Below are 115,343 nucleotides of genomic sequence, written 5' to 3'. Positions count from 1 at the left end.
TGAAAAACGAATGGGGAAGCCAAATTCGTAATTATGTGATGCATCCTTATAAATTAGTAAAAGACGTAAGAACAGCACATGAAACAGGTAATGTAGATTCAGTAATGGATGGAAATATAAATCCTTTTCTAAAAGCTTATCTTATGTTAAATGGTCAAAAAACTAGCAATCAAAATTAAAAACACTAAAATTTAAGAAAAAATGATCAAAATATATCACAATCCACGTTGTACTAAATCTAGACAAGGTGTTGCTTTTTTAGAAAATGCTGGTAAAGAATTCGAAATTATTAAATACTTAGATGTAATTCCGTCAGAAAAAGAATTATCAGAAATTATAGAAAAACTAGGCTTTACTCCTATTCAACTGGTTAGAAAGACAGAAAAAATATGGAAAGAAAATTATAAAGGAAAAGATTTATCTGATGATGAGATTATTACAGCTATGGTAGAAAATCCTAAATTAATAGAACGCCCTATTATTATCAATAATAATAAAGCAGTTGTAGGTAGACCTACTGAAAATATTGAATCTATAATTTAGATTTAACTTTTTTAAATTTTCTTTAACTTTTATTTAACTAATAAAGATTAAACTTAACAAGAACTTTGCTGTCTTAACTAGATATAATCAGCCAAAAGACACAAATGAAAAAAATTACACTTTTATTATTTTTCTTATTAACATCAACTTTTTTATTAGCCCAAACAGGAGATAAAGTTTCCATTTCTGGTAAAGTAATTGATGCTAATACAAACCAACCTTTAGAATACGCTACTGTTGTTATAAAAAACACAGAAACACAAGTAGTTTCTGGAGGTATTACAGACATGCAAGGTGCTTTTAAAGTATCTATAGATAAAGGAAATTATGAAATAAGTATTGAATTTATTTCTTTTAAAACACAAAAAATTCCTACACAATCTATAACAAGCAATAAAGATTTAGGAGTTATAAAACTTGTAGAAGATTCTAGTAGTTTAGATGAAGTTGTTTTAATAGCAGAAAAATCTACTGTAGATATTCGTTTAGATAAAAAAATATACAATGTTGGTAAAGACATGACTGTTAAAGGTGGTTCTGCTTCAGACGTTTTAGATAACGTACCATCTGTAGATGTAGATGCCGAAGGAGCAGTAAGCTTAAGAGGTAGTGAAAATGTTAGAATTTTAATAGACGGTAAACCTTCTGCTTTAGTAGGTTTAAGTGGTGCAGATGCATTAAGACAATTACCTTCAGATGCTATTGAAAGAGTTGAAGTAATCACCTCTCCCTCTGCAAGGTATGACTCTGAAGGAACAGCAGGAATCTTAAACATTATTTTAAGAAAAGGACAAGCAAATGGTTTTAATGGTTCTGTAAATGCTACCGTTGGTGATCCTAAAAATTATCAAGCAGGTGTAAATTTAAATTTACGTACTAACAAAATAAACCTTTTTTCTAACTTAGGTTATAGAGATACAGGTAGCCCTGGTGTTTATGATTCTGATATTACCTATTTAACAGACGGAAGTATTGATAGTGTTAGAATTGAAAATAGAGATAATGATAGATACCAAAAAGGAATTAATGGTAATATTGGTTTAGAATATTTTATTAATGATAAAAGTTCTATTACAGGAACCATTTTTGCAAGAGATTCTGATGGTGATAACATTTCTACCAATAATATAAGCTCTTTTGATCCTAGCGGAAATAATTTGTACAATTCTATTCGTATACAAGACGAAGATGAAGAAGACAAAACCTTACAATTTTCTTTAAATTACATAAATAATTTTAATGATAAAGGACATAAATTATCTATAGACTTACAACATAGTAAAAGCGAAGAGTATGAATCTGCTAATATTATAGATGTAAACCCAGAAACAAACACAACAGATGAAATTTCTTATGACAACCTTATTCAAGTAGATTATGTTTTACCTCTTGGAGAAAACTCTCAATTTGAAGCAGGTTATCGTGGTAATTTTCAAGAATTAACTTCAGATTATATTGTAGTAGCGCCTAATTTAGACCCAGAATATAATCCTTCTAATAACTTAGAGTTCGATCAAAAAGTAAACGCTTTTTACACACAATTTGGTAGTAAAATTAATAAGTTTTCTTATTTATTAGGTTTACGTACAGAAATTACAAATATTGATGTTAAGTTAATTAACACTAACGAAAACTATAACAAAAATTATACAGATTTATTTCCTACTTTAAACTTTGGATATGAATTAAATGAAGATCAAAGCTTTACATTAGGTTATAGCAGAAGACTAAGAAGACCAAATTCTAGATACTTAAATCCTTTTGAAAGTAGAGAAAGTGAAGTTATTTTCTCTAAAGGTAATGTAGATTTAGACCCTACCTACACAAACTCATTTGATTTAGGGTACTTAAATAAATGGGGAAAATTCACATTAAACTCTTCAATTTACTACCAACACTCTATTAATAATATAGAAAGGGTAAACAGACAAGAAACAAGAATTATCAATGATGAAATTACCAACGTTTTAATAAGACAACCTATAAATTTAGCCTCAGAAGATAGAGCAGGTTTTGAGTTTACAGCCAACTATAATGCCACTCAAAAAATAAAATTATCTGGTAGTTTTAACTACTTTCAATTTGAAACAAACGGAGAATATACATATAACTTAACAGATCTTACAACAGGAGAAGTTACAAGTGTTTTACAAAATTTTGACACAAAAAGTGATTCTTGGTTTACACGTTTCGATGCTAAAATAACGTTACCTTGGGATATTCAATCTCAAACAAGAGTATTCTACAGAGGTCCTAAAAATGACGCACAAAATGATACTAAAGGAATCTTATCTGCAAACTTGGCTTTTAGTAAAGATATCTTAAAAGAAAAAGGAACTCTTGTACTTAATGTAAATGATCTTTTTAACTCTAGAAAGTACGAAGTTTCTGCTTATTCACCTAGTAGAGAAGATCCTTCAAATATTTCTAACCAAATATTTCAAAGAAGAATGCGTCAGATTTCTTTAACCTTTAACTATAGATTTAATCAACAAAAGAAAGCCGAGAAAAAAGGTAATTTAGAAGATAGAGAAGATAATGAAGGAGATGGAGATTTCTAAAAATCTAGCAAGATTTATATGGGCGTTTTAACAGGCTTTCCATTATATCTTTTTATGACAATAAAAGTCATTAAATAATAAAAAACCTCATTAACTATATTTAAGATAATACTTAATTTAGTTAATGAGGTTTTTACATAAAAAGGATGCCATTGCAATCCCTAACGCGCTCACTCTTGCACACAAAAAAACTCGCTCAAATTTTATTTAAGCGAGTTTATATAAATTATGTAAAAAAAGACTACTTACCTTCAGCAGCTTTTTTAGCTTCTTTTTTTAATTTCATGTTCTCCCAAATAGTTCCACCAATCCAATAAGGAACTACAAATGTTAATAAGAATAATAACAACCAAAAACCAGCTGTAAAAATAAACATGAATAAAACCAATCCTGAAAATTCTGAAAAATCTAACATTTGTATATTTTGAAAAATTATAATCACAAAAATAATATTTATTTTTAATAATAACGCATCAAAATATATTTTTTTTATCAACTAAAAATGATAATTATCAACCAAGAGTAATCATTGTTTTTTGTAAATTTGTTAATCTAAAATTTACACACTAATTATGAAATATCGAATAGAAAAAGATACTATGGGGAACGTAGAAGTTCCTGCAGATAAATATTGGGGAGCACAGACAGAAAGATCTAGAAACAACTTTAAAATTGGCGCTCCTGCTTCTATGCCTTTAGAAATTGTATATGGTTTTGCTTATTTAAAAAAAGCGGCAGCTTATACAAATTGTGAATTAGGTGTTTTATCTACAGAAAAAAGAGATTTAATCGCACAAGTTTGTGATGAAATTTTAGAAGGAAAACTAGACGATCAGTTTCCTTTAGTAATTTGGCAAACTGGTTCTGGTACACAATCTAACATGAATGTTAATGAAGTAATTGCAAACAGAGCTCATGAAATTGCTGGTAAAGTTATAGGAGAAGGAGAAAAGACGATACAACCAAATGATGATGTAAACAAATCTCAATCATCAAACGATACTTTTCCTACAGGTATGCACATTGCTGCTTACAAGAAAATTATAGAAACTACAATTCCTGGTATTACACAATTAAGAGATACTTTAAAAGCAAAATCAGAAGCATTTAAAGATGTTGTTAAAATTGGCCGTACACATCTAATGGATGCTACTCCACTTACTTTAGGTCAAGAATTTTCTGGTTATGTGGCGCAATTAAATTTTGGTTTAAAAGCTTTAAATAATACATTAGAGCATTTATCTCAATTAGCTTTAGGTGGTACAGCTGTTGGTACAGGTTTAAATACACCTGCTGGTTATGATGTTTTAGTTGCAAAATACATTGCAGAGTTTACTGGTTTACCTTTTGTTACTGCAGAAAATAAATTTGAAGCTCTAGCTGCACATGATGCTTTAGTAGAAACTCATGGCGCTTTAAAACAAATTGCGGTTTCTTTAAATAAAATTGCAAATGATATTCGTTTAATGGCTTCTGGACCAAGATCTGGTATTGGTGAAATTATTATTCCTGCCAATGAACCTGGTTCTTCTATTATGCCTGGTAAAGTTAACCCTACACAATGTGAAGCTATGACAATGGTTTGTGCACAAGTTATGGGTAATGATGTTGCTGTTACAGTTGGTGGTGCACAAGGACATTATGAATTGAACGTATTTAAACCTGCTATGGCTGCAAATGTTTTACAATCTGCCCAATTAATAGGAGATGTTTGTAAATCGTTTGATGAACATTGTGCTTCAGGTATAGAACCAAATCATACAAGAATTACAGAATTGGTAAATAATTCTTTAATGTTAGTTACTGCTTTAAACACTAAAATAGGTTATTATAAAGCAGCTGAAATTGCAAATACAGCACATGCAAACGGAACAACTTTAAAAGAAGAAGCTGTACGTTTAGGATATGTTACTCCAGAAGAATATGATGAATGGGTTAAACCAGAAGAAATGACTGGCAGTTTAAAATAAAAATATTAGCATCAAAAATTTAAAAGCTGCATAATATTATGCAGCTTTTTTTTGCTTAAATTAAATAATAAAATGAACAAACACGAAAAATTTATGAGTGAAGCTGTAAAAGCAGCTTTAGAAGGTATGAGTAATAATGAAGGAGGCCCTTTTGGTTGTATCGTTGTAAAAGATGGAGAAATAATTGGTCGTGGAAATAACAAAGTAACATCTACAAATGATCCAACTGCACATGCAGAAGTTACTGCAATAAGAGATGCCTGTAACAATATTAATTCATTTCAATTAGATGGTTGTATCATTTACACATCTTGTGAGCCTTGCCCTATGTGTTTAGGTGCTATTTATTGGGCTAGACCAGATAGAGTCTTTTATGGCAGTAACCAACAAGATGCTGCTAATATCGGTTTTGATGATCAATTTATATACAAAGAAATTCCATTACCTTATGAAAAACGAAGTATTCCTTTTCAACAAATAGGTAGAAATATTGCTTTAGAATCATTTAATAAATGGACTGAAAAGCAAGATAAAATTCAATATTAAGTATTTTAGAATTAAAAAGTAAAAAAAACGTGTATCAAATACTGATACACGTTTTTTTTATTACCTAAACACTTTTTTTATTCTATAAAAAATATTCTTCTTTTTTTCATTTTCATGATAACCATTAGTATACTTTCCATAGCCGTATCCATAACCATAGCCATAACCGTATCCATAACCATAGCCATATTTGTTTTTAACTGAAAAATCGTTCAAAACATAACTAATATTAGAAACTTCTTTATTTTTATACTTATTATCAATCATTCTCATCATACCTTTTTCTGAATAACCTTGGCGAATAACATACATAATAGCATCTGCATATTTAAACAACTCTAAAGCATCAGAAACAAGCCCAACCGGAGGTGTATCAAAAACTACATAATCATATTTCTGTTGTAAATCTTTAATCATTTTATCGGCAGTATCATTTAATAATAATTCTGAAGGATTTGGTGGAATTGGACCTGATAAAATTAAATCCAAATTTGGAATTTCAGTAGGTAATATAATTTCATCTAAAGTTTTTTGATTAATTAAATGATTTACAACACCTATCTCGTTAGTAAAATTAAAATCATCATAAATTTTTGGTTTTCTTAGATCTAAACCTACAAGAATTGTTTTCTTACCACTCATAGCAAAAACAGTTGCCATATTAATAGACATCATTGTTTTACCTTCTCCACTAACGGAAGATGTTACTACTAAAGTTTTTGATTTATCTGTTTCTAAGTTTTTAAATAAAAATTGAATATTAGATCTTAAAGCTCTAAAAGATTCAGCTACAGAAGATTTTGGTCTATCAAAAACGACTAAATTATTTTTACTTTCGTTTCTACCAACAACCCCAAGAATAGGTATTGCATAATTATTTTGAATATCTTCTGTTGTATGAATTTTATTATCTAAAACCTCTTTAATTATTATATAAAATAAAGGAATGACAATCCCCATCATTAAACCTACCAAATAATTAAATTTAGGTACCGGATAATTAGGACTTTGCCCTAAATCTTTAGCTTTATCAATAATTTTAATATCAGAAACGTTTGCAGCAATAGCAGTTCCTGCTTCGTAACTTTTTTGCTTTAAATAATTATAATTAGCTTCTGAAATTTCATAATTTCTTTGATATTTTATAAGACCTTGCTCTTTCTTTGGAAATTTCTTTAATTTATTATTAGAGTCTAATAAACTATTATTAATTTTTTTTAATTTACTATTATTTATTGTTTTTAAATTTAAAATATTTTCTAATAAATTATTTTTTGCAATCGAAATTTCTGAGTTTAATTTAACTAACCCAGGATAATTATCGGTGACTGTTCTTTTTAAATTTTCTCTTAAAGTAGCTTTTTCAATAAGTATTGTAATTTCTGAAACAATCTTTGGGTCTTGGATTGTAATTAAAGCAGGAATAGGAATTCCTTCTGAATATTCTTCATGTGATAATATGTATGTTTTTAAATTATCTAAATAATCATTATACTCTAAAATTACTTTTTTTTCTTTTTCTAACTCTAAAATTTGTTCATATACTTGCGATCCCTCGGTTGATAAGTCAAAAATATTATTACTTTCTTTATATATACCTAATTCTTGCTCTATTCTAGTAAGACTATCCTGTTCTTTTAAAAATAAATCATCTATATATTCTTTAGTTTTTCTAGCGTATAAAATTTTCTGTTCTTGTTTGTCTTGTTCTAAAACTTCTACAGTAGTATTTAAGTAAGTTTCTATTCTTTTTTTGTTTGAACCTTTTAAAGACAAATTTATTAAAGACGCTCCATCAACTAAATCTCTTACACTAACATTTCTATAAGAAGCAACTGTTCCATCAAAACTACTAAAACTAATAAAATATACTTCTCCTATCGTAAAATTATTAACTTTATTTATTGTAAAATTTAAACACGGAGTATCTACCAATTCATTAACTTTAAACTCTTTAGAGAAATTTATTTCTTTAGAAATAAATTGACTTTTTGTATTGCTATCATAAACAATCAAATCATTAGAATCACCAAAATCAAATGATAAATTATAAGTATCTGATCCTGTAATTTCAATTTTTAAAAGCTTATTAAATAATTGAGGTTTACTAGTATTAAGGTCTACTATAAATGGTGTATACCCATATACATCTTCTTTTCTATATCTTCCTTCTTTTAAATAATTTATAAAAAAATTTAATTTTTTTACTACTTTTTCATTATGAGACCTAGAACCTAAAATTACTTTTATAGTTTCTACCTCATTACTGGATCCACCCCAATTGAATGCAATATTTGTTCCTGTTGAAAATAGAGGGTTATTTTCTTTTTTTACTGAAATTACTGTATCTAAACTGTATCTTTTTTGTTTATAACCATTCATAAAGTTAGCTATAACTAAAGCAATTATAATAGTTACAAAAAAAAGTTTCCAATGAGATATTACCTTAAACACATATGCTTTAAAATTAAATGTATTGTGTGTAGTATTAAAGTTACTTTTTTCTTTGTTTTCCATATAAATAATTATAAACTTTTAGCTAGAATAAAAGTAGAAGTTAATAATGTAAAAGCAGATATTATTGCAGAAAAAGTTTGAAGCCCTGTTGTACCAACACCCCAAGACTTTTGTTTTAAAGGAATTATATTTATAATATCGTTAGGTTTAATATAAAACACTTCTGAATTAAATGCATTTACATTTGTTAAATCTATGTAGAATTTTTCTGTTCCTGTAACTGAATTTCTAATAATTTCTACTTTTCTTCTATTACCTACAGTTGTAATATCACCCGAGTTAGCAATAGCATCAATAATAGAAACTTTATTTTGTGCAATAATTTTTGGGCCTGGATTATTTATTTCTCCAATTATTGTATATTTTATCCCTGATAATTTTACAGATACAAAAACATTTTTTTCTGATTTTATATATTTTTTAAGTTCATTTTCTATTTTTTTTCGAACCTCTAAAATAGTGTATCCTAAAACATTAATTTCTCCAAGAGTTGGCATCCTTATATTTCCATAACTATCAATACTGTAATCAAAAAAATAACTTGATCCAGATTCAAAACCTTGACTTATATTTTGCTGTAAGTTAGTACTACTACTAACTTGTTTTTGAAATATTGATACAAGTTCCATATCATCAGACTTAATATCAATATTTAACATATCATCTACTTGTAATTTATAGGGTATATTGTTAATTCTCTTAATCTCATTTTTTTTTATGGGATTACCTTGTAAATAAATTAAATCCTTATTAGGAACACAAGAAAAAACTAAAAACATAGCGAATAATAACAAAAGGTATTTTTTCATTTTTTAAAATAATCTTTGAAATAGTGACAAATATACTTTTTTAAAAGTGATTTCTTATAATAATATTTTACTTTCGTTTTTTTTAATATGTATGAATCATCCCATAATAGAATATCTATACTTTCTTTTAAAATCGACCAACCAACACGGAGTTCACTCCCCTTTTATTTATAATTTAACTACTAAATGTTTTTATACTAAACAGAACCATAAACTTTGGGATCGTTTTAAAAAAGTAAAACAACAATTATTAGAAAACAAAAAAGTAATAAAAGTCACTGATTTTGGTTCTGGTTCAAAAGTTTTTAAATCAAATAAAAGAAAAGTATCTAAAATTGCCAAAATAGCAGGTATAAGTAGTAAGAAAGCAAAAACTTTAATTAAAATAGTAGATTATTTTAAACCTACTAATATTTTAGAAATTGGTACTTCTATAGGTTTAGGAACTTCTGCTATAAAAATTGCAAATAAGAATGCCTTAATTACAACTCTAGAAGGTTGTACTGAAACAAGTAAAATCGCTAATGATTTATTTATCAACAATAAATTTGATAAAATAAATATTATAACTGGAGGTTTTAAAACAACACTTCCTCAAACAGTAAAAAATAATAAGTTTGATTTTATTTATTTTGATGGTAATCATACCAAAACATCAACATTACATTATTTTGAAACTTGTTTAGAAACAACCAATAATAATTCTGTTTGGATTTTTGATGATATTTATTGGAGTGATGAAATGAAACAAGCATGGATAGAAATAAAAAAACATAATAAAGTAACTGTTACAGTAGATGTTTTTCATTTCGGAATTGTTTTTTTTAGGAAAGAACAAGCTAAAGAACATTTTAAAATTAGAGTTTAATATTTTACCAAATATTAAACTTTGTAAATTTGTTAAATATTATATCTCTTTTACATGAAAATTTATACAAAAACCGGCGATAAGGGTTTAACCTCTTTATATGGAGGTACTAGAGTAAAAAAATACAATTTACGTATAGAAACTTATGGTACCATAGACGAATTAAACTCTTATCTTGGATTAATTAAGGATCAAGAAATTGATGAATCTATAAAAAAAACAATTTTAAAAATTCAAAATGATTTGTTTACACTTGGCGCAATATTAGCTACACCTACAGAAAAAGAAATTTTAAAAAATGGAAAAGAAAGATTAAACATTCCTAAAATTGATACTGAATCTATTTCTGTTTTAGAAGAAAAAATTGATAAAATGGAGCAAGAGCTTCCTAAAATGACTCATTTTATTCTTCCTGGTGGGCATCAAACAGTGTCATTCTGTCATCTTGCAAGATGTATTTGCAGACGTGCTGAGCGTCTTTCTGTTAAACTAAACGATCTTGAAACAATAAATGATACTATTATAATATATTTAAACAGACTTTCTGACTTTCTTTTTGTATTGGCACGAAAGTTGTCTAAAGACTTATCAGTAGAGGAGATTAAATGGATTCCTCAAAAAAAATAACACGTTCTTTTTTTATCGATTTAAACTAAAAATTAAATTTAAAACATCCATATAAAACATTAGTTTACAGGCTATTTTAAATTTTAAATTTTACTTAATAGTAAATTTCTTAAAAAAGACTTGTATAATTCAGTAAAAAAATTATTTTTGCACAAAATTAAACATTAAGAAATGTATTGGACATTAGAATTAGCATCATATTTAGCAGACGCGCCTTGGCCAGCAAGTAAAGACGAATTAATTGATTATGCTATTAGAACTGGAGCTCCTTTAGAAGTTGTAGAAAACCTACAGGACATAGAAGATGAAGGTGATGCATATGACTCAATTGTTGAAATTTGGCCAGATTATCCTACCGAAGATGATTATCTTTGGAATGAGGATGAATACTAAATAAATAAAACACTAAATACAAAGTCTCTAAGGAGGCTTTTTTTTTGTTTTTCTCTTAATTAAGAAAGTATTTTATTTTAGTTGATAAAACTTGATTTTTAATTAAATTAACACAGTTATATAAATAACTGAAAAACACACATATAAATGAATATTTTAAATTCAGTAATTAAACTTTTTGTAGGTGATAAACAGCAAAAAGATTTAAAAGGATTACAACCTGTAGTAGAAGATGTTAAAAAGTTTGAACAAGCATTCTCTAAACTTACAAACGACGAGTTAAGAGCAAAAACAATAGATTTTAAAAATAGAATTAAAACAGCTACTAAAGAGCTTAACGATAAAATTACAGCTTTAGAAGACGAAGCAAAAAATGCAGATATTGATCGTCAAGAAGATATTTATTCAGAAATAGACACTCTTAAAGATGAAGCTTATAAAATATCTGAAGAAACATTACTACAAATAATGCCAGAAGCTTTTGCCGTTGTAAAAGAAACAGCAAAGCGTTTTGTAAAAAATAAAGAAATTGAAGTTACTGCAACGCCTTTTGATAGAGAAATTTCTGCCGAAAGAGATAATGTTACTTTAGAAAACGACAAAGCTTATTGGGCTAATTCTTGGGATGCAGCAGGTAAACCTGTTACTTGGGATATGGTACATTATGATGTTCAGTTAATAGGTGGATCTGTTTTACATCAAGGTAAAGTAGCAGAAATGATGACTGGTGAAGGAAAAACTCTAGTATCTACCTTACCAGTTTATTTAAATGCCTTAACCGGTAACGGTGTACATGTTGTAACTGTAAATGATTATTTAGCAAAACGTGATAAAGCTTGGATGGGACCAATTTTTGAGTTTCACGGTCTTTCTACAGATTGTATAGATTATCATCAACCTAATTCTGATGCAAGAAGAAAAGCATACAATGCAGACATTACTTACGGTACAAATAATGAGTTTGGTTTCGATTATTTACGTGATAATATGGCAAACTCTAAAGATGATTTAGTGCAAAGAGCACCAAATTACGCTATTATTGATGAAGTTGATTCTGTTTTAATAGATGATGCCAGAACTCCTTTAATTATTTCTGGTCCTGTACCACAGGGAGACAGACATGAGTTTACAGAATTAAAACCATTAGTAGCAGATATTGTATCTCTACAAAAAAAACATTTAGTAGGTGTTTTAGCTGATGCAAAAAAATTAATTGCAGAAGGTAATGAAAAAGAAGGTAGCTTTTTATTACTAAGAGTTTATAGAGGTTTACCTAAAAATAAAGCCTTAATTAAATTTTTATCTCAAGAAGGTATCAAACAAATTTTACAAAAAACAGAAAACTATTACATGGCAGATAACAATAAGTTAATGCCAGAGGTAGACCAAGATTTATGGTTTGTTGTAGAAGAAAAAAATAATCAGATAGATTTAACTGATAAAGGAATTGCTCATTTATCTGAAAAAACACAAAATGATACTTTCTTTGTTTTACCTGATATTGGTGTAAAAATTGGAGAAATTGACAATTCTGATGCAACTGCTGAAGAAAAAACATCTCAAAAAGAAGAACTTTACAAAGATTTTAGCATAAAGAGCGAGCGTATTCATACAATGAATCAACTATTAAAAGCATACACTGTTTTTGAAAAAGATGTTGAGTATGTTGTTATGGATAATAAAGTTATGATTGTTGATGAACAAACGGGACGTATTATGGATGGTCGTCGTTATTCTGATGGATTACACCAAGCAATTGAAGCAAAAGAAAATGTAAAAATTGAAGATGCTACTCAAACTTTTGCTACTGTTACATTACAAAACTATTTTAGAATGTATCGCAAACTTTCTGGTATGACAGGTACTGCGATTACAGAAGCTGGTGAGTTATGGGAAATTTACAAATTAGATGTTGTAGAAATACCTACTAACAAACCAATTCAAAGAGACGATAAAGAAGATTTAGTTTATAAAACAGCTAGAGAAAAATACAATGCTGTTATAGAAGATATTGTAAAATTAGTTGCTCAAAACCGACCTGTTTTGGTTGGTACAACTTCTGTAGAAATATCAGAATTATTAGGTAGAATGTTACAAATGCGTAAAATACCTCATAATATATTAAATGCAAAATTACACAAACGAGAGGCAGATGTAGTTGCAGAAGCTGGTAAACCTGGTGTTGTTACTATTGCAACAAATATGGCTGGTCGTGGTACAGATATTAAATTATCCGACGAAGTTAAAAAAGCCGGTGGTTTAGCAATTATAGGTACAGAACGTCATGATTCTAGACGTGTAGATAGACAGTTAAGAGGTCGTGCTGGTAGACAAGGTGATGTTGGTTCTAGTCAATTTTACGTAGCATTAGACGATAATTTAATGCGTCTATTTGGTTCTGATAGAATTGCCAAAATGATGGATAAAATGGGATTAAAAGAAGGTGAAGTAATTCAGCATTCTATGATTACCAAATCTATTGAAAGAGCTCAAAAAAAGGTAGAAGAAAATAACTTTGGTATTCGTAAACGATTATTAGAATATGATGATATTATGAACTCTCAACGTGAGTTTGTATACAAAAGAAGACGTCATGCTTTAGATGGTAAACGTTTAAAAGTAGATATTGCAAATATGATTTATGATACTTGCGAATCTATAATTAATACAAATAAAGCTTCAAAAGATTTTCAGAACTTTGAGTTTGAATTGATTCGCTTCTCTTCTATGACTTCTCCTTTTTCTGAAGATGAATTTAATAAATTATCAGAAAAAGAATTAATAGATAAACTCTATGATTTTGTTGCAGAACATTATAAGAACAGAATAGAAAGAAATGCTATTTTAGCTTATCCTGTAATTAAAGAAGTTTATGAAAATGAAGGTGATAGATACGAAAGAATTGTAGTGCCTTTTACAGATGGAATTAAATCTTTACAAGTTGTTACAAACCTAAAAGATGCTTATGAAAGTGAAGGAAAAAGCTTAATTACAGATTTTGAAAAAAATATTACTTTAGCTATTATTGATGAAAATTGGAAAAATCATTTACGTAAAATGGATGATTTAAAACAATCTGTACAAAATGCTTCTTATGAACAAAAAGATCCTTTATTAATCTATAAATTTGAAGCTTTTGAATTATTTAAGCAAACCGTAGATGAAATAAATAAAGAAGTTTTATCTTTCTTATTTAAAGGAGAACTACCTGCGCAAGACAGAACACAAATATCTGAAGCTCAACAACAAAAAAGAGAGCGTTTAAATACAAGTAAAGAAGATGTACAAAACTCTACAGAACAAGCTATTGAAAATTCTCGTCAACAACAAAAAGCAGAAACAGTAGAAACAATTGTACGTGATCAACCAAAAATTGGAAGAAACGAACGAGTTACAATTAAAAATGTAATGAGTGGTGAAGAAAAAGAAGTTAAATTTAAACAAGCAATTCCTTTAATTGAAAAAGGAGAATGGGTTTTAGTGAACAATTAAAATAAAACTTATTTTTATAGAAATTAAAAATAAAATCTGTTTAGATATTTTCTAAACAGATTTTTGTATTTTAGACCTAACATAAATTACTAACTATGAAAAAATTACAAAATATTTTATTAGTTATAGGTATTTTAGTTTCTTCGCTTGGATATTCTCAATCTAAAAAAATAATTAAATATAGAAAGGACTATAATGCTCTAGAATTTAAAATAAAAAACGAAACAGATAGTTTAAGCTATATTACAAACAAAAAAATAAATAGATTATCCTATAATTTAAAAAAATCATTAAACGTTTTAAAAAGCAAATATGCTTCTAATGATTTAAAAAAGATTTTATACAAAAATAAATATCAATAAGAAGTTAATCTTCTTAATACTGAATATGAACATCAATTTTCAGTGATACAAAGTGAATATCAAATAGCCATTTCTAAAGTTAACTTCAACTTTCAATCAGAAATTAATAAACTACAATTAAAATATAAAATCTATTAATTTTATTACGCATAAAAAAAGCATCTAAAATTAATTAGATGCTTTTTTATTTATAATTATCAAATTTTATTTATTCAAATACATTTTACGTCTAGAATATAAGTTATAAAATTCATCATCTTTTAAACTATCAATAAATAAGATACTCTCTCCTGTAGATTTCATTTCTGGTCCTAGTTTCTTATTTACATTAGGAAACTTATTAAAAGAAAATACTGGTTGCTTAATTGCAAAACCTTCTAATTGTGGATTAAAATCAAAATCTGTAACTTTATTATGACCTAACATTACTTTTGTAGCATAATTTACATACGGTTCTTTGTATGCTTTTGCTATAAAAGGTACAGTTCTAGACGCTCTTGGGTTTGCTTCTATTATGTACACAACATCATCTTTAATAGCAAACTGAACATTTATTAAACCTACAGTTTTTAATTCTCTTGCAATTGTATGTGTATGATCTTTAATTTGTTGCAACACAAATTCACCTAAATTAAAGGCAGGTAAAGTTGCATTAGAATCACCAGAATGTATTCCACAAGGTTCTATATGCTCCATAATACCTATAATGTATACATTTCCATCAGCATCACAAATAGCATCTGCTTCTGCTTCTATTGCACCATCTAAATAATGATCTAATAATAATTTATTATTTGGTATTTTATGTAATAAATCTACAACATGTGATACTAATTCTTCTTTATTGATAACAATTTTCATTCCTTGCCCTCCTAAAACATAAGAAGGTCTTACCAATATTGGAAAATTTAATTGATCTGCCAAAGCCAAAGCTTCGTCTGCAGTTTCTGCAATACCAAATTCTGGATAAGGAATGTTATTATCTTTTAATAAAGATGAAAAACTACCTCTATCTTCTGCCAAATCTAAAGCCTCAAAAGAAGTTCCTATAATTTTAACTCCGTATTTAGTAAGTTTTTCTGCTAATTTTAAAGCTGTTTGCCCTCCTAATTGTACAATAACACCTTCTGGTTTTTCATGACGAATAATATCATAAATATGTTCCCAAAAAACAGGTTCAAAATATAATTTGTCTGCAGTATCAAAATCTGTAGAAACCGTTTCTGGATTACAGTTAATCATAATTGTTTCGTAACCACATTCTGATGCAGCTAAAACTCCATGAACACAACAATAATCAAACTCAATTCCTTGTCCTATTCTATTTGGACCAGAACCTAAAACAATTATTTTCTTTTTATCTGTAACAACACTTTCGTTTGCTATTACAATTTCTCCATTGGCAGTTTCAATTTCGTTTTCAAAAGTAGAGTAATAATAAGGCGTTTTTGCTTTAAATTCTGCGGCACAAGTGTCTACTAATTTAAATACACGTTGTACCTTTAACTCTTCTCTTTTGGTGTAAACTTCACTTTCTAAACAACTTAGCATATGTGCTATTTGTCTATCACCATAACCTTTTTGTTTTGCTTCAAGTAATAAATCTCTTTGAATAGTGTCTATAGAATAAGTAGAAATTAACTTTTCTAATTGAAACAATTCTTCATATTGTTTTAAATACCACATATCAATTTTTGTGATATCATAAATCTTACTTAAAGGAATTCCCATTGCAATTGCATCGTAAATAGCAAAAACACGATCCCAACTTGCATTGGTTAATTTATCTATAATTTGATTATAATCTGTGTATCCTTTACCATCTGCACCTAAACCATTTCTCTTTATTTCTAAAGATTGAGTTGCCTTATGTAATGCTTCTTGAAAAGAACGACCAATACCCATTACCTCTCCTACAGCTTTCATTTGTAAACCTAAAGTTCTATCAGAACCTTCAAATTTATCAAAATTCCAACGTGGTATTTTTACAATTACATAATCTAACGTTGGCTCAAATAATGCTGATGTAGATTTTGTAATTCCGTTTTCTAATTCATCTAAAGAATAACCTATAGCTAATTTTGTTGCTACTTTTGCAATAGGATAACCTGTTGCTTTAGAAGCTAAAGCTGATGAACGAGAAACACGTGGATTAATTTCAATAGCAATTATATCTTCTTTTTCGTCTGGAGAAACAGCAAACTGCACATTACATCCTCCTTCAAAATCTCCAATAGAGCGCATCATTTTTATTGCCATATCACGCATTTTCTGATAAGTTTTATCAGAAAGTGTCATGGCTGGTGCTACCGTAATAGAATCTCCTGTATGAATCCCCATCGGATCCATATTTTCGATAGAACAGATAATAACAACATTATCGTTTTTATCACGTAGTAATTCTAATTCGTATTCTTTCCATCCCATCATTGCTTTATCAATCATCACCTCATGTATTGGTGACGCTTCTAAACCGCGACTTAATAATTCATCAAAATCTTTTGGATCATAAACAATAGACGCACCTGCTCCTCCTAAGGTATAAGAAGAACGAATTACTAATGGAAAACCAAATTCTTGAGCAATTTCTTTTCCTTTTAAAAATGAAGTTGCTGTTGCTTGAGGCGCCATTGGCACATCAATTTTTAACATTAACTCTCTAAATTGCTCTCTATCTTCTGTAATATTAATAGCATCAATATCTACTCCTATTAATTGTACATCAAAATCTTTCCAAATTCCTTTATCATCCGCTTCAATACATAAATTTAATGCAGTTTGCCCTCCCATTGTAGGTAAAACAGCATCAATTTGAGGATGTTCTTTTAAAATTTGTATTATAGATTTTGTTGTTAAAGGCAACAAGTAAACATGATCAGCCATAGAAGGGTCTGTCATAATTGTTGCTGGGTTAGAATTTATTAAGATAGTTTCTATCCCATCTTCTCTTAAAGAGCGTAAAGATTGTGAACCAGAATAATCAAATTCACACGCTTGACCAATAACAATAGGTCCAGATCCGATAATTAATACTGATTTTAGGTCTTTTCTTTTTGGCATTGTAAGTTATTGTGTTATTTAGTTTTACAAAAATAGTTAGCTTTTGGGTATAAAAAAAGGTGTTACTAACAAAAAGCAACACCTTATACTAACAATATATTAACAAATGTTAATCATTTATTTTTTATGTCTAGTTTCAGATGAAACAGAAATCTTCTTTCTTCCCTTTGCTCTTCTACGAGCTAAAACTTTTCTACCATTAGCAGAAGCCATTCTCTCCATGAAACCATGTTTGTTTCTTCTCTTTCTCTTTGACGGTTGGTAAGTTCTTTTTGGCATTATATATTTTTTTAAAAGTCTTGTATTATTTTTTTATTGCTCAACAATTTACACCTTATTAAAAGCGTGTGCAAATATACAACTGTTTTTATTTATGACAAATAGTATTTGAAAAAAAATTAAAATATTTTTTAAAGCTATAAAAACACAGAATTTTAGAAATCTTTTACTTTTTTTATTTGACACAAATTTTAGAGTTAGTACTTTTGCGCAAACCTAATAATACCATGAATAATACAAAGTATGTTTTTGTAACAGGAGGTGTAACATCATCTCTTGGAAAAGGAATTATAGCAGCTTCTTTAGCTAAATTACTACAACAAAGAGGTTTCTCTGTAACCATACAAAAATTAGATCCATATATTAATATAGACCCAGGAACTTTAAATCCATACGAACATGGAGAATGTTATGTAACCGATGATGGTGCAGAAACAGACTTAGACCTAGGGCATTACGAACGTTTTTTAAACATTCCTACTAGTCAAGCAAATAATGTTACTACAGGTAGAATCTATCAATCAGTAATAAATAAAGAGCGTAAAGGAGAGTTTTTAGGAAAAACGGTTCAAGTTATTCCACACATTACTGATGAAATTAAACATAGAATCCAGATTTTAGGTGAAACTGGCGATTATGATATTGTTATCACAGAAATTGGAGGAACAGTTGGTGATATAGAATCTTTACCTTACGTAGAGTCTGTAAGACAAATGCTTTGGGAAAAAGGAGAAGAAAATGCTATTGTTATACATTTAACTTTAGTACCCTATTTAGCTGCTGCTGGAGAATTAAAAACGAAACCGACACAACACTCTGTAAAAATGTTGATGCAAAGTGGTGTAAGTCCTGATATATTAGTTTGTAGAACAGAACATGAAATTTCTGACGACATTAAACGTAAACTAGCTTTATTTTGCAATGTAAAAAAAGAAGATGTTATACAATCTATAGATGCAGAAACTATTTACGATGTACCTAACTTAATGTTACAAGAAGGTTTAGATGAAGTTGTTCTTAAAAAGTTTAACTTATCTACAGAAAAACAACCCGAATTAAATGTTTGGAATGAGTTTGTTAGAAAACATAAAAATCCTACTTCTGAGGTAGAAATTGCTTTAATTGGTAAATATATAGAGTTACAAGATTCTTATAAATCAATTACAGAAGCTTTTATACATGCTGGTTCATCAAACGAAACAAAAGTAAAGGTTCGTTGGGTACACTCAGAAAGTTTAACACCTAAAAATGCAGAGAAAAAGCTAAAAGGTGTTAATGGTATTTTAGTTGCTCCTGGTTTTGGTGATAGAGGTATTGAAGGTAAAATTAGAGCTGTTAGATATGCAAGAGAAAACAACATTCCTTTCTTTGGTATTTGTTTAGGTATGCAAATGGCCGTTATAGAATTTTCTAGAAATGTTTTAAATTTAGAAAATGCTAGTTCTACAGAAATGAAGAAAAACACTCAGCACCCAGTTATTAATTTAATGGAAAGTCAAGAAAACGTTACCGAAAAAGGAGGTACAATGCGTTTAGGTGCTTGGGATTGTAAATTAGAAAAAGATTCTACTATATATAATGCTTATCAAACCGAAAATATTAGCGAACGTCATAGACATCGTTATGAGTTTAATAACGATTATTTAGAACAAATTGAAAATGCTGGTATGAAAGCAACGGGTATAAACCCAAAAACTGGCTTAGTAGAAGTAGTAGAAATACCTTCTCATCCTTGGTTTATTGGTGTTCAATATCACCCAGAATATAAAAGTACTGTTTTAAAACCACATCCTTTATTTGTAGATTTTATAAAAGCCGCTTTAAAGCAATCTCAATTATAATTACGGAACATTTATTGAACTATATAACGCATATAAATTATTAGGCAGCATAAAAGATAAAAAACTGCTTTTTCACAACATTTGTCGCATTTTTATCAAATATATTATTTGCTCTAGTGACAAAATGACATTTTAAATAACATATGGAACAAAAAAAATTCGATGTCAATTCTTTTATAGGAATGGTTTTATTAGGAGGTATTTTATTATACTGGATTAATACTCAAAAACCAGATGAAACTACTAACACTTCTACTAATACAGAACAAGTAGTTAATAATGATTCTACTACTAATAAAAACGTTTTAACAGAAAATAACACTTTTGAGAATGATTCTTTAAAACAAATTGCAGCTAAAACTAAATTAGGCGCTTTTGCTCTTAGTGCAATTAATGGTTCTGAAGGGACTTCGGTTTTAGAAAATGAAGTTGTTAAATTAACTATTAACAATAAAGGAGGACAAATTACTGAAGCTCAAATTAAAAATTATAAAACATACGATTCTTTACCATTATATATGATAAAGGACAAAAATGCTTCTTTTAATATTAATTTTGGTACTACAGACAATAGAACTTTAAACACTAAAGATTTATTTTTTACTCCATCAATAACAAAAAACGGAAACAATACAATTGTTTCTATGAAGTTAAAAGTTTCTGAAACTCAATTCTTAGAATATAGATACGAAATAAAACCAAATGATTATATGGTTGATTTTGCTGTTCGTTCTCAAGGTTTAAGTAATGTTATCAACTCTTCTACTCCAATTAATTTAAATTGGTCTTTAAATGGATACAGACATGAAAAAAGTTTAAAAACAGAAAACACTATGTATTCTAAACTTTACTACAAATCAGAAGATGACGTAGATGATTTAAGTCCTAATAAAAGTGAAGTTTTAAATGATTTAAACTGGGTAGCATATAAACAGCACTTTTTTACATCTAATTTGTTGTCTGATACCCCTTTTAATAATGCAACTATAACTTCTACAGACTTAGTAAAAAACGAAGAAATTGATACTGTTTTTACTAAACGCTACGAATTGCAAACTCCTTTAGCTTTAACTGCCGGAGAATTGAATTATAATATGAAATGGTTTTACGGACCAAGTGATTATAACTTATTAAAAACTTATGAAGATACAGATTTAGACCAAACTGCAGATTTAGGTTGGGGAATTTTTGGTTTCTTAAACAGAACTGTTTTTTATCCTGTATTTAATTTATTAAAAGGATTTTTATCTAACTATGGATTAATTATCATTTTAATGACAATAGTTGTTAGAATATTAATGTCTCCTCTGGTGTATAAATCTTATCTATCTAGTGCAAAAATGAAGGTAATTAGACCAGAATTAAATGCATTAAATGAAAAATACCCTGGTAAAGAAAATGCAATGAAACGTCAGCAAGAAACAATGGCAATACAACGTAAAGCCGGTGTCAGCATGTTATCTGGTTGTATACCAGCTTTATTACAAATGCCTGTTTTCTTTGCCTTATTTAAGTTTTTTCCAACAAATTTATCTTTAAGACAAGAAAGCTTTTTATGGGCAAATGATTTATCTTCTTATGATACGGTTTTTAAACTTCCTTTTAGCATTCCTTTTTACGGAGATCATGTAAGTTTATTTCCTATTTTAGCTTCTGTTGCAATTTTCTTTTACATGAAAATGAATCAAAGTCAACAAGCAAATATGCAAGCACCTACACAAGAAGGTATGCCTGATATGAGCAAAATGATGAAGTATATGATATACTTCTCTCCTATTATGATGTTATTTTTCTTTAACAACTACGCAAGTTCTTTAAGTTTATACTACTTTATATCTAACTTACTTACTATTGCAATTATGTTGGTTATTAAGAATTTTGTTATTGATGAAGAAAAAATTCATGCAAAAATAGAAGAAAACAAAAAGAAACCAGAAAAGAAAAAGAGCAAGTTTAGACAGCGTATAGACGATGCAATGAAACAAGCTCAAGAACAACAAGCTATTCAGCAAAAACAAAAAAAGAAAAAATAAATAACGCTTTATAAATAAATATAAAACCGAAACTTAATTATAGTTTCGGTTTTTTTATGAAATCTAAAATCTTTAAATTACAATTAAAAAAATGAATTGGATTCTTTTAATAATAGCTGGTCTTTTTGAAGTTGCATTTGCTGCATGTTTAGGTAAAGCAAAAGATGCTACAGGAATAACTGCAACTTATTGGTACGTAGGTTTCTTAATTTGTTTAAGTATTAGTATGATACTTTTAGTAAAAGTAACACAAGAATTACCTATTGGAACTGCTTACGCAGTTTGGACAGGTATTGGAGCTGTAGGAACTGTTTTGGTTGGAATATTTGTTTTTAAAGAACCTGCAACTTTATGGCGATTGTTTTTTTTAACAACTTTAATTGCATCAATAATTGGCTTAAAAATTGTTTCTCACCAATAAACTAAATGTTACTTTTTGTTTTAAATCTTCCAAAAAACAAAATATATCCATAACATAAAATAGCCAAAATAAATGCTATTTTAAATCCAAAACTATCTATTAAACCTCCAAAAATAAATGGAATAACAGCTCCACCAACAATTGCCATACATAACAAACCAGAAGCTTGTGCCTTTAAATCTCCTAAACCTTCTAAGCTTAGTGAAAAAATTGTAGGAAACATAATAGAGTTAAACAAACCAACAGACAAAATAGACCACATAGAAATTAAACCTGTTGTATTAATTGATATTAGAATCATAGAAATAGCCAAAAAAGCAAAAATACTTAACACTTTAGCTGGTGCTAAAACTTTTGTTAAATAAGCACCAATAAAACGACCTATCATTGCACCACCCCAATAAAAAATAACAAAAATACCTAATAAAGATTTTGGGTCTGAACCAGAAAAAGTTTTATTAAATGTACTTGCAATTGTATTAGCAATATTCATCATTGTTGTACTTTCTAAAATAATTGGAGCCAATTTCATATCAGAAAAATAATTTACCAAAAAGCTACCTATAGTAACTTCTGCACCTACATAAACAAAAATACCCAATGCACCCATTAACATTAATTTGTTTTTTAGTAATGTTAAATATCCTCCTCTTGGGCTTTCTTGCATTACAGATGGTAATTTTATAAAAGCAAAGATGAAGGCTAAAACAGCTATAGAAATTGCGATAAATAAAAAAGGTATTTGTACTGTAGATGCTTCTGATATGTAATAATCTTTTCTTTCTATTTCACTTAATAAAGCAATTTCTTCTGATGTTTTTACAGAGTCACTTAGCAAAAATAACGCACCCACAACAGGCGCAATAGTAGTACCTAAAGCATTAAATGCTTGCGATAAATTTAAACGACTACTTGCTCCTTCTTCACTACCTAATAATGCTACATAAGGGTTTGCTGCTACTTGTAAAACAGTAATTCCACCAGCAAGTGTAAAATAACCAATTAAAAACACTGGAAACGATCTAAAAGCTGCCGCTGGATAAAATAACAAACAACCTAAAGCCATGGTTAATAAGCCTAAAACAATTCCTTTTTTGTAACCTATTTTAGACAAAATAAAACCAGATGGTAAAGAAAAAACAAAAAATGCCACAAAAAAAGCAAACTGAACCAAAACTGTTTTTGCGTAAGACATTTCAAAAACATCTTTTAATCTTGGTACTAAACTATCTACTAAAACGGTTATAAATCCCCAAAGAAAAAATAATGTAGTTAAAAATATAAATGCACTTTTATAAGACTTGTTTTTAGACATAATGATGTTTTACTAAAATAATTTAATTAATAACGCTTTCTTAATTTATGAATTTCTTTTTCAAAAAGCCATAAATTTACGATAATAAAATTAAATAACAACACAGTTATTAAAGTGATAAAAAAAGGTACATTATTATATTTTTATGTTAACATTTAAAATATAAAATGCTATTAAGAATGAAGTTTAAAATATAAAAAGTCTACTATTTTAGATTAGTTGCTTTTACTCATAAAATCTTCTAATTTTTTATTTGTTGTTTTTTGAATTTTATTTTTCATAAAATCTGACCAACCTAATAAAAAACCTGTAAAACCAAGAGCTTGTCTAGACCATGTCCAAACACTAAAAGAATCTATGTGTTCTATAATTTTACCATCTTTAAATTTAAAACTAGCATCAACAATATTAGTTACTTTGCGTTTGTTTTCTCCATAAAGATATTTGGCTATCCAAATAGCTGATCCTTCTTCTTGATTTGCTTTTACACTTTTAAAAAATATTTCTGTTGTTTCATTTCTATTAGACAACAACATTTTCCACATATTAATGGCTTTTTCTCCTTTTAATTCTCCAAAAACGGGATCTTTAAATACTATATCTTCATGATAACATTCTACCATTTCTAAAGAATTTCCATTAGAAAATGCTGTGTAAAACTTTTTTAACAATTCACAATTAGTCATAATATTCTAATTTTTAACCGTGCAATTTAGTCAATTTTACAAAATTTTACCTTAAATTTTAAAATAACTTTAAAAACAGACTTTAACTTGCAAACAAGTTTAGCCCTGATTGTAGTGACATCCTTTTTGTTTTTCACAAAAAGATATAACGGAAAGCAGGAAATAGCTTCTAAAAAAAATTAATCTTCAGAATCTGTGATTTCTTTACGGTTTTTAAACTTACGTGTTCCTTCGTACAACTCGTACTTAACAAATTTACAGTCTAAATCTCCGTTTTTAAGCGCAATTCTTTTAGAGGTACGCAAACCTACACACTTTAAAGCTTGTACGTCTGATGTAATTAACCAAGCTGTAGAACCTGGATAATTATGCTTTAGTGTATCGCCAATTTTTTTGTAAAACTCTTCTGTATCTATGTTTAAACGCTCTCCGTAAGGCGGATTAAATAAAATTGTAGTGTTACCAAAAACTTCTTTTGTAGAGTTAAAAAAGTTTACGTGATGTACACCAATAAACTCATCTAAATTGGCACTTTCTATATTGTCTTTAGCTTTTTGTACAGCAGATGGTGCTTTATCAAACCCCATAATTTTAAAATGCGAACTTTTAATTTTACTTAATAAAGCGTCTTGTATTGTAAAATATAAGTCTTCATCATAATCCTTCCAATGCTCAAAAGCAAAAAGTTTTCTGTTAATATTTGCCGGAATATTATTGGCAATCATTGCTGCTTCTATTAAAATAGTACCTGAACCACACATTGGATCTATAAAATTTTCATCACCTGTGTAACCAGATAATAAAACCATTCCTGCAGCTAAAACCTCGTTAATTGGTGCGATGTTGGTTGCTGTTCTATAACCTCTTTTATGCAAAGAATCACCAGAAGAATCTAAAGAAATTGTTAACCATTCTTTATGAATGTGAACATGTATTTTAACATCTGGATATTTTAAATCTACATTAGGTCTTTTATGGTATTTATGGCGAAAATAATCTGCCACAGCATCTTTAGATTTTAACGAAATATAGTGAGAATTAGAAGTAAAATTCTTAGAGTTTACAACTGCACCAATTGCAAAAGTACCTTCTGCATCTAAATAGTTTTCCCATTTAATTTTCTGTATTGCCTCATACAAATCTTCTTCATCATAAACTTTACAAACTTTAATAGGTTTTAAAATTCTAACAGCAGTTCTTAAGGCAATATTTGCTTTATACATAAAGCCTTTATCTCCTCTAAAAGAAACACTTCTAATACCTTCTTTTATATCTTGGGCACCTAATTTTCTTAATTCTTCTGCTAAAACACCTTCTAAACCAAAAAGTGTTGTTGCCGTCATTTTAAAATCTCTATTCATACTTATAAAATTGACTGCAAAAATACTATTTATAAATAGGAAATATACTAATTACGAAATTCATTTTTTCTGAAGTAAGATTTAGTTACTTTTGTAGACTTATTTGCCATATGAAGAAAAAAGATTGGTTTACAGATTGGTTTAACACACCTTATTATCATATTTTATACAAAGACAGAAATGATGAAGAAGCACAGTTATTTATGAAAAATATAACTGCTTTTTTAAATTTACCTAAATCTACTCATATTTTAGATTTACCTTGTGGAAAGGGCCGTCATTCTGTTTTTTTAAATTCTTTAGGTTATACTGTTACTGGTGGAGATTTAGCTGAAAATAGTATAAAAAATGCCCAAAAATTTGAAAATGACTCTCTAAAATTTAGAGTGCACGACATGCGTAAACCTTTTAATAATCAATACAATGCTGTTTTTAATTTGTTTACAAGCTTTGGTTATTTTGATGAAGATAAAGAAGATATTTTAATCTTACAGAATATAAAAAATGGATTGAAAAAAGAGGGTGTTTTTGTGTTCGATTTTTTAAATGCTGCTTATGTAAAAGCAAATTTAGTTGCTAAAGAAACAAAAATTGTAGACGATATTACTTTTTATATTACAAGAGAAATTACAAATGGTTTTATCCTTAAAAACATCTCGTTTTTTGCTGATGGAGAAAAACATTCTTATACAGAAAGAGTAAAATATTTAGATATTGATAAAATGAAAACTTATTTTGATAAAGTAGGTTTTACAATTACCAATATTTTTGGCGATTACAACCTAACTGACTTTAATATAGAAACTTCTAATAGATTAATTTTAGTTGCAAAATGAGTTACTTTCTTTTAATTGCTGCTGTTTTTGTTGGTGCAATCTTAGTTTTTATTTTAAAACCTACCAATAAAATAATCCGCTTATTATTGGCTTTTAGTGGTGCTTATTTATTGTCTGTAACTATTTTACATTTATTGCCAGAAGTTTACACAGAAACTAATGAGTATAAAAAAATTGGTATATTTATTTTAGTTGGGCTTTTAATTCAGTCTGTTTTAGAATCTTTTTCTAAAGGCGCAGAACATGGTCACATTCACATACATTCTAACGGAAAAAAATTTCCTACTTTATTGTTTGTTAGTTTATGTTTGCATGCATTTTCTGAAGGTTTGCCAATACATCATTCAGACAACAATTTACTTTGGGCAATTATTGTACATAAAATACCTATTGCTGTTGTTTTAACTACATTTTTAATTAATACCGAGTATTCTAAAAAAACTACTTTCCTTTCTTTATCTGCTTTTGCTTTAATGAGTCCTTTAGGTTTTTTATTAGGCGATAAAATTATCTTTTTTTCTACTTACGAAACCGAAATAACAGCTTTAATAATTGGTGTTTTCTTACATATTTCTACCATCATTTTATTTGAAGGATCTGAAAATCATAAATTTAATTTACAAAAATTTATTGCCATTCTTTTAGGTATTTTACTTACTATCTTTACTTTATAATTTTTTTTATTTATTTTTAATGCAATTAATATCCCTATTTATAGGTATATGATGCTTAGTACAAATTTTAGATATTTGAAAATAGTAAAATAACCTTTAAATCAACCCTAAATGAAAGAAATAGATTTTATCCCTTTTAAACCAAAAGATGAACGAGATATTAACATAAGAGAAAAAGATCAATATCATAAGAATCTAGATGTCATACAATATGATAGTTATATTAACATTAAAGATAAATCTATTCATATCATTTTTCCTGTAGCAGAAAAGGATAAGACAGAAATAAATGGATATTATTTTTATGACTTATTAATTGGTAAAATTTTAGTGATTCATATTTCAATTGATGATAATGAGGAAAGAAAAAAACCCAAAAAGAGAATTATTTCTTTAGACATAGCTGCTTCAGAAATTAAAAATGTAATAGGTGAAATAGATATTACGCTTTTAGAAAAACTAACTATTTTTATATACAATGACAATAGTAAGTCATTCCCAGAAGATTCTTTATGTTCTACTAATACAGAAAAATCTATGTTAAGACCCAAAGAAGGAAATGGTGGTGGAGTAATTATTGAAGGACCATAGAATGTTAAAATATATTTTTTTAAAATCACAAAAAATAAAAATTTTAATCTTCTTAATTTCTTGCATTTCATATTCTCAGACCTCAAAATTAGACTCTGCTTATTTTTATTTTGCAAACGCACAAAAATTTGAAAAAAATAATAAACTTAGTGAAGCTTATAGAGACTATTTAAAGGCAAAAAGAATCTATGAAACACTATTTGAATATGACAGTATTTCTAAATGTAATTTAGAATTGTTTAATTTATTAGATTCTCAAAAAAATTTAGATAAAGATGCTAAATTCTATTTAGATGATTACTACAACTATGGTTTAAAAAAAAATGATACTTTAATGCTTTTAAAAGCAAGTAATAGTTATGCTAGTTATTTTTGGAATTCAGATTCTATTGAGAGGTCTAGAAATCACTATAAAGAATCTCTAAGATTAACTAATAAAAGCGAATTAAAAAAGTATAAAGTTACTATTTATGCAAATTTAGCATACTTATACACTAAATCTAAACCAGATTCTGCTAATTATTACTACGAAAAAACACTTAAAAATTCTGATCAATTAAATAAAACTCAACTTTTAGGTACCTATATCAACTATGCAATACATCTAAAAAATCAAGAAAAATATATAGAAGCTATAAATCAATTAAAACTAGCTGAAAAAATAGAAATTGATGCTTTTCACTTAAAATTTAATAAAATTATATATAGAAATTTAGCTAATTATTACAAACTTTCAAAAAACTATAAAGAAGCTTATCAATATTTTGAAAAATATAACTTGGTAAAAGATAGTATAAATATTACTGCACAAAATATTGCAATTTCAGATTTAAATATAAAATACGAAACTGAAAAAAAGGATAAATTAAACCTTCAATTAGAAATTGATAAAGAAAAAAGCCAAAACTTTTTAATAGCTACATTATTAACACTTATTTTAATTAGTGTAATAGGTACATTATTTATAAAAAACTCTAACAAGAAAAGAAAAGTTGCAGAACAACAAAAAGAACTAGAAAAGCAAAAAAATCTAACACTTTTAAAAGAACAAGAATTAACAACCATTAATGCAATAATTAATGGTCAAGAAAAAGAACGTAAACAAATTGCAGAAGATTTACATGACAATTTGGGTTCTATCTTAGCTACCTTAAAATTACATTTTGATAATTTAAAAATAAATCACACAAAGAAAAAAATAGATCAAGAAATTTTATTTAACAAAACAGAAGGTTTAATTAATGAAGCTTATTTAAAAGTACGCAGTATTGCACATGCTAAAAATGCTGGTGTTATTGCAAACCAAGGACTGCTAGTTGCAATAAAAATGATGGCTGAAAAAATATCATCTGCAGATAAAATAAAAATTGATGTTGTAGATTTTGGGTTAAATAAACGCTTAGAAAATAGTTTAGAAATTGGTGTTTTTAGAATTGTTCAAGAATTAACAACCAATATCATAAAACATGCAGATGCTAAAAATGCAACCATAAATTTATCTTTTTACGACCAGAATCTAAATATTATTATAGAAGATAATGGAAAAGGGTTTGATATTAATAACGTAAATTTAAAAAATGGAATGGGAATTAGCTCTATAAAAACAAGAATTGAACATCTTAACGGAACATTTGAAATTGATTCTACTATAGGGAAAGGAAGCTCTGTTATTATTGATATTCCCATTAAATAACTTTTAATTTACAAAAATTTATTGCCATTCTTTTAGGTATTTTACTTACTATCTTTACTTTATAATTTTTTTATTTATTTTTAGAGCTATCAATATACCTATATATAGGTATATGAAAATTCGTATTAATTTTGGTTCTTTGAGTATAAATAAAAAACAATGAAAAAATTTAGTTATAGAAAACCTTCTAAAAGTGAATTGGCTATTCTAGAAAAAAAAGAAAATTTAGACATCGCAGATGAAAACCATAAACATAGTTTTTTTCACTCAAAACTAGGTGTTTTTACAATAAGAACTACTTTACCAAATACAAATTATCATATATTTTCAATTGAAAACACAATCAAAGACGGTAAACCATCTGTTACAATATTTATATCTGATAATACTGAAGACCAAGCAAAACCACAAAACAAAAATTACATTGCGGAAACTAGTTTTCATTTTGATGATATTATTCATAACACTGATAATCAATTTGATATTAGTATAACTGATAACATTAATATTACAATATTTAATGATAAGAAAAATTATAATCCCTCTTTAAAAGAAGGTCACTTTTCTCCTTCATTTAAAGGTGTTATGCCTACAGAAGCTGGTGGTGGTGTAATATCCAGAAACCCATAATTGAAGCTTTACAAAGAACATAAAATATTAAAACTACAAATTATCTTTTATTTAATTTGTAGTTTTTCTTATGCACAAAAATCAAGATTAGACTCAGCCTATTTCTATTTTAAAAAAGCCCAAAAATTTGAAGTGAATAATAGAACGTTTGATGCCTATGAAAATTATATAACATCTAGAAATTTATATCTAAGTCTTAACAATAAAGATAGTTTAGCAAAATGTAATATCAACTTATTTTATTTAATCCAATCTCAGAACAACTTAAATGAAAACCCTATACTATTTTTAGATAATTATACAGAATACGCAAAAGAAAAAAGAGATTCTTTAATGCTATTGATATCTAATAATGCTTATGCTGCTTATTTTTGGGATTCTAAACATCCATATAAAAGCAGGAAATTTTACGATAAATCTATTTTAATTACACAAAAAAAAGAACTACAAAAATATAGATCGACTATTTACTCTAACTTAGCACATCTTTATTCCTTAAATCAAAAAGATTCAGCTAAATATTATTTTGATAAAACCCTCAAATCAATTGATAAGCTCGATAAAAAACAATTATTAGATACCTACATAAACTATTGTAATTTTTTTCAAAGTCAAAAAAAATTTAAACAGGCAATATTATTGCTAGAAAAAGCAGAAAAAATAAAAATTGCAGATTACCAACAAAAATATAACAAAATACTATATAAAAAATTTGCTGATTGTTATAAAGAAACTGGAAATTACAAAAAAGCCTACGAGTATTACGAAAAATATGATATTATAAAAGATAGTTTAAATATTACTGCACAAAATATTGCAATTTCAGATTTAAATATAAAATACGAAACTGAAAAAAAGGATAAATTAAACCTTCAATTAGAAATTGATAAGAAAAAAAGCCAAAACTTTTTAATAGCTACATTATTATCACTTATTTTAATTAGTGTAATAGGCACATTATTGATAAAAAACTCTAATAAGAAAAGAAAAGTTGCAGAACAACAAAAAGAACTAGAAAAGCAAAAAAACCTAACTCTTTTAAAAGAACAAGAGTTAACAACCATTAATGCAATAATTAATGGTCAAGAGAAAGAACGTAAACAAATTGCAGAAGATTTACATGACAATTTGGGTTCTATCTTAGCTACTTTAAAATTACATTTTGATAATTTAAAAATAAATCACACAAAGAAAAAAATAGATCAAGAAACTTTATTTAACAAAACAGAAGGTTTAATTGATGAAGCTTATTTAAAAGTACGCAGTATTGCACATGCTAAAAATGCAGGTGTTATTGCAAACCAAGGACTGCTAGTTGCAATAAAAATGATGGCTGAAAAAATATCATCTGCAGATAAAATAAAAATTGATGTTGTAGATTTTGGGTTAAATAAACGCTTAGAAAATAGTTTAGAAATTGGTATTTTTAGAATTGTTCAAGAATTAACAACCAATATCATAAAACATGCAGATGCTAAAAATGCAACCATAAATTTATCTTTTTACGACCAGAATCTAAATATTATTATAGAAGATAATGGAAAAGGGTTTGATATTAATAACGTAAATTTAAAAAATGGAATGGGAATTAGCTCTATAAAAACAAGAATTAAACATCTTAACGGAACATTTGAAATTGATTCTACTATAGGAAAAGGAAGCTCTGTCATTATTGATATTCCGGTTGATTAACTTAAAAAAATAAAATATGATTACAATTATAATAGCAGAAGATCATCAAATATTAATAGACGGAGTAAAATCTTTTTTTGAACTTGATGATAATATCAATATTATTGATTCTGTAAATGACGGAGAAGCCCTTGTAAATGCTGTTAAATTAAAACAACCTAAATTAGTTATTACAGATATTAGGATGCCTAAAATGGATGGTATTGAAGCTACCAAAATAATCAAACAAAATAACCCAAACACAAATGTTTTAGCGATGACAATGTTTGATCAGCCAGATGCCATAAAACAAATGATAGATGCAGGAGCTACCGGTTATATTTTAAAAAACTCGGGGATTAAAATGTTATCAAAAGCAATTATTTCTGTTGCCAAAGGAGAAACTTTTTTTGATCCTAATGTTGCTTTTAATTTTATGAATAATTATATAGATGATAATGTTACCATCGGAACATCAGAAAAAATAACCTTATCAAATAGAGAAAAAGAAATTTTAAATTTAATTGCAAACGGAAAAACTTCTAAAGAAATTGCTGAAAAATTATTTATTGCCAAGACAACTGTAGATACTCATAGAAAAAATATGATAAAAAAACTTAATTTATCTTCTGGTAGCGAATTGTTAAAATATGCTATTGATATGAAATATAAATTTTAATTTTTTTCAAAAAAAAAAAGAGATTTAGATAATTAAATTATCAAACCTCTTTTTTAAAATTTATTTTATTTAAAACTTAATTAGCTACTTCGTTTATAAATTTAATACGCATTAAACGTAATTCTTCTTCATCATAATCACCATCAAACTCGTTTAAAGCTTCTTGTATATTATCTGTATCTGCTTCCATAAAATAATCATGAATTTCTTCTTGCTGATCTTCATCTAATAAATCATCTAAAGAATAATCAATATTTAACTTAGTACCAGAGAAAATAATTCCTTCCATTGCTTTTATTAACTCACTCATTTCAAGTCCTTTTGACTTTGCAATGTCTTCTAAAGGCAACTTCTTATCTGTATTTTGAATAATAAAAAGTTTTAATCCAGAATTTGTACCTGTACTTTTTACTATTAAATCATCTGGTCTTAAAATATCGTTTTCTTCTACATAAGTAGCAATTAACTTTACAAATTCTTTACCAAATTTTCTTGCTTTACCTTCTCCAACACCATGTACTGTAGATAATTCTGCTAAAGTAATTGGGTATTTTAAAGCCATATCATCTAAAGATGGATCTTGAAAAACTGCAAATGGAGGAACGCCTTGTTTTGTAGCAACTTTTTTACGTAAATCTTTTAATAACTTTATTAGCTTTTCATCTGTAGAGTTACCAGAAGATTTAGAATTCGTAATTATTGCGTTATCATGCTCTTCATCATACGTATGATCTTCCGTCATCATAAAAGAAGTTGGTTTTTTAATAAATTCTTCTCCTTCTTCTGTTAATTTTATAACTCCGTATTGTTCTATCTCTTTTTTAATCAAATTAATTACCAAAACCTGTCTTATCAAAGCCATCCAATAAAGTGAAGGTTTATCTTTTCCACTGCCAAAAAATGGTTGTAAATGAGTTTTATGCGATGTTAAAAGTGCATTTTCTTTACCAATTAAAGTATTAACAATCTCTTTGGCTTTATATTTTTGTAAAGATTCTTTTATTACTTTTAATAAAGTTACTACATCTTCTTTAGCTTCATGCTTTTTCTTTGGGTTTCTAGAATTGTCATCCATATCAGCTCCTTCCCCATTCACTTCATCAAACTCTTCTCCAAAATAATGTAATAAATATTTACGCCTGTTCATAGATGTTTCTGCATAACCAACAACTTCTTGTAGTAATGCATGGCCAATTTCTTGTTCTGCAATAGGCTTACTTGCCATAAATTTTTCTAACTTTTCTATGTCTTTATATGCATAAAAAGCTAAACAATATCCTTCTCCATCATCTCTACCTGCCCTACCTGTTTCTTGATAATAACTTTCTAGACTTTTTGGAATATCATGATGAATTACAAAACGCACATCTGGTTTGTCTATTCCCATACCAAAAGCAATAGTTGCAACAACAACATCACATTCTTCCATCAAAAACATATCTTGATGTTTTACACGTGTTTTAGCATCTAAACCAGCATGATAAGGAACTGCTTTAATACCGTTTACTTGTAAAATTTGTGCGATCTCTTCTACCTTTTTTCTACTTAAGCAATAAATAATACCAGATTTACCTGGTCTTTGTTTTACAAAACGAATAATATCTTTTTCTACTTCTTTAGTTTTTGGCCTAACTTCATAAAACAAGTTAGCTCTATTAAAAGAAGCTTTAAATCTGTTTGCATCTGTAATGCCTAAAGTTTTTAAAATATCTTCTTGTACTTTTTCTGTGGCTGTAGCCGTTAAACAAATAACAGGCACATTATCTATAGCTTTAATAATGTGCTTTAAATTTCTGTACTCTGGTCTAAAATCATGTCCCCACTCAGAAATACAATGTGCTTCATCAATAGCTACAAAAGAAATTTTTTGAGTTCTTAAAAAAGCCACATATTCTTCTTTAATCAAAGATTCTGGGGCAACATATAATAATTTAGTAATTCCGTTAGTAATATCTTCTTTAACTTGAGCTACTTCTGTTTTATTTAATGATGAGTTTAAAACATGAGCTACACCATTATTTTCAGAAATACCTCTAATAGCATCTACTTGATTTTTCATCAAGGCAATTAATGGAGAAACTACTATTGCAGTTCCTTCTGCCATTAAGGCAGGCAACTGATAACAAAGTGATTTACCACCACCTGTTGGCATTATTACAAAAGTATTATTATTCTCTACAATACTTTTAATTACTTGCTCTTGCAACCCTTTAAACTTATTAAAACCAAAGAATTTTTTTAGAGGAGTATATAAATCCATTTACTTAAATATTTATTTAACCTTAAAATCAATACACAAACATACTATTAATATTTGCACTAACTGTTTTTTATAGTAAATTTGCCCATTTCTTAATCTAAAGATATAACTTTTTTTTTTACTGATAAAACGCAAAACTATTGAAAAATATAAATACAATTATTAAAACTGCTAAAGAAACTATATTAACAGAAAGCAATGCCATTGCTAATTTAGCTAATTTAATTGATGTAAATTTTGAAGAAGCCGTTAAATTTATTTTAAATTCTAACGGAAGAGTTATTGTAACAGGTATTGGTAAAAGTGCAAATATTGCCACTAAAATTGTAGCAACGTTAAATTCTACAGGTACACCTGCTATTTTTATGCACGCAGCAGACGCTATACATGGAGATTTAGGTAACGTACAAAAAGATGATGTTGTTATATGTTTGTCTAAAAGTGGTAATACACCAGAAATTAAAGTTTTAGTTCCGTTTATTAAAAATTACGGCAATAAAATAGTAGCTATTACAAGCAATGTAGATTCTTATTTAGGAAAACATGCAGACTTTACTCTAAATGCATTTGTAGAAAAAGAAGCTTGTCCTAATAATTTAGCCCCTACAACAAGTACTACCGCTCAGTTGGTTTTAGGAGATGCATTAGCTATTTGTTTGTTAAACTTAAGAGGTTTTACTAGCAGAGATTTTGCAAAATATCATCCTGGAGGAGCACTAGGAAAACGTTTATATTTAAGAGTTTCTGATCTTATAAAAAAGAATGAAATACCTAAAGTAGAAGAAACAGACAGCATTGCTAAAGTAATTGTTGAAATTTCTGAAAAAAGATTAGGTGTTACTGCTGTATTAAATAACAATAATTTAACAGGTATTATAACTGATGGTGATATTAGAAGAATGCTTTCTAAAACCACAGAGATTTCTAAATTTACAGCAAAAGATATAATGGGTAAAACACCAAAAACAATTTTAGAAAACGCTATGGCTATTGATGCATTGCATATTATGGAAGATAATAGCATTTCTCAAATGTTAGTATTAGATAAAAAAGACAATTACATTGGTATTGTACATTTACATGATTTAATTAAAGAAGGAATTTTCTAATGGCAGAACAACAAAAAGAAATGTCCTTTTTAGGTCATTTAGAAGAATTAAGATGGCACCTTGTAAGAAGCGTAACTGCAATTTTTATTATTGGAGTAGTACTTTTTATATTTCAAAAACAAGTTTATGAAAGTTTTTTATTAGCACATAGAAAACCAGATTTTATTACCTATCAATTATTCTGTGATTTTTTTACTTTTTTAGGAGTAGATAGTGATTTTTGTAATGTTAGTTTTAAAGATAATTTAATTAGTTTAAAACCAACTCAACAGTTAATGAACGCTATTTGGTCTTCATTAATTTTAGGTATAATTTTATCTTTTCCATATATCTTATGGGAAGCTTGGCGTTTTATAGCACCAGGTTTAACAAAAAAAGAAGCCAGTAAATCTAAAGGTTTTATATTTATTGCATCGCTACTTTTTTTTATAGGAATTGCCTTTAGTTTTTATGTAATAGCACCTATATCTATACATTTTTTATACAACTATCAAATTACAGATTTAATCCAAAATAACTTTACAATGGATTCTCATATAGGTCTTGTTACCAATATGTTATTGGGTATATCTATATTATTTGAATTACCTGTTTTAATTTATTTTTTAACTAAAATAGGTTTAGTTACTCCAGAATTTTTAAAAAAATACAGAAAACATGCTTTAGTAGTTGTATTAATTCTTGCTGCTATTATAACACCACCAGATATTGCTAGCCAAGTTATTGTAGCAATTCCTATTCTTATATTGTATGAGATAAGTATAAAGGTTTCTAAATTTGTAATTAAAAAAGAACAGAAAGATGCATAAAAAAGTAAAAGAATTTAATGATTACCGTGAAAAAATGAATGGTAAAATTTTAAATTCTGATAATAAAGTAATAAAAAGAATTTTTAATTTAGATACAAACACTTTTAAAGAAGGTCACTTACCTGTTAAAACAAAAGAGCTTTTAGGTTTAGTAGCCTCTGCTGTTTTAAGATGCGATGATTGTGTACAATACCATTTAGAAGCTGCAATGAAAAGTGGGGTTACTAAAGAAGAAATGATGGAAACAATGTCTATTGCAACTTTAGTAGGTGGTACAATTGTAATACCTCACTTAAGAAGAGCCGTAGAATATTGGGAAGCATTAGAAACAGAGTAAATAATAATTAAAACGTAATAAAAAATGAATGTTAAGAATCTATTAAGATTAAAAAAAACATAATTTATTACTTTTACTCAACCTACAATAATGCATTTTATCAATTAAACAATTATACATATTTAAATAAAATATGATTTTAAGAGCAGAGAATATAGAAAAAATCTACGGAAGTAGAAAAGTTGTTACAGGGATTTCTTTAGAAGTTCAACAAGGTGAAATTATTGGACTTTTAGGACCTAACGGAGCTGGTAAAACAACTTCTTTTTATATGATTGTAGGAATGGTTAAACCTAACTTTGGTAAAATCTTTTTAGATGATGAAGAAATTACTGAAGATGCAATGTACAAAAGAGCTCAAAAAGGGATTGGTTATTTAGCGCAAGAAGCATCTGTTTTTAGAAAATTATCTGTAGAAGATAATATAATGTCTGTTTTACAATTTACTGGGTTATCTAAAAAAGAACAAAAATTAAAGTTAGAATCTCTAATTGAAGAATTTAATATTGGTCATGTTCGAAAAAATAGAGGAGATTTACTTTCTGGAGGAGAAAGAAGAAGAACAGAAATTGCACGTTGTTTGGCCTCTGACCCTAAATTTATTTTATTAGATGAACCTTTTGCGGGTGTAGACCCTATTGCTGTAGAAGATATACAAAGTATTGTTGCCCATTTAAAAGATAGAAATATAGGAATATTAATTACCGATCATGATGTACAAGCAACCTTGGCTATTACAGATAAAACGTATTTAATGTACCAAGGAAGTATACTAAAAAGTGGAACACCAGAAGATTTAGCTGCTGATGAAATGGTAAGAAAAGTATATCTTGGTAAAGATTTTGAATTAAAAAAGAGAAAATTTTCTTAATCTTTAATTTCTTCTAATAAATGATTTTCTTTTTTTGATATATAAAAATAGAAACAAACTCCTTTTTTATTATCATCTCTTTTCTTTAATTCTATTTTACCACCAAGTCTTTTTATAATAGACTTTACGGTAGCTAGCCCTATACCTGTACTATTGTTATTTTTTGTCCCTAATGTTTCAAACATATCAAATACCTTAGTCCAGTATTTTTCTTCAATACCTGGGCCATTATCTTCATAAGTAAAGTAATAATAATCTTGATCTTCTTTAAAACTTACAGTAATTTCTGATTTATCTTCATCATAAAATTTTCTTGAATTAGAAATCAAGTTTTGAAAAACTTGTACTAATCCGATTTTAGAACAAATAATTTCAAAATTTAAATCAGTAGTATCTAAAAGAATCTTATTTTCAAAATCTATATTATTTACAATCTTATCTAATAATTCTTTTAGATTTACATTTTCGTATACAATATTTTCACTTGTAACTTTAGAGTAGTTTAATATCTCAGTAATTAAGCTATCAACATATACAATTCTATCTGCAATTAATGTAAGGTATTCTTCTGCTTCGGTGTTTTCAAAAATAGAAGTATAGTCTTGTTTTAAAACATCTAACAAAAAACTTATACCATTAATTGGCGATTTTAAATCGTGTGTTAATCTATTGGCAAAGTTATTTAATTGCTCATTTAGCTTTACTACTTTATTTTTTGATGCTTCTAGTTCTTTATTCTTTTTTCTAAGTTCTAAAAGAGCTACTACCTGTTTAGATAATAATAAAAGAGCCTCTCTTTGGTTTTCATTTAGCTCGTGTGGTTTATTATCAATAACACATAAAGTACCTAAAGGATATCCTTCTGATGAGTTTAAAGGAGCTCCGGCATAAAAAATTACATTAGGTGCATTTACTGTTAAAGGATTATCAAAAAATCGTTCATCTTTTGTGGCATCATTAACAACAAATAACTCATCCGGATTTAATATACTGTGTGCACAAAAAGAAATTTCTCTTGGTGTTTCTGTAGCTTCTATACCAAATGTAGATTTAAACCATTGCCTATCTTTATCAACTATAGAAACAAGTGCTATAGATGTATTACATATACTAGAAGCAATTTTTGTAATTGCATCATATTCTTTTTCTGGTAAAGAATCTAAAATGCTATAATTTTTTAAAACTTCTAATCTTATATTTTCATTTTCGGGAATTCGAGGGGTCTCCATAAAATATAGCTTTAAATAATTATTTTTTTAATATTGATAATAGAATGTACAATATAATAATTATTGGAATAGAAAGAAAGTTAAAAGCTATAATTAATATTAATGATGTTAAAAGAAAAATATATACTACCATGTTTTTCTTAAAAGAATAATCTTTAAACTTTAGAGAAAACAAAGGCAATTCTGCATTCATCACATAAGTTAACAATAATGTAATTAATATTAAAAAATAATTATTAGATAATAAATTTTGTACAAACTCTATTGTAGAATATTCTTGTATTAAAGGTAACGAAATTACAAACAAACTCATTGCAGGCGTTGGTAATCCTATAAAAGAATCAGATTGCCTTGTATCTATATTAAATTTAGCTAATCTATAACAAGCACCTAAAGTTAATAATAGCCCTAATAATTGAATCAATTCAAAATTAAAACCAGTCAAAAATATTTTATCAGTTATATCAGAAAAAGAACTTATGTTTTTACTAGATAACAATTGAAACATAACAATTCCGGGTACTACTCCACTTGTTACCATATCTGCCAAAGAATCTAATTGTTTACCTAGCTCTCCAGAAACATTTAATAATCGTGCAGCAAATCCATCAAAAAAATCGAATAAAATTCCTAAAACAACAAATAAACCAGCACCTACAAAATTACTTTCTACAGCAAAAATAGTTGCAACTGTACCACAGAAAAGATTGCCAAGTGTTATTAAATTAGGAATGTGTTTTTTTAATGTCATATTTAAATAATTAATTTAAAAGCAAAAATAAGAAATCAGTTATTCAAGGAGACGATAATAAACTTTTTTTTAAGACATTTGCCTTAATTATATTTTTATATGCCAGTATTAGTATCCGATTTTTCTCCTTCTTTTCTTTTTAAAAACGCTCACTTAAATACTATTTATAGGTCTGTTTTTACAAAAGAATTTGACAATTATTCAAGAAAAAGAATTACTACTTGGGATAACGATTTTATAGATCTAGATTTTTCTTTAATTGGCTCACAAACATTGGTTTTATTAATTCATGGTTTAGAAGGAAGCTCTAAATCTAACTACATAATATCAACCACTAACCATCTAAATAAAAAAGGATTAGATGCTGTTTGTTTTAATTTAAGAGGTTGTTCTGGTGATGACAATCTACTTTTAGGAACCTATCACAGTGGAAAAACGGAAGATGTAGATTTTGTAATAAATCATCTTTTAAAAAATTATGATTATAAGAATATAGTTCTTTTAGGTTTTAGTTTAGGTGGTAATTTAACTTTAAAATATATTGGAGAAAAAGCGGAAAATGTATCGCCAAAAATAAAAAGTGCAATGGCTGTTTCTGTTCCTATTGATATTGCTACAGGAGAAATTGAATTAGAAAAATCTAAAAACAAATTGTATTTGAATAGATTTTTAAAAAGTATGAAAATTAAAATTCTAAAAAAATCGAAAAAGTTTCCTGAATTTTATTTAGATAAAAACAAAGTAATTAAAGCAAAGCGCTTTAAAGACTTAGAAAATTTATACACTGTTCCGGTTTTTGGTTTTAAGAATCCAGAAGATTATTGGACCAAAGCAAGTTCTAAACCTTATTTATCAAAAATTAAAATACCTACTTTACTTATAAACTCTAAAGACGATTCTTTTTTATCTAAAGAATGTTTTCCTTATGAAGAAGCCAATGCATCAAAAAATTTCTTTTTTGAAACCACAAATTATGGAGGTCATTGCGGTTTTATTTCTTCATTTAATTCATCTAAAAATAAATGGTTAGAAAATAGATTAGAAAGGTTTATTAAAGAAAACATTCAGATTTCTATATTGTAAACAATAACTTAAAAAAACTGCTGTTATTTTAGTAGGTTTTTAGATATTTGTTACTAATAATATTTCGACATTTGAAACACAAATTATTACTTATTTTTTTAATTATTCCTTTATTTTTATCAGCACAAGCTTTTAGAAATTATTCTAATGAATTTTTGTCTATAGGTGTTGATGCTGCTGGTTTAGGTATGAGTAAAAGTGTTGTTGCTACAACTAACGATGTAAATTCTATTTATTGGAATCCTGCCGGTTTAGTTGGTATAGAAGATTATCAAGGTTCTTTAATGCATGCCTCTTATTTTGCAGGTATTGCTAGCTATAATCATGCTAGTTTTGCAATGCCAATAGATAAAGAAAGTACATTTGCTATTTCTTTAATTAGATTTGGTGTTGATGATATTTTAAACACAACAGAGTTAATTGATAATGAAGGAAATATCGATTTTAATAGAATTCAACTTTTTTCTTCTGTAGATTATGCTTTTAATTTTGCATATGCCAAAAAACTAATTTTTAAAGATCTTAAATTTGGTATAAATGCAAAAATTGTAAGAAGAATTATTGGTGATTTTGCTTCTTCTTGGGGATTTGGCTTTGATGCCGGAATTCAATTTGAAAGAAACTCTTGGAACTTTGGTTTAATGGCTAGAGATGTTACAACAACTTTTAATAGTTGGGCTATTAATGAAGATGAGTTTAATAAAATTAAGGACGCAATTCCTGGACAAAATGAAGACTTACCAGAAACAACAGAAATAACCAAGCCTAAAATACAACTAGGTGTTGCTAAATATTGGGATATTAATCATTTTTTTAATTTACTTACAGAAATAAACGCAAATATTCGTTTTACAGAAACAAATGATGTTTTTGCTTCTGAAGTTATGAGTGTAGACCCAGCAATGGGTTTTCAATTAGATTATGACAAAATTGTTTATTTAAGAGCTGGTGTTGGTAATTTTCAATACATAACCGAGTTTGACAACTCAAAATCTCTTTCTATGCAACCAAACTTTGGTGTTGGTTTTAATTATAATGGAATTAAAATTGATTATGCATTAACTAATATTGGTAGTGTTGGTAATGCGCTTTATTCTAACATTTTTTCTATCACAATAGATTATAGTTTTTTTAGACATTAATTCTTATGAAAAAAAAATACTTTTTTTTATTATTTCTAATTTCAGTTTATTCTCCTTTAAAAGCTCAACTACAGCTTTCTAAATATGCAGAAGTTAGTATCATTACAGCAGGTCCTGGAGAAGAATTATATGAAGCTTTTGGTCACTCTGCTATAAGAGTTAAAGATCCTGTTTTAAATTTTGATTTAATTTACAACTATGGAATGTTCGATTTCAATCAACCTAATTTCTATACCAATTTTGCCAAGGGAAATATGATTTATAGTTTAGCACGCTATGATTTTAAATACTTTATAGCAAGCTATAGAAGAGATAAACGCTGGTTAAAAGAACAAGTATTAAATTTAAACAAGCAAGAAAAACAAGCTTTTTTTGTTTTTCTAGAAGATAATGCGTTACCAGAAAATAGTGAATATTTGTACGATCCTTTTTTTGATAACTGTGCTACCAAATTAAGAGATATAACAGAATTAATTTTAGGTAATAAAGTTACTTTTAATGAAGATAATTTAGAAGAAAAACAAACACTAAGACAATTAACTAATAATGAAATTCATTGGAATACTTGGGGCAGCTTTGGCTTAAATCTAATTGCTGGTACAATTTTAGATAAAAAAGCAACCTTTAAACAATACATGTTTTTACCAGACTATGTATACCTTTCTTTTAAAGATGCTAGTTTATTTATAAAGAACCAACCAGATAAACTAATAAAGCAAGAGAATAATCTTTTAAAATTTAAAGAAAAAGAACCTAAAATATCCGTTTCAAATCCTTTGCTTATTTTTATTTTAATTGCAATTTTAGTAATCTTTGTTACAATTAAAGATATCAAAAAAAATAAAAGAACTAAATATTTAGATTTTATTTTATTTTTTATATCAGGTTTAATTGGATGCGTATTACTTTTTCTTTGGTTATTTTCTACACATTCTACAGCACCAAACAACTTTAATATTTTATGGGCATTTGGACCCAATTTTATAGTTGCTTTCTTATTACTAAAAACACAACCACCTAAATGGTTAAAAAGTTATTTGTTATTTCTAACACTGCTCTTAATATCTATTCCTTTCTTATGGATTGCTAAGGTTCAACAATTTCCTATCGTTTTATTACCTATTATAATCCTTTTATTTTTTAGATATTACTTTTTATCTAAAAAATTATTGACCTTTAAAAAATAGAACAGTAGTAATTGTTTTAATCAAAATTTTAAAGTCTAAAAAAGTACTTCTTTCTTTTATATAATATAAATCGTAACGCAACTTAATTTCTTGCTCTTCTATAGTATTAGCATACGGATAATTAACTTGTGCCCAACCTGTTAAACCTGGTCTTACTACATTTCTAATAGAATAAAAAGGAATTTTTTCAGTTAAGTCTTTTACAAACTCTGGCCTTTCTGGTCTAGGACCAATAATACTCATTTCTCCTTTTAAAATATTTAAAAATTGTGGTAACTCATCTAACCTTGTTTTTCTTAAAAACATACCAAAACTAGTAATTCTGCTATCATTTTTTTTAGCCCAAACTGCTCCGTTAGATTCTGCATTTGTTACCATAGACCTTAATTTGTATATACTAAAAACTTTACCATATTGGCCAACTCTTTTTTGAGTGTAAAAAAGGCCTCCTCTATTACCTAAACAATTACCTATCAACAAAAAAGGAATTAATCCTGTAAAAATAATAAGTCCAATAACTCCAATTATAATATCAGAAATTCTTAAACCTAATAAGTAAAATCTGTTACTATTATTTTTGCTGAAATTAATATATTTATAAAAACTACTACTTAAATATTCTTTTGGTATTCTTTCAATTAAATTTTCATAAAACGTTTCATAAGTAACAATATTAATCCCGTGTTCGAATAATTCAATTAATTCGCTATTTATTTTTTTTATAATTTCAGGTGATAAACCTTTTAATGATACTACTACTTCTGTTATATGGTTTTTAGATATTACAGTATTTAAATTTACTTTAGAAATATCATGAAAACCATCAATATCATTCAACTTTTTCTCTGTAATGTAACCTCTTAAGTTATGAATATTGTCTTTTCGAACTTCTTTTATCAAGCTTTCAATAAAATCTGATTGACCAATAAATACGACACTTTTAAAGAATTTAGGTGAAACTATTAGCCACATATACATAAACCTCCAAAAAAGTACAGGTATAATTAGTATCAATAAAAAGTATACAATTTGCAACCTGTTTTCTGGTAAAACAGGAGCAATAAATGGAGTAAAAATATAAAAAACAGTAGTTATAGTAGCGGTTAAGCTGATACTCCTTAAAACAGTATATTTATTATTAGAAATATTTAAATCGTATAACTGAAAAATTTCTCCAAATAATAGATAATAAAAAGAAAGTAAGAAAAGCCATCTAATAATACGAACATCAAGAAAATTAATGTACGTAAAACTTAGAAAATTATAAGTAAAAAACAAAGAAAAAACTATAAACAGTATATCAAAAATACGTAACAATACTCTTCTTTCCGATATATCATAATGTGATTTTGAATTCATTTTAGTAATTTATTAATAACATTGCACAATGTATAATAAAAAGCCTCAAAATAAGATTTTTTTTCAACATTCTTATATAAATTCCAATTCCACTTAAGCATTTCTACTTTATTATTAGAAATTGAAAGACTTCTATCTCTATATTTAGCTAAAACTTTTGGTATACCAAAAGCGTATTTCTCCATCTTTAAAATTTTTAACCATAAACCATAATCTTGTCTTTTTCTAACATTTGGCATATAAACTTTACCTAAAACATCTGAATTATACATAGCTGTTAAGCATCCTATTTCGTTAGAATATAACATCCTATTATAATCTAATTTCTCTTTACATTCAATTATTTTATTTTTTGGCTTTCCGTTTTCATCTATAATTTCATAAGAAGAATAACTAATCGGATAATTATTAGTTTCCATAAATTCTAACTGAACTTCTAACTTTTTGGGTAACCATAAATCATCACTATCTAAAAAAGCTATAAAATTACCTTTTGCTAAAGATATTGCTTTGTTTCTTGCTATAGCTGCACCAGAATTTTTTTGTAATTTATGCAGTATAATTCTATCATCTTTTAGAGAATAAGACTCTATAATCTTAGTACTATTATCAGTAGAAACATCATCAACAATTATCATTTCCCAATTTTGATAAGTCTGATTTAAAACACTATTTATAGTCTGTGATATAAATTTTTCTGAATTATAATTAGGTGTAATAATTGATACTAATTTATTCATATACTTTAGAAATAAAACTTTTCAGTTTCCCTTTGCCTTTTTTTAAAATCACATTACTATTTATACAAAAATCCATATCTTCTTTAAAATATTTAATAATTTCATTTTTAATATATTGTTCTGTATTTATATCTATTTTATTGGTTATATTAAAAATTAAACTTCCCTTTTCATTTTGAATAACTTGATAAATAAGATCTATTCCATAGGTTTTTGATATATTTTTAAAAATATAATAAAATGTAAAACTGGGATAAATTTTTAATTTACCATAGACATTAACCCCAACCCTTCCTGTGACTTCTTCTAAAATTGGATGATTCATGCCACAAGAACATTTTTTATCTCTTGATGATAAAGAAATATAATCACCCAGTTTATATCTAATTATAGGAAAAGATTTCATTTGTAAATTTGTTATTAGAATTTCACTATCTTCAACTTCAACAATTACTCCTTCCATATTAATATGCATAGATCCATGCCTACATTCAAAGGCTATTAAACCTGATTCTGTTGCTCCATATTCACTAATCATCCTTACTCCAAAAGCTTTTTGAATTTCTTTTTGATAAGATTCAAAAATTTTTTCTGAAGTTCCTTTCACCATTTTGATTCTCTGTGGCTTAGGCAGTTTCAGTTTATTAATTAAAACCGCAGTATGGTATACCATTGATGAATAACCATGAATATAGATTGAATCTTTAGATTTTTTTACAAATTTTTTAAAAATTTTATCTTCATAACTAAAAATTCTATATCTATTTTGTAAAAAATCTAGAATATTATTTTTAATTTTTTTTAACAAAGAAAAATTAAAACCCCAAAAATATCCATTCTTCTCCCAAATATTAACATCGTACCAAGAATACCCTCTTTGAATAGCTGCTCTATTAAAAGAATCTGACTCTTCATTCCTATAAAACTTTAAAGACTGTCCGGATGTTCCAGATGTTACGGCTAGAAATTTTTTTTTAAATTTTAAATTAGTATGTACCATAGAAGAATGATTTATTAAATCTATTTTTTCTATAGTAGGAAATTTCTTTAAATCTTCTAATGATTTAACTTTATCAATATCTAAATTAAATTTATCAAACTGATTTTTATAAAACTCAGAATGATGGTATGCTATATGTAAAAGTTCTTTCAACTTTTTTAATTGATAAGATTCTAACTTTTTTAAAGACCATTTTTCAGATTCTTTTAAAAAATTATATTTAGTTTTCAAACTAGGGTTTCTAACACTACTTCCTATTAAATATATATTTTTTTTAATCATTATTTAAGTATTTCAATCCATTTAATTCTATTTTTTTTCCAACTAAAACTTTCAACTTTTTCTCTTGCATTAATTACTAAGTTAGGATATTCTTCTTTAAGAATCGATATAATTGCTTTTGTCATTTCTTTTTCATTTGATTTTGTAACCAATAAGCCATCAACTTCACCCTCTATTAAAAAAGGAATCCCTCCTACATTTGTATTAATCGTTGGCAACCCTAAAGCCATTGCCTCCATTACACTTACCGGTGTATTATCAACGTTAGTTGTATTTATAAAAACATCAAATTCTTCAGATTTTTTATGCCATTCTTCTTTTAAAAGCACTCCTGTGAACTCTACAGAGTTTTCTAATTGTAATTCTGATACTAATTGTAAACAATCATTATAACTATTATCTACAAAAGGACCAACCATACAAAGTGTTGCTTTAGGGTATTCTTTTTTTAATAAATTTAAAACCTTAATAGCTAATGTTGGGTTATAAATTTCCTTAAATGCCCTAACCCAAAATAACTTTGGTTTATAAGAAGTTCTTTTCTTAAAATTATAGTTTTCAATTTCTAAAATATTAGGAATAAACATTGTTTTATAACCTTTATTTTCAAAAGCAGATTTTAAATAATTAGAAGGTGCTATGTTTTGGTAAGAATTATTAAAAATTAAATCGCTAAAAAATTTACTCCTATTTAGTCTATTAGGTAAATTCCCTCCATGTAAAATAGGTATATACTTTAAATTAAACAATCTTGCCAATTGAGAAATAATAAGTGCGTAATAGAAATTTATAGTACTGAATGTATCTATCAAAACGTAATTTACTTTTTTCCTGTGCTTTATTAGAGTAAAACACATATCCAATAACCTTAAAAATTTATTTATTTTATCTGATGAAACCGTTACAATATAACCTTCTTCTTTTAACAAGTTAGATAATACAGTTAGAGTAGAATTATACTTTGTTTTTTTTGTTAAGTTATTACCAATATACAATATTCTATTATTCATCATCTTTTGTAATTCTAATTAAACTCAGCCCATATGCAAAAGCAGGAAAAGCAATTCTCATTGCAGTGTGGTTTATCGTTAAAAACCAAAAGACAAAAAAAGCTACTAAAAAAGCCCTTTGATAATTATTACTAAAATAAATGTTTTCTAAAGGTAATGTTAAAAGTATAATTAAAGCAAAAATCCCCATTATTCCATGTTCTTCAATTAACCTACCTACTTCGTTATGAGAAGCTGCTGTAACATGTTCTCCACTTTCCAGTCTTTTATACTTTCCATTACCTACACCAATACCAAAAAAAGGAGATTCTAAAAAACTTTCTAATTGCATGTTAATAATATCTAACCTTCCTGATGATACATCTTCCTTTTTTTTACCTATGGAATTCTTACCAGCATACCTATTGTCTATCATCCCTCCAGTTATATTTGAAGTGTATAACCATATTCCAAGAAATAGGAATATTGAAATAAAAATATATTTGGTAATTTTAGTTAATGTAACTTTATTATTTAAAAACATAAAAAAAGTAAATAAAATAAAAGCTACTGAACCAGTAATTAAACCTCCTCTTGAAAAAGTCAGTAAAACTCTATAAGTGAAGTATGCTAAAAAAAATGCATCTAAAAAAATATAAAAAGATAAATTAACTCTGATAAACAAAAATACAGCTAAAATAAAAGCTCCAAAGGCTATAATTGTAGATACTTGATTTGGACCAAAGCCTCCTGATGTAGCAAAATTAGACCCTGTACTAAAAACCAATTCTTCTAAACTAGGTGTTCTAAAATACACATAACTGACAATAGAAAAAATGGGCAATAAACTCATAAAAAGTAATTCGTTTAATTGAGGTATAGTAATAATTCTCTTATAACAATAAATAGCAAAAACACCTAAAGATATTGGACCACTTAAATTAAATATAATTGCTTTTCGTATAGATTCACCAGGAGGTACTTCTGTAAACAAAATACCTACTAATATTAATAAAATATAAAACAAAATTGATATTGAGTTCTTCTGTTTTATTGGCCCAATAAATAAGCCTAGTAAAACAAATAGCATTATACCATATTTACCCAACTCATATAAAAGAGTCCCCCCAGACATTCTAATAAAAACTTCTGCACCAACTAAATATGCAGAAAAATATAATGCTTCTTCATTAATATTTTTAGATTTATAAATAATAAATAAACCAACTATTATAATTAATAAAGGGTAAATTTTAGATATAGGTAGAAAAGTAACTATAAAACCTAAGAAAAAATGAATACCAATATATAAAAGTTTATTTCTAAAAATTTGATCTATCATATATTGAAATATATCTTTTTTAATTTATAAATAAAATTTTCTTTAGAGAAAAAATCATGCACATACTTGTATAAAACTGCAGAAACATCTTCTCTTAAGTGATCATTATCAATTAATTTAATTAAATACTCTGCAAAAACATTACTGTTCTCAGGAATAACAATTGCTTTTTTATGATTCACAACTTTATTACAATCACCAACATTAGTAACTAGTACTGGTAGTTTTGCCAAGCCATACTCTAATAATGAAACAGGTAAACCTTCTGATTTAGAAGATAATACACCTATATCTGATTGCTTAAGAATATTTTCTATATCACTACAAACCCCGTATAAATAAACATTATTTGTTAGATTATTTTTCTTAATAAAGCTTTTTATCTCTTCAGAATAATCATTCTTGTGTATTTCACCTATTAAATGTAAGCTATAATCAGGGTATTTTCTAATTACTATTTTAAATGCTTTTAATAAATTAATATGATCTTTTTGTTCTCTAAAAGCAGCTAAATGTACTATTCTTTTTCCTTGATTGCCTTTTAATTCTGTTACAGAACTTTTATTAGTGAATTCTGCAAAATTATGTAAAAAATAAACTTGACTACAATTTAGTTTATTTTCTGCCCATTTTTTTAAGTCATTATTAACCGAAATAATAGATTTAAAAAAATAAGAACAAATATTTAATGGAAATAACTTTCTAGAATCTAAATTTTGACTTTTCCCATAATGGTCATGCCAAATAAGATTTATTTTAGGATAAAACAATTTTACACAAAAAACAAAAAAATAAGATGTAGAATGCGCATGTACAATTAATATGTTATTGTTTTTTATATAGTTTATAAATTTGAAGATTGCTTCTATATCTATAGTTTTTTTTCTTTTTAGAGATAAAAAACCAACCTTTTTATCAATATTTTTATTTAAGATACCTTCTTCTCTTGTAGCACATATGTGAGAATTATAATCCTCTTCTGCTAATCCATTAGCTATATTTACAGCCAAAACCTCTGCACCTCCTGCATTTAGAGAGTCTATAACTTGAATAATCCCTTCTGTTTTAAACATCAACTAATTTTTGAATTTCTTTTTCAAATTTATCTAAGGTATATTTTTGAGACCAATTTTGAGCTTTCAATACTTTATCTTTATATATTTCTTTATTCCTCAAATAGCTTTCTATTTCAATAACTATATCTTCAATTTTAACATTATGTTTCAAAATACTTCCTCTTTGATTATCTGCCAACATATAATCAATACAAGAAACATTAGATGATATAGGTAAACATGACCAAAACATAGCCTCTGCCACAACTTTAGGCCAACCTTCAGATTTAGATATAAAAATAAGAAAATGTGATTGCTGAAAAGCTTTTTTTACTATTTCTTTATCTACATTTCCATGTAAAGTAATATGTTTTTTAAGTTGATGTGATGCTATATAATTTTCTATTTCTAACCTTTTGACTCCATCTCCATATATATCTAAGCTAATATTGTAGCCTTTTTTTATTAACTGGTGAGCGGATTGAACACTTAACAAGGGTTGTTTACCAATGGTTAACCCTCCTACAAAAATCAACTTAATTGGTTCTTTTAAATCTTTGTTTGGAACCTCAACAATTTCAGTTTGATGATAACTTGCCGTGAAAAACGGTAAAATGTTTTTGGATTGATTTGGCCAATCTCCATAAACTAAAACTTTTATTTTTTTAGTTAAAAAAGTATTTGCCAACAACCATTTCTGAAATTTATAGGTAACAGGTTGTTTACTTTTAGGATCCCAATTTCCTGCATATTTTGCTGTTTTTTGTTTTGATGGAAATAGTATTTGAACCAAACAACCTAACAATCCAATATTTCCAGGGCAACGTAAATGAATGTGATCTACATTTTTCATTACTGTAAAAATCATCCAGCATATTTTTGGAATTACTAACAATGCTTTAAATAGATTTTTTACAGATGTAATATCAAAGTTTGGAATAGCCATCACCTTAATATTAAGATGTTGGTATGCAGATTCTATACTTGTAATTTCTTCCTTAGCAACAGGAGCTATAATAATAATTTCATCAACGTATTTACCCCACAAATTCATTTCGCGTACATAAGGCTCATAGGCGTATACGTGTCCATCTTTTATTTTATGAATGGCATGAGTTATAATTCCAAATTTCATCTTTGTACACTTGGTTTATTAAAAATTAAACTCAATAATCCATAAAATCTCCCTAAAGCTTCTGTAAAAGCTTCTAACTTTTTTTTAGTAGTAAATATGTTTACAAACCTTAATAAAATTAGAACAATGGCAATGGCATTCCATTTAAAACGAGCTCTTAATTTTGGTTTGGCATATTTAACTCTCCAAACATACCACCCATTCCTTGTAACCATTTTACCATACTTAAATTTATTGGGCCTACCTGCAGCATCGTGATGGTGTTCTAACTGTACATTGGTAGCTAAAACATTTTTTCCAAATTGTAAGGCTCTTAATGAAAAATCTGCATCTTCATACAATCCATAACCTTCAAAGTAGGTAGAAAATTTAATAGTATCAACTACACTTCTTCTAAAAGACATAGACATTCCAATTAACAAATCTACTGTATAATTTTTACCTATTAAAGGATAACCACATGATAATCCATTAGAGAATTCTGGCATTATTCCTGGGGGTTTGTTGCTTCCTAAACCTAAATAATTTCTTAAAACATGTCTTTGACCTAATTTAACATGGTATCCATCTATAGAAATATATTTTTTTTGATTATAATAATCTGATGAGTTCAATTTCCAATTGTTTTCATTTGTTGCTATGCCTCCTACTCCTGTAATATTAGCATCGGATATAAAAACCTCTTGTATATTTTTAAAATAATCTATACTCAACAACGTATCATCGTCTAAAAAACAAACAAAATCTATATCTTTTCTAAGCTTTTCAACTCCTAAATTTCTTTGTTTAGTTAAGCCTCTTTGTGCTGCTTCAACTTTGTAATAGATTAAGTTTTTAAACTTATTCTTTTCTATTATTTCTTGTGTAGCGTTATCTATAGAACCGTCAATAATTAAAATTTCATCAGGATATAAACTTTGTGTAGCCACTGTTTTTAAGAGCCTTAACAAAGCTGTAGGTCGCATATATGTACAAATTATTAGGCTAAACTTCATTTTCCATCATTTTTTTAGCCCAATTTATACTTACCTTCCATCGTTTATTAAAACTTTTTAAATATACTATTGGATTTTTAATAGATTGTCTTTTATAAAATTTTATAAAAAGTATTATTTTATACCCGTTTAATTGCTCTTTAGTTAAATGTTTTAAGTGATATGCCATTACTGTTGGTGATGGTTTTGGCTGAATTTTATCATTACTCCATTTTGGCATAAACTTATGTCTAAAACCACCTATAGGAGCTTTTAAATGTAACATTTTTACGAAAGGCAAATAAATAGTATCACAACCTAAATTTTTTAATTGCATGCCATAATCTGTATCTTCTCCATACCCAAACTCATGTTCTGGTTTAAAACTGCATTTATGTACATATGTACTTTTTACAATAGAAGTTCCAGAACCAAACCCCACCCATTGAAAAAGTTCTTTATTCTTTTCTATTTCCCCTCTTTGTAAACAACTAATTGTTACACTTGTTAATTTATACTTATGTATATAAGCAAATGTACTTTTTAATAAATCATTATCAAATCTAACATCATCATCTGCAAAAAACACCCAGTTACCTGTTACTTTAGATAATGCTATGTTTCTAGCATTACAAGCCCCTAATTGATGAATGAATGTGTGATCTATTTTAAAAGGCCAATCATTATCTACTAGATAATTTAATTCGGATACAGAACCTTCCAATCCATTTTGCTCTACAATAATTACTTTATTAGGTAATAATGTTTGTTGAGATAAATCTTTTAATACATTAAACAAATGTTCTTTACGTCCTAGAGTAGGAATTAAAACATCTACTTTGAAAGAATCTTTAACAATACTTTCTTTAATAGATTTGACTTGTAAATCAGAGAAATCAGTAGAAAAAGTTTTGTCTTTTTTACCCCATAAGCTTTTAACAAAAGCTACAAAAGGAAATTGCTTGTTGTATAGTAGATAATTTAACAACAATATAAAAACCCATTGTACTTTATAATGTTTTTTAACAAATTTGAATAATAAATATTTTTTATTCTTAAATTTAGGTAAAACATGCTTTGGTTTAGATATTAATAAATTAGGTTCCGAATAACATAATAAACCTTTTGGCATCCCTATTTTTGCTAAACTACACAAAAACTCATCAAAAGATTGCTTTATACTTGTAAATTCTTTGAATTTGATTAAAACATTCGAATTAATACCTCCGATATTCGAAGACATTAACCATGTAGGATAAAGAACATCTTGTTTTATATTAATAAAACAATGCTGATCTACAAATCCTATTTCTTTTGAAAGTACATATTCTCCATTTAAACTATAACTTGCTAAAATTAATTCATGATGAAAAATATTTTTAATTTTTTTTTCATTTATGAAATCTTTTAAATTCTGATGACACCAAATTAACAAGCTATTTTTAAACTCATTAGAAAGAGAAAACATGCTTTTTTGAATATTTTTCTCATTACATTTTGTAATAACATTTGTCTGAGTATTTTTATACTCTATCGCAGAAGTTCCGTCGTGGTATAAAATAATCATTATAAGCCCTTATATAATTTAATATTCTCTTCTATTGATTTTTTACTATCAAACTCATTAACGATTCTTTTCCTAGCATTTATAGACATTTTACTAGCTTCTTTCTTATTATTTAACAAAGTTAATGTCTTAGTTTTAAAATCATCTGTATTTGTTGGGTTAATCATAAATCCGGTAATTCCATTTATCATTAATTCTTTAGCCCAACCAATATTAGAAGTCACCATTTTTTTTTCTAATGCCATAGCCTCTAACCAAGTCATAGGAAAAGCCTCTGCAAAACTAGGTAGTAAAATTATTTCTGATTGTTGAACATGTGCCAATACTTCTTTATAAGGGACAGCATTTAAATATGTAAAGTTTTTTAATGCTTTGTTTGATAATAAACCTTTAAATAATTCTAAGGTAGATTTTTTAGTAAACACATCTACGTTATCTTTTCCTAATAAAGTTAAGGTTACTGTACAGTCTTGTTCAATAATTTTATTAAAAGCTTTAGCAATTTCTAACACACCTTTTTTTCTAACTACAGTTCCAAAATAAAGCAACGATTTTTGCTTTATTTGCCCATGATTTGGAGTAAATAAATTGGTATCTATGGTATTATAAACAACATCTATGTTTTTTTTTAACTTAAACAAATGTTGCGTTTTTTTTGCTACATACTCACTAACTCCAACAATTTTATCTGCTCCTATTATAGCTCTTCTTTCAAAAAAATAATTTTTGTATTTAACATGTCTTTTTTCTAAGTCACAAAAATAAGTATCAGACCCATGTAGTCTAATAACAAAAGGGCATTTAAATTTCATAAAAGCCGTAAACCCAGTCCACTCTGGAGCTTCTATAACATCAATTTTATTTTTAAGTACAATATGGTTTACATACTTGTTAAATGATCTTCTGTTGGTAAACCAAGTTATACCTTTTACTACATTTTTTTTTACCAAATGTATTTCTACACCATTTTCAATAACAATATCTTCTTTAGGTTGACTGTGAATAAAAACAGTTACTTTACATTGCTTCATAACCAACTGTTCTGCTAAGTTTTTTGTAAAAGTTCCAATACCTCCAATGTTTCCTTTAAAACTAGCTATAGGATATTCTGGTGTAATAAAAGCTATATTCATGGTAATATTCTTAGATGATTTTTAACCATATTATCTAAAGTAAAATCTGGAATTTTAATACAATTAAAATTAGACTCTTCTATTTTAATTTGATGAGTAAGAATATTCTTTAAAATTTCGGTTAGTTTATTTATGTCTTGCTCCATAAAAAGAAAGCCATTGTATTCTTCTTTTATCAATCCTAATACATTACCCGCGTTTTTAGTTGTAATTACTGGTAATTTACACAATAAAGCCTCTACAACACTATAACAAAACGTTTCTCCTAATGAAGGGTGAATTAAATAATCATATTGATGATATATTTCTGATAAATTATCTACAGACCCTTTGTAGTTAACAATTTTACTTAGTTTAAATTCTTCTGTTTTCTTTCTTAACTCATTTTCATAAGGTCCTTCACCATATACATCTACTATAATACTACCCGAATACGTTTTTTTTAAATTATTTAGTGCTTTAAGTAAATGTTGTAACCCTTTTTCTTTTCTTAAATGGCAGGCAACAATAAACTTTGCTGTAAAACTATAATTCTGCTTAGAAATAAAATTTTTGGTATCTATACCATTATATACAACAGTAATTTTATTTTTAATTATTAGTCCAAAATCATTAATTAAATGTTTTTTAGAATAGGCAGAAACTGCTATAAACCTATTTATATAAGTTGAATACAAAATAGATTTCACCTTTTTTACCAATGATTTTTTTAACGAATATCCTTGTAAAGGTCTTGGATTATGATCCACAGCAACGACATAAGAATTAGGGTTTTGCTTTTTAACATCTTTGTAAAACTTAGTGCAAAGTTCAGTAAAGTGAGTAATTACAATATCATAATTGTGATTACAAGAAACTTCTAGAAACTTTTTTTCTACAGATGTATGATTTGCCTTATAAATATTTAAGTTTTTATAAAAATCAAAAGTAGTATATGCTGTAAAAAACCAGTCTACATGATATTCATTTTCTTTTAATTGTTCATCAAACAATCTAAAGAATCTATCCATACCACCAATTCTGTCTGGTTTTAGAATATAATTACAAACTACGGCTACTTTTTTATTCATTGAATTAAAAATTAATTTTAATTTATTATTAGATTTTTAGTTTATTTTTAATTTTTAAAATCTTTTTTTCCAGAAGAACATTTTTAGGGTAATTATTAAAGTATTTATCACCCCCTAAAATACTAACCATCTCTTTTTTTTGAGTCATATATTTTCCATTAATAGACTCTAATGATTTAATTTTATTATATAAAAAAGGGAAAAGCTGATATTCACTTAAAATTAATTCTCTTGCTTCCTGTATCGAGTCAATATTTTTTTCCCACTTATTAGAGTTTACCAATTCTTTTAAAAATAAATCAATATGTTTATCATTCGGATCTAATTTTATATAGGAGTCTTTAGGAAAATAATTATCAATACGATTACACCCAAAATATATGGGCATTGTAAAGCTTAAATAACAGTCAATAATTTTTTCTGTCCAATAATATTCACTTTTATAATTCTCATATGCTATTGCATATTTTGAGTTACTTAAAACATCCCATTTATCATCTATTGGTTTAATACCTCTTCCGTACAACTCAATAAATGACAAATTTTTAATTGAATCTAAAAAATGCATTCTATTGCTATGTCCTTTTGAGCTACGTTGATTACTAGTGACCCATACTATTTTATTCTCCTTTTTTAAATCTTCTACTTTTAAATGACTTAAATAATCATAGTCTTTCCCAATATGCCATGGGAGAGCTCCGTGTGATAAAATATTACCATTTTTTGTATCTAATTGATTATAATTATATTTAACACTTTTATTTGCATATTGTCTGTACTTAGAAATTTCATTTGGAGGCTCCAGACATAAATGAATAATATTATTTTTATTTACTTTAATAGAGAAGTCATTTGAAGGATATTCTAAAATAACTAAATAATCACATTCTTCTATATCATCTTCAGTAAAAACAAATTCCTTCCAATTCATTGAATTATTGGGAGTCTGTCTCTTTAAATCTGGATATTTAAAATATCTTTCTATTTTAACTTTCATAAAACTAATTTACTGTTAATTGTTTTAAAACACTTACTATTTGCATTGATGCTGCTCCATTACCATAAGGATTTTTATTTCCAAACATAGTATTATAAGCATCTCTACTATCAAGTAAATTAATAGCCTCTTTAATTATTACATTTTGATTTGTCCCTACTAATTTTACTGTTCCTTCTATATCCGCCTCTTGTCTTTATGTTACATCTTTAGTTACCAAAACTGTTTTTTTAATGACGGAGCATCTTCTTGAACCTCTCCACTATCTGTAATTATTATATAGGATTGATTTAACAACCGAATACAACTAGTCTTTTTTTTTTATGATTGTTGATTATGATTCTTAAATAATTTGACTCAATGAATTCACAAAATTCTCTGTGGATTTTGTGGGTTCATTACCAACAATTATATGATACCACTCGGTTCCTCTTTTAACATTAGATACTTTATTTAACAAGGTATTTTCAACTATTTTTTCTAAACTCTCTTTAGAATCACAAAAAATAACAGCTTCTTTTGATGGCATAGATCTAAAATGAACATAATCATAATTTTGTCCAATATCTCTAATTCCCTTTTTTAATTGAGGTTGTTCATAATTGTAATATACGCAAGGTTTTTTGTGTATAACAAAATCAAAAACAGTAGAAGAACACACATTCGTTACCATTTCACTATGATGACAGATATTTGAAAGTAATTTATAATCTTCATTTTCTGGATATCTGGCTTTCATAGCATTTCCATACTCTTTCCATATTGGATCTAGAGGTACAATTATATCTTTGTTTTTATTAATAATATCATCAAATCTATTAGAAAAATCTACTGGACATCTTCTAAAAATAATCCCAATATTGTTTCCTTTATTATTTAAACTACGTACAGCGTTTGTTAAATCTTCTAAATAATATTGATCTAATGGAGAAGTTGTCTCATCATCACCAGAATAACAGATATATTTTTTATTAATATCTAAACCATAACGTTTACAAAAATCTATTCTACTTTCTATTAAACTATTATCATAATGAGGTTCAAACTGAGGAGTACCTGTTACAATCACCTCATTATCACTAATAAACGAATAGTATTTTAAAAGTTCTTTTTTCATTAAATCACTCCACACAAAATAATAATCTGTTTCTAAAACCAACATGGCTTTTGGTACATTATCCCAAGACTGAATAAAACATGCTGTTTTTATTCCTAAATCTTTAGCTGCTAATAAGGGAGCTAAAGCTTGTGTATTTCTTTGATTAGAACATAAAACTAAATTAGGTTTGTAAGCCTCTAATTGAGATTTACAATCTGTATACCTTTGAGTACTTTTTTCTAGTTTTACTATTTTATTTTTAATAAAATTTAATCCTTTTTTATTAGAACATAATAACTCTAAAGTGTTTACCATTACACTTTTTATAGTATTTCCTAAATTATTATAAGTTAAAGGAAACTTATACATTTGGTAAACATCATCCTTAAATTTATCGGTAAATAAATTGAGTTCAATTCTTTTTCTTGCTCTAGAAAAAACTGAAGTTAAAGAATGTGTAGTTGCTTTTTCTATTTTAATTTCTTTATAAGATAACTTTTTATTTATTGGAAAAAATGAACCATTCCAATAAGATACCTCAACTTCTTTTTTTTCTAATTTTTTATAAAAATCGGAATACACAAAATTTCTAAGTCCTCCACCATCAGGAAGTAAAAACAATATTTTTTTATTTGCCATGTTTACAAATTACTATTTTCTATACTTTAATTTTTCTCTTTGTACTTCTTCAATACCTAATATATCCGATTTTTTATAAGTTAATGCTTTATAAACTGCTTTTAAATCTCTATTTAATTTGCGTAACCCCATTGGCTCTAAAGATGCAGCATGATCGGTTCCTTTCCATGTTCTATCTATAGTATAATGTCTTTCTATTATATTAGCTCCTAAAGTAAAAGCAGCAATGTCTACAGCTATTCCTAAATGATGACCAGAAAACCCAATATGTTTTACTTTGTCTCCGTATTTTTCTATTAACAACTTAATATCTAACAAACAAACATCTTCAAAAGGAACAGGATATCCAGAAGTACAGTTATAAACAACTAAATCTTTATTTCTCCCTTTTTCTACAAAAAAGCTAATCAAATCATCAATTTCTTTTTTAGTTGTCATTCCTGTAGAAATATGTATTTCTCCATTATAATTATCTGCCAACCACTCTAACATATCATAATTATTATTACAAGCAGAAGGAATTTTTATAAAAGTAGGATTTAAACTTGCTATTTCTTTTGCAGAAGTAATGTCCCAAACAGAAGTTGAATATTCTATACCTACCTCTTCACAATACTCTTTTAAAATTTTGTGTTCTTCTATATTAAACTCTAAATACTCTCTATGTTCTCCATAAGTACCACCATAAGAATTTGCAGGATTTGGGTGTGGAGCACTGTATTGTTCTTCAGTTAATAATTCTTTATTATTTCTTTTTTGGAATTTTACAGCGTCAGAATTACAAAAAATCTTTGCAATTTTAATTAATTCTTTGGCAATTTCTATTTCTCCTTTATGATTACACCCTATTTCTGCAATTACATAAGGCTTTTTATAGTTAACACTCATATCTTTTATTATAATTAATTATAAACTCCGAAGCCTCTCTTATAGCTCCGTTTCCACTTTCTTTATTTAAAGTAATATCTGCAATTGCTTTTATTTTTGTCATTGCATTGTTTGGTGTAAATGACCATCCAACGGCACACATCGGAGCCATATCATTAATATCATCTCCTATATATGCTATATGATTAAAATCAATACTTTTATTTAATGCTATTGATTTTAACAAGGCGTATTTATCTTTAATACCGTAATAACCAGCTGCTATTTTTAGTTTTTTCATGCGTTGTTTTACCAATTCTGAATCTTCTGAAGTCATTACCAAAAGCTGTACACCATGCTCTCTTAAAATCTCCAATCCCATACCATCTCTCATATCAAATTCTTTAGAAAGTTCTACATCTTTACTAAAAGTAACTCTACCATTAGTAAATACTCCATCAACATCTAACACAAGGTATTTTATTTGCTTAGCAGTTCTTTGGTGTTGCAACCTGTTTTTTATTAACTGTTCTACAACTATCCAATCATTCTCGGTATCAATTTCTGTTAATGTATCTTCACTCATTTCTACTAAACCAATATTTGGACTTAGTCTATTTTTAGAATTTAAAAAGGATTCTTTTTTTATTGCATATACAGCTCCATTTTCTATTAATAGTCCATTAAAATCTTGTCTTCTAGGTCTATTAAAAACATCATAATTCATAGGATTTCCATCTTCTGACCACACAAACCTATGTGTTCTAACAACGGATAATGAACTACTATATCCATCTACAATAACTTTGTTTAAACAAGCATTTATATCTTTTGAAATAGTTAATGGAGAAGTAGCTTGTAATAAACAGAGTATATCAAAATTATGATTAATAAGGTTTGAAAATTCTAACAATGCACTTTCTGTAGAAGCTACATCATTTGCATTTTCATCACTCCTTTTTAGTGTTTTTACTTTTGTAGACCATTGGTAATGTTTATTTACAAAATCAATAATATCTTCATCATCAGTAAAAATATAAATTTCATCTAAATTAGAAAAAATAGCTTCTTCTAACACCCAAGAAAATAAAGGTCTCCCTAATAATTTCTTTTTATTTTTCCCTTTTATACTTTTAGAACCTTTTCTTAACGGTATGATTGCTACTTTTTTCATTTAAAATATTTTAAACAGTCTTTTTAGGCTTCCAATACAATTTTGTATCAGGTAGTTTTTTATATTCTTTAAACTCTTTAGGTGTTAACCTATTAGCATTTCTTATTAATTTAGGTATATTATAAACAAGATCAAACAAAGCTTGTGTAATAGCAATTGTAGCTTTTATATCTCCCTTAAAAGTTTTCTTTTTTATTTGTACCCACAGGGTATAAACAAATAGTTTAGGTATTTTATTTATTGGATAAAATAAAAAATAAAGATACCAACCAGAACGCAAAGACCTTCTTAACCTTACTCTATAATCTTTCTGTTTTTTTCTAGATTTAATATCTACTCTATGATGAACTAATACTTTAGGATTGTATAAAACCTGCCATCCTTTTTTAAATAATTGAAAAGATGCAAATTCTTCTTCTCCATAAAAAACAAACCATGCAGGGTAATTAAGAATGGAATTCCATGCTGTTTTTCTCCATACATGTCCACACCCTACAAACCCTTTATTTAATTCATAATTATCTGTACTTGTTACTTTTATTGGATTTTCTTTACCCCAAAAAATCCTTAGATTCTGAACACCACTTTTAGGATTTTCTACAAAACATTTATCTATTTCTTCTAAAACATTTTCAGATAGAAAATTTGCATCATCATCTAAAGAAATAATATACTCACCTTTTACTTTATTATTTAAAACATTTCTGTTATGAATTAGGCTTTTACTTTTTTTATTGTGTATTAATGTAGAGTTACTATAATATTGATTTAAAAACTCTTTTGTTCCATCTGAAGATGCATCGTTACAAATAAGTAATTCTACATCTTTTCTGTTAAGAATATTTTCTAAAGATTTTAAAGTTTTCTTTAAATCTTTTAACCTATTATAAGTGGTTATAACAAATGAGTATTTTATCATCTTAATAGGTTTTATGTAACTCACTTGGTAAACCCCATTTTTTATAAAAAACCTTTTTAAATCTTTTATAAAAAAGCCTCATTACTTTTGTTTTTAAGAAAAAACTATTTTTTTTATCCTTTAAAATTATGCTGTTAGTTATTAAAAATGGAAGTTCTATTTTATTTTGTGATTCGCAATCAATCTTCTCTTCCATCCAAGATTCTAGAGTATTACCCATATGATATGCATAATTATCATCTGTAGTAAGCCTCCATAAATCTTTTTTTACACAAGGAAAATCTAAAATACTTGTTTCGCTATTTCCTCCCAATAAATAATTAGAAAACTCAATATTATTATCAAATAATTCTCTTTTATAAGTAGCTACAAAGTGTCCACTACCTATAACTGCGTTTACATTTCTATTGATTTTACTTGAAATAGTTAAATTATACTTTAGATAATCTTTATTATAATCATCACTCCAACCAATACTATTATAAAACATTTTTAAAGCTTTAGGATTCTTTACTTTTGTAAAGTTTATAGTTGAATCAAATAATCTATCAAAAATTACATTATATCCTAAATTCTCAAACTGCTTAAACTGTGGAACAATTCCTACCACACCTGCTTTTGGAAAATTTTGATATATTTCAATCGTTTTTTGTAACCATCCTGGTAGAAATTTAACATCTGCATCTGTAATTGTAATTAATGGTTCTGAACTACTCTTAACAGCCTTTATAATACTATTTAATTTCCCTATTTTTTCAGTATGAATTAAATCTTGAATTGTATTATTTTCAAATAAATAGTTTAAATAATCTATTACTTCTTTACAACAACCATTATTTACAACAGTAATTGCTGAATCTTTGTCAATTGTTATTGATAAACTACTAATACATACTTTTAAAATACTTAGAGAATCCTTAAAATATCCTTCTTGATTAGGAATGTATACAGGAATAATTACACGATGCCCATAACACTTAATTTTATATTCTAAATCTTTATGTGGATTATTTCCTATTCGCATAAAAGTCCTTTTCTTTTAATATTACTTTATACGGATAAACACTTAATAATGATTTTCTCATTTCTTCTAGAATATTTTCACTTGTATTTTCAAATAAGCTATAATCACTTTTCACAATAATTTCTTCTATACTATTCACATTTTTTACAACTCTGTTTACAGACTCTAAATAATCATAAAATTTAACATCATCTCCAGATAACTTATTAGAAAATTTTAACCAAACATTAGGTATATTGTAGGTATCAGCTACTATAATTCCATGTAATGAACTAGATATTATATAATGACATTCATTTATTTGATCAATAATATTTTCTACTTCATCTACATTAATCATTAAATCAATAACTTTTACACTTTTATTATTCTGATAAATAGCGTAAATTACTTCATAATCAACATAATGAGGAATAATTCCAAATTTATATTTTTTATTAATTTTATTTTTATAAACCATTGGTAAAAGAAGAGCTGGATCACCGAATATTTTATTAGATTTAAATCCTAAATCTAACACCCTTTTATAAGTTCTAGGCCCTCTAACAGCTAAGAAAACACCTCCTTTTATGTCTTCATTTTTTTTTATGATTCCGCTACCCCAAACTTTTGTTTTCTTCTTAGACCTACTTATAATACTCCCAACCATCATTGAGTGTTTTATAAAATAAGCATAACCACTAGAAGGATTAAAGTTTATAGGATTAAATCCTGATAACTTTTTAATCAAATATGGTGTTAATACATCACCGAAATTTTCTTTTGATGATTGTTTTGAATCTTTCATTGACCACCAAAATACTTTTGGTTTCTTTGTAAAGAAAAGGTAAAAAAACTTAGTTAATTTAATAACACTATTCTCTAGTTTCATCATTCCAATTTTTAAAGAAAAACTCCTTATTCTCTTTTATTTTATTTTCACTCCAATCCCACCATTTGGAATCTAATAATTTTTCTTTTACAGAACCAGAAAACCTATTCTTTATAAATTTTGCTGGAACCCCACCTACAATTGAATATGGAGTTACATTTTTAGTAACTACACTACCTGCACCAATTATAGATCCATGACCAATTTTTACTCCAGGTAAAACACATACATTATCTCCTATCCAAACATCATTACCAATAATAATTTCAATGCAATCTTTATTGATAATTTCTGGCTTTTGATTAAAGTACTTCTTGTAAAAACTATACTGAATAGAGGAATAATTATAATTATGATTTGTAGTAATCATCTTGATATCTTTTCCTAAAGCACAGTATGACCCAATTGTAATTTTACCATTACCTCGTATTTGTAAATTACCATTATGATAACTATCCTTGCCTACTTTTATATTGTTTATTGATATTATTTTGATAGGCATCTCATCATCCAATAATTTTTTAATTTTTATTGAAAGCCATTTCTTTAAGCTTGATTTAGCTCCCATTTTGCTTTAGAATATATTAAATAATTGCCTTTAGGTATTCTACCTGTTCCATAAATATCATTAGGAACTACATTAAAACCTATACACTCTTTATGAATACTTATTGTATTATTATTTTCTGCAATAGCTATTGTTACTAGATATTCTCCAGGCATTAAATTTAAATCTTCTATTGTAGATTTAAAAATAAAATTTTTAGATGATGAGAACATCATATCCTCAATCTCATGAGATCTAATAGCTGCTATTTTACTTCCGTTTATAGATTCTATAATAATACTTGCTTTTATATTACTATATGATTCTTCTAATAAAGAATATATCAAAATTTCTATTTTATCTCCCATCAAGACTACGCACGAATTTTTATACTCACCTATTTGGTTAATAGACCTAATTTCTACTTTTGAAACTTGAAAAGATGATTTCTTTTTTTTAAACTCAACATAATTTTTACCATTCATCAAAAGTGAACTATTTTTTAAATACAGATCAATAGTATTTTCAATATCTCCAGTAAAAATACTTTTACCATTTTCTATCAACATTCCTCTAGTACACAAGCTCTTTACAGCAGCCATATTATGACTCACAAACAAAACGGTTCTTCCATCACTATTAGAAATGTCTTGCATTTTACCAATAGCCTTTTTCTGAAATTCAGCATCTCCTACTGCCAAAACCTCATCTACAATTAAAATATCTGGTTCTAAATGAGCTGCTACTGCAAATGCCAAACGCACTTTCATTCCGCTAGAGTATCTTTTTACAGGTGTATCTACATAACGTTCGCAACCAGAAAAAGAAATTATTTCATCTAACTTAGATGCAATTTCTTTTTTAGTCATTCCTAAAATTGCTCCATTTAAAAAAATGTTTTCTCTACCTGTCATTTCTGGATGAAAACCTGTACCAACTTCTAACAAAGAAGCAATTCTTCCTTTAGATTTTATAGAACCTGTTGTTGGCCCAGTAACTTTAGATAAAATTTTGAGTAAGGTAGATTTTCCTGCCCCATTTTTGCCAATAATACCTAAAACCTCTCCTCTTTTTACGTCAAAATTAATATCTTTTAATGCCCAAACATACTCAGAGTTTCCTTTTGACGCTCTATCATTAGAGTCTCCTATTTTTAAATATGGATCTTCTTTACCTCTTATTTTTGCTATAAATCTATTTAAATCATGACTAATAGTACCTGTCCCAACAGTTCCTAAACGGTATTGTTTAGATAAATTTTCAACTTTTAAAATTACATCTTTACTCATTACTATATGGTATCTATAAAAGTTTTTTCTGTTTTATTAAAAATTAACAGGCCTAAAAAGAAAATAATAATTGTAAAAATTACAGTATAAATTATATTAAACATAGTTACACTACCTTCATTTAACAACATAAACCGAGACATTTCTACCATATGTGCAATTGGATTTAAATCTACAATCCAAGAATAATCTGTTCCGTTTTCTAAATTTATTAATTTTTCTCTCATTAAATTTAACGGATACATTACAGCAGATATATACATTAGTAATTGTACACCAAAAGATACTAAAAAAGTTAAATCTCTATATTTTGTTACCATAGAAGAAATTATCATTCCTAATCCTAAACCAATCATCCCCATTAATAAAACAAGAATTGGAAAAAAGAAAACATAAATATTTGGCGCTATAGTATATCCTGATAAATAAAAGTACATATAAAAACATACAAAGACAAACAACTGAATGCCAAATTTTAATAAATTAGAAATCACAATAGACATTGGCATTATCATTCTTGGAAAATAGACTTTACCAAAAATGGCTTCATTTTTTTTAAAGGTATCTGAAGTTGCTGTTAAACATTCTTTAAAGTAGTTCCAAGAAGTTACACCTGCTAAATTAAATAAGAAAGATGGTATTTGACCTGTAGAAATACCTGCAATATTATTAAAAACTAATGTAAAAATTATTGAAGTAAACAAGGGCTGAATCAAATACCAAAGAGGTCCTAAAACAGTTTGTTTATATACAGTTATAACATCTCTTTTTACAAAAAGCATCAACAAATCACGATATCTCCAAACCTCCTTTAAGTTTAAATCTAATAAATTATTCTTTGGTGTTATTTCAAAAAGCCAATCTTTTTTGTTCATCTATTAAAATTACTATTAAAAACAAATTTTATTTATTTCAAAAAAATGATATTATCAATTTATGTAAAAATAAATAATCTAAAAATTATTGGGGGAAGTGTTATTAAAAACAACGATACAAATATAATAAAAGGCTTAATCTAAATCCCGAAATATAGTGAAAAGAAATTTATTTTATTACAAAACTCTCAATCCCTAAATTATAACTCTTTAAGCCAAAACCTAAAATTACACCTTTACAAACGGGTGATAAAAAAGATTTATGCCTAAATGCTTCTCTTTTATGTGTATTAGAAATATGAACCTCTACTACAGGAGTAGTAACCCCACTAATAGCATCTGCAATGGCTACAGAGGTATGTGTATAAGCACCTGCATTCATTACAATTCCATCATAAGAAAAACCAACTTCGTGAATCTTATCTATCAAAGCTCCTTCTGAATTAGATTGAAAATACTCTAACATTATACCAGAATACTGCTTTTCTAACTTTTCAAAATATTGCTCAAAAGTTTCAGAACCATAAATTCCAGGCTCTCTTTTTCCTAAAAGATTTAAATTTGGCCCGTTTATAATTATAATTTTCATATTGCTAAACTACAAATTTTTATATAAAAAAAACGGAAACAAATATGCTTCCGTTTTTCTTTTACAATATTATTTTTTTCTAAAGACCAAACATAACACCTAAACTTACATTAGAAAAATTATATCCGTCATTATTTATACCTGAATACGATAAATTTAACTGAGAAGAACTCCCTATTTTATATCCAATTAAAGGTCTATAATAAAAACCTCCATCATTACCTTCATCCAAACCTATTGCATAACCAAGGTTTGCACCTAATACAAAATCTTCTGAAACATTAAATCTTGCTGCACCAGAAATTGGTAAAAATGAAGTATCAGAACTTTCTACAGTAATATCTCCAAAATCATATTCTTTTCCAAAAAAATGAGAATACTGAACTGATGGCCCAACTGTAACGCCTTCATAAACAGGAAACATATAATTTAATTCTGCTCCCATTGTAAAATCTGAATAATCACTAACATCGCCTGTAGGAATTCCTAAATTAAAACCTCCATTTAAAACACCTTCTTGTGCATTCACTTCACTTAAACTAACAATTGCCAACACAGCAATAAAAACTAATTTTTTCATATTGTTTATAATTTTTAAATTCATACACAAAACTATATGAACAATAAAGCTTAAGTGCGCTTTATAGATGTAAAAATTAACTCAAATGATTTTTACTCTTTTTGCAATTTAAAATCATTTTTTACTTTTTAATTTGTTTGGTTTAATTATATTGAAATATGAATTGGATTGATGCAATAAAAGATTTTAGGCTTTACTTAAAAATTGAAAGAGGCTTATCTAAAAACACAATAGATAGTTATACTAGAGATTTAGAAAAATTAACTCTTTTTTTAGAGGATAATAAAATTAACTCTCTCCCTATTTCTATTGATGAAAATATGATACAAAATTTTATTTATGAAACAGCAAAGAAAGTAAACCCAAGAAGCCAAGCAAGAATAATATCTGGTTTGCGTAGTTTTTTTGATTATTTAATTTTTGAAGATTATAGAATAACCAATCCTACAGATTTAATTGAAGCTCCTAAAATTGGTGTTAAATTGCCAGACACTCTTTCTGAAGATGAAATTAATGCTCTTATTACAGCTATCGATTTAAGTCATCCACAAGGAGAAAGAAATAGAACAATTCTAGAAACTTTGTATAGTTGTGGTTTGCGTGTAAGTGAACTTATCACTCTTAAAATTTCTGATTTATTTTTTGATGAAGGTTTTATAAAAGTTACAGGAAAAGGAAACAAAGAGCGTTTTGTACCTATACATTACAATGCTCAAAAATATATTTCTATTTATATTAAAGAGATTAGAAGTCATATAAACCCCGCAAAAGAATTTAGTGATACTTTATTTTTAAACAGACGAGGCAAAGGCTTAACTAGACAAATGATATTTATTATTTTAAAAAATTTAGCAACAAAAATCGATCTAAAAAAGAAAATTAGTCCGCATACTTTGCGTCATTCTTTTGCTACTCATTTATTAAAAAATGGTGCAGATTTAAGAGCTATACAGCAAATGTTAGGGCATGAAAGTATAACTACTACAGAAATTTATGTGCATTTAGATAAAAGTTATTTAAAAGAAGTAGTAGAAACTTATCATCCTAGAAAATAAAAAATCTCACTAAAAAGTGAGATTTTCTTTTTTTAAGTTACAACTAGTAAACATCACAATACAATATTATAACTTATTAAATTAAGATTATTTATTTGTTGTAAAAGATTTAATATCAGACCAATCACTCCAATTTAAAAACTGATCTCTATAACGAACTCTTACGTAATAAGTAGCATCATTATTTAATCTTCTATCAATAATTTCATCAGTTAAATCATCGTCTTTTTGTCTATTTTCTTTGTAATACCAATTTTCATGTTGTTTCCATGAATCGTAAATTACTTTAGAAAAATCTTTTGTTGTTGATACCTGCCAATTAGAAGCTGCATGAAAAGCCTCTTTTTTATCACTTTTAAAAATGTTTGCTTTTACTAACATTTTATCAATTGGATAATTATCATTACTCATATCAACTAAAATAGGTTTATTAGGTTGAATGGTTTTCTTAAAAACAGTAATACTATCTCTTAACTCGTTGTTTCTAAACTTAATATTATTACCTCTACTAATTCTTTTTAAAGTAAAAGAAGGATTTTCTTTGTTTGGGTCTATCGTTGCCAAAACAAAACCATATTCATCTTGCGTAACAGTAAACTCATCATAATCTCTACCTTCAAATTCACCCCAATTATCAATAGCGCCACCGGCAGAAGCCACATTTACCCAAAGATGTTTATGCTCTTTAGATTGCCCTCTAGAATAACCGTGCGTATGACCGAAAAAGTGTAAACTTGGTTTGTTAGATTGCTTTGTAAAATCTTCTAATAATTTTACAACTTTACCTGTAAAATCTTCTTCTCCAGGAATCCATAATTCAGATTTATGAGGATGATGTAATTGTGCAAAAACAAAATCGATATCATCATTTTTAGCTGTTTCATCTAACAACTTTTTTAACCAAACTAGTTGCTCTTTAATATTTCTATAACCTTCGTTAGAATCTAAACCAACAATTCTTGTATTAGCATAATCTTTATACCACCAATGTTCTGCATATTCTGGACTTCCGTTTTTAGGTAAACTAAAATATTTAAAGAAAAAATCTGAATTTCTTTCATGATTTCCAGGAACTGGATATACAGGCACTTTAGAAAATAATTTTTCTGCTTGATTAAAAAAATGCTGTTGCCATTGGCTAAATACTGTACCTGTTACTACCAAGTCTCCAGGAATTACAACCATAGCTAGATTCTCTGAAATATCACCTTTAAAATTTGTATCAAAATAATTTAAAATACCTTCTTCTACAACCTCTTTGTACTTAGTTGGATATTGCGAATCATTTTGCATATCGCTCATAGCAACTAAATTTATTTTTTTTGTAGTTCCTGCAAAAGGAGGTGTTTTAAATTGATAAACGTCTGAAATTGCTTTACCTGTTTGTACTTTATAATAATACGTTGTAAATCTTTTTAAACCAGATATAGCAACTTGGTGCACTCTTTTGTCTGTAAAATTAATATCAGAAGCTGTACCTTTTGTCTTATTTTTTAACTTGTTTTTATTTAAACCCCAATGCACAATAGATTCTTCACCAAAATCTGTTTGCCACATAATTTTAATTGATGTGGGTTCTACATTTTGTAAATAAGGTTTTATTTCTATTTTTTGAGCTAGCAAAAACTGGGTAATAAACAAAACATAAAATGCTGTTAGTAAATGTTTTTTCATTTTTTATAAATTAAAATAAGACCGCAATAAAATTACGGTCTTATAAATTAGTTTTTCATTTTTATTTTAACCACCAAGTTAATTCTCTAATACCATCATTAGAAGCGCCAAATTGTCTTGTAATTGCTTCTGTAACATTTTCTGAGTTGTTATTGTATTCATCTAAAGGATAAATCCATCTTGTAGGCGCAGTACCAACACCTAAAGGAAAAGCTGGGTAACCAGTTCTTAAATGATCAAAATACATTCTCCAACCACCTTGTAAAAATGAAGTTAAATATTTTTGTGTAAGAATTAAGTTTAATTTTTCTGCATCTGTTGTTACGTTTGCAAAATTAACTGCTGTACTTGCAATGTATTCAGCGGCTTCTGTTTCTGTATAATAAGCTTCGTAACCTTTTGCATATGTATTGTAAAAATTAAAATTAGCTTTAATTCCGTTTTCATAAAAAGTTTGAGCATTTGCTGTAGAAATCCACCCTCTTACAGCGGCTTCTGCCAAAATAAATTGTACTTCAGAAAAACTTAAAAGATTATGCGCTTCTGCTGTTGGGTCTGCTGTATACCTATCATTTACTTTAGATACTTCTCCTGCAGCAGCTAATAAATTAACTTCATTATAAGGCACTACCGGATTACCACCTGCATAAGAAGAAAAATCATCAATAGACAAACCTGCTTCTTTAGCATTTTTAGTTTGACCCGCAATAGCAAATAATCTTGGGTCTTCTCTTTCTTTTAACATATCTACAAAAGTAGAAGCCATATATAAACCAGAACCATAACTACTAGAGTTAAATTCTGTATATCTAGAGTTTACAACATCTACAAATTCTAATCTTGCACTTTCTTCTGATGCAGATATTATATCTTCTGAATTATAAATTGATGCAAACTGACTTTTAATATCTATAGAAGAATTACCTTCTTTATTAGAAAGTGTTAATAATATTTTTAGACGAAAAGAATTTACCAATTTTTTCCACTTACTTACATCTCCATTAAAAATTGGATCTCCTGTTATAATATTTGTTTCATCTAATAATGAGTTTGCTTCTTCTAACTCATTTAAAATACCCACAAAAACTTCTTCTTGTGTACTATAACTTGGTTGATATAAACCTTCCGTTTCTCCTTTTAAAGCTTCTGCATAAGGAACATCACCAAAAGTTAATGCCAAATTATAAAAATAATAAGCTCTAAAAAAGTAACCAATTCCAATATAGGAATCATCAGAAATTCTTTCTGCTTCTTCCATCATTTTAGTTACTTGTCTTAAGTTGTTATAATCATTAAAACTAGCTCTATCCCACTTATAAAATTGCGAAGTGTTTTCTCCATCAGTTTGTACAATCATTCTAGATGCATACATTGCACCTGTACCTTGTACTTGAAAAGCCGTTGTAATAATGTTTGTTAACAACAAATCTGGATGCGTTTCACTAACATTATTTGGGTTATCGTTAATGTCTAAATCTTCGCAAGAAGAAAAAGCAATAACTGATAAAAAAATAAATATATATTTAAAGTTTTTCATTTTTTTAGAATTTAAAAGTTAAACCAAGTCCTAAGTATCTTGTAGAAGGATCTTGTAAATTATCATCATTACCAACATCAGGATCAATTATGTCTGCTTTCTTTAAAATGAATAAATTGTACCCATTAAAACTTGCATTTAATTGTTTTACTCCTTTAATATTTGCAATTTTTGTTAAATCGTAACTTAAAGACACAGTTCTTAATTTTAAATAAGACCTATCAAAAACATTGGCAAATGTTTTACTTTCTTCTTGAGTAACTTGTGCTCTATATGGATAGTTTTGAGACCAAGATTGCCAGCTTACAGGTGTAGAATGTGTTGCGTATGTTCTTGTATCTGAAGTAATATTTCCGTTTAAATCTCTTTGAACAGAACCTCCTGTAACGTTTACAGCATCTGGAATATAGACTGTACCAATACCATTTGCATATTCTGCATCTCTATATTTAGTAGAATTAGGATGTTTACCACCCCACCACATTTTTTCTACTGTTAAAGATCTCATTAAACCACCCCAAACACCATCAATTCCTATTTTTAAAGAAAAATCTTTGTATTTAAATGTATTTTCTAAACCAAACCTCCAGTCTGGGTTTTTGTTACCTATATTTTGTTGATAAGGATTTCTAGTAGGTAAGCCTGTATTGGCATCAATAATTAAATCTCCATCAGCAGATTTTTCCCAAACAGTTGCATAATAAGCGTCTGTTCTGTCATTTAATCTTAAACTATTAAATTGTTCTGCACCTTCATCTAATCTTGTTAAACGTTGTATTTTTTTAGTCCAGTTAGCTAAAACATCCCATCTAAAATCTTCTTTTATAATTGGTGTAGCTCTTACAGAAACTTCAAAACCATTGGTTGTAAACTGGTGTGCATTTTCTTTTCTTGATGAAAACCCAGACCCTAAAGAAATTGGTAAATCTATAATTGAATTTTCATCTATTGCGTTATAATATGCAAAATCTAATCCAATTCTATTATTTAAAAATCCTGCACTTAAACCTAATTCTACATTAGTTGTTAAAGAACCTTCTATATCAGGATTTACTAAACTACCAGAATAAGATAACTCTGAACTTCCATCAAAAGAACCTGCATTACTGTAATAAGAATTTATTTGATATGCACTTAAAGATCTTTTTACTTGAGCCCAAGAACCAAATACTTTTAAATAATTAATAGATTCTGGTAAATTAAACCACTCAGAAACCATTGTACTTAATGATACAGATGGGTAAAATAACGAATTATTATCTGTTGGTAAAGTAGAATGCTTATCTGTTCTTCCGGTAAGTGTTAAGAATAATTTATTATCAAAATCTAACTCTAACATTCCGTAAAAACTATTTACAGATGTTTCAGAAAAATAAGTACTTGCAATTACATTTCCTTTTGTATTGTTTAAACTATATAATTCTGGAACAATAATACCATCTGTAGCATTATATTCTTGCTGGTATTTATGGTATTCTGATGAAGCCCCTACGTTTGCATTAAAAGAAAATTTATCAGAAATTTCTTTATTATAGTTTACCAATACATTGTAGTCTACATCAACTGTATTTGTGTTCCATGTTTTATAATCACCATCTCTAGGATCTCCATAATTTAAATATGATTTCGGACTTTTTCTATCTTCAAATCTATCTTTTATTACAGCAGAACCTGTTGCTTGTATACTTAAATCGTTATTAATTTGATAGTTTAATTTTAATTGACCATTTAAAACATTAGAATCATACTTCTGTGTTAACTCATAAGCTGCAAAATATACATTGTTATACCAAGCGTAATTAAAGTTTGCCTGTCTATAACCTTCTTGCCCTGTAATGTATCTATGTTCGTTTAATTCTTTACCATTAACATCATCTCCCATCCAAATTAAAATTGTATACATATGATTTTTAGGACCATAACCGTGTCTTGGATAGTTTGGAGAAAACACTTTATTATAAGCTAATTTACTATCTAAAGTTAATTTATCTGATAGTTTTGTTGATGAGTTAAATGTTAAACCTGCTGTTTTTAAGCTTGCATTTGGTACTCTATCAATATGAGATTTATAATTACCTGATAATCTAAAAGATCCGTTTTTTGTAGAATTTGTTACAGAAAAATTAGTGGTATTAATAACAGCTGTTCTTAAAAAATCTTTTAAATTATTGTGATATTCCCATGCAATTGGCACTCTTGAGTAACGAGATTTATCATCATATTTTGTACCACTTACATCGCCCCACCAAGGTGTAACCTCTCCTGTTACATTATCTAAAATTGGGCTATTCCATTGTGCTATTTCAACACCTGGTTCAAATTTTGGTCCCCATATCATATCTCCATCAGAAATACCACCATCTTGTCCGTCCCAAAACTCATACTGTCCATTAGAACCATTACCATACTCTGTTTGAGTTTCTGGAAAAACTGTAAAACCAGCACTTACCATTGTATTATGAGAAACAGTAACCTCTAAACCGTCAGATTTTTGTCCTTTTGCGGTTGTAATTTGTATAGCACCATTACCACCTCTATAACCATATAATGCAGATGCAGAAGTACCTTTTAATACTGTAATGTCTATAATATCATCAGGGGAAATATCATAAAAATCTGTACTAACAGGTATTCCATCAACAACAATTAAAGGTGTTTTACCTCTTAATGTAAAAGACGGAGCTTGAAATAAACCTGTTGGGTTACTTATTGTTAAACCCGCTACTTTACCTGTAATTAAACCTGCAACATTGGGTGCTGTAACTTCTTTTATTGTAGAAGATTCTACTTGTTGGGTAGCGTAACCTACTTTTTTTTGTGATCTTTTAATACCTAAAGCTGTTACAATTACTTCATTTAAAGAATTTACTTCTGGCAACATTGTTATTCTAATATTTTTTCTGTTACCTATTACAATTTCTTGACTAATATAACCAAGGTAAACAACCTTAATTTTGCTATTCTCGTCAATAAATTCAATATTAAAGTTTCCATCAAAATCTGATGTGGTCCACTTATTACCGTTCACTAAATTTACACTTGCTCCTGGTAAAGAAGTTCCTGTTTCATCAATAATTTTCCCTGATAATACTTGCTGTGAAAAAGCAATTGTACTGAGAAAAAATGACATTAAAATTAAAATTTTACTTAAAAATTTGTGTTTCATTTTATAGTTGATTTGGGTATTTATTTGACTACAAAAGAAAACTTATGATGTAAAATTAACGTATAATAAATGTTAGTTAATGTATGTTTAGGCTTAAAATAATCTTATGATTTTGTTATGAGAAAGACTTTTTTTAGAAAATAATTTAACATTAATTTAAGCAAATAAAGTACAAAAAAAACCTTGAGCAATTGCTCAAGGTTTTTTTATTAAATAAAGTATGTAAATAACTATTTAGCTACATTAACTGCTCTTGTTTCTCTAATAACAGTTACTTTAACTTGACCTGGATAAGTCATATCATTTTGAATTTTTTGAGAAATACCAAAAGATAACTCAGCTGCTTTGGCATCGTTTACTTTTGTACTTTCTACCATAACACGTAACTCTCTACCTGCTTGAATAGCATATGCTTTTTGAACACCATTAAAACCAAATGCAATATTTTCTAAATCTTTTAAACGTTGAATATAAGAATCTAAAACTTGACGTCTTGCTCCTGGTCTTGCTCCTGAAATAGCATCACAAACCTGAACTATAGGAGATATTAAACTTTTCATTTCAATTTCATCATGGTGAGCTCCAATTGCATTACAAACATCTGGCTTTTCTCCATATTTTTCTGCCCATTGCATACCTAATAAAGCGTGAGGAAGTTCGCTTTCTGTATCTGGTACTTTACCAATATCGTGTAACAAACCTGCACGTTTTGCAACTTTTGCATTTAAGCCCATTTCTGCAGCCATTAAACCACAAAGGTTTGCAACTTCTCGCGAGTGTTGTAATAAATTTTGCCCATAAGAAGAACGGTATTTCATTCTACCAACAGTTTTAATTAACTCTGGGTGTAAACCATGAATACCTAAATCTATAACAGTTCTTTTACCAACTTCTATAATTTCTTGCGTAATTTGTTTTTCTGTTTTTTTAACAACTTCTTCTATTCTTGCTGGGTGAATTCTACCATCAGTAACCAACTTATGCAGAGATAAACGGGCTATTTCTCTACGAACAGGATCAAAACAAGATAATATAATTGCTTCTGGCGTATCATCAACAATTATTTCTACACCTGTAGCAGCTTCTAAAGCTCTAATATTACGTCCTTCTCGTCCAATAATTCTTCCTTTAACATCATCAGATTCTAAGTTAAAAACAGACACACAGTTTTCTACTGCTTGTTCTACTCCTACTCTTTGTATTGTACCTAAAATAACCTTTCTAGCTTCTTGCTCTGCTGTTAATTTAGCTTCTTCTATAGATGTTTGTACATAAGCCATGGCTTCTGTTTTAGCTTCATCTTTTAATGATGATACCAACTCTTTTTTAGCTTCATCTGCAGACAAACCAGAAATTTGCTCTAACATATCTACATGACGCTTATGTAACTTTTCTATCTCGCTTTCTTTATTTTCTAAAAAATCTAATTTTTTATTGAATTCTCCTTCTTTTTGCGCTAAAGATTTGTTTAACCTTTTATTTTTATCAACTTCTGATGCTACTTGAGACTCTCTATCTCTAATACGTTTTTCTACATCAGAAATCTTTTTTTCTCTACCTAAAATTACTTTTTCGTGCTCAGATTTTAGTTCAATAAATTTTTCTTTAGCTTGTAATATTTTATCTTTTTTTATAGACTCAGCATCAATTTTAGCTTCTTTTAAAATTGTTTCTGCTTCTTTTCTTGTAGCACTAAGAATTTTCTTTCCTTTTGCCTTTTCTATAGCTTTAGCAATTATATAACCAATTGCTATACCTATTAAAACTCCCACAATAATTGAGAGTATTATTTCTCCATTCATAATTTAAATTTAATATATAAAAAAAGCCTACATTAGTTTGGTTTTTAAACTCCGTTATGGTATTAATAGGACTAACTAACTCTTCAAGGATCCACCCATAGATACTGAAAAAATTCCAGCACTGGTGGCATGCTTTTGTAGTTAAGACTCATCCTTCATAATTGAATCGTGTTGAGTTTAATAAACAATTTACTAACGTAGGCAGTGTGTTGTTAATGTATATTTTTAAGAACTTATTCTAATTGAGAATTTACCAAATTGGTTAATTCTTTAATTTTATCTACTACTTCTCTGTCTGTAGAATCCTTTTCTAATGCAGATATTTCTACTTTAGAAGCAAATTGTAATGCACACATAGCTAAAACATCTTGTTTATCGCTAACGGCGTAATTTTGCTCATAAATAGATATTAATTTGTTGATAGCAGTAGCTGCTTTTCTCATACCTTCTTCTTCTTTTGTATTATTTACAATTAAAGGATAAGTTCTACCTGCTATTACAATATTAATTTTTAGTTTACCCACAATTTAAAGAACGCTATTCGTTTAATTGAATAATACATTTATCAATTTCTCTAATTAATGTATTTATTTTGAGTTTTGTATCTTTTGTATTTTCTCCCCTGCCATCTATAGTTTTTGCAATTTTAAGCAAATCATACTTTTTTTTCTGTTCTGCAAATAATTGTTCTTTTTCTTGTAATTGATATTGTAATTTTGTTGTATTCTGAAGCAGTATTTCATTTTCTTTTTTTAAAAATTCATAATTAGAAATCAAATTTTTCAACTTATTTTCCAGTAAATGAATTGCTTCTATTGTATTACTCATCTAATTTTTAAGAATAAAACTATAACTACAAAGTTAACATTCTGTTTTAAACTTTACAACATTTTATTACTTTTTTACTAACCACGTGGTTTACATAATTTTAACTAAAAAAATCATTTTTATTACTTTTGTGTAAAATAAAAATCATTTTGAAGCAATTACTTATAATAACCCTATTTTTATATTCATTTTACAGCTATACTCAAAAAAAATATCCTGATGACTATTTTAGATCGCCTTTAAACATACCTATTGTTTTATCTGGTACTTTTGGCGAGTTAAGAAGCAATCATTTTCATTCTGGCGTAGATATAAAAACCCAAGGTAGAGAGGGTTTAAATGTATATGCAGCAGCAGATGGTTATGTCTCTAGAATAAAAGTAGCTCAATTTGGTTACGGAAAAGCAATTTACGTAACACATCCTAATGGTTTTACAACTGTTTACGGGCATTTAAGCAAATATGCTGATAAAATTCAGAATTATGTAAAAAGTATTCAATATGAAAAAGAAAGTTACGAAACTGGTAATTTATTTTTTAAAGAAGATCAATTTCCTGTAAAAAAAGGAGAAATAATTGCTTTTTCTGGTGATACTGGTAGTTCTGGTGGACCACATTTGCATTATGAAATTAGAAATACGGAATCTGAAAATGTAATTAATCCATTATTTTTTGGTTTAAGCCCTTCAGACACAAAACCTCCAAGGTTTCAATCTTTAAAAGTCTATTCAATAAATGATAATTCTAGAGTCAATAATCAAAATAAAAGTTTTGTGCTTCCTTTAAAAAGTTTAGGAAACGGAAAATACACTGTAGATAGAATTTCTGCTTCTGGTGATATTAGTTTTGGCGCTAATGTTTATGATCAACTAAATGATGCTTACAATAAAAACGGAATTTATAGTTTAGAAATGTTAGTAAATGGTAAACGCTACTTTTACCATGATGTTGAAACGTTTTCTTTTTACGAAAGTAAATACATCAACTTATATACAGATTATCCTCATTATAAAAAGTACAAAAAAAAGTATCAAAAAACATATAAAGAAGACGTAAATAAACTTTCTACCTACAAAGACTTAGTTAATAACGGAATCATCAATATTAAAAACGGATTGAATTATAACATAGAAATTATTGCAAAAGATTATAATGGCAACACTAGTTCTATAAACTTTTCTGTTGTTGGTAAAGAAAATAATACTATTTTTTCTAAACCTAAAGACAGTACAAATTATAAAATAATTGCTAATAACTTTCAAAAATTCAGTAAAGAGAACGTTACTGTTGCATTTCCTAAAAACACTTTTTATAACGATATTTATTTAGATTTTGATGTAGAAAATGGTGTTGCTAAAGTTCATAACTCTACGGTTCCTTTAGATAAAAACTTTACGCTAACTTTTAATGTTTCTAAATATTCTGATGCAGAAAAACAACAAATGTATATTGCTAATGTAGATAATCCTAAATATCCAAGATACCAATACACCAGAAAAAAAGACAGTACTTTTTATACAACAACAAAAGTATTGGGTAAATATGCTTTAAAAACCGACAAACAAAAACCAAGAGTTAATTTATTATATTTTAAAGATCAACAATGGATTTCTAAATTAAAAACTTTAAAGGTTAAAATTTCTGATGTGGGTTCTGGCATAAAAAACTATAGTGCTTTTATAGACGGAGAATGGATTTTAATGGAATACAATCACAAGAAAAGAATATTAACTTATAATTTTAAGGATAAAAAATTGGTTGGTAGTAAACATATCTTTAAAATTGTAGTCTCAGACAATGTAGGAAATACGAATACTCTTTCTGCAACGTTCTTTAAAAAACAAGTAAACTAATTTACGTGAAAAAAACTTTCCTCTTTTTATTCTTATTTCCTTGTATTGTTTTTGCTCAAAAAATGACCATTTTAAAAGGAACTATAAAAGATAAAAACAAGCAACCAATAGATAATGTTTCTATTAAATATAATAATACAGGTACTACTTCAGATAAAAATGGTAATTACACAATAAAAATTCCTTTTAGAGAAGAAATTACAATTACTTATAGCCATGTTTCTTATAGAACTTTTACCAAAAAATATATTGCTAATAGTAGAAACGGAGTTAGGTACTCTGTTATAATGACTTCTAAAACAGAAAAGTTAGACGAAATTATAATTAAAGACAATAAAAAAAGTGCCCAAGGATTACAAAAAATAGATGCTAAAGTTGTTAAAAATATAATTGGCCCAAATGCCGGTGTAGAAAATGTTTTAATGACTTTGCCTGGTGTTAGTAATAATAACGAGTTAAGTACCCAATATAATGTTAGAGGTGGTAATTTTGATGAAAACTTGGTCTATGTAAACGGTATAGAAGTTTACAGACCTTTTTTAATTAGATCTGGTCAGCAAGAAGGTTTAAGTTTTATCAATTCTAATATGGTACAGAATATTAATTTTTCTGCAGGTGGTTTTCAAGCTAAATATGGCGATAAATTATCTTCTGTTTTAGATATAACCTACAAAAAACCAAGTGAAACTGCCACAACTATAGATGCTAGTTTACTAGGTGCAAGTGTAACTTTTGAAGGTAACTTTTTAAATAAAAAATTAAGTACAATTACTGGGGTTAGGTATAGAGACAATAGTTTATTTGTAAACAGTAAACAAGTTGAAACTAATTTTAAGCCTAGATTTACAGACATACAAACTTATCTTTCTTATCAGTTTTCAGAAAAAATTCAGGTAAACTTTTTAGGTAATTTTTCTTTAAATAATTACGATTATCAACCTTTATCTAGAAGAACACGTTTTGGTACTGTTGCAGATCCTTTAGAATTGGTGGTGTTTTATACCGGACAAGAAAAAGATACATATTTAACACTTTTTGGTGCTTTATCTGCTGATTATAAAATAACTGAAAATTTCACGTTAACTACAACAGCTTCTAGATACAATACACAAGAAGAAGAATATTTTGATATTGCTGCTTCTTATAATTTAGGTGAAGTTGATACTGATATTGGCTCTGAGAGTTTTGGTGAAGTTGATTTTTCTCAGGGAATTGGTTCTCAATTAAATCATGCTAGAAACGATTTAGATGCTTTAATTACCAATGTTCAAATAAAAGGAACTATTAAAAAAGGGCAAACTCAATGGAGTTTTGGTGCTAAATATCAAAAGGAAGATATTAAAGACAGAATTAGAGAATGGGAAGTTATCGATTCTTTAGGTTTTTCTATAAGACCACCTAATAGTATTGCTAATAATCAACCTTACGATCCTTTTACAGGACCGATTACTCCTTATCAAAATATAAGAAAAGATAATAATGTTGCCATCGATAGAGTTTCCGGTTATCTACAAGTTAATCAGCGTTCTTTTATAAATGAACACGAAATTTGGTATAACTTAGGTATTAGAGCTCATAATTGGTCTGTTACAGGCAATAATATTGCTTCTAAAAATCAATTTATTTTTAGTCCAAGAGCGCAATTTGCCATCAAACCAAATTGGGAAAAAGACATGTTATTTAGAGTATCTGGTGGTCTTTATTCTCAACCACCTTCTTACAGAGAGCTAAGAGATTTTAATGGTGATATTAATGTGGATGTTAAAGCACAAAAATCCATTCATTTTGTTTCTGGTATGGATTATAGTTTTGCAATGTGGGAAAGACCTTTTAAATTAACCACAGAACTTTATTATAAAAACCTAACAGATGTTAATGCTTATTCTGTAGATAATGTTAGAATACGTTATAGAGCAGATAATGTAACAACTGCTTATGCTTATGGTTTAGATGTTCGTTTAAATGGAGAATTTGTACCAGGAAGCGAAAGTTGGGTAAGTTTAGGATATTTAAAAACCGAAGAAAACATAGATAATCAAGGTTATATTGCAAGACCTTCAGATCAACGAATAAAATTCGGAATTCTTTTTCAAGATTATATACCTAATTTACCAGATTTAAAAGCCTATTTAAATTTAGTTTACAATACAGGTGTTCCTGGTGGTGCTCCTTCTTATGCAGATGTATATCAGTTTCAAGAACGTTTAAGAGATTATAAACGTGCAGATTTAGGTGTTTCTTATATTTTTGTTGATGCAAATAAAAATTACATTTCAGGCTGGTTATCTAAATTTAAAGAGTTATCGGCCGGTTTAGAGCTCTTTAATATGTTTGATATACAAAATGCTATTACTAATACTTGGGTTAGAGACGTATATTCTAAAAACCAATACGGTATACCAAATTATATGACTGGTAGAGTTTTAAACTTTAAGGTTGGCATGAAATTTTAAAATATAAAAAGCGAGTTTGATTAAAATCTAACTCGCTTTTTATAAAATATACTAAATTATATAGTAATAAATTTTAGTTCATTCCTCCATCTACAGATAAAGTTTGTCCTGTAATATAAGAACTCATATCAGAAGCTAAAAACACACATGCATTTGCAATATCAATTGGCTGTCCTCCTCTTTTTAAAGGAATTCCATCTCGCCAACTTTGTACTGTTGCCTCATCTAATTTAGCAGTCATTTCTGTTTCTATAAAACCAGGAGCAACAACGTTACTTCTAATATTTCTAGAACCTAACTCTAATGCTACAGATTTAGAAAAACCAACAATACCTGCTTTTGATGCAGCATAGTTAGTTTGACCTGCATTACCTTTTATACCAACTACAGAACTCATATTTATAATAGAACCTGCTCTTTGTTTCATCATTGGGCGAATTACCGCTTTTGTTAAATTAAAAACAGATTTTAAATTTACCTCTATTACTTTATCAAAATCATCTTCAGAAATACGCATTAACAAATTATCTTTTGTTATACCTGCATTATTTACCAAAATATCTATAGTACCAAATTCTTTTAAAACTTCTTTGGCTAATTCTTGAGCAGCATCAAAATCTGCGGCATTAGATTGGTATCCTTTTGCAGCAACTCCAAACGCTTTTAATTCTTCTTCTAAAGCATTTGCAGCATCTACAGAAGAACTGTAAGTAAAAGCAACATTTGCACCTTGTTTAGCAAATTCAATAGCAATTCCACGTCCAATACCTCTAGTTGCACCAGTAATAATTGCTGATTTATTTTCTAGTAATTTCATATTATTTGGTTGTTTTTAAGGATGCAAAGATACTAAAATAAAAAACTCGTAAAACAAAATTGCTTTACGAGTTTTTAAGGATATTAATCTTTAAAAAATTATAATTTTACCTCTTTTTTATCTACATAATTAAATAAATAATCGACTTCTAATTCTTTTATTTTTCCTAATTTTTGTAAAGATTTTACATCCAAATCTTTTTTATTACCAATAACCATAACATTGTAAGATTCTCCTTTAATATTTTTATTAAAAAATGCTTTTAAATCTTCCATTGTCATATTTTTAATGGTGTTGTACATTTCTTCTCTGTTATCATTATCAATACCTAATTTTTGTAATCTTTCATAAGACCAAAATATATTAGATTTTGTAATTCTTTGTGCTGCTAATTTTTTTAATGTTGATTCTTTTGCTGCTTGAAATTGTTTATCTGCTTCTGGCATGTCATTCATTAAGTCCATCATTGCATCTACAGCTTGTTCTAATTTGTTAGCTTGTGTACCAACATAAGCCATAACATAATTTGGCGAATCTTTTTTTGATGCACCTTGATATGCAGCAAACGCAGAATATGCTAATGATTTAGATTCTCTAATTTCTTGAAACACTATTGATGATAAACCACTACCAAAATAAGTATTAAACAAAGTAGAAGCTGCCATATTTTCTGGCTTAAAAGGTTCTCCTTTTGCTAAAAACAACATTTCTGTTTGCACCATATCATAATCTGTAAAAAATACATTTCCACCAGTTTCTGTTTCTTTGTATTCTTTTGCAACAGGATATTCTTTTAATTCTCCATAAATTTTATGTTGATTATTTAAAGCTACAACTGCATTGTCTACATCTTTACCATAATAAAAAACACGTTGTTTGTAGTTTTTTAAATCTTTAATTAAAGCTACTAATTCTTCTGGGTTTATAGCTTTTAACTCATCAATTTGCATAATATCTCTTAACGGAGAATCTTCACCATATTTACCATAATTCATTAAACCACTCCAAAGAATATTTCCTTTTTGGGTTTTTCCGTCTTGTCTACCTTTATAAATTTTTTCTACATATTTTTTGTATGCATCTTCATCTGCTTTAGCGTTATCCCATAAATGTTCTAATAACTCTAAACCTTTTGGCAAATTTTCTTTTAAACCGCTTAAACCTACATAAGTTTTATCGCTACCTGCACTTACATAATAAGAGATTCCTAATTTATAAAACTCTTTTTTTAACTCTTCATTTGTATATTTATCTGTACCAACATATTCTAAATAACCAGCAGCTAAAGATATTTTTTTATCATTATCGCTCCCCATATCAAATATGATATTCATATCAAACAAATCATTTTTTTCGTTTAAAACATAAGAAACTTTAATATCGTTAGTTGTTTTAGTTTCTTTAATTGCTGTTTTATAGTCTACAAATTGTGGTTTTAATTCTTCTGATTCTATTTTATTAAATTCAAGAATATAATCAGAACTTTTATCTCTATTTAAATTTACTGGGGTAATTCCTGGATTTTCTACTTTAACAATATTTTTGTCTTCACCTTTTCTTTTGTAAGTAACTACATAATTATCTTTATAAAATTCATTTGCAAAAGCAACCAATTCTTCTTTAGTTACTTTCTTTAAATCATCTAAAAATTTAACTCTATCTACCCAGTTTTCTTGATAAATAAAAGCATCTACATAAGTGTTAGCTAAAGCAGAGTTATTTTCATATTGACGAGTTTGGCTTAATTTTAAATCATTAACAACAGCTTCTATCATCCATTCATCAAACTCACCGTTTTTTAATTTGGCAACTTGTTCTAATAACAAATCTTTTACCTCTTCTAAAGTTTGTCCTGATTTTGGAGAACCTGTAAATGTATGATAGCCGTAATCATTTAAAAATGTTGGTGAGCAACTTGCTCTTTGTACTACTTGTTTTTGATTTAAATTTAAATCGATTAAACCAGCATTTCCATTAGCCATAATCATATCTACCAGGGTTACCATCTTTTTATCTTCTGTATTTACACCACCAGATCTATAAGCTATAGAGATGTTTTCTGATGTTGGGCCAAAAACCTCTTTAACAATAGGTTTTGTAATTGGTGTTTCTTTTGGTAATGTTGGGTGTTTTAATTCTTTCTTTTCAAATTTTCCAAACGCATCATTTACTTGTTTAATTGTTGTATCAAACTCTAAATCTCCTACTAAAACAATTGCCATATTGTTAGGTACATAATATTTATTAAAATAATTATGAATATCTACCATTGATGGATTTTTTAAATGTTCTGCTTTACCAATAGTTGTTTGTTGGCCGTATGGATGGTTTGGAAATAAACCATCTAACATTGCTGCATAAAGTTTTCTAAAATCGTTGTCTTGCCCTCTATTAAACTCTTCAAAAACAGCTTCTAATTCTGTATGAAATAAGCGTAAAACCAAAGTACTAAAACGTTCAGACTCTAAAGTTATCCACTTTTTAAATTCATTTGCAGGTATTTTATTTGTATAAACTGTTTGTTCAAACCAAGTATAAGCATTTGTACCTGTGGCACCTAAAGAGGCTGTCATCTTATCGTATTCATTGGCAATAGAATAGTTAGAAGCTTCTAAAGAAACCTCATCTATTTCTTTGTAGATTGCTTTCTTTTTTTCTGGATCTTCTTCTGCTCTGTGCTTCTCGTACAAATCAGAAATTTTTTCTAAATATTCTTTTTCTTTTTCCCAATCTGCAGTACCTACTTTGTGGGTTCCTTTAAATACCATGTGCTCTAAATAATGAGCTAAACCTGTAGATTCTTTAGGATCGTAATTAGAACCTGCTCTAACAGCTATAAATGTTTGAATTTTGGGTTCGTCTTCATTTTTACTTATATATACTTTTAATCCATTATCTAAAGTATATAAACGCAAACCTGTTGGGTCATTTTCTACGGTTTCATAAGTTATACCGTTGGTATCTTTTTGTGAAGTTACTTTGTAACTAAGTTCTGTTTTTTTATTAGTATCACAACTTAACGATGATAGTAATAAAAAGCTGAAAAATAGCAATTTAATCTGTTTCATAATTTTATGGTTTGGGTTAAAAAAAATCCGTTGAATTTATAAATTCAACGGATTTTTTAAAATAAAATTATAAAACTTTAACAGTTTTTTAAATATCTATCTATTTTAATACTTCTGCAATCATTTCACCAATTTTAGCAGGAGAACTTACAACGTGTACTCCATTTTCTGCTAAAATTTTCATTTTTGCTTGTGCTGTATCATCGGCTCCACCAACAATTGCACCTGCGTGCCCCATTGTTCTTCCTGCTGGTGCAGTTTGTCCTGCAATAAAACCAACAACAGGTTTTCTATTTCCATCAGCTTTAATCCATTGTGCAGCTTCTGCTTCAAGATTTCCACCAATTTCACCAATCATTACGATTGCTTCAGTTTCATCATCATTCATTAACAATTCTACAGCCTCTTTTGTTGTAGTTCCAATAATTGGATCTCCACCAATACCAATTGCAGTAGTTATACCATAACCTTGCTTTACAACTTGGTCTGCAGCTTCATAAGTTAAAGTACCAGATTTAGAAACAATACCTACTTTACCTTTTTTAAAGATAAAACCTGGCATAATACCAACTTTAGCTTCATCTGGTGTAATTACACCCGGACAGTTAGGTCCAACTAAAGTACAGTCTTTACCGTCTATGTAAGCTTTTACCTTTACCATATCTGCTGTAGGAATTCCTTCTGTAATACAAATAATTACTTTAATTCCTGCATCAGCAGATTCCATAATTGCATCAGCAGCAAAAGCTGGTGGTACAAAAATAATAGAAACATCTGCTCCTACTTTTTCTACAGATTCTTTTACTGTATTAAAAACAGGTTTTCCTAAGTGTTCTTGACCTCCTTTACCTGGAGTTACACCTCCAACAACATTGGTTCCATAATCTATCATTTGACCAGCATGAAAAGTACCTTCACTACCTGTAAATCCTTGAACAATAATTTTTGAATCTTTGTTTACTAAAACACTCATTGTTTTGTTTTTTAATTTTTGTTACGCAAAAATAACTTTTTGAATCTTTAAAAAAAAGAAAATTAAGAATTCTTTCTCTCTTTTATAATTCGTTTTATTTCTGCTAATTCTTTTAATTTTTCTCTTGATTCTGATATTGGAGTTCCAAAATAACTTTTGCCTCCAACTACGGACTTTGTAACACCTGTTTGACCAAGAATTACAGCTCCCTTACCTATAGTAATTCCACTATTTGTACCAACTTGTCCCCAAATTGTTACTTCATCTTCTATAATTACACAACCAGCAATACCTGTTTGTGATGCTATTAAACACTTTTTACCAATTACAGTATCGTGCCCAACATGTACTTGATTATCTATTTTTGTTCCTGCACCAATAGTAGTATCTCCTGTTACTCCTTTATCAATTGTGCAAGATGCTCCTAAATCTACATTATTCTCTAAAACAACTCTTCCGCCAGAAATTAATTGATCAAAACCTTCTGGTCTATTTTTGTAATAAAATGCATCAGCTCCTAAAACTGTATTTGCATGTATCTTTACATTGTTACCAATTACTGTATTATCATAAATTGTTACATTAGGATGAATAACACAATTTTTACCAATTACAACATTATTACCAATAAAAACATTAGGTTGAATAATTGTATTTTCTCCGATAACAGCAGATTCAGAAATGCTAACTTTAGATGATATAAAGGGATTAAAATGTTTTGTTATTTTATTAAAATCACGAAAAGGATCATCAGAAATTAACAAAGCTTTTCCTTCTGGGCAGTCTACTTTTTTATTGATTAATATTGTAGTTGCAGCTGAGTTTAGGGCTTTATCATAATATTTTGGATGATCAACAAATACAATATCTCCTTTTTCTACTACATGAATTTCGTTAATTCCTAAAATTTCAAAATTCTTATCTCCAACAAATTCTGTATTGATTAGTTGTGATATTTGTTGTAAAGTTTGTACTTCTTTAAATTTCATCGTAAATATTAAATGCAGACATAATAAAGCTAGCTTTTATTCTTTAATACGCTCTTGGTAAGTTCCTTTTGTTGTTTCTACCTTAATTTTATCACCTTCATTAATAAACAAAGGTACGTTTACAATTGCACCACTTTCTACTGTTGCTGGCTTAGTTGCGTTGGTTGCCGTATTACCTTTTACACCAGGCTCTGTATGTGTAACTTCTAAAATAACACTTGCTGGCATATCTACAGATAAAGGCATTTCATCTTCAGAGTTGATAATGATAGTTACAATTTCTCCTTCTTTCATTAAATCTGGGCTATCTAATGCCGTTTTTTGTAATTGAATTTGAGAGTAATCTTGCTCGTTCATAAAATGATACGTATCTCCTTCGCTATATAAATATTGAAATTTATGAGTTTCTACACGAACATCATCAATTTTTCTTCCTGCAGGAAAAGTATTATCAACAACTTTACCGTTAGTAACACTTTTTAATTTTGTTCTTACAAAAGCAGGTCCTTTACCTGGTTTTACGTGTAAAAACTCTACAATTTTGTATATATCATTATTGTATCTAATACACAATCCGTTTCTAATATCTGATGTTGTTGCCATTTCTATTTTTTAATTAGCGTTAAAATATCCTTTCATAATTCCTCTGTGCGAATCTTTAATAAATTGCACTATCTCATCGCGTTCAGGAGTTGCTTCCATTTCTGCCTCGATAATATCTATTGCTTGAGAATTATTATAATTTTTTTGAAATAAAATTCTATATATATTTTGTATTTCTCTTATTTTTTCTGGAGTAAAACCTCTTCTTCTTAATCCTACGGAGTTAATACCTACGTAAGATAATGGTTCTCTTGCTGCTTTTACATACGGAGGTACGTCTTTTCTTACTAAAGAACCTCCTGTAACAAATGCATGATTACCTACTGATGCAAATTGATGAATTGCAACCATACCGGCTAAAACTACATTATCTCCTATAGTTACATGACCTGCTAAGGTTGTATTATTAGAAAAAATACAGTTATTACCAACAATTGTATCGTGTGCAATATGGCAATATGCCATAATTAAACAATTGTCACCAATTTTTGTCTTCATTTTATCAGAAGTTCCTCTGTTTATAGTAACACATTCTCTAATTGTAACGTTATTACCTATTTCTACAGTAGTTTCTTCGTCATTATATTTTAAATCTTGTGGAATTGCAGAGATGACTGCTCCTGGAAAAATTCTACAATTTTCTCCTATTCTTGCACCTTCCATAATGGTTACATTAGAGCCAATCCAAGTTCCAGACCCAATAACTACATTACTATGAATTGTGGTAAAAGGTTCTATAACCACATTTCTAGCAACTTTTGCTTGTGGGTGTACGTATGCTAACGGTTGATTCATAAATTATTTTTTTCTGGCAATTTGTGCCATTAACTCTGCTTCTGCTACTAATTTTCCGTTTGCATAAGCATAAGCTTGCATGTGACAAATACCCCTTCTAATAGGAGTAATTAACTCACATTTAAAAATTACAGTATCTCCAGGTAATACTTTTTGCTTAAATTTAACATTATCCATTTTCATAAAATAAGTTAAATAATTTTCTGGATCTGGTACTGTACTTAAAACTAAAATACCTCCACATTGTGCCATTGCTTCTACTTGTAAAACACCTGGCATAACTGGTGAACCTGGAAAATGACCAACAAAAAAGTTTTCATTCATTGTTACATTTTTCATCCCAACAACATGTTTATCAGAAAGTTCTATAATTCTATCAATCAATAAAAACGGTGGTCTATGAGGCAGAATATCCATAATTTGATGGATATCCATTAAAGGTGTTAAGTTTAAATTATATTGTGGTACGTAATTCCTTTTTTCTAATTTTATTATTTTTGCTAGCTTTTTTGCAAACTGGGTATTTATTAAATGTCCTGGTTTGTTTGCTATAACTTTACCTTTAATTCTAACACCTACTAAAGCTAAATCACCAATAACATCTAATAATTTATGTCTTGCTGCTTCATTTGCCCAATGTAAAGTTAAATTATCTAAAATTCCGTTAGACTTAACTGCAATATCATCTTTTTTAAATGCCTTTTTTAACTTTTCCATTGTTTCTTCAGATAACTCTTTATCTACATAAACAATGGCATTATTTAAATCTCCTCCTTTAATAAGATCGTTTTCTAAAAGCATTTCTATTTCATGCAGAAAGCTAAAAGTTCTTGCATCTGCAATTTCATGTTTAAAATCAGAAATTTTTTCTAAGTTGGCATTTTGTGTACCTAAAATTTTTGTACCAAAATCTACCATTGTAGTTACTTGGTATTGATCTGATGGCATTAAAATAATTTCGCTACCAGTTTCTTCATCTTTGTAAGAAATAATATCTTTAACAACATACTCTTCTATTTCTGCATCTTGCTCTTTTATTCCTGCTTTTTCTAAAGCTTCTACAAAAAACTTAGATGAACCATCCATAATAGGTGGCTCTGGAGAATCTATCTCTATTAATAAATTATCTATATCTAAACCTACAGCTGCTGCTAAAACGTGTTCTGAAGTTTGAATTTGAACTCCGTTTTTTTCTAAATTTGTTCCTCTCTGAGTATTTACAACATATTCTGCTTTTGCTTCTATTATTGGAGAACCTTCTAAATCTACTCTACAAAATGCAAAACCATAATTTGTTGGTGCAGGTTTAATTGTCATATTAACCGTTTTACCTGTGTGTATTCCTACACCAGATAAAGTAATTTCTTTCTGTATTGTTTTTTGGTTCTTACTCATTTATAATTTGTTTTTGAGTCTTCAACTCTTTTTCTATATTATTAATTTTTGATGCTATTTTAGGTAAATTTCTAAAATAGACAGAACTTTTATTAAAATCTTGTATTTTAAATGCAGGAGATCCATTTACAATCTCATTATCTTTTAAACTTTTAGAGATACCTGCTTGTGCTAAAATTTTTACATTGTTACCAATAGTTATATGACCAACAAAGCCTACTTGCCCACCAATCATGCAGTTTTCTCCTATTTTAGTAGAACCTGCAATACCTGTTTGAGAAGCAATAACAGTGTTTTTTCCTATTTCTACATTATGTGCAACTTGTATTTGATTGTCTAATTTAACACCGTCCCATATAATTGTAGAACCCAAAGTGGCTCTATCTATTGTACAAGCAGAACCTATATCTACATTGTCTTTAATAACCACATTACCAATTTGTGGTATTGCCTTATATTCTCCATTTTTATTTGGTGCAAATCCAAAACCATCTGCTCCTATAATAGTACCAGAATGTATTTTACAATTATTACCAATAATAGTTTCTGAATAAATTTTTACTCCAGAAAAAATTATAGAATTGTCTCCAATCACAGAATTGTCTCCAATATATGTGTTCGGATAAATTTTTACATTTTCTCCTATAACTACATTTTCTCCAATATACGCAAATGCGCCAATATACTCACTCTCTCCTATTTTAGCAGAATTTGCTATAAAATTTGGCATTTCTCTGCCTAATTTATTATTTTTTACTTCGTTATAAAATTCTAAAATTTTAGAAAAAGATTCATATGCGCTTTCTACTTTAATTAAAGTTGATGAAACTTTTTTTTCTGGTTCAAAAGTTTTATCAACAATAACTATAGACGCTTTTTTACTATATAAAAAAGATTTATATTTAGGATTAGATAAGAAGCTTAAAGAACCTATTTCTCCTTCTTCTATTTTAGACAGTTTAGAAACTTCTACATTAGGGTTTCCTACAACATCTCCTTCTAAAATATCTGCTATTTGTTGGGCTGTAAATTTCATTAAAGGCAAAAATATAAAATTTATAGTGATTTGGCTAATATCATTTTACTTTGGATAACAAATAAAGTGTTTTATAACAGGATTTGTGAGTGCTTGTAAATTTAATTGATCGGATGCTTTAGCAATGTCTTTAATTTTTCCTTTTTTGTTTAAAATATAAATTGGCTTATTTTGTTGATATGCTTGATTTACTATCTTTTTAGAAAAAACAAAAAACTTTACTTCTTCGTTATTTAAGTCTAGCTTTTTAGCAATTTTACCTAACTTCTTATTAATTTCTGCTTCTTTAAATTCTTTCTGTTGCATTTCTATCCTCAATAATTTTCTATCAATTATCATTTTAGATAATAAAGACAACACTTTATCTTCATGATTTATCCATTCTTTAATGGCTGATAACACATCATAATCATCTAAAGTAGCAAACATGTTTAAAGTTAAATCATCAAAATTTTCTTGATTTATCTGATTGTATAAAAAATATTTTAATGATGTACTAGCATACAACTCTACACCTTTTCCAGCTAACTCTTTTGCTCTAGAAAGTACATTAACTAACATATTTTCTGCAACCAAACCTGTTTTATGTAAATATACTTGCCAATACATTAAACGCCTAGCTATTAAAAATTTTTCTACAGAATAAATTCCTTTTTGCTCTATAACTAATTCATCTTCCTTTACATTCATCATAGCTATTAATCTATCTGATGAAATATTTCCTTCTGTTACACCTGTATAAAAGCTATCTCTTTTAAGGTAATCTAACCTATCTATATCTAACTGACTAGAAATTAATTGGCCTAAAAATTTTCGATGATATTTACCCTCAAAAACTTCTATTGCTAAACTTAATTTTCCTTTAAATTCTGTATTTAATTTCTTCATAAATTTTAACGAAATTTCTTCATGAGAAATTCCGCTAACAATACTATGCTCTAATGCGTGTGAGTATGCTCCGTGCCCAATATCATGTAATAAAATAGCAATGTAAAGTGCATTTTCTTCTTCATTAGAGATTTCTACTTGCTTAAAACGTAAAACTTGTACTGCTTTTTGCATTAAATGCATGCAACCAAGTGCGTGATGAAAACGAGTATGATTTGCGCCAGGATAAACCAAGTTAGAAAACCCCATTTGTGTAATTCTTCTTAATCGCTGAAAATAAGGATGTTCTATAATATCAAAAATTAAAGTATTTGGTATTTGGATAAATCCATAAATAGGATCATTTAAAATCTTTAATTTATTTGGTTTTTTTTTCTTCAAAAGAGATGTTTTTGCAATAATGTGCAAAATACAAACATTATTTTTTTTGGCAATATTTTATCATTTTGAAAAATGATATAAGTATAACAATTAATTACTTTTATCGTTAAATGTTAAAATTATAAACGAATATGAGTAATATACAAATATTATGGGTTGATGATGAAATTGAATTATTGAAACCTCACATTCTTTTTTTAGAACGTAAAAACTATAAAGTTACTACCTGTACTAATGGTGCAGATGCAATTGATTTTGTAGATGAACAAAATTTTGATATTGTTTTTTTAGATGAAAATATGCCTGGTTTAACAGGTTTAGAAACACTTGCAGAAATTAAACAAAAAAAGGCAAATTTGCCTGTTGTTATGATTACAAAGAGTGAGGAAGAGTATATTATGGAAGAAGCTATTGGATCTAAAATTGCCGATTATTTAATAAAACCAGTAAATCCCAATCAAATTTTATTAAGTTTAAAGAAAAACTTAGATCACTCTCGTTTAATATCAGAAAAAACAACATCTAATTACCAACAAGAATTTAGAAAAATCTCTATGGATTTGGCAATGGTAAATTCTTATGAAGATTGGATTGAATTATATAAAAAACTTATTCATTGGGAACTTGAGTTAGAAAACATTAGCGATCCCGGAATGCTAAGTATTTTAGAAAGCCAAAAACAGGAAGCAAACAGTCAGTTTTTTAAATTTATTAAAAAAAATTACGAAGATTTCTTAACATCGCATGATAAACCTACCTTTTCTCACACTCTTTTTAAAGATTACGTAGTACCTAATTTAACTAAAAACCAAGGAGTTTTATGGATTGTTATAGATAATTTACGTTACGATCAATATAAAATTTTAGAACCTTTTATTAATAATCATTACAAAAAAGATCAAGAACATTCTTATTTTTCAATACTACCAACAGCTACACAATACGCAAGAAATGCTATTTTTTCTGGATTGTTGCCTTCTGAAATGGAAAAACGTCATCCTAATTTCTGGAAAAATGATACAGACGAAGGCGGAATGAATTTGTATGAAAACGAGTTTTTATCTGCACAAATTAGACGTTTAGGTTTAAATATTAAGCATGAATATTATAAAATTACCAACCTAAAAAATGGTAAAGATCTTGCAGATAATTACAACGGCACAAAACAAAACGATTTAACTGCTGTTGTTTACAATTTTGTTGATATGCTTTCGCACTCTAAAACAGAAATGGAAGTAATTAAAGAACTAGCTGGTGATGATAAAGCATACAGAAGTTTAACTTTAAGCTGGTTTAAAAACTCTCCGTTGTTCGAAATTATACAAAAAGCACAAAAATTAGGACAAAAATTAATTATCACAACAGACCATGGTACCATTAATTGCAAACATCCTACAAAAGTAATTGGCGATAAAAATATAAGTGCAAACTTACGTTACAAAACAGGTAGAAGCCTTTCTTATGAAGAAAAAGATGTATATGTTGTTAGAAATCCTAAAGACATTTTCTTACCAACAATTGCCATGAATGCACCTTTTATCTTTGCAAAAGAAGATTTATTTTTTGCCTATCCAAATAACTTTAATCACTTTGTAAAATACTATAAAAACACCTATCAACACGGAGGCATCTCGTTAGAAGAAGTTATTATACCTTGTGCGGTTTATAGCCCTAAATAAAATAATTTTAAGAAGCTTTTTCCTGCTTTCACTACTCGCTTTTTTCTTATGCTTATTTTGGTTAAAATCACTTTTTATTAAAAAAGCAATTGCATTCTTAAAACAGATTGTTTACTAATTTTAGCATAAGAAAAAGAGCTCAAACAAACCGTTCAATCAGGGCTAAACTTGTTTGCCAACAGAATTACATTTAAATAAATCTTATAAGTTTAAAATACTTGTAAGATTTATTATTTTTGTAGCTATGAACAAAAACTACTCTTTAGAAGACCTAACTTCTGTTGCTTCTAAACTTATTGCATCAGTAGAAAATAAAACATTATTATTTTACGGACAAATGGGTGTTGGCAAAACAACTCTTATTAAAGAAATTTGTAAACAATTAAATGTTTTAGACAACATATCTTCTCCAACTTTTTCTTTGGTAAACGAATATCAAACAACAAACGAAGAAAAAGTATATCATTTTGATTTTTATAGAATTACAGACGAAGAAGAAGCTTTAGACATTGGTATAGAAGATTATTTTTATAGTAATAATTGGTGTTTAATTGAATGGCCAGAAAACATAGAAAATTTATTACCTTTAGAAGCCGTTAAAATTCATCTAACTATTTTAGAGAATGAACAACGTAATATTCAATTAAAATAATCTAAATATGAGTTCATTTTCTCCTTTTAGTAAAGAAGAATTGCTACCACAAACAGAAATGCTAGAAATAAAAAAGCAAAAAGGTGAACTTTTTATAGGCTTACCAAAAGAAACTTATTTAGGCGAAAAAAGAGTTTGTTTAACACCAGATGCCGTTTCTGCTTTATGTTTTCATGGTCATAGAATTGTTGTAGAAACTGGAGCTGGAGAAAATGCAAATTATTCTGACAAGGAATATTCTGAAGCTGGCGCAAAAATTTCTTATAATGTAGAAGAAGCTTTTAAATGTAAAATAGTTTTAAAAGTTGCCCCACCAACAGAAAAAGAAATAGAATATATGAACCCACAAACAATTCTAATTTCTTCTCTACAACTAAAAACACAAAATAAAACCTATTTTGAAAACTTAGCTAAAAAAAGAATTACAGCTGTTGCTTTCGATTATATAAAAGACGAACACAATACGTACCCAATTGTAAAATCTTTAAGTGAAATTGCTGGTACTGCTTCTGTTTTAATTGCTGCAGAATTAATGAGTGGCACTAACAAAGGTAACGGTTTGCTTTTAGGTAATATTGGTGGTGTTCCGCCATCTAGTATTGTTATTTTTGGAGCAGGAACAGTAGGTGAACATGCGGCAAGAACTGCTTTGGGTTTAGGATCTAGAGTCAAAGTTTTTGATAATTCTATTACCAAATTAAGAAAACTACAACAATCTTTAAACTCACCAATTTACACATCTACATTACAACCTAAATCAGTTGCAAAGGCATTAATGCGTTGCGATGTAGCTATCGGTGCAATAAGAGGTAAAAATAGATCGCCTATTTGTGCTACAGAAGAAATGATAGAGACTATGAAAGAAGGAGCCGTAATTATTGATGTAAGTATAGATAGAGGTGGTTGTTTTGAAACCTCTAATGTTACTACACATAAAACGCCAACTTTTGTAAAACATGGAGTTGTCCATTACTGTGTACCTAATATTCCTGCACGTTATGCTAGAACAGCATCACTATCTATTAGTAATATTTTTACACCATATTTATTAAATATTGCAGAAGAAGGTGGTTTTGAAAATGCTGCTCGTTTTGATAGAAGTTTAAGAAATGGTATGTATTTTTACCATGGAATTTTAACAAACAGAACTGTAGCAGATTGGTTTGATATCCCTTTTAGGGATATAAACCTACTAATCATCTAATAAAAACTCTTAGAATTATTAACATTCTTTATTTTTATCTATTTTAAATTTATCAAAAAAATAATTATCAATATATGACACATTTAACATCAAAAATAAGTTACTTAAAACTATTTATTTTTGCCTTCTTTTTTGTGATTTCATCTTCTATATTTTCTCAAACAGTAAGTGTTGACGATACATCATACACAACAGACAACCTTGTAGAAGTACTTTTAGGCAATACTTGTGTACCTTTTTCAAATTCTAATTTTTCTTCTAATCAATCAGTAGGTTATTTTAATAATAATGGTGGAGATTTCCCGATATCCGAAGGTGTTATTATTAGAAATGGTTTTGTAAGATATTCTGGAGGTGAATATACTGGTGATAATATAAGTACTACAATTTCTACAAATGGAGATGCTAGTTTACAAGAAATAAGTGATAATGAAACCGATGAAGACTTTGATCTTACAGATACTGCTTTTTTAGAATTTGAATTTACACCAATAGGTAATAATTTTAATTTTAATTACATTTTTGCATCTAATGAATATGGAAAAGAACAATGTGAAAGAGGAGATCTTTTTGCTATTTTTTTAACTAACGTTAGTACAGGTGAAACTACTAATATTGCAACGGTTGCAGATAACAAAAGTATTTCTGTAAGAAATATAAGAAGCGGAGAATATAATGTTAATTGTTTTTCTGAAAATGCAGATTTATTTAGCACATATAATTTAGATCAGTTAAATGATGATGATGATACAGAAGTCCCTGCTGCTAACACTATAATAAATATGAAAGGGTATACTACATTATTAAATGCATCTGCTACAGTAATACCTAACCAAACATATAAATTAAGGTTTGTTATAGCTGATTATAATGATTCTGATTTTGATTCTGCTGTTTTTATAGAAACAGGTAGTTTTGATGGATCTTTAGATTTAGGTGAAGATACAGAAATCTGTGGAGGAGAAGAAATAGTATTAGATTCTGGTTTTTCTGGAATATCTGGTTTTAGTTTTGAATGGAAAAAAAATGGTGTTCTCTTAAGTGAAAACGGACCTACACTTTCCGTTAGCGAACTTGGAGAATATTCTCTTTCTGTTTCTAATAGTACTTGTACTCTTACTGATGAAATAATTATATCTGGTTTTGTTGCTACAAAACCAAATGATGTTCAAATCTGTACAGAATCTTCTACTATTAATATTACTTCACAAGTAGATATAAACACAATATTAAACGGGGCAAATTCTTCTGATTTTACAATTAGTTATTATACATCAGAAACAGATGCTAATAATTATGTAAATCAAATTACAGACCCTACCTCTTACCAAATACCTAGCAATAACTTTACTTTATGGACAAGATTAAGTAATGATAATTACACCGATTGTTTTGATGTGGTAAGTTTTGGTGTAAATATTGATCCTTTACCAGCTGTAGATAACCTAAGCGATGTTTACGAATGTACTGAATATACATTACCTTCTATAAGTAATGGTAATTATTACAGTGGATCTGGAGGAACAGGAAGCTCTTTAAACCCTGGAGACAGAATAACGTCAACAAGAACAATTTATATATACAACAATAATGGCATTTGCTCTAATGAGACAAGTTTTACAGTAAACTTTAGTAGTGATTTTGAAATAGAAAAAGAACAATGTGGTAGTTTTGAAATTCCTAACACTCCTTTAGGTAAATTTTATACCGCAGAAAATGGTGGAGGAACTGAAATTACAGCAGGTACAATAATTGAAAACGATACAACAATTTATTTTTATTCAGTAGGGTGTTCAATAAGCAAAGAATTTAATATTACTATTAATGAAATACCTCCTTTAGATACTTTTGATACTATAATTACTTGTAACTCCTATACATTCCCTAAAATTACAAATGGTGGTTATTTCAGTTTTCCAAATGGTGAGGGACGGCATTTTTCTGAAGGTGAAGTATTTACACAGTCTAGAGGTTTTTATGGATATAGTATTGACCCTGCTACCGGTTGTACAAATAATAGCTTTTTTCAATTAATAATCATAAAACCTGATACAATAGAAAGAGAGATCCAATCATGTGGTACATATATAGTCCCAGACTCAAATTATGGTAATTTATACTCTGATAATTCATACCAAACTATAATTCCTCCAAATACCGAAATCACAAATTCACAAACAGTATATTATTATGTTCCAAATATTACAGGTGATAACTGTACAGGTTTTGAAGTAAATATAATAATAAATGATATACCCGTAGTAGACTCTTTTGAAGACATAACTAGGTGTGAAAGTGAATTACCGACATTACCTGTTTTAACAAATGGGGAGTATTACACCAAAACAGGAGGTCCGGATTCTGAAGATCAAGAATTAATAGCAGAAGGCTCTGAAATTAGTGAAACCCAAACTATTTATATCTATAACTCAAATGGTAATTGTGATGTCGAATCTAGTTTTAAAGTTACTATAATTCCTTTACCAATTATTCCTTCTGTTTTCGATCAAGATATTAACGAGTGTGAAACTTATACCTTACCAGAACTTGAATTCGGAGGTAGTTACTATACAGAAAGTGGTGGACCAAATGGAACAGGTACTCAATTATCTGTGGGTGATGCTATTTTAGAATCACAAACTATTTACATTTATAATGAAAGTGAAGATTTAGATGGTTGCTACAATGAAAAATCTTTTTTTATAGAAATTTTAAAAACTCAAGTAGATGTTTTAGAAGATGTTAAAACATGTGATAGCTCTTATATACTAGAACCTTTAAATGTAGGAGAATATTATACAGAACCAGAAGGAGCCGGAACAAAATTATTTGCAGGTGATATAATAAACACTACACAAACAATTTATATATATAAGGATGACCCAAACTTTATTCCTTGTCAAAACCAGAGTTCTTTTACTGTTACAATGTATACAACACCTACATTAGACCCTATAAGTGATTTAGAATCTTGTGGATCTGTAACATTGCCTACCATTACAATACCAAATACTATCGTAGAATTCTATTTAGATGATGCTTTAACTGAAATCATTACCCCTACAGAATACACAATTACAGATGCTGGAACAAGAAATATTTATGTAAAAGCTTACCCAGAAGGAAATCCTGATTGTTATATTCAAGATATGTTTACTATAACAGTTCATCCTCTTTTAGATTTTAATATACAAGATGGCGCTATTTGTATTAATCCTGATACAAATGAAGTAACAAATCCTTATTTATTAGATACACAATTAGACCCTAGTTATTATGATATAAAATGGTATTTTGAAGGAGAATTATTAAACAATACATCTATTTCTAGTTGGCAAGCTATAGAACCTGGTACATATACAATAGAAGCAACAGTTATAAACCCTATTAGTAATTCTGATTGTGATTACAACACTATAGATGTTATTGTAGAAGGCTCTAGCCCTGTTTTTGAAATTAATTTCTTATCAAACAATTTTTCTGACACTTATGATATAGAAATAAATGCTGTTAATGAAGGTGCTGGTGACTATGTTTATGCTATAGATAGTGGTGAGTTTCAAACTTCAAATCAATTTGATAATATTATTCCTGGTACATATAACGTTATTGTAAGAGACCTTACTGGCACTTGTAGTGATATCACTTTAGAGCTTATTGCTTTAGATTATCAACGTTTTTTTACTCCAAATGGAGATGGAGTTAATGATACATGGAATATAAATGATTTAAAAAATGATTTAACTGCCACTATTACAATTTATGATAGATACGGAAACCTAATTAAAACCATTAAACCTAGTGGATCTGGATGGGATGGTTTAAATAATAATGGAAATAAAATGCAAAATACAGATTATTGGTTTTTGTTAAAGTACACAAAAGAGGGACAACAAGCTACATTTAGATCTCATTTTTCTTTATTAAGAAAATAGTTTATCTGACTTTAAACTGAATAAAAAGGCTAAATTTGCATTTCAAAATTTTATCATGTTAATAAAAAGGATTACTTACTATTTAATTGGTTTAACTATAGGTTCTATTGGAGTGTATTTTTTCTGGCAAAAAAAACAAGCAACCTTTGATTATGGTCCTGATGCTAGAACGTTAAAAAGCATTAGAATTAAAGAACGTTTGTTTTCCGATGAAGCTAAAAGAACTATGACTAAGTTTGATATAGATACTTTAAAAATATCTAATATCCTCTATAATGGTGACGTAGATTTTAGCAAAGGAAATCCAAGAAAAAAACCATGTGCAGAGTATTTTATTACAGGGAATGATAGCTTAAAAAATATTAGCCTATGGGTTAAGCGTTGCGATTCTACATCTACTATAGAAAAAGTGATTGTTAATTAGTTTATATAAAAAGCTAATTAACAATTACGATATTTATCATTAAGACCAATATTATTTAAGATCATTGGTATAATTTTTTGAAGTCTTTTCTGTTTAGTTGTTTCTCTTTTTGCTTCTAAAATAAAGTTACAAAATTCTCTTTGTTTAGATAATGTAAACTCATCAAACAAAATTTTAAGTTTTGTATTTTTAGAAAACTCCTCTTTCAATTCTAAAGGTAAAATAATAGGTTTTGTGTTTTTTTGAGGTTTAATTTCTTTCCCTAATTCAGAGTTTTCTATTGCTTCTAAAACATAGCTTTTAACCAAATCAACATTAATTTCATCTAAACACCCAAACCTCATTTGCCTCAATCCTTTTGTTTTATCTTTCTGAGCATTAATTAAAATATTACTTTTATCTTTTAAGAAAACTCCTTGATGAAACCAAATACCACAATAATTCTTAAAAGCAGATAAACCTAAAATATTTTTCCCTTTATAAACATAAGCAGGAATTCCCCACTTTATATCTTCTTCTAAAGGCAATTGCAACATTACACTACGCAATGTTTTTAATTCTTCACTCCATTTTTTATTTAAATTAATATATTCTGATACTTTAGCATTCATACGTATTATTTATTTAATTTACTTAAATAATGAGCTTCTATTTTATCTACATTTTTAATAGTTTTTTTTACCCAATCAAAATATAAGGTTTCTTTTTCTTCTTTTGTTAACTGCCAATTTACATTAGAATTTCTTAATTTAGTTGTTACATCTTGTAAGATAATTGCGGCAGCTACAGATATATTTAAACTTTCTGTAAAACCTACCATAGGTATTTTTAAAAAACCATCAGCATGCTCTTTTACGTAATCAGAAACTCCCTCTGCTTCTACTCCAAACACAAATGCAGATTTTTTTGTAATATCAAAATCTTGTAATAAACAAGAATCATTATGAGGTGTTGTTGCTATAATTTGATATCCTTTATCTCTTAAACTATCTAAACATATTTTTGTATTATTTCCGTCTGTTTTATATCGTTTAGATGTTATCCATTTTTGAGAACCTTTTGCAACATGTCTAGAAACTTTATTGGTATATTTATTTTCTATGGCATGTACATCTTGTACACCAAAAATATCTGCTGTTCTTACCACAGCACTTGCATTATGTGGCTGAAAAATATCTTCTAAAACTACAGTAAAATGCCTTGTTCTATCTTCTAAAACTTTTTTAAAAAGCTTTTTTCTTTTGTCCGTTAAATACCCTTCAAAATATTTTAATAATTTATCATCAATCATAATTACAAAATTAGTATTTTATTATTATTTTTAACTTAAAAGTAATTTTTTATGCGAATGAAAAAATTAGTTGTTTTAACTGGAGCCGGAATTTCTGCTGAAAGCGGGATAAATACATTTAGAGATGCTAATGGATTGTGGGAAGGACATGATGTTATGGAAGTTGCTACTCCAGAGGGTTTTGCTGCAAACCCTAAACTTGTTTTAGAGTTTTACAATCAAAGAAGAAAACAATTATTAGAAGTAAAACCTAATAAAGCACATTATAACTTAGCTGATTTAGAAACTTCTTTTGATGTACAAATTATTACACAAAATGTAGATGACTTGCATGAAAGAGCTGGTAGTAAAAATGTTACTCATTTACATGGAGAATTACTAAAAGTAAGAAGTTCTGTTGATGAATCTATTGTTTTAAAATGGACAAAAGACTTGTTTTTAGGAGATTTATGTGATAAAAAATCTCAATTAAGACCACATATAGTATGGTTTGGAGAAATGGTACCAATGCTTAATAAGGCAATAGAAATTACCCAAAAAGCAGATATTTTAGTAATAATTGGTACTTCTATGCAAGTATATCCTGCAGCAAGTTTAATTAATTATATAAAACCCAATACACCTATTTACTTTATAGATCCTAAACCAAGTGTTTCTGAAAGTAATTTTAAAAATTTAAAAATTATTAAAGAAGTGGCTAGCTCTGGTACAGATAAATTAATATCAATTTTATAGGTAAAAAACTTTATTTTTTATTTCCTCCTTTATAATGCCAAGCTATTTGTCCTAATTGTCCAACAATTTTTACAGAATCTTTCATAGATAACTTAGATCCATCTGCATGAACCCATCTTTTTAAAGGTTGTTCGCATAAGATTTCTTTTGCTTTTTCTAAACCATAATGACGAGTTACTCTTCTAAAAATTTCAACATCAAAAATCCACTGAGTTACAAATTTGTCTTTAAAAGAAATATCTATAACATCTTTATGAAAGATTTTTGCACCACATTGTGTGTCTTTAAAATCCATCTTTAAAATACTTCTAATAATATAATTAATAGTCATACTAATTATTTTTCTGGCAGATTCTTTAGTTATATTTGCTCCCATTCTACTAATTCTAGAGCCACTAACTATCATATAGTTAGAATTTTCTATTGTTTTAACTAAATCATCAAAATCGGCTAAATCTGTAGATAAATCTGCATCTAAAAACCCTATATAATCTAAATCTTCTTGTTTAGACATATACAACATCCCTTGTCTTACAGCTTCTGCTTTACCTCCATTTTTTTCACAATCATATACAGTAATAAAATCTTCTCTACCTTTTCTTAAATTATTTAAGACTTGTAATGTATTATCTTTACTACCATCATTAACAAAACATAAATGATAACCTGTGTGTTGATCTATATAATCTGTAAATTCTTTGCTTAACAACCTTTCTTCTTCATTATAACAAGGTATAACAACCCCAACACATCTTTCTTGTATAATTGTGTTTGAGTATTTTTTTGTTGCATCCATATTTTCTGGAGCTCCAATTAATCTTTTTGTTCTTAAACCTACTTCTGTTAAACTTAAAGGTTTTTTCATGTAATCATTTACACCTAACTCAAAACCTTGAGTAATCATATCATCATCTGTATTACCAGATAAAATCATAATTGGTGTATTCGATTTTTTTTCTTCTCTAATATATTTAACAATTTCTAACCCAGATATTGTTGGCATATTAATATCAACAATTACTAAATCTGGTTGAACAGAATCATACAATTCTATTCCTTTATTAGCATTAGTTTCAGTTATTACTTCATATCCCATTTCTTTTAATCTAATTTCTAATGGGATTAACACTAATTTTTGATCATCAATCGCTAATATTTTCATATAGGAGGGTTAGTTTTATAAATTATAAATTCAAAAATAATATAGATTTCTCTTATTTTTTTCTACTTTGCTTTAAAGGTAAGAAAACTTGGTTAAAAAGCAGTTTACTTAAGTTAAAAAAACTATACTAAAATATTTATATTTACCATATATAAGGGTAATTACTATTAATGAAAGAAAAATCTAATAAATACTTAATTACAGCAATATTATTGGCCATAATATTTCATGGTTCTTCAATTTTCTTTACATTAGAGACAACCTATGATGCTTTAATTCATTTATTTTTTGCAGAACATTATGCAAGTAGCTGGTTTGAACCTTGGAATTATAAATGGTATACTGGTTTTACTGTACAAAGTTATCCGCCTTTAGTTCATCAAAGTATTGGAGCCTTATCTTTAATTGGTGGTTTAAAATTTGGACTGTTTACTGTTGCTTTAATTGCAATTTTATTATTTGTAACGGGTACTTACAGGTATTCTTTACTAATTACATCTAATAGAACTGTTGCTGGTTACTCATCTCTTTTAGCGGTTTTTTCATCTTCTTTTGTAGAAACTTTACATATTTTTGGGCAACTGCCTAGTATTATTGGTGTTTCGGTTTTAATGCACTCTTTACCAGAAATTTATTTATGGCTAAAAACAGGTAAATACAAATACTTATGTACATCTCTTTCTTTAATTTCTGTAACAGTTACTTCTCATCATGTTACTCCTATTTTTGGTATGGTATTTTTTATCCTTCCATTAGTAGGTACTGTAATTATGGATATTTGTAGAGAGCAAGTTAACTCTTATAAAGAGATTAAAATTTCTTTGTTTTTAAAAGTTTTTGTAGCACAATTAAAAAGAAATTTAATTTTTTGCATTTCTGCTATATTAATTATAGTATTCTGTATTTTTCCTTACTGGTTAAATTCTAAAAAAAACCCAATTACACAAGTTCCAATTCCTCACGGATCTAGAGATAATTTTTTAGAAGTAACTTCTTCTGGCTTGGTTTTTTTCACAATTCCTTGGGGACTTTTATTATTTATTTTACCTTATATTTTTTACCGATACTTTAGTAAAAGATATTTATTTTTTGGTATTTGTTTTACCGTATTGGTAATTTTAGGAACTGGAGGAACAACACCAATTCCTCTAAAAGTTTTAGGGGAAACCGCTTTTAATATTTTAACATTAGATAGGTTTACACTTTGGGCCTCTATAATGTCTATACCAATATTTGGCGAGTTTATTTATAGATTTGTAGAAGGAGATTTAAAAACTTTAATTCAAAATAAGTTTGGGGCTGTTTACCACAGATTATTAGGTGGTATTCTTGCAACACTATACGTTTCTATGGTAATTTTTACAATGAGTTTAGGTTACTTTAGGCCATCGCAGCCTCAAAAAATAAAAATGCTTCCTATCGTTAATTTTTTAAGTCAAGATTCTCACGATCATTGGAGGTTTTTAACATTAGGTTTCGGTGATCAAATGGCTTGGTTATCTGCACAAACAAATGCTATGAGTGTAGATGGTAATTACCATTCTGCAAGACGTTTGCCAGAATTAACAACAAGACCAATAGAGCGTTTAGAAAACTCAAAATTTAAAGGTGTTGCTGGTATTGGTTCTTTACAACAATTTTTAACAACACCAGAAAAATACAATTTAAAATATATTTTTTCTAACGATAAATTTTATGATCCCGTATTATTTTTCTGTGGATGGCAACGTTTATCTCAATTAGAAAATGGTATTATGGTTTGGGAAAAATTAAATGTACCACCTGTTTCTTCTATTTTACCTAAAGAAGATGTGCCTGCTTGGGTAAAAATAATTTGGGGTACAATACCTTTTTTAACTGTACTTATTGCCTTTATTTTTAATGTACAATCTTTATTTGTTAATAGTTTAAAAACAAAAATTAAAGAAGCTCCTGTATATTTTAAATTTAAGGTAGATTATATAAAGTTTCCTAGAATTATTTTAAAAGCATTCCATATTTGGGCTATCTTTTTAATTATTGCAATTTCTTATGGTTGTTATATGTTTTATATTAAAAATGATACACAAAGATCTCCTAAAAATGTTGTTAAAGCTTATTATGATGCAATAGACTTTAAAGAATTAGAAAAAAGTTTTACATATATAGACCCAGAAGATGAACTCTCTTATGCCCAATACTTATTAGAAATTTCTGTTACAGATGGTTTACTAAGTTCTTATGCTAAATTAGATGCAATTACATCTAAAATCACCAAAAAAACCGATAGTTTAGCTACTTTAAAAGTAGAAACAAAATGGATTACTCCTTTAGAAAAATTAACAAAAACAGAATTTAAAACAGCTGTAAAAAGAAAAGGTAAATGGTATATAAAACCAACTAGAAAATCTATAGACCTACCACCTGATCAATTATACTCTAAAAATACAACCGGTTATTTTAATCAAGGTAGACGAAGAATTACAACAGAACAAACTCATCATGAAGATGTTTTAAAGCAGCCTGTTTTAGAAATTGTTACTGCTAAACTAATTAAATTTAACAATCGTTATTCTATTATTGGAGAAGTGCAAAATATAGATAACGTTCCGTCTGATGTTGTTTTAAAAGGAACACTGTATAATGACGATGATAAAAATTTAGCTACATACAATGCTAAACATATTTTAAAACACAAACTAATGCCAAAAGAAATTAGTGCTTTTAGAATTAATTTTGAAGGAATTGCTTGGTCTAGAACTCAAGATTCTATTCCTGATACATTTAATCCTGATGAATTTACACCTATCGAATTAAGTGAACAACCTACAAAGTTTAATTTACAAGCTGCCGGTAACATATCTAATTCTGATTTGTATAAAGACATTGTTTTAAGTGAAATAAACATAACACCTAATAATATTAATGGAACTCTATTTAATAGTGGTATTCAAGAAATAACAGTACCTCAGGTAATTTTTACTTTTTATAATGATAAAAAAGAGATGATTTGGGTAGATAACTTATTTTTAAAAGAAGGTATAAGACAAGAAAGAAAGTTACGTTTCAATTACCAAATACCTTTAGATGCTAAGATAAAAACAATTAATGATGATATGAGCTTTTGCTTTGTAAATGGCTTACCAAACAAAGATATTGCTCACAAAATAATACCAAAAAGAATCGAAAATCACACCTTTAATAAATTACAAAAAATAGATCATCCTATTTTTAGTTATGTTAAAGTAGAATTAAATTTTTATGTAGGTAATCCAAAATAATGAAATTGAAACAAATCTATTTTCTACTTTTTTTTCAATTAGTAATTATCTCTTCTTTTTCTCAAGAAATAATTACTAAAAACACACTTGTATCATTATTATCAACACAAACAGAATATACTGTAAGCGATAAAATTATACTAGATTTTAAGACTAAAGATAACAATAACTACACCTTATACTGTTCTAATAGTTATGGCTCTAGTGTTATTAAACCAATTATTTCAGAAGAAAAAATTTCTTTTGAAATACCCTTTTTTTTATCTAAAAAAAGAGGAATCTTATCTTGGAAATTAATTAACAACAAAGAAATTCTTTCTGGTAATATTACTTTAAAACCAAAACAACAACCAACATCAATAGAAACATATTTAGGTCCGCCCAGTATAGATGCTGGTGGCTTAGATTACACAATGTTAGTAGTTATACCAACTGATAGTTTAGATAACCCAATTATTGATAATAGCAAAGTAACTGTAAAACATCAATTCTTACAATCAGAAAAAAAAGAAGCTATTTTAACCGATAAATTAATTGGTTATAAAAATATATATTCTCCTACAAAAAGTGGAAGAATGATTATTTCTTCAGAATCTTATGGTTTAAATTCTAAAGAATTTGATGTAAATATTATGCCTGCAATTGCTACAGATTTTAAAATTTTTGTTGATAGAAATCATGAATATGCAGACGGAAACCAAATAACTACATTTTATACTTCTATTATTAGAGACAAAAACAAAAATATTATTAGTGATGGTAGTTACATAGAGTTTTATATTACAAATAAAGAAGGAGGCATTTTAAAAACAGCTGCTACAACTATAAACGGTGTTGCACATGCTAAAATTATACATCCAGATTTTGAAGATATTTGGAAAATAAAAGCTTACTTTATTGGTATTGCAGAAAGTAATACATTAACAATAAAATATAAAAAAGTTATCGATGATTATATTGTTTCTTTTAAAGAAAATAATAGAGTTGTAAATGTTGGACCTTTAGAAAGTTTTATGGGACAAATTATACCAGATGGTTTATCTGTTAAATTATCTATCTATAAAAAAGATATCTTAATTAATGCTCTTTACAAAGAATCTAACAACGGTTTTGCAAGCTTTTTTCTAGATCCTAATATTTATGAAAAAGGGCAATATCAAATTATAATAGAAACTGCAGGAATAAAAAAAGAATTTAAAAGTTTTAAAATATGGTAAAAACAAACAAAAGAATTCTTAGAGCAGTTTTAATGCTAACTTATTTAATGATAACTGGTGTATTATTATTTTTAATCAGCTCTATTTTTAGTTTTTTAAATACAGGTGCAGACAGAAGTAAAATGCTACATACAGAAGTAAAAAAAGTAGACCAATATTTACCTAAAATTTCTTGGAAACTAGATGGTAATGAAGGTAGAGAAATTAGCAAACAAAAACTAAATGCTGTACAAAATGATTATATAGATTCTTGGTATGTAAAACATATTGCATACAAAACCAATACAAGAGTTGGTATTAAAGATTATTTTACAGAAAGTGCAAGAAATAACATTTATGATATTTTAGATTACAATAAATTAAACAACACTTCTATTCAGTCTACTACTTTACAACACAATTTAGATATTGAGTTTTTTAGTGAAGATGGGCAATTAATTGTTTTAAAAGATACAAATGCAATAGAATATAAAAAGGTTTTTAAAGATGATAAACTTGTTTTAGAATCTACGGAAGTTTCTGATTACAAGTACGTTTTACTGTTAGAAGATGGTTTTTGGCGTGTAAGACACATGGTTAAAGAATCATCAGAAAAATTTAAAGACATTTCTCAAAAAACCCCTATTAGCTACACAAATATTAAAGGCATTAATTATTATCCACAAGCAACACCTTGGGATATGTATGGTGATAAATTTGATATTAATATTATAGAAAAAGATTTTAATATTATTAAAAAGGCTAATTTAAATTCAATAAGAATTTTTGTGCCTTATGAAGACTTTGGTAAAGCAAATGTAAAGTGGGAAAAATTAGAAAAACTTAAACAAGTATTAGATATTGCACTAAAAGTAGATTTAAAGGTAGTAGTTACTTTATTTGATTTTTATGGAAATTACGATGTTTTAGATTGGACCTTAAACCAAAGACATGCAGAAACAATTGTTGAAACCTTTAAAGATCATAACGCAATTTTAGCTTGGGATGTTAAAAATGAACCAAATTTAGATTTTGATTCTAGAGGAAAAGAAAACGTAACTGCTTGGTTAGATTTTATGATTATCTTAATTAAAGATATAGATAAAAATCATCCTGTTACTATTGGTTGGTCTAATACAGAAAGTGCTACAATTTTAAAAGAAAAAGTAGATGTTGTTTCATTTCATTATTACGAAGACATTGCTAATTTTGAAAAAGAATATTTAGATTTAAAAACCAAAATAACAGACAAGCCAATTATTTTACAAGAATTTGGCTTATCTTCTTATGGTGGTTTTTGGAGACCTTTTGCTAGTTCTGAAGAAGACCAAGCATTATACCACAAAGAAATACAAAATATCTTAACAAAAAATAATGTACCTTTTATGTCTTGGACCTTATATGATTTTGATATTGTACCAAAAGAAGTTTTAGGTAAACTTCCTTGGCGTACAAATCCTCAGAAAAAATTTGGTTTTATAAATAATAAAGGAGAAAAAAAATTATCTTATAAATATATTTCTAATTAAAATTTAACTCTTTTTAGCTATAATTTTTTCAAATTCTTCTAGGTAAATATTAGTTATTCTTTCCATAGGATATGCAGTTGCTGCTTTATAATTTGTTTCTCCTAACTCAATTCTATAAGCTTCATTAGTTACAATCGCTTTAATTGCATTGGCTAAACTCTGTACACTTTCTGGTTCAAAAAACTCTCCTCTATAACCTTCATCTTCTATTAAAGTTGTTAAATCTCCTAAATTTGGCATTACTACAGCTTTACCATAACTACCCGCTTGGTGCAAAACTCCAGAACTACCAGTTGTAGATGTATACGGAAAAACAACTACTGCACTTTCTACAAATAAAGGTTCTACCTGGTTTTCTTCTACATAACCTGTAAATGTAAGTTGAGGCACATGTTTATAAGTTTCTTTTGCATTTTCTAAATAACCTGGTACATTAGGGTTATCTGTACCGGCAATTACAATTTCTAAATCTAAAGCTGTTTCTTTTCTTACAATCTCTACAGCTTCAATCATAGATTCAACTTTTTTATAAGTTCCAAATTTACCAAAAGCCATTATTTTCATTGGTCCTTCTGGTAATTTTTGAGAAGGATTTTCTGGTATTTCAAACGTTCCATGAGGAATCATTTTAACATTATCTACTTTATATTTATCCACTAAAGTAGTAACATATTTATCCATAGTAACAGCTACTAAATCTGCTTTTAAAATTAATTTAGTTAATGTAGTTCCTATAAAATTATATATTTTTTGAGCCAATTTATTGGTTGTAAAACCAGCGCTTCCTAAATCTACTTGCTCTAAAATATTATGTAACAATACAATTGTAGGTATTCCTTTTAGTTTAGACATTAAAGGCAAGGCTAAACCTAAAGCTGCCACAACTTTTTTATCACCAAATTTCATAAATTGTAAGTTAAATAATATAGCATCTGGTTTTGTTTCATTTAAAGCTTTTATTACTTTAGTTGTGTTGCCGTAACTATTAAACTTCCAACACTCTTTAACCGTAATTTTACATCCTTTTTCTGTAAAATTAATATCTTTTGCTTCTGGCGTTTCATCTGTAAGTAAAATTAACTCCGTTACTTTTTCACTTTGCCTAAAACTCTTTACCAAATGGTATGCATATTCTGTTAAAGTTACTTTACTAGGTGGATATGCAGTTACAATAGCTAATTTCATTTTATTAATTTTTTTTACGACTAATACTTTTATCTTTTGAGTATTTACACTTTACTTTAAATTACTAATTTTTTATTTCTTTTGTTGATTTAGAATCTTTAAAAAAGAAAAAACTTAATTGTACAATTAATAACAAAACCATTGCTATTATTTGTACATGAACAACTTGTTCTAATGAATTATGAAAGAGAACAACCAATATTATTTGTAACATTCCAAAAATACCAGAAAGTACTACCGGAACATATTTATCTAGAGATAAGTAATAATATGCAAATATGTTAGATATTGCAAAAATACCTGTTGCTGATGCATATTTCCATAATAATGAAGACACTGATATATATTCATTACCAAATAATATTTTAATTATCTCATCCGGAAAAAGAAAACAACTAATAACAATTGTTGCTGCAATAACACCAATATATACTACATATTTTAATAAAATTGGTAAGGTGTCTTTTCCGTCTTTTTTTAATTGAACCACTTTTGGTAACAATAACATTACAAACATCCAAGCTATAAAATAAACAACTCTACCTATTAATGCCAATGATGCGTATAAACCTGCTTCATAAGATTCAAAATAATGTTTAACTAATAAGATATCACTATTATTTATTATTATCTGTGTTAACTCATAAAAAGCTGTTATTATAAAAAAGTTTTTAACTATTTTTTTTTCTGAATCATCTAATTTAAAAGGCTTAAATAAAGATAAATTACCTTTCTTAAAAGGGATTAAACCAAAGATAAAAGAACAAAAAATACCAATAGCTATAATTAAAGAAGAATCTACTTCTAATAAATATAACAAGGTAAATGTTAATAATAAACGACTTATCATTTCTGATTGATAAGTAATTGAAAGTGATTTTAATTCTTGTTTTCCTTGAAAAACACCTCTGTTAACACTCATTAAAAAATAAAAAGGAACACCTAAACCAAAAATAAGAAACATAGTAGAAGATGTTGTTCTAAAAAAACTTTGTAATTGAGATGAAAATATAACAATTAAGATTCCTAAAAAGACACCTGTAAACAAAGCATTTTTATAAATTTTAGAAATAAAGCCTGTAAAGACAGAATCTTCAAACAAAACCGAAAATTTAGCTGTTACTAACTGAAATGTCATGGCAACAAAAGAAAGTACTAGTAAAAAAGTTATTAAAATTGCTGCATCGGCAAACTTTTCTGGGCCTAAAACTCTACCCAATACCAAATTATATAAATAGTTACCACCATTAACCAAAAGAACACTTAACATAAATAACTGCTCTGGCTTTATACCATTTTTTACAAATCTAATAATTGGTCGCATTTTATTTTTTTTACAATAGCTATTTTTACGAGTATAATTTAATCATAAATTTCTTAAAAATGATAATCTACATTACAAAATGTTAAAAACATTTAAAATTTCAAATTTAAATCATCTAAGAAAAAATATTTTCTTTTTTAAAATGCCAAAACTCTAAATATCTAAATTAAAAATTATTCAATTATCGTTTAAAAACAACAATATATAGTCTAATGATAAAATACTAATGCTTAACTTGCATTTGAAATCTTTTTTACTATGAAACTACTATATTCTACACTTTTTTTCTTTCTTTTTTTTAGTCTACAAGTTTTTGGACAAAACATGAAAGAAGGTTTTACATACTTAGAAACTGGTAAATATCAAAAAGCCGAAATCTTTTTTGAAGATATACTAAAAGAATATCCTACTAATAAAACTGCTATACTTTGTTATGGTAGAGCTGTTGGATTAAATGGAGATGCAACAAAAGCTACATCAATTTTTACAGATCTTTTAAAAGATTATCCAACAGACTTTGAAGTAAAATTAAATTATGCAGAATCTTTACTTTGGGGCAAAAATTACCCAAAAGCAAAATTATATTATCAAACACTTTTAAAAGAAAACAATAAAAGTTTTGCTGCTTTATTAGGTTATGCTAATACTTTATCTAATTTAAAAGAATTTGAAGAAGCTTTAATTAATGTTGATAAAGCTCTTGTTGTTATTCCTGGAAATCCTAACGCTCTAGTTTCTAAAAAGTACATGAGATTAGGTTTAGCTAATTTAAAAGTACAAACTAGAGAATATAATATTGCAGAAAATTTATTAAAAGAAAATTTAAAAACATTTAATAATGATAAAGAAACTTTGTTAAACTTAGCAAATCTCTATCTAATTTCTAATCAGATTGAAAAAGCTAAGAAAACTTATGAAATTATAGGAGAAAATAAGGAAAATAAACTAATTTCTTTAAACGGAATTTCTTTAGCATATCATTTAAAAGGTAATGAAAAAAACGCATTGAATATTAGTGAAAAAGCATTGAATAGCATAGATGAAAACACTTCTGAAACGTTAAAAAATCAAACAATAGAAAGAAATATTCAGGCTTTAATTTGGAATAAAAAATATGCCGATGCTGAATCTGAAATTAATAAACTTTTAGAAAATAATGAAGATCCAAAAAAATGGATACTTTCTTTAAGAGCAACACTAAATATTTACAAAAGTGATTTTAAAAAGAGTTTAACAGATTACAATTTAATATTAAAAAAAGATAGTGCTTCTTTTGATGGAAATTTAGGAAAAGCAAATGCACTAAAAGCTTCTGGTTACTTTAAAGAAGCATATAAAAGTGCAGAAAACACCTTGCTTTTTTATGAAAATCAAAAAGATGCAACCAATTTTATAAAACAATTAGATTTAAGTTTTACACCTAATGTAGAAACTAAAGCAACATATTCTTTTGATAACGGAGATAATAAAGCATATTCTTACACTGCTAATTCAGAAATTCCATTTTCTACAAAATTTAAATTATTAGCCAACTATAACTACAGAACTACATCTAATGATGCTACTAATTTAAGTGCAATAACAAACAATTTATTATTTGGTGCATCTTATCAATTATTAAACAATTTAACCTTAAAAGGTAGTTTTGGTGTTACAGCCTCTAATTCTGATGAAAATAAATACAACCAATTTATAACTGATATTTCATTAAACATAAAACCTTTTAAACTTCAAAATTTAGAAGTTGGATACAAAAGAGATGTTCAGAGTTTTAATGCAGCTCTTTTAAATGAAGAGATTGTTCAAAATAACATGATTTTAAATTACAGTTTAAACACTAACTTTAACTTAGGTTGGTTTACACAGTATTACTACACTTTTCAAAGTGATGATAATGCTAGAAATTTATTATTTACCTCTTTATATTACAATATATTAAGCAAACCATCTTTAAAAGGTGGTATAAACTATCAAAATATTTCATTTAAACTTCAGGTACCAGAAACTTATTTTAGTCCAAGTAAATTTAATGCCGTAGAAGTTTTTATTGATCTTATAAAAGATGAAAATGCAGCAAAGAACAAAGAGTTGTTTTATGGATTAACAGCAGCTACTGGTTTGCAATATATAGAAGAAGATGATGCTTTAAGCACTTATAGAATACAAGGTAAATTAGGATATAAATTTTCTGAACGTGCACTTATCAATTTTTACGGACTAAAAAGTAATATTGCATCTGCAGTAGCAACTGCTGGTTCTACTGGATTTACCTATACAGAATTCGGATTCCGTTTTAAATGGATTTTTTTAGATAAACCTTTGTTTCAAAAATAAAAAAAAGGTAAAAAAGAACTTTTTACCTTTAAAATATATTTCAACCAATACCAAATTAAACCATTTTTAACACCTTTAGTAATATGTAATTAACAGTACATTAATTTAGATTTTCTAGAAAGTAACTTCTTATAAACATTATAAGCTACATTATCTATAACTAAAGATCTTTTATTTTCTTCTTTTGTAACCTCTTCTTTTTCATCTTCAGAAACTTCTAAAAGAGATTTTAAAGACACTTCTTGTTTTAACAATTCTACTTTACTATCCTTTACCAAACTAGAACTTGTTTGTGCATTAACTGTTGCTGAGATAGAGAATGTAATAACTAAAAGAAGAAGTATTTTTTTCATAATATTTGTTTTACACTTCAAAGGTAATTATCATTCTAAGTGATTTGCTGCCTTTTTCGTTATATGCACTCTAACTGTAGGTAAGTTGTAATATATTATTAGATAAAGTAGTTTGCCTAAGTTTTATAAAAATAGAATTCATAAAAAAAGGTAAAAGAAAAATCTTTTACCTTTAAATGTATATAAATCAAATTTAAACTATTAACAGTACATTAATTTAGATCTTCTAGAAAGTAACTTTTTATAAACATTATAAGCTACCGTATCCATAACTAAAGATCTTTCATTTTCTTCTTTTGTAACCTCTTCTTTTTCATCTTCAGAAACTTCTAAAAGAGATTTTAAAGACACTTCTTGTTTTAACAATTCTACTTTACTATCCTTTACCAAACTAGAACTTGTTTGTGCATTAACT

Annotated in this window: 96 protein-coding genes and 1 pseudogene (1 of these 97 running past the window's edge); 40 read left to right on the top strand and 57 right to left on the bottom strand. The window is 27.6% G+C overall.

All coding sequences use genetic code 11. From position 1 onward, the window contains the following. The 3 genes from prfB to KI686_RS09635 all read left to right on the top strand — a co-directional run. Positions 1–179, top strand: the end of a protein-coding gene (gene prfB, locus KI686_RS09645) for a peptide chain release factor 2 (protein ID WP_237589077.1). It extends 925 nt beyond the left edge of the window; the window shows 179 of its 1,104 coding nt (coding positions 926–1,104); its start codon lies beyond the left edge, outside the window; the stop codon is at positions 177–179. Positions 180–201: 22 nt separating this feature from the next. Then, positions 202–543: an arsenate reductase (glutaredoxin) gene (gene arsC, locus KI686_RS09640; protein WP_237589076.1), complete on the top strand. Its 342-nt coding sequence runs from the start codon at positions 202–204 to the stop codon at positions 541–543. Positions 544–647: 104 nt separating this feature from the next. After that, positions 648–3,104, top strand: a complete 2,457-nt coding sequence (locus tag KI686_RS09635) for a TonB-dependent receptor (RefSeq protein ID WP_237589075.1) — start codon at positions 648–650, stop codon at positions 3,102–3,104. Between the two features lie 241 nt (positions 3,105–3,345). Here the strand turns inward: KI686_RS09635 and KI686_RS09630 are convergent, their stop codons facing one another. Beyond that, positions 3,346–3,519: a hypothetical protein gene (locus KI686_RS09630; RefSeq protein WP_237589074.1), complete on the bottom strand. Its 174-nt coding sequence runs from the start codon at positions 3,517–3,519 to the stop codon at positions 3,346–3,348. A gap of 157 nt (positions 3,520–3,676) precedes the next feature. Between KI686_RS09630 and fumC the strand changes: the two genes are divergently transcribed. Then, positions 3,677–5,074, top strand: coding sequence for a class II fumarate hydratase (gene fumC, locus KI686_RS09625; RefSeq protein WP_237589073.1), 1,398 nt, complete (start codon positions 3,677–3,679; stop codon positions 5,072–5,074). Positions 5,075–5,146: 72 nt separating this feature from the next. Beyond that, positions 5,147–5,620 carry a nucleoside deaminase gene (locus KI686_RS09620; RefSeq protein ID WP_237589072.1) on the top strand — a complete coding sequence of 158 codons (474 nt, stop codon included), beginning with the start codon at positions 5,147–5,149 and terminating at the stop codon, positions 5,618–5,620. Positions 5,621–5,680: 60 nt separating this feature from the next. Here the strand turns inward: KI686_RS09620 and KI686_RS09615 are convergent, their stop codons facing one another. After that, complete coding sequence (locus KI686_RS09615) at positions 5,681–8,137, bottom strand: exopolysaccharide transport family protein (protein WP_237589071.1); 2,457 nt, start codon at positions 8,135–8,137, stop codon at positions 5,681–5,683. Between the two features lie 8 nt (positions 8,138–8,145). Beyond that, a complete protein-coding gene (locus KI686_RS09610; RefSeq protein ID WP_237589070.1) occupies positions 8,146–8,946 on the bottom strand; it encodes a polysaccharide biosynthesis/export family protein in 801 nt (266 codons plus the stop codon). Between the two features lie 91 nt (positions 8,947–9,037). Between KI686_RS09610 and KI686_RS09605 the strand changes: the two genes are divergently transcribed. The 5 genes from KI686_RS09605 (at position 9,038) to KI686_RS09585 (ending at position 14,688) form a co-directional block, all read left to right on the top strand. After that, positions 9,038–9,814 (top strand): O-methyltransferase, encoded by a 777-nt coding sequence (locus KI686_RS09605; protein ID WP_237589069.1) that lies wholly within the window; start codon positions 9,038–9,040, stop codon positions 9,812–9,814. Positions 9,815–9,868: 54 nt separating this feature from the next. Beyond that, positions 9,869–10,441 carry a cob(I)yrinic acid a,c-diamide adenosyltransferase gene (locus KI686_RS09600; RefSeq protein WP_237589068.1) on the top strand — a complete coding sequence of 191 codons (573 nt, stop codon included), beginning with the start codon at positions 9,869–9,871 and terminating at the stop codon, positions 10,439–10,441. Positions 10,442–10,612: 171 nt separating this feature from the next. After that, positions 10,613–10,834, top strand: coding sequence for a DUF2795 domain-containing protein (locus KI686_RS09595; protein WP_237589067.1), 222 nt, complete (start codon positions 10,613–10,615; stop codon positions 10,832–10,834). Positions 10,835–10,981: 147 nt separating this feature from the next. Then, the gene (secA, locus tag KI686_RS09590) at positions 10,982–14,326 is read left to right on the top strand and encodes a preprotein translocase subunit SecA (protein WP_237589066.1); all 3,345 of its coding nucleotides are present in this window, start codon (positions 10,982–10,984) and stop codon (positions 14,324–14,326) included. A 95-nt stretch (positions 14,327–14,421) separates the two neighbouring features. After that, complete coding sequence (locus KI686_RS09585; RefSeq protein ID WP_237589065.1) at positions 14,422–14,688, top strand: hypothetical protein; 267 nt, start codon at positions 14,422–14,424, stop codon at positions 14,686–14,688. 204 nt (positions 14,689–14,892) lie between these two features. On the opposite strand, the gene carB is transcribed toward KI686_RS09585, so the two are convergent. Then, positions 14,893–17,748: a carbamoyl-phosphate synthase large subunit gene (carB, locus tag KI686_RS09580; protein ID WP_237589064.1), complete on the bottom strand. Its 2,856-nt coding sequence runs from the start codon at positions 17,746–17,748 to the stop codon at positions 14,893–14,895. A gap of 117 nt (positions 17,749–17,865) precedes the next feature. Then, positions 17,866–18,027 carry a 50S ribosomal protein L34 gene (gene rpmH, locus KI686_RS09575; RefSeq protein ID WP_026775082.1) on the bottom strand — a complete coding sequence of 54 codons (162 nt, stop codon included), beginning with the start codon at positions 18,025–18,027 and terminating at the stop codon, positions 17,866–17,868. Positions 18,028–18,254: 227 nt separating this feature from the next. Between rpmH and pyrG the strand changes: the two genes are divergently transcribed. From pyrG to KI686_RS09560, 3 genes are all read left to right on the top strand, one after another. Further along, complete coding sequence (gene pyrG, locus KI686_RS09570) at positions 18,255–19,868, top strand: CTP synthase (protein WP_237589063.1); 1,614 nt, start codon at positions 18,255–18,257, stop codon at positions 19,866–19,868. A 143-nt stretch (positions 19,869–20,011) separates the two neighbouring features. Next, positions 20,012–21,901: a membrane protein insertase YidC gene (gene yidC / locus KI686_RS09565; protein ID WP_237589062.1), complete on the top strand. Its 1,890-nt coding sequence runs from the start codon at positions 20,012–20,014 to the stop codon at positions 21,899–21,901. Between the two features lie 91 nt (positions 21,902–21,992). After that, a complete protein-coding gene (locus KI686_RS09560; RefSeq protein WP_237589061.1) occupies positions 21,993–22,322 on the top strand; it encodes a DMT family transporter in 330 nt (109 codons plus the stop codon). Between the two features lies 1 nt (position 22,323). Here the strand turns inward: KI686_RS09560 and KI686_RS09555 are convergent, their stop codons facing one another. The 3 genes from KI686_RS09555 to KI686_RS09545 all read right to left on the bottom strand — a co-directional run bounded on the left by KI686_RS09555 (position 22,324) and on the right by KI686_RS09545 (position 25,684). Then, positions 22,324–23,637 carry a sugar MFS transporter gene (locus KI686_RS09555; RefSeq protein ID WP_237589060.1) on the bottom strand — a complete coding sequence of 438 codons (1,314 nt, stop codon included), beginning with the start codon at positions 23,635–23,637 and terminating at the stop codon, positions 22,324–22,326. A 215-nt stretch (positions 23,638–23,852) separates the two neighbouring features. Beyond that, positions 23,853–24,323, bottom strand: a complete 471-nt coding sequence (locus KI686_RS09550; protein WP_237589059.1) for a nuclear transport factor 2 family protein — start codon at positions 24,321–24,323, stop codon at positions 23,853–23,855. A 179-nt stretch (positions 24,324–24,502) separates the two neighbouring features. Next, positions 24,503–25,684: a THUMP domain-containing class I SAM-dependent RNA methyltransferase gene (locus KI686_RS09545; protein WP_237589058.1), complete on the bottom strand. Its 1,182-nt coding sequence runs from the start codon at positions 25,682–25,684 to the stop codon at positions 24,503–24,505. A gap of 110 nt (positions 25,685–25,794) precedes the next feature. Between KI686_RS09545 and KI686_RS09540 the strand changes: the two genes are divergently transcribed. The 7 genes from KI686_RS09540 to KI686_RS09510 all read left to right on the top strand — a co-directional run bounded on the left by KI686_RS09540 (position 25,795) and on the right by KI686_RS09510 (position 32,458). Then, positions 25,795–26,520, top strand: coding sequence for a class I SAM-dependent DNA methyltransferase (locus KI686_RS09540; protein WP_237589057.1), 726 nt, complete (start codon positions 25,795–25,797; stop codon positions 26,518–26,520). Further along, the gene (locus KI686_RS09535; RefSeq protein ID WP_237589056.1) at positions 26,517–27,194 is read left to right on the top strand and encodes a ZIP family metal transporter; all 678 of its coding nucleotides are present in this window, start codon (positions 26,517–26,519) and stop codon (positions 27,192–27,194) included. The genes KI686_RS09540 and KI686_RS09535 overlap by 4 nt, the downstream gene beginning before the upstream one ends. A 111-nt stretch (positions 27,195–27,305) precedes the next feature. Continuing rightward, positions 27,306–27,785, top strand: a complete 480-nt coding sequence (locus tag KI686_RS09530) for a hypothetical protein (RefSeq protein ID WP_237589055.1) — start codon at positions 27,306–27,308, stop codon at positions 27,783–27,785. A gap of 1 nt (position 27,786) precedes the next feature. After that, on the top strand, positions 27,787–29,478 hold the full coding sequence (locus KI686_RS09525) for a sensor histidine kinase (protein WP_237589054.1): 1,692 nt from the start codon (positions 27,787–27,789) through the stop codon (positions 29,476–29,478). Between the two features lie 159 nt (positions 29,479–29,637). Continuing rightward, positions 29,638–30,108 (top strand): hypothetical protein, encoded by a 471-nt coding sequence (locus tag KI686_RS09520; protein ID WP_237589053.1) that lies wholly within the window; start codon positions 29,638–29,640, stop codon positions 30,106–30,108. A 132-nt stretch (positions 30,109–30,240) separates the two neighbouring features. Beyond that, positions 30,241–31,800 carry a tetratricopeptide repeat-containing sensor histidine kinase gene (locus KI686_RS09515; protein ID WP_237589052.1) on the top strand — a complete coding sequence of 520 codons (1,560 nt, stop codon included), beginning with the start codon at positions 30,241–30,243 and terminating at the stop codon, positions 31,798–31,800. A gap of 16 nt (positions 31,801–31,816) precedes the next feature. After that, on the top strand, positions 31,817–32,458 hold the full coding sequence (locus KI686_RS09510) for a response regulator (RefSeq protein ID WP_237589051.1): 642 nt from the start codon (positions 31,817–31,819) through the stop codon (positions 32,456–32,458). 76 nt (positions 32,459–32,534) lie between these two features. Here the strand turns inward: KI686_RS09510 and KI686_RS09505 are convergent, their stop codons facing one another. Next, positions 32,535–34,718: an ATP-dependent DNA helicase RecQ gene (locus KI686_RS09505; protein ID WP_237589050.1), complete on the bottom strand. Its 2,184-nt coding sequence runs from the start codon at positions 34,716–34,718 to the stop codon at positions 32,535–32,537. A 140-nt stretch (positions 34,719–34,858) separates the two neighbouring features. Here KI686_RS09505 and KI686_RS09500 point away from each other — a divergent pair, with 140 nt between their 5' ends. The 4 genes from KI686_RS09500 (at position 34,859) to lptB (ending at position 37,844) form a co-directional block, all read left to right on the top strand. Next, positions 34,859–35,827: a KpsF/GutQ family sugar-phosphate isomerase gene (locus tag KI686_RS09500; protein WP_237589049.1), complete on the top strand. Its 969-nt coding sequence runs from the start codon at positions 34,859–34,861 to the stop codon at positions 35,825–35,827. After that, complete coding sequence (gene tatC / locus KI686_RS09495) at positions 35,827–36,636, top strand: twin-arginine translocase subunit TatC (protein WP_237589048.1); 810 nt, start codon at positions 35,827–35,829, stop codon at positions 36,634–36,636. Before KI686_RS09500 ends, tatC begins: the two co-directional genes overlap by 1 nt. Next, positions 36,629–36,973, top strand: coding sequence for a carboxymuconolactone decarboxylase family protein (locus KI686_RS09490; protein WP_237589047.1), 345 nt, complete (start codon positions 36,629–36,631; stop codon positions 36,971–36,973). The genes tatC and KI686_RS09490 overlap by 8 nt, the downstream gene beginning before the upstream one ends. Before the next feature lie 133 nt (positions 36,974–37,106). Next, positions 37,107–37,844 carry an LPS export ABC transporter ATP-binding protein gene (gene lptB / locus KI686_RS09485; RefSeq protein WP_237589046.1) on the top strand — a complete coding sequence of 246 codons (738 nt, stop codon included), beginning with the start codon at positions 37,107–37,109 and terminating at the stop codon, positions 37,842–37,844. Here the strand turns inward: lptB and KI686_RS09480 are convergent. After that, positions 37,841–39,073, bottom strand: coding sequence for a GAF domain-containing sensor histidine kinase (locus KI686_RS09480; RefSeq protein WP_237589045.1), 1,233 nt, complete (start codon positions 39,071–39,073; stop codon positions 37,841–37,843). The genes lptB and KI686_RS09480 overlap by 4 nt on opposite strands. Before the next feature lie 19 nt (positions 39,074–39,092). Further along, positions 39,093–39,824 (bottom strand): CDP-alcohol phosphatidyltransferase family protein, encoded by a 732-nt coding sequence (locus KI686_RS09475; protein ID WP_237589044.1) that lies wholly within the window; start codon positions 39,822–39,824, stop codon positions 39,093–39,095. Positions 39,825–39,923: 99 nt separating this feature from the next. On the opposite strand from KI686_RS09475, the gene KI686_RS09470 reads away from it, so the two are divergent. The 3 genes from KI686_RS09470 (at position 39,924) to KI686_RS09460 (ending at position 43,236) form a co-directional block, all read left to right on the top strand. Then, positions 39,924–40,907: a YheT family hydrolase gene (locus tag KI686_RS09470; RefSeq protein ID WP_237589043.1), complete on the top strand. Its 984-nt coding sequence runs from the start codon at positions 39,924–39,926 to the stop codon at positions 40,905–40,907. A 71-nt stretch (positions 40,908–40,978) separates the two neighbouring features. Then, complete coding sequence (locus KI686_RS09465; protein WP_237589042.1) at positions 40,979–42,049, top strand: putative type IX sorting system protein PorV2; 1,071 nt, start codon at positions 40,979–40,981, stop codon at positions 42,047–42,049. Positions 42,050–42,054: 5 nt separating this feature from the next. Further along, complete coding sequence (locus KI686_RS09460) at positions 42,055–43,236, top strand: lipoprotein N-acyltransferase Lnb domain-containing protein (protein ID WP_237589041.1); 1,182 nt, start codon at positions 42,055–42,057, stop codon at positions 43,234–43,236. Here the strand turns inward: KI686_RS09460 and KI686_RS09455 are convergent. The 24 genes and pseudogenes from KI686_RS09455 to KI686_RS09345 form a co-directional block, all read right to left on the bottom strand. Then, the gene (locus KI686_RS09455; protein WP_237589040.1) at positions 43,216–44,595 is read right to left on the bottom strand and encodes an exopolysaccharide biosynthesis polyprenyl glycosylphosphotransferase; all 1,380 of its coding nucleotides are present in this window, start codon (positions 44,593–44,595) and stop codon (positions 43,216–43,218) included. The two genes, KI686_RS09460 and KI686_RS09455, sit on opposite strands and share 21 nt — an antisense overlap. Next, positions 44,592–45,335 (bottom strand): glycosyltransferase family 2 protein, encoded by a 744-nt coding sequence (locus KI686_RS09450; RefSeq protein ID WP_237589039.1) that lies wholly within the window; start codon positions 45,333–45,335, stop codon positions 44,592–44,594. Before KI686_RS09450 ends, KI686_RS09455 begins: the two co-directional genes overlap by 4 nt. Continuing rightward, a complete protein-coding gene (locus KI686_RS09445; protein ID WP_237589038.1) occupies positions 45,328–46,617 on the bottom strand; it encodes a phenylacetate--CoA ligase family protein in 1,290 nt (429 codons plus the stop codon). The genes KI686_RS09450 and KI686_RS09445 overlap by 8 nt, the downstream gene beginning before the upstream one ends. After that, positions 46,617–47,630, bottom strand: a complete 1,014-nt coding sequence (locus tag KI686_RS09440) for a glycosyltransferase family 4 protein (RefSeq protein WP_237589037.1) — start codon at positions 47,628–47,630, stop codon at positions 46,617–46,619. Before KI686_RS09440 ends, KI686_RS09445 begins: the two co-directional genes overlap by 1 nt. Continuing rightward, positions 47,620–48,948 (bottom strand): O-antigen ligase family protein, encoded by a 1,329-nt coding sequence (locus KI686_RS09435; RefSeq protein ID WP_237589036.1) that lies wholly within the window; start codon positions 48,946–48,948, stop codon positions 47,620–47,622. The genes KI686_RS09440 and KI686_RS09435 overlap by 11 nt, the downstream gene beginning before the upstream one ends. Continuing rightward, on the bottom strand, positions 48,945–50,021 hold the full coding sequence (locus KI686_RS09430) for a glycosyltransferase (protein ID WP_237589035.1): 1,077 nt from the start codon (positions 50,019–50,021) through the stop codon (positions 48,945–48,947). Before KI686_RS09430 ends, KI686_RS09435 begins: the two co-directional genes overlap by 4 nt. Further along, the gene (locus KI686_RS09425; protein ID WP_237589034.1) at positions 50,014–51,138 is read right to left on the bottom strand and encodes a glycosyltransferase; all 1,125 of its coding nucleotides are present in this window, start codon (positions 51,136–51,138) and stop codon (positions 50,014–50,016) included. Before KI686_RS09425 ends, KI686_RS09430 begins: the two co-directional genes overlap by 8 nt. Further along, positions 51,135–52,133 (bottom strand): glycosyltransferase family 2 protein, encoded by a 999-nt coding sequence (locus tag KI686_RS09420; RefSeq protein WP_237589033.1) that lies wholly within the window; start codon positions 52,131–52,133, stop codon positions 51,135–51,137. The genes KI686_RS09425 and KI686_RS09420 overlap by 4 nt, the downstream gene beginning before the upstream one ends. Further along, complete coding sequence (locus tag KI686_RS09415) at positions 52,123–53,679, bottom strand: glycosyltransferase family 2 protein (RefSeq protein ID WP_237589032.1); 1,557 nt, start codon at positions 53,677–53,679, stop codon at positions 52,123–52,125. Before KI686_RS09415 ends, KI686_RS09420 begins: the two co-directional genes overlap by 11 nt. After that, positions 53,679–54,812, bottom strand: coding sequence for a glycosyltransferase family 4 protein (locus KI686_RS09410; protein ID WP_237589031.1), 1,134 nt, complete (start codon positions 54,810–54,812; stop codon positions 53,679–53,681). Before KI686_RS09410 ends, KI686_RS09415 begins: the two co-directional genes overlap by 1 nt. Further along, on the bottom strand, positions 54,809–55,882 hold the full coding sequence (locus KI686_RS09405; protein WP_237589030.1) for a glycosyltransferase family 4 protein: 1,074 nt from the start codon (positions 55,880–55,882) through the stop codon (positions 54,809–54,811). Before KI686_RS09405 ends, KI686_RS09410 begins: the two co-directional genes overlap by 4 nt. A gap of 28 nt (positions 55,883–55,910) precedes the next feature. Then, positions 55,911–56,879: a glycosyltransferase family 10 domain-containing protein gene (locus KI686_RS09400; protein WP_237589029.1), complete on the bottom strand. Its 969-nt coding sequence runs from the start codon at positions 56,877–56,879 to the stop codon at positions 55,911–55,913. Between the two features lie 4 nt (positions 56,880–56,883). After that, positions 56,884–57,063 (bottom strand): annotated as a pseudogene (locus KI686_RS16890) (UDP-N-acetylglucosamine 2-epimerase); the annotation flags it as partial. 159 nt (positions 57,064–57,222) lie between these two features. Beyond that, positions 57,223–58,617 carry a CDP-glycerol glycerophosphotransferase family protein gene (locus tag KI686_RS09395; protein WP_237589028.1) on the bottom strand — a complete coding sequence of 465 codons (1,395 nt, stop codon included), beginning with the start codon at positions 58,615–58,617 and terminating at the stop codon, positions 57,223–57,225. A gap of 12 nt (positions 58,618–58,629) precedes the next feature. After that, positions 58,630–59,505, bottom strand: coding sequence for an N-acetylneuraminate synthase family protein (locus tag KI686_RS09390; RefSeq protein ID WP_237589027.1), 876 nt, complete (start codon positions 59,503–59,505; stop codon positions 58,630–58,632). Continuing rightward, a complete protein-coding gene (locus KI686_RS09385) occupies positions 59,495–60,658 on the bottom strand; it encodes an acylneuraminate cytidylyltransferase (protein WP_237589026.1) in 1,164 nt (387 codons plus the stop codon). The genes KI686_RS09390 and KI686_RS09385 overlap by 11 nt, the downstream gene beginning before the upstream one ends. Before the next feature lie 10 nt (positions 60,659–60,668). Then, positions 60,669–61,577, bottom strand: a complete 909-nt coding sequence (locus KI686_RS09380) for a glycosyltransferase family 2 protein (protein ID WP_237589025.1) — start codon at positions 61,575–61,577, stop codon at positions 60,669–60,671. 1 nt (position 61,578) lies between these two features. Then, positions 61,579–62,601: a glycosyltransferase family A protein gene (locus tag KI686_RS09375; protein ID WP_237589024.1), complete on the bottom strand. Its 1,023-nt coding sequence runs from the start codon at positions 62,599–62,601 to the stop codon at positions 61,579–61,581. After that, a complete protein-coding gene (locus KI686_RS09370; protein WP_237589023.1) occupies positions 62,585–63,388 on the bottom strand; it encodes a polysaccharide pyruvyl transferase family protein in 804 nt (267 codons plus the stop codon). Before KI686_RS09370 ends, KI686_RS09375 begins: the two co-directional genes overlap by 17 nt. Positions 63,389–63,455: 67 nt before the next feature. After that, entirely contained in the window at positions 63,456–64,040 is a 585-nt protein-coding gene (locus KI686_RS09365) for a CatB-related O-acetyltransferase (protein ID WP_237589022.1), read from the bottom strand. Next, a complete protein-coding gene (locus KI686_RS09360) occupies positions 64,019–65,308 on the bottom strand; it encodes an ABC transporter ATP-binding protein (RefSeq protein ID WP_237589021.1) in 1,290 nt (429 codons plus the stop codon). Before KI686_RS09360 ends, KI686_RS09365 begins: the two co-directional genes overlap by 22 nt. Before the next feature lie 2 nt (positions 65,309–65,310). After that, positions 65,311–66,183 carry an ABC transporter permease gene (locus tag KI686_RS09355; RefSeq protein ID WP_237589020.1) on the bottom strand — a complete coding sequence of 291 codons (873 nt, stop codon included), beginning with the start codon at positions 66,181–66,183 and terminating at the stop codon, positions 65,311–65,313. Between the two features lie 169 nt (positions 66,184–66,352). Next, a complete protein-coding gene (aroQ, locus tag KI686_RS09350) occupies positions 66,353–66,772 on the bottom strand; it encodes a type II 3-dehydroquinate dehydratase (protein ID WP_237589019.1) in 420 nt (139 codons plus the stop codon). Between the two features lie 79 nt (positions 66,773–66,851). Next, complete coding sequence (locus KI686_RS09345; RefSeq protein ID WP_237589018.1) at positions 66,852–67,352, bottom strand: hypothetical protein; 501 nt, start codon at positions 67,350–67,352, stop codon at positions 66,852–66,854. Positions 67,353–67,510: 158 nt separating this feature from the next. Between KI686_RS09345 and xerD the strand changes: the two genes are divergently transcribed. Beyond that, positions 67,511–68,407 carry a site-specific tyrosine recombinase XerD gene (xerD, locus tag KI686_RS09340; RefSeq protein WP_237589017.1) on the top strand — a complete coding sequence of 299 codons (897 nt, stop codon included), beginning with the start codon at positions 67,511–67,513 and terminating at the stop codon, positions 68,405–68,407. An 87-nt stretch (positions 68,408–68,494) separates the two neighbouring features. Here the strand turns inward: xerD and KI686_RS09335 are convergent, their stop codons facing one another. The 6 genes from KI686_RS09335 to KI686_RS09310 form a co-directional block, all read right to left on the bottom strand. Continuing rightward, positions 68,495–70,081: a purple acid phosphatase family protein gene (locus KI686_RS09335; protein WP_237589016.1), complete on the bottom strand. Its 1,587-nt coding sequence runs from the start codon at positions 70,079–70,081 to the stop codon at positions 68,495–68,497. Between the two features lie 61 nt (positions 70,082–70,142). Further along, on the bottom strand, positions 70,143–71,618 hold the full coding sequence (locus KI686_RS09330; RefSeq protein WP_237589015.1) for a SusD/RagB family nutrient-binding outer membrane lipoprotein: 1,476 nt from the start codon (positions 71,616–71,618) through the stop codon (positions 70,143–70,145). A 4-nt stretch (positions 71,619–71,622) separates the two neighbouring features. Further along, positions 71,623–74,748 (bottom strand): SusC/RagA family TonB-linked outer membrane protein, encoded by a 3,126-nt coding sequence (locus KI686_RS09325; protein ID WP_237589014.1) that lies wholly within the window; start codon positions 74,746–74,748, stop codon positions 71,623–71,625. Between the two features lie 266 nt (positions 74,749–75,014). After that, on the bottom strand, positions 75,015–76,586 hold the full coding sequence (rny, locus tag KI686_RS09320) for a ribonuclease Y (protein WP_237589013.1): 1,572 nt from the start codon (positions 76,584–76,586) through the stop codon (positions 75,015–75,017). A 233-nt stretch (positions 76,587–76,819) separates the two neighbouring features. After that, a complete protein-coding gene (locus tag KI686_RS09315; RefSeq protein ID WP_237589012.1) occupies positions 76,820–77,110 on the bottom strand; it encodes a cell division protein ZapA in 291 nt (96 codons plus the stop codon). Positions 77,111–77,123: 13 nt separating this feature from the next. Next, positions 77,124–77,414, bottom strand: a complete 291-nt coding sequence (locus tag KI686_RS09310) for a coiled-coil domain-containing protein (protein WP_237589011.1) — start codon at positions 77,412–77,414, stop codon at positions 77,124–77,126. A gap of 149 nt (positions 77,415–77,563) precedes the next feature. Here KI686_RS09310 and KI686_RS09305 point away from each other — a divergent pair, with 149 nt between their 5' ends. Next, positions 77,564–79,267, top strand: coding sequence for a M23 family metallopeptidase (locus KI686_RS09305; protein ID WP_237589010.1), 1,704 nt, complete (start codon positions 77,564–77,566; stop codon positions 79,265–79,267). A gap of 62 nt (positions 79,268–79,329) precedes the next feature. Further along, positions 79,330–81,720 carry a TonB-dependent receptor gene (locus KI686_RS09300; protein ID WP_237589009.1) on the top strand — a complete coding sequence of 797 codons (2,391 nt, stop codon included), beginning with the start codon at positions 79,330–79,332 and terminating at the stop codon, positions 81,718–81,720. Between the two features lie 73 nt (positions 81,721–81,793). On the opposite strand, the gene fabG is transcribed toward KI686_RS09300, so the two are convergent. From fabG to KI686_RS09255, 9 genes are all read right to left on the bottom strand, one after another. Further along, complete coding sequence (gene fabG / locus KI686_RS09295; RefSeq protein ID WP_237589008.1) at positions 81,794–82,537, bottom strand: 3-oxoacyl-[acyl-carrier-protein] reductase; 744 nt, start codon at positions 82,535–82,537, stop codon at positions 81,794–81,796. Positions 82,538–82,635: 98 nt separating this feature from the next. Beyond that, positions 82,636–85,605: a M16 family metallopeptidase gene (locus KI686_RS09290; protein WP_237589007.1), complete on the bottom strand. Its 2,970-nt coding sequence runs from the start codon at positions 85,603–85,605 to the stop codon at positions 82,636–82,638. A gap of 100 nt (positions 85,606–85,705) precedes the next feature. After that, complete coding sequence (sucD, locus tag KI686_RS09285) at positions 85,706–86,578, bottom strand: succinate--CoA ligase subunit alpha (protein ID WP_237589006.1); 873 nt, start codon at positions 86,576–86,578, stop codon at positions 85,706–85,708. Positions 86,579–86,640: 62 nt separating this feature from the next. Beyond that, entirely contained in the window at positions 86,641–87,567 is a 927-nt protein-coding gene (locus tag KI686_RS09280; RefSeq protein ID WP_237589005.1) for a UDP-3-O-(3-hydroxymyristoyl)glucosamine N-acyltransferase, read from the bottom strand. Between the two features lie 36 nt (positions 87,568–87,603). Then, positions 87,604–88,170, bottom strand: a complete 567-nt coding sequence (gene efp, locus KI686_RS09275; RefSeq protein WP_237589004.1) for an elongation factor P — start codon at positions 88,168–88,170, stop codon at positions 87,604–87,606. A 9-nt stretch (positions 88,171–88,179) separates the two neighbouring features. Continuing rightward, positions 88,180–88,965 carry an acyl-ACP--UDP-N-acetylglucosamine O-acyltransferase gene (gene lpxA, locus KI686_RS09270; protein ID WP_237589003.1) on the bottom strand — a complete coding sequence of 262 codons (786 nt, stop codon included), beginning with the start codon at positions 88,963–88,965 and terminating at the stop codon, positions 88,180–88,182. A 3-nt stretch (positions 88,966–88,968) separates the two neighbouring features. Further along, positions 88,969–90,360, bottom strand: coding sequence for a bifunctional UDP-3-O-[3-hydroxymyristoyl] N-acetylglucosamine deacetylase/3-hydroxyacyl-ACP dehydratase (locus KI686_RS09265; protein WP_237589002.1), 1,392 nt, complete (start codon positions 90,358–90,360; stop codon positions 88,969–88,971). Further along, positions 90,353–91,396: a UDP-3-O-(3-hydroxymyristoyl)glucosamine N-acyltransferase gene (gene lpxD / locus KI686_RS09260; protein ID WP_237589001.1), complete on the bottom strand. Its 1,044-nt coding sequence runs from the start codon at positions 91,394–91,396 to the stop codon at positions 90,353–90,355. Before lpxD ends, KI686_RS09265 begins: the two co-directional genes overlap by 8 nt. A 45-nt stretch (positions 91,397–91,441) precedes the next feature. Then, positions 91,442–92,665: an HD domain-containing protein gene (locus tag KI686_RS09255; RefSeq protein ID WP_237589000.1), complete on the bottom strand. Its 1,224-nt coding sequence runs from the start codon at positions 92,663–92,665 to the stop codon at positions 91,442–91,444. Positions 92,666–92,796: 131 nt separating this feature from the next. On the opposite strand from KI686_RS09255, the gene porX reads away from it, so the two are divergent. The 5 genes from porX (at position 92,797) to KI686_RS09230 (ending at position 100,559) form a co-directional block, all read left to right on the top strand. After that, positions 92,797–94,344, top strand: coding sequence for a T9SS response regulator signal transducer PorX (gene porX / locus KI686_RS09250; protein WP_237588999.1), 1,548 nt, complete (start codon positions 92,797–92,799; stop codon positions 94,342–94,344). Between the two features lie 244 nt (positions 94,345–94,588). Beyond that, on the top strand, positions 94,589–94,996 hold the full coding sequence (gene tsaE / locus KI686_RS09245; RefSeq protein WP_237588998.1) for a tRNA (adenosine(37)-N6)-threonylcarbamoyltransferase complex ATPase subunit type 1 TsaE: 408 nt from the start codon (positions 94,589–94,591) through the stop codon (positions 94,994–94,996). Between the two features lie 7 nt (positions 94,997–95,003). Continuing rightward, complete coding sequence (locus KI686_RS09240) at positions 95,004–96,200, top strand: alanine dehydrogenase (protein WP_237588997.1); 1,197 nt, start codon at positions 95,004–95,006, stop codon at positions 96,198–96,200. Positions 96,201–96,274: 74 nt separating this feature from the next. After that, positions 96,275–100,135, top strand: a complete 3,861-nt coding sequence (locus KI686_RS09235) for a T9SS type B sorting domain-containing protein (RefSeq protein ID WP_237588996.1) — start codon at positions 96,275–96,277, stop codon at positions 100,133–100,135. A 55-nt stretch (positions 100,136–100,190) separates the two neighbouring features. Beyond that, on the top strand, positions 100,191–100,559 hold the full coding sequence (locus KI686_RS09230; RefSeq protein WP_237588995.1) for a DUF4258 domain-containing protein: 369 nt from the start codon (positions 100,191–100,193) through the stop codon (positions 100,557–100,559). Between the two features lie 17 nt (positions 100,560–100,576). On the opposite strand, the gene KI686_RS09225 is transcribed toward KI686_RS09230, so the two are convergent. Together KI686_RS09225 and KI686_RS09220 are read right to left on the bottom strand one after the other, a co-directional pair. Next, the gene (locus KI686_RS09225; protein ID WP_237588994.1) at positions 100,577–101,170 is read right to left on the bottom strand and encodes a YdeI/OmpD-associated family protein; all 594 of its coding nucleotides are present in this window, start codon (positions 101,168–101,170) and stop codon (positions 100,577–100,579) included. A gap of 5 nt (positions 101,171–101,175) precedes the next feature. Further along, positions 101,176–101,850: a TrmH family RNA methyltransferase gene (locus tag KI686_RS09220; protein ID WP_237588993.1), complete on the bottom strand. Its 675-nt coding sequence runs from the start codon at positions 101,848–101,850 to the stop codon at positions 101,176–101,178. Between the two features lie 57 nt (positions 101,851–101,907). Between KI686_RS09220 and KI686_RS09215 the strand changes: the two genes are divergently transcribed. Further along, a complete protein-coding gene (locus KI686_RS09215; RefSeq protein ID WP_237588992.1) occupies positions 101,908–102,585 on the top strand; it encodes an SIR2 family NAD-dependent protein deacylase in 678 nt (225 codons plus the stop codon). A gap of 10 nt (positions 102,586–102,595) precedes the next feature. On the opposite strand, the gene KI686_RS09210 is transcribed toward KI686_RS09215, so the two are convergent. After that, positions 102,596–103,747: a response regulator gene (locus KI686_RS09210; protein ID WP_237588991.1), complete on the bottom strand. Its 1,152-nt coding sequence runs from the start codon at positions 103,745–103,747 to the stop codon at positions 102,596–102,598. A 170-nt stretch (positions 103,748–103,917) separates the two neighbouring features. Here KI686_RS09210 and KI686_RS09205 point away from each other — a divergent pair, with 170 nt between their 5' ends. The 3 genes from KI686_RS09205 to KI686_RS09195 are packed head-to-tail and all read left to right on the top strand — an operon-like array spanning position 103,918 to position 109,732. Continuing rightward, positions 103,918–107,007 (top strand): putative glycosyltransferase family protein, encoded by a 3,090-nt coding sequence (locus KI686_RS09205; protein ID WP_237588990.1) that lies wholly within the window; start codon positions 103,918–103,920, stop codon positions 107,005–107,007. Further along, positions 107,007–108,224, top strand: coding sequence for a hypothetical protein (locus KI686_RS09200; protein WP_237588989.1), 1,218 nt, complete (start codon positions 107,007–107,009; stop codon positions 108,222–108,224). Before KI686_RS09205 ends, KI686_RS09200 begins: the two co-directional genes overlap by 1 nt. After that, the gene (locus tag KI686_RS09195) at positions 108,218–109,732 is read left to right on the top strand and encodes a glycoside hydrolase family 2 TIM barrel-domain containing protein (protein ID WP_237588988.1); all 1,515 of its coding nucleotides are present in this window, start codon (positions 108,218–108,220) and stop codon (positions 109,730–109,732) included. Before KI686_RS09200 ends, KI686_RS09195 begins: the two co-directional genes overlap by 7 nt. Positions 109,733–109,735: 3 nt before the next feature. On the opposite strand, the gene KI686_RS09190 is transcribed toward KI686_RS09195, so the two are convergent. Continuing rightward, the gene (locus tag KI686_RS09190) at positions 109,736–110,917 is read right to left on the bottom strand and encodes a glycosyltransferase (RefSeq protein WP_237588987.1); all 1,182 of its coding nucleotides are present in this window, start codon (positions 110,915–110,917) and stop codon (positions 109,736–109,738) included. Positions 110,918–110,981: 64 nt separating this feature from the next. Further along, complete coding sequence (locus KI686_RS09185; RefSeq protein ID WP_237588986.1) at positions 110,982–112,241, bottom strand: oligosaccharide flippase family protein; 1,260 nt, start codon at positions 112,239–112,241, stop codon at positions 110,982–110,984. A gap of 258 nt (positions 112,242–112,499) precedes the next feature. On the opposite strand from KI686_RS09185, the gene KI686_RS09180 reads away from it, so the two are divergent. Further along, positions 112,500–114,575, top strand: coding sequence for a tetratricopeptide repeat protein (locus tag KI686_RS09180; RefSeq protein WP_237588985.1), 2,076 nt, complete (start codon positions 112,500–112,502; stop codon positions 114,573–114,575). An 89-nt stretch (positions 114,576–114,664) separates the two neighbouring features. On the opposite strand, the gene KI686_RS09175 is transcribed toward KI686_RS09180, so the two are convergent. Together KI686_RS09175 and KI686_RS09170 are read right to left on the bottom strand one after the other, a co-directional pair. Further along, positions 114,665–114,928: a hypothetical protein gene (locus KI686_RS09175; protein WP_237588984.1), complete on the bottom strand. Its 264-nt coding sequence runs from the start codon at positions 114,926–114,928 to the stop codon at positions 114,665–114,667. Positions 114,929–115,129: 201 nt separating this feature from the next. Then, positions 115,130–115,343, bottom strand: a 214-nt coding sequence (locus KI686_RS09170; protein WP_237588983.1) for a hypothetical protein, incomplete at its 5' end; no start/stop codon positions are given.

The sequence above is a fragment of the Polaribacter sargassicola genome (genome assembly GCF_021991835.1).
GTDB classification, from domain to species: domain Bacteria; phylum Bacteroidota; class Bacteroidia; order Flavobacteriales; family Flavobacteriaceae; genus Polaribacter; species Polaribacter sargassicola.
The sequence above is the reverse complement of the archived record's forward strand: the minus strand, read 5'-3'. Positions and strand labels throughout refer to the sequence as shown.

What these genes read in the sequence shown, in the direction of transcription:
- arsC (WP_237589076.1), top strand. Translation starts at nt 202, where the DNA reads ATGATCAAAATATATCACAATCCACGTTGTACTAAATCTAGACAAGGT.
- KI686_RS09635 (WP_237589075.1), top strand. Translation starts at nt 648, where the DNA reads ATGAAAAAAATTACACTTTTATTATTTTTCTTATTAACATCAACTTTT.
- KI686_RS09630 (WP_237589074.1), bottom strand. Translation starts at nt 3,519, where the DNA reads ATGTTAGATTTTTCAGAATTTTCAGGATTGGTTTTATTCATGTTTATT.
- fumC (WP_237589073.1), top strand. Translation starts at nt 3,677, where the DNA reads ATGAAATATCGAATAGAAAAAGATACTATGGGGAACGTAGAAGTTCCT.
- KI686_RS09620 (WP_237589072.1), top strand. Translation starts at nt 5,147, where the DNA reads ATGAACAAACACGAAAAATTTATGAGTGAAGCTGTAAAAGCAGCTTTA.
- KI686_RS09615 (WP_237589071.1), bottom strand. Translation starts at nt 8,137, where the DNA reads ATGGAAAACAAAGAAAAAAGTAACTTTAATACTACACACAATACATTT.
- KI686_RS09610 (WP_237589070.1), bottom strand. Translation starts at nt 8,946, where the DNA reads ATGAAAAAATACCTTTTGTTATTATTCGCTATGTTTTTAGTTTTTTCT.
- KI686_RS09605 (WP_237589069.1), top strand. Translation starts at nt 9,038, where the DNA reads ATGAATCATCCCATAATAGAATATCTATACTTTCTTTTAAAATCGACC.
- KI686_RS09600 (WP_237589068.1), top strand. Translation starts at nt 9,869, where the DNA reads ATGAAAATTTATACAAAAACCGGCGATAAGGGTTTAACCTCTTTATAT.
- KI686_RS09595 (WP_237589067.1), top strand. Translation starts at nt 10,613, where the DNA reads ATGTATTGGACATTAGAATTAGCATCATATTTAGCAGACGCGCCTTGG.
- secA (WP_237589066.1), top strand. Translation starts at nt 10,982, where the DNA reads ATGAATATTTTAAATTCAGTAATTAAACTTTTTGTAGGTGATAAACAG.
- KI686_RS09585 (WP_237589065.1), top strand. Translation starts at nt 14,422, where the DNA reads ATGAAAAAATTACAAAATATTTTATTAGTTATAGGTATTTTAGTTTCT.
- carB (WP_237589064.1), bottom strand. Translation starts at nt 17,748, where the DNA reads ATGCCAAAAAGAAAAGACCTAAAATCAGTATTAATTATCGGATCTGGA.
- rpmH (WP_026775082.1), bottom strand. Translation starts at nt 18,027, where the DNA reads ATGCCAAAAAGAACTTACCAACCGTCAAAGAGAAAGAGAAGAAACAAA.
- pyrG (WP_237589063.1), top strand. Translation starts at nt 18,255, where the DNA reads ATGAATAATACAAAGTATGTTTTTGTAACAGGAGGTGTAACATCATCT.
- yidC (WP_237589062.1), top strand. Translation starts at nt 20,012, where the DNA reads ATGGAACAAAAAAAATTCGATGTCAATTCTTTTATAGGAATGGTTTTA.
- KI686_RS09560 (WP_237589061.1), top strand. Translation starts at nt 21,993, where the DNA reads ATGAATTGGATTCTTTTAATAATAGCTGGTCTTTTTGAAGTTGCATTT.
- KI686_RS09555 (WP_237589060.1), bottom strand. Translation starts at nt 23,637, where the DNA reads ATGTCTAAAAACAAGTCTTATAAAAGTGCATTTATATTTTTAACTACA.
- KI686_RS09550 (WP_237589059.1), bottom strand. Translation starts at nt 24,323, where the DNA reads ATGACTAATTGTGAATTGTTAAAAAAGTTTTACACAGCATTTTCTAAT.
- KI686_RS09545 (WP_237589058.1), bottom strand. Translation starts at nt 25,684, where the DNA reads ATGAATAGAGATTTTAAAATGACGGCAACAACACTTTTTGGTTTAGAA.
- KI686_RS09540 (WP_237589057.1), top strand. Translation starts at nt 25,795, where the DNA reads ATGAAGAAAAAAGATTGGTTTACAGATTGGTTTAACACACCTTATTAT.
- KI686_RS09535 (WP_237589056.1), top strand. Translation starts at nt 26,517, where the DNA reads ATGAGTTACTTTCTTTTAATTGCTGCTGTTTTTGTTGGTGCAATCTTA.
- KI686_RS09530 (WP_237589055.1), top strand. Translation starts at nt 27,306, where the DNA reads ATGAAAGAAATAGATTTTATCCCTTTTAAACCAAAAGATGAACGAGAT.
- KI686_RS09525 (WP_237589054.1), top strand. Translation starts at nt 27,787, where the DNA reads ATGTTAAAATATATTTTTTTAAAATCACAAAAAATAAAAATTTTAATC.
- KI686_RS09520 (WP_237589053.1), top strand. Translation starts at nt 29,638, where the DNA reads ATGAAAAAATTTAGTTATAGAAAACCTTCTAAAAGTGAATTGGCTATT.
- KI686_RS09510 (WP_237589051.1), top strand. Translation starts at nt 31,817, where the DNA reads ATGATTACAATTATAATAGCAGAAGATCATCAAATATTAATAGACGGA.
- KI686_RS09505 (WP_237589050.1), bottom strand. Translation starts at nt 34,718, where the DNA reads ATGGATTTATATACTCCTCTAAAAAAATTCTTTGGTTTTAATAAGTTT.
- tatC (WP_237589048.1), top strand. Translation starts at nt 35,827, where the DNA reads ATGGCAGAACAACAAAAAGAAATGTCCTTTTTAGGTCATTTAGAAGAA.
- KI686_RS09490 (WP_237589047.1), top strand. Translation starts at nt 36,629, where the DNA reads ATGCATAAAAAAGTAAAAGAATTTAATGATTACCGTGAAAAAATGAAT.
- lptB (WP_237589046.1), top strand. Translation starts at nt 37,107, where the DNA reads ATGATTTTAAGAGCAGAGAATATAGAAAAAATCTACGGAAGTAGAAAA.
- KI686_RS09480 (WP_237589045.1), bottom strand. Translation starts at nt 39,073, where the DNA reads ATGGAGACCCCTCGAATTCCCGAAAATGAAAATATAAGATTAGAAGTT.
- KI686_RS09475 (WP_237589044.1), bottom strand. Translation starts at nt 39,824, where the DNA reads ATGACATTAAAAAAACACATTCCTAATTTAATAACACTTGGCAATCTT.
- KI686_RS09470 (WP_237589043.1), top strand. Translation starts at nt 39,924, where the DNA reads ATGCCAGTATTAGTATCCGATTTTTCTCCTTCTTTTCTTTTTAAAAAC.
- KI686_RS09460 (WP_237589041.1), top strand. Translation starts at nt 42,055, where the DNA reads ATGAAAAAAAAATACTTTTTTTTATTATTTCTAATTTCAGTTTATTCT.
- KI686_RS09455 (WP_237589040.1), bottom strand. Translation starts at nt 44,595, where the DNA reads ATGAATTCAAAATCACATTATGATATATCGGAAAGAAGAGTATTGTTA.
- KI686_RS09450 (WP_237589039.1), bottom strand. Translation starts at nt 45,335, where the DNA reads ATGAATAAATTAGTATCAATTATTACACCTAATTATAATTCAGAAAAA.
- KI686_RS09445 (WP_237589038.1), bottom strand. Translation starts at nt 46,617, where the DNA reads ATGATTAAAAAAAATATATATTTAATAGGAAGTAGTGTTAGAAACCCT.
- KI686_RS09440 (WP_237589037.1), bottom strand. Translation starts at nt 47,630, where the DNA reads ATGATGAATAATAGAATATTGTATATTGGTAATAACTTAACAAAAAAA.
- KI686_RS09435 (WP_237589036.1), bottom strand. Translation starts at nt 48,948, where the DNA reads ATGATAGATCAAATTTTTAGAAATAAACTTTTATATATTGGTATTCAT.
- KI686_RS09430 (WP_237589035.1), bottom strand. Translation starts at nt 50,021, where the DNA reads ATGTTTAAAACAGAAGGGATTATTCAAGTTATAGACTCTCTAAATGCA.
- KI686_RS09425 (WP_237589034.1), bottom strand. Translation starts at nt 51,138, where the DNA reads ATGAAATTTGGAATTATAACTCATGCCATTCATAAAATAAAAGATGGA.
- KI686_RS09420 (WP_237589033.1), bottom strand. Translation starts at nt 52,133, where the DNA reads ATGAAGTTTAGCCTAATAATTTGTACATATATGCGACCTACAGCTTTG.
- KI686_RS09415 (WP_237589032.1), bottom strand. Translation starts at nt 53,679, where the DNA reads ATGATTATTTTATACCACGACGGAACTTCTGCGATAGAGTATAAAAAT.
- KI686_RS09410 (WP_237589031.1), bottom strand. Translation starts at nt 54,812, where the DNA reads ATGAATATAGCTTTTATTACACCAGAATATCCTATAGCTAGTTTTAAA.
- KI686_RS09405 (WP_237589030.1), bottom strand. Translation starts at nt 55,882, where the DNA reads ATGAATAAAAAAGTAGCCGTAGTTTGTAATTATATTCTAAAACCAGAC.
- KI686_RS09400 (WP_237589029.1), bottom strand. Translation starts at nt 56,879, where the DNA reads ATGAAAGTTAAAATAGAAAGATATTTTAAATATCCAGATTTAAAGAGA.
- KI686_RS09395 (WP_237589028.1), bottom strand. Translation starts at nt 58,617, where the DNA reads ATGGCAAATAAAAAAATATTGTTTTTACTTCCTGATGGTGGAGGACTT.
- KI686_RS09390 (WP_237589027.1), bottom strand. Translation starts at nt 59,505, where the DNA reads ATGAGTGTTAACTATAAAAAGCCTTATGTAATTGCAGAAATAGGGTGT.
- KI686_RS09385 (WP_237589026.1), bottom strand. Translation starts at nt 60,658, where the DNA reads ATGAAAAAAGTAGCAATCATACCGTTAAGAAAAGGTTCTAAAAGTATA.
- KI686_RS09380 (WP_237589025.1), bottom strand. Translation starts at nt 61,577, where the DNA reads ATGATAAAATACTCATTTGTTATAACCACTTATAATAGGTTAAAAGAT.
- KI686_RS09375 (WP_237589024.1), bottom strand. Translation starts at nt 62,601, where the DNA reads ATGCGAATAGGAAATAATCCACATAAAGATTTAGAATATAAAATTAAG.
- KI686_RS09370 (WP_237589023.1), bottom strand. Translation starts at nt 63,388, where the DNA reads ATGAAAGATTCAAAACAATCATCAAAAGAAAATTTCGGTGATGTATTA.
- KI686_RS09365 (WP_237589022.1), bottom strand. Translation starts at nt 64,040, where the DNA reads ATGGGAGCTAAATCAAGCTTAAAGAAATGGCTTTCAATAAAAATTAAA.
- KI686_RS09360 (WP_237589021.1), bottom strand. Translation starts at nt 65,308, where the DNA reads ATGAGTAAAGATGTAATTTTAAAAGTTGAAAATTTATCTAAACAATAC.
- KI686_RS09355 (WP_237589020.1), bottom strand. Translation starts at nt 66,183, where the DNA reads ATGAACAAAAAAGATTGGCTTTTTGAAATAACACCAAAGAATAATTTA.
- aroQ (WP_237589019.1), bottom strand. Translation starts at nt 66,772, where the DNA reads ATGAAAATTATAATTATAAACGGGCCAAATTTAAATCTTTTAGGAAAA.
- KI686_RS09345 (WP_237589018.1), bottom strand. Translation starts at nt 67,352, where the DNA reads ATGAAAAAATTAGTTTTTATTGCTGTGTTGGCAATTGTTAGTTTAAGT.
- xerD (WP_237589017.1), top strand. Translation starts at nt 67,511, where the DNA reads ATGAATTGGATTGATGCAATAAAAGATTTTAGGCTTTACTTAAAAATT.
- KI686_RS09335 (WP_237589016.1), bottom strand. Translation starts at nt 70,081, where the DNA reads ATGAAAAAACATTTACTAACAGCATTTTATGTTTTGTTTATTACCCAG.
- KI686_RS09330 (WP_237589015.1), bottom strand. Translation starts at nt 71,618, where the DNA reads ATGAAAAACTTTAAATATATATTTATTTTTTTATCAGTTATTGCTTTT.
- KI686_RS09325 (WP_237589014.1), bottom strand. Translation starts at nt 74,748, where the DNA reads ATGTCATTTTTTCTCAGTACAATTGCTTTTTCACAGCAAGTATTATCA.
- rny (WP_237589013.1), bottom strand. Translation starts at nt 76,586, where the DNA reads ATGAATGGAGAAATAATACTCTCAATTATTGTGGGAGTTTTAATAGGT.
- KI686_RS09310 (WP_237589011.1), bottom strand. Translation starts at nt 77,414, where the DNA reads ATGAGTAATACAATAGAAGCAATTCATTTACTGGAAAATAAGTTGAAA.
- KI686_RS09300 (WP_237589009.1), top strand. Translation starts at nt 79,330, where the DNA reads ATGACCATTTTAAAAGGAACTATAAAAGATAAAAACAAGCAACCAATA.
- fabG (WP_237589008.1), bottom strand. Translation starts at nt 82,537, where the DNA reads ATGAAATTACTAGAAAATAAATCAGCAATTATTACTGGTGCAACTAGA.
- KI686_RS09290 (WP_237589007.1), bottom strand. Translation starts at nt 85,605, where the DNA reads ATGAAACAGATTAAATTGCTATTTTTCAGCTTTTTATTACTATCATCG.
- sucD (WP_237589006.1), bottom strand. Translation starts at nt 86,578, where the DNA reads ATGAGTGTTTTAGTAAACAAAGATTCAAAAATTATTGTTCAAGGATTT.
- KI686_RS09280 (WP_237589005.1), bottom strand. Translation starts at nt 87,567, where the DNA reads ATGAAATTTAAAGAAGTACAAACTTTACAACAAATATCACAACTAATC.
- efp (WP_237589004.1), bottom strand. Translation starts at nt 88,170, where the DNA reads ATGGCAACAACATCAGATATTAGAAACGGATTGTGTATTAGATACAAT.
- lpxA (WP_237589003.1), bottom strand. Translation starts at nt 88,965, where the DNA reads ATGAATCAACCGTTAGCATACGTACACCCACAAGCAAAAGTTGCTAGA.
- KI686_RS09265 (WP_237589002.1), bottom strand. Translation starts at nt 90,360, where the DNA reads ATGAGTAAGAACCAAAAAACAATACAGAAAGAAATTACTTTATCTGGT.
- lpxD (WP_237589001.1), bottom strand. Translation starts at nt 91,396, where the DNA reads ATGAAATTTACAGCCCAACAAATAGCAGATATTTTAGAAGGAGATGTT.
- porX (WP_237588999.1), top strand. Translation starts at nt 92,797, where the DNA reads ATGAGTAATATACAAATATTATGGGTTGATGATGAAATTGAATTATTG.
- tsaE (WP_237588998.1), top strand. Translation starts at nt 94,589, where the DNA reads ATGAACAAAAACTACTCTTTAGAAGACCTAACTTCTGTTGCTTCTAAA.
- KI686_RS09240 (WP_237588997.1), top strand. Translation starts at nt 95,004, where the DNA reads ATGAGTTCATTTTCTCCTTTTAGTAAAGAAGAATTGCTACCACAAACA.
- KI686_RS09235 (WP_237588996.1), top strand. Translation starts at nt 96,275, where the DNA reads ATGACACATTTAACATCAAAAATAAGTTACTTAAAACTATTTATTTTT.
- KI686_RS09230 (WP_237588995.1), top strand. Translation starts at nt 100,191, where the DNA reads ATGTTAATAAAAAGGATTACTTACTATTTAATTGGTTTAACTATAGGT.
- KI686_RS09225 (WP_237588994.1), bottom strand. Translation starts at nt 101,170, where the DNA reads ATGAATGCTAAAGTATCAGAATATATTAATTTAAATAAAAAATGGAGT.
- KI686_RS09220 (WP_237588993.1), bottom strand. Translation starts at nt 101,850, where the DNA reads ATGATTGATGATAAATTATTAAAATATTTTGAAGGGTATTTAACGGAC.
- KI686_RS09215 (WP_237588992.1), top strand. Translation starts at nt 101,908, where the DNA reads ATGAAAAAATTAGTTGTTTTAACTGGAGCCGGAATTTCTGCTGAAAGC.
- KI686_RS09210 (WP_237588991.1), bottom strand. Translation starts at nt 103,747, where the DNA reads ATGAAAATATTAGCGATTGATGATCAAAAATTAGTGTTAATCCCATTA.
- KI686_RS09205 (WP_237588990.1), top strand. Translation starts at nt 103,918, where the DNA reads ATGAAAGAAAAATCTAATAAATACTTAATTACAGCAATATTATTGGCC.
- KI686_RS09200 (WP_237588989.1), top strand. Translation starts at nt 107,007, where the DNA reads ATGAAATTGAAACAAATCTATTTTCTACTTTTTTTTCAATTAGTAATT.
- KI686_RS09195 (WP_237588988.1), top strand. Translation starts at nt 108,218, where the DNA reads ATGGTAAAAACAAACAAAAGAATTCTTAGAGCAGTTTTAATGCTAACT.
- KI686_RS09190 (WP_237588987.1), bottom strand. Translation starts at nt 110,917, where the DNA reads ATGAAATTAGCTATTGTAACTGCATATCCACCTAGTAAAGTAACTTTA.
- KI686_RS09185 (WP_237588986.1), bottom strand. Translation starts at nt 112,241, where the DNA reads ATGCGACCAATTATTAGATTTGTAAAAAATGGTATAAAGCCAGAGCAG.
- KI686_RS09180 (WP_237588985.1), top strand. Translation starts at nt 112,500, where the DNA reads ATGAAACTACTATATTCTACACTTTTTTTCTTTCTTTTTTTTAGTCTA.
- KI686_RS09175 (WP_237588984.1), bottom strand. Translation starts at nt 114,928, where the DNA reads ATGAAAAAAATACTTCTTCTTTTAGTTATTACATTCTCTATCTCAGCA.